Genomic DNA, 85,502 nt, shown 5'->3' on the forward strand with positions numbered 1-85,502 from the left:
CCTGCAAGGTTCGCCTTGGCCTGATCGAGTGCGGTATTTGCATCGTCCAGATCAGCAGTGGTACCGACGGATTTCGCCTGCAGATCGCTCTGGCGCTTCTGCTTGATTTCCGCGCCGCGCACTGTGGCTTCGAGAGCGGTCTTCTGGGCCTGTGCCTGTACGAGGCTCGCTTTGGCACCTTCGATCTGCGCGTCGATGCGGCTTAGCGAAAGCTGTTCGGTCGCGATCTGCGCATTGGCCTGGTCGAGGGCGTTCTGGTAGTCGCCGTTATCAAGTGTAGCGAGAACCTCGCCTGCCTTGACTTCCTGGTTGGCAACAACATTCACTTTCGCGACATAGCCGGTAACCTTCGGAGAAATCGTCGCAATATCGCCTTCGATATAGGCGTCGTCGGTCGATACCAGGAAGCGGCCGGTGGTCCACCAGTCGTAGCCATACCAGCCGGCGCCGGCGAGAAGGGCAAGCACGACAACCGGAAGCACAAAGCTGCGGCGCTTCTTCGTGGCAGCGGAAGCCGGTGTGACAACCGGAGCGGACTGTGCGGGAGCCGTCTTCGGTGCTTCAGCCTTTGGGGCTTCGGCGGGAGCTGCGATTTCCGCCTTCACCTCTTCGGCGTCGGCATTTTCACTGACGATGCGCGCGACGTTGCTTTTCTGGTTGGTCGACATAGAAAGGCTACCGATCTTGAGTAAATAATCGAACTGAACGGTTCGGTTCAGTTGACATAGAGGGTTTTTGACTTCATATCAAGATGCATAGAACCAATCGGTTCGATTTCTCTGAAAGAAAAGTCGAATTCGCGAAGACGGTTAAGGAGACATGACGCTGAAGCCCGAGGATACCGCCGTATTGAGCCCACCCAATCAGGGAGGCCGCTTTGCTGCGGGCGAGGATCCGGCCAAGCGTCAGCAGATCCTTGATGGTGCCCGACGCGTGTTCATGAAGATGGGCTTCGACGCGGCCAGCATGAATGATGTGACCCGCGAGGCCGGCGTTTCCAAGGGAACGCTGTATGTCTATTTCGCCAACAAGGAAGAACTCTTCCATGCGATGGTCGAGACCGAGCGTGCCGCCTTCGTCGCAGCCGTACGTTCGGTGCTTGCAGAACATGACGACGTCGAGGCCGGCCTGTACGAATTCGGGATAACATTCGTCACTCATATGACCGAAGACAAGGTCATCGATGCCATGCGCACTGTGCTCGGCGTGCGTGAGCGCATGCCTCTTCTCTGTCAGCGTTTCTTCAAGGGGCCGCAAAACCTGCGCACCATTATGCACGATTTCCTGGAACGGCATGTGCAGGCCGGCACCTTGAAGATCGACGACATCGATCTCGCCGCCGGACAGTTCCTCGACCTTGCGAGCGGCAGCTTCTTCAAGCTGCGCCTCTTTGGCAATATGGAAGGTCCGCCGCCGCGCAATGAAATCGAGCGCGTCATCCGAGGCGCGATCCATGTCTTCATGGCCGCCTATGGCGTGCGAAAGCACGAGCATACCTGACTCTCATCTCGAACCCGATTGGTTTTCCGCCGGATTTGCGCAATAGCGATCAAATCTGGACGCCCCATTTCCCCTAAGAATGCAACGGCAACTAGGGGAGAAGAGATGAGCGCAATAGGACGGGCGATATGGTTCATCGAGAGCCATTTTGAAACCGAGATAAGCCTCGACGAGATCGCCGAAGCCGCCGGACTGTCACGCTACCATCTGTCGCGTGTCTTCGGTCTGGTGACTGGCCATTCGATCAGCGGCTATATCCGCGCACGGCGTCTGAGCGGTGCCGCGCTGTCCCTCATATCAGGCTCATCCAGCATTCTCGAGGTTGCCCTCGGTGCGGGCTACGGCTCGCACGAGGCTTTCACCCGTGCCTTTCGCGACCAGTTCGGCGTGACGCCGGAGGCGGTGCGACGACAGGGGCACATCCGCAATCTCGCTTTGATGGAGCCTATCAGGATGAAAACCGCAAACCTTACCGATCTTGAACCGCCACGTTTCGAAACTCTGCCGTCAATGCTTTTCACCGGCCTTCAGGAAACCTACGCCTACGGCGGCAACGCCGCGATCCCCTCGCTCTGGCAGAAGTTCAACCAGCATTTCGGCCATATCCCCAACCAGAAGGGCAATATAGCTTACGGCATCTGCACCCATATCGACGCCGAAACTGAGAAATTCCGCTATATGGCGGCGGCCGAGATCTCCGACGCCGGCGAGCTGCCCGATGGTTTTGCCACATTGAAGCTGCCGGCCCAGCGCTACGCGGTCTTCTCCCATCGCGGCCACGTCTCCGGTATTCCCGCCACGATGGACCTGATCTTCGGCAACTGGTGGCCAACCTCGGGCCTTGAACATGGCAGCATGCCGGACATGTTCGAACGCTATGATGAACGCTTTGATCCCTATACGGGGATGGGGGTGACGGAAATCTGGCTGCCGATCAAGGAATAAAAGCCTGATCGTTTTCGTATACCCCTTGCGGCGCTTGCCCGGCAGGGCCGCAAAGATACATTGTGCGCGTCCATAGGCGACGCAAAGGGGAAATACACCGATGCAGGATATCATGACGCTCATCCAGGACCCGGCTGCCTGGGTGGCGCTTGTCACACTCGTGGTGATGGAGGTGGTTCTCGGTATCGACAACCTCATCTTCATCTCGATCCTCACAAACAAGCTGCCGCCCGAGCATCGGGAAAGGGCCCGCAAGACCGGTATCGGCCTTGCTCTCGTCATGCGTCTTGCCCTGCTCGGCACGGTCGCCTGGATCGTCCAGCTCACCGAACCGCTCTTTGAACTCTTTGGCCACGGCTTTTCCTGGAAGGATCTGATCCTCATCGCCGGTGGCCTCTTCCTCGTCTGGAAGGCAACGAAGGAAATTCACCATAATGTCGATCCGGAGGATCACCAGGAAAATTTCATTGCTGGCGCGACCGGCACCAGCTTTGCCTCCGCGATCGGGCAAATCCTGCTGCTCGACCTCGTCTTCTCGGTGGACAGCATTATCACTGCCGTCGGCATGACCCCGCATCTGCCGATCATGATCATCGCTGTCATCGCCGCCGTGACGGTTATGCTCGTTGCCGCAACGCCGCTTGCCAATTTCATTGAGCGCAATCCGACGATCGTCATGCTGGCGCTCGCCTTCCTGCTGATGATCGGCACGACCTTGATCGCCGACGGCATGGGCTTCCATGTGCCGAAGGGCTACGTCTATGCCGCCATGGCCTTCTCGGCCCTCGTCGAGATGCTGAATATGCTGGCGAGAAATGCACGCCGGCGAAAGCGTGAGGGCAGCCACTAGGCATGCTGCGCAAGCGTTGGCAGCGATTTTCGGCAATGACATCGCGTGAGCCACGGACTTTGAGCTTGGCAAGCAATCTGAAAGATTTCGCTACGCTTCAACCCTGCCTGTCCGTCTGAAAATCAGTTGGTCCCTCCGCCTTCCAGGCTAAGGCGGAGGTTCTTCTGCATAGCGACAGCCTCACCTGAGACGACAGGTCGTCCCAAGCGGCCGCCCGGAGGTACCGGAAGAAGCCGGCAGACAGCGGTTTTCCTTGACGCGCCCTTTTGAATATGGCCTAAGCGCAGCCATCAGGATAATCGGCGGATTATGCGGGCAGGTGCCTTCCTCCGGCCGGTTTCCGAAAGATATCTGAATTCTCCAGGCCGGACGTCGCTTTCATTGAAAAGCCGCTCGGCATTCATTGACGGGCACATAAAATGACAGCTTCCGGCGTCCGCGTCCGCATCGCTCCCTCGCCGACCGGCGAGCCGCATGTCGGCACTGCTTACATCGCTCTCTTCAACTACCTCTTTGCCAAGAAGCACGGCGGCGAGTTCATCCTGCGCATCGAGGATACCGATGCGACGCGCTCGACCCCCGAATTTGAGACGAAGGTGCTGGATGCGCTGAAATGGTGCGGGCTGGAATGGAAGGAAGGACCCGATATCGGCGGCCCCTATGGCCCCTATCGCCAGTCTAACCGCAAGGACATGTATCAGCCTTACGCCCAGGAACTGCTGGACAAGGGCCATGCCTTCCGCTGTTTCTGCACTCCTGAACGCCTGGAGCAGATGCGCGAGACCCAGCGCGCCGCCGGCAAGCAGCCGAAGTATGACGGTCTCTGCCTCACGCTCAAGGCCGAGGAAGTCACCTCGCGCATGGCCGCCGGCGAAACCACGGTCATCCGTATGAAGATCCCGACCGAAGGCTCATGCGATTTCACCGACGGCGTCTATGGCGACGTGTCGATCCCGTGGGATTCCGTCGACATGCAGGTGCTGATCAAGGCCGACGGCATGCCGACCTATCACATGGCAAACGTCATCGACGACCATCTGATGAAGATTACCCATGTCGCCCGCGGCGAGGAGTGGCTGGCTTCCGTGCCGAAGCACATTCTGCTCTACCGCTATTTCGGCTGGGACCAGCCGGTGTTCATGCATCTGTCTCTGATGCGCAACGCCGACAAGTCCAAGCTGTCGAAGCGCAAGAACCCGACCTCGATCTCCTACTATTCCGCGCTGGGTTATATCCCCGAGGCGCTGATGAACTTCCTCGGCCTGTTCTTCATCCAGATCGCCGAAGGCGAAGAACTGCTGACGATGGAGGAACTCTCCGAAAAGTTCGATCCCGAAAACCTGTCCAAGGCCGGCGCGATCTTCGATATCCAGAAGCTCGACTGGCTGAACGGCCGCTGGATCCGCGAAAAGCTGTCGGTAGAGGAATTTCACGCCCGCGTGCTGTCCTGGGCAATGGAGAATGACCGCCTGCAGGCAGGCCTGCGCCTGTCGCAGACACGCATTTCCAAGCTCGGTGAACTGCCTGATCTCGCCGGCTTCCTGCTGAAGTCCGATCTTGGCCTGCAGCCGTCCGACTTCGCCAAGATCAAGTCGCCGCCGGAAGAGATCCTTGAGATCCTCAATAGCGTCCAGCCGGATCTCGAAAAGATTCTGGAATGGAACGTGGAGACGATCGAGGCCGAACTGCGCGCCGTCGCCGATCGCATGGGCAAGAAGCTGAAGGTCGTCGTCGCACCGCTTTTCGTTGCCGTTTCCGGCTCGTCGCGCTCGCTGCCGCTCTTCGATTCCATGGCGATCCTCGGCCGCTCGGTCGTCCGCCAGCGCCTGAAGCTCGCCTCGCAGGCAGTCGCCGCCCTCGTCGGCGCGAAGTAAGAACAGTCCGAGGATTTCGACAATGGCTGACAACAAAACCGAAAACACCCTCTCTTCCGACGCAACGGAGGTTCGCGCCCAGAAGCTGAAGCTGCTGCGCGAGCAGATCGGCGACGTTTATCCGGCGCATTTCCACCGGACGATGACCAATGCAGAATTGGCTGCGAAATACGAAGGCCTGGAACCCGACGTCGAGACACAGGATGTCGTCACCGTCGCCGGCCGCGTTTACTCGTCGCGCAACTCCGGCATGTTCATGGACATCCGTGACGCTGGCGGCAAGATCCAGATTTTCAGTCACAAGGACACCACCCCGCAAGAAGCGCGTGCGCTTCTGCCGATGATCGATATCGGCGACATTATCGGCGTGACCGGCATCGTGCGCCGCACCAAGCGCGGCGAACTGACGATCAACGCCCAGAAGATCGAGATGCTGACCAAGTCGCTGTTGCCGATGCCTGAAAAGTGGCACGGCCTCTCCGACATCGAGCTGCGCTACCGCAAGCGCCACCTCGATATCATGACCAACGAGGAATCAAAGCTGCGTTTCCAGCAGCGTTCGAAGATTGTTTCCGGCATCCGCCGTTTCATGGAAAACGACGGTTTCATGGAAGTCGAAACGCCGATGCTGCATTCGGTCTATGGCGGCGCCACCGCCGAGCCGTTCAAGACGCATCACAACACGCTGAAGCTCGACATGTACCTGCGCATCGCGCCGGAACTGTTCCTGAAGCGCACGTTGGTCTCGGGCCTCACCGACAAGGTCTTCGAGATCAACCGCAACTTCCGCAATGAAGGCGTCTCCACCCGGCACAATCCGGAATTCACCATGATGGAGTGCTATTGGGCCTACGCCGATTATGAGGACATCATGGACCTCGTCGAGCGGCTGTTCGAGACCTTGGCGCTCTCCATCCACGGCACGACGGAATTCCCCTTCGGCGACAAGACCATATCGTTCAAAGGTCCGTTCAAGCGCGTACCGATGCCTGACGCCGTCAAGGAAGTCACCGGCATCGACTTTCTGGCGATGAAGACGGACGAGGAAGCCCGCGCCGCCGCCAAGGCTGCCGGCTTCGAAGTCGAGAAGGACTGGACCTGGGGCGAATGCCTGGCCTTCATCTTCGAGGAAAGGGTCGAGCAGACGCTGATCCAGCCCTCCCACGTCACGCATTTCCCGAAGGACATTTCGCCCTTTGCCAAGGAGGTGCCGGGCGAACCGCGCCTCGTCGAGCGTTTCGAGACCTATTGCAACGCCTGGGAACTCGGTAACGCCTTCTCCGAGCTCAACGATCCGGAAGAGCAGCGCCGTCGCATGGTGGAGCAACTCGAGCAGGCGCATGCACGTGGTGAAAAGGAAAAGCAGCTCGACGAGGAGTTCCTCGATGCGATCGACCAGGGTATGCCGCCTGCCGGCGGTCTCGGCATCGGCGTCGACCGCCTGATCATGCTGCTCACCAACGCGCCGTCGATCCGTGACGTCATCCTCTTCCCCGCCCGCCGCAGCAAAGCGGACTGAGAAACGAGCTGTCCGAACAAAGAAACGGGGCGCCTGAAAGGACGCTCCGTTTTTTTGAGGTCTTCTCTCAGATTATGTAGCCGCCGGCGGCCTGATTGTTTCGAGCCTAGTGTCCGCTCTTGGCAGGCGCTTCCTCTGCGGGTGCAGCTTCTGCGGGTGCGACTTCTGCGGGAGTGGCAGCATCCTTGGCAGCTTGTTCTTCAGCAGATAGTTCCTCAGGCTCCTTGGCCTTCGGCGCGGTGGCCTTACCCTCCCCCTTGGTGGAAGCAACCGCGACCGGATCGATGCAATCGGCGGGATTCTTGAGGCTGGCGTTCAGCGCCGCAATCTGATCATCCGGCAGATCGACGCGCTCGCCATAGAAGAGGCCCCGCTCGCTGGCCTTGCCGTCGTAGTAGCGGGCCGTATAGGACTTGTCATCCAAGCCTTCGACCATTTTATCGGGATGCGCGATATAAACCACGTCGGCACCGATCGCCCGACCGCGAATATCCGAACGCAGGGACGGACCGTTTTCATCGAGCACTACGACCTGTACGAGGTCGGGTTTTTGAGCCGCATATACGGCCTGTGCGACACGCAGCGCCGTCTTGACGCGAGTCATTCCGTCGACGGGTTCGGTCTTGATATATTTGCGGACCCAGACGTGGTCCTGCTTCTTGATCGTCACGAGATTGACGTCGGTGCAGGCAACGCCATCGGCAGATTCCCCGTCGCCCAGCAGCCTGTTTTTACCGACATAAACCGCTGCGCCGCCGGAAACGCCCGCCAACAGGGCGCTGCCACCGATGATCAAAGCCAATTTCCGGGAAGGCCGGAATATGCGCAGTAAGGCCTTCACGCCAACTGCTCCGCCATCTACAAACTCCAACGCAATACAAGTGACTGTGAAACTAAGGGAAATGACGTTTCGGAATCTTTAAGTGGCCTCTCCGACTTTGTCCCGAACTGACAAAATACCAAAAAAGGTCCAGCCGCCGAGGCGCTTGCCAGATCGCTGAAACGCATGCTCTAAAATGCCATGGCCTTCACGCTTCGCCAGATCCAATATTTCGTCGCAGTTGCCGAACAGGGCTCGGTCACGCGCGCTGCGCAGAACCTGTCGATCTCGCAATCCTCGATCACCGAGGCGCTGAAAGAACTGGAAAGCGACCTCGGAGTCGCGCTCTTCGAGCGCCACCCGAGAGGACTCTCTATCACCCATAACGGTCACCAGTTCCTCCGTCATGCCACGAAAATCCTGGCAACCGTCTCGGACGCGCGCACCAGTTTTTCAGGTCAGCAGGATGCCCGTGGCGGCACGCTGAATATCGGTGTCACGTCGCTCGTTGCGGGTTATGTCCTGTCAGATCTGCTGGCCCGCTATCGTCGCGCCTGCCCCGGCGTCGAGGTCAGCGCCATCGAGGATAATGGTGGCTATCTCGAACATCTGCTCGTCGGCGGCGAACTGGATGTCGCCGTCATGGTGATTTCAAATCTGCGTGACCGCATGGCCCTGCAGGCCGAAATCCTGGAAACCTCACCCTATCGCCTCTGGCTGCCGATGGGGCACCCGCTCGTTTCTGCCGATATCATTTCCGTTGCCGATATCGCCCGCGAACCGCTCATCATGCTGACGGTGGACGAGATCGAGGAGAATACTGGCAAACTGCTGACCGCGCTCGGCGCCCGCCCGCACGTCGCCTTCCGCACCCGTTCGGTGGAGGCCGTGCGCAGCCTGGTCGCGACAGGCGCCGGCGTGGCGCTGCTTCCCGACCTCGTCTATCGCCCATGGTCGCTGGAAGGCGACCGCATCGAGAGCCGCGATGTCTCCGGCTCCCTGCCCGTCGTGCAGGTCGGCATGGTCTGGCGCAAGGGCTCCAGCCTGCCGCAGGCAGCACGCGATTTCGTGGCTATCGCCGAGAATATGCGATCGGGTAGATCGCGCTAGGTATCGGAAATTCCGATATCGACGTTCTGATAAATGAATTTGCGAAACCGACCTTTCCGCGTCACCTTTTCTTCCGGGAACAAAATGCCGCAAAAGCGGCACCGAACCGGGAGACAAACGATGAAGCCTCTTCTGAAATCGTGCACTGCTGCGCTCGCGAGTCTGAGCTTTGCGACACAGGTTGTCGCTGCCGAACCGCTGAAAGAATTGGGCAAGGGTGAAGGCGCTGTCAGCATCGTCGCTTGGGCCGGCTATATTGAGCGTGGCGAAACCGACAAGAGTTACGACTGGGTCACCGATTTCGAAAAGGAAACAGGCTGCAAGGTTTCTGTAAAGACCGCCGCCACCTCGGATGAAATGGTGGCTTTGATGAACGAAGGCGGCTTCGATCTCGTTACCGCCTCGGGCGACGCTTCCCTGCGCCTCGTCGCCGGCAAGCGCGTGCAGCCGATCAACACTGACCTCATCCCGAGCTTCAAGACCATCGACGAGCGTCTGCAGAACGCCCCCTGGCACACCGTAAAGGGTGTCCACTATGGCGTGCCCTATCTCTGGGGGCCGAACGTTCTGATGTATAATACCGATACTTTCAAAGATAAAGCACCGACGAGCTGGAATATCGTCTTCGAAGAACAGGACCTGCCCGATGGTAAGTCCAACAAGGGTCGTGTTCAGGCCTATGACGGTCCGATTTATATTGCAGATGCGGCCCTGTATCTGATGGCGCACAAGCCCGATCTCGGCATCAAAGACCCATACGAACTCAACGAAGACCAGTATAAGGCGGCACTCGATCTGCTGCGCGGCCAGCGCAAGATTGTCTCGCGCTACTGGCACGATGCGATGATTCAGGTCGATGACTTCAAAAACGAAGGTGTCGTGGCCTCCGGCTCCTGGCCTTTCCAGGTCAACCTGCTGCAGGCAGACAAGCAGAAGATTGCCTCGACCTTCCCGGAGGAGGGCGTGACCGGCTGGGCCGACACGACCATGTTGCATGCCGACAGCGAGCATCCGAACTGCGCCTATATGTGGATGGAGCATTCCCTGAAGGCAAAGGTCCAGGGTGATGCCGCCGCGTGGTTCGGCGCCGTACCCTCGGTTCCGGCCGCCTGCAAGGGCAACGAACTCCTGACCGACGCCGGCTGCAACACCAACGGCTATGATCACTTCGACAAGATCAAGTTCTGGAAGACGCCCATCGCCAAATGCACAAGCGAGAGCGAATGCGTGCCCTATCATCGCTGGGTATCTGACTATATCGGCGTGATCGGCGGGCGGTAGCGCCGGGCCGATGCCGTAAGTGCCTTTCCCAACTCCTCGCAAACTGGAGGGGCCGGAGGGCACCGCCGCATTCCTGCTGAAACGCCGAAAGGTTTGAGTGGGCGCCGCAGGTTAAGCCCCTCCCCCATGTGGGGAGGGGTTTGGGGCGGGGTCTTTCGAACTAAGACCAACGCCCCCTCGAATGATACAGATCCGGAGCCCCCATGACGTCTGCCGTTCGTTTCCAGAAGGTCTCTCGCCATTTTGGCGCCGTCCGCGCCGTCGACGGCGTCGACCTCGAGATCGCGCCCGGCGAATTCTTTGCCATGCTCGGCCCGTCCGGTTCCGGCAAGACAACCTGCCTGAGGCTGATCGCAGGCTTCGAACAGCCGACATCGGGGCATATCGAAATCTTCGGCGAAACCGCCGAGAATGTTCCGCCCTATCGCCGCAACGTCAACACTGTCTTTCAAGATTACGCGCTCTTCCCGCATCTCGATATACTCGGCAACGTCGCCTACGGGCTGATGGTCAAGGGCGTCGGCAAGGCGGAGCGCGTCAAAGAGGCTGAAAAGGCGCTGGAGCTGGTGAAGCTGCCCGGCTATGGCAGCCGCCGCCCTGGGCAGCTCTCTGGCGGCCAACGGCAGCGCGTGGCGCTTGCCCGCGCGCTCGTCAACAAGCCCAGGGTACTTCTGCTCGACGAGCCCCTCGGCGCTCTGGATCTGAAGCTGCGCGAACAGATGCAGGAAGAACTGAAAAGCCTCCAGCGCGCGCTCGGTATTACCTTCATCTTCGTCACTCACGACCAGAGCGAGGCGCTCTCGATGGCCGACCGAGTTGCGGTCTTCAACAATGGCGGCATCGTCCAGCAAGGGACGCCGCAGGACATTTACCGTCGCCCGAGGACACGTTTCGTCGCTGATTTCGTCGGCTCGTCGAATGTCATTTCCCCCGATGTCATGACGGCCCTGGGCGGCGAGAAGCGCTGGGCGAGCCTAAGGCCGGAAGCAATCCGTCTTGTAGCCGACGGCATAGAAGCCAGGGTCGAAAATGCCAGCTTCCTGGGTGCCTCAACCCGCCTTACCGTCAGCATCGAAGGATTGCGCTTGCATGTCATGTTGCCGGCCGGCAGCGACATACCCGATATCGGCACTGCCATCCGCCTCGCCTGGCAGCAAGGCGACGTGCACTACATGGATTATGCAGCATGACGGCACTGGCGATCATCAAGCCGGAAACCTCGATCCTGCCTCGGCGCGGCGGCGTCTTCGGTCGTCTCTCGGACAATTTCTGGCGCCACCCGAAACTGCTTCTGTTCCTGATGCTGACGCCGCCGCTGCTCTGGCTCGGCATCATCTATATCGGCTCGCTGATCGCGCTGCTGCTGCAAAGCTTCTTCTCGATCGACGATTTCTCGGGGATGGTGAACTACGAATTCACCCTCGACACCTATGCACAGCTCTTTAATCCCAGCAATTTCGACATCATCATCAGAACAATCCTGATGGCGGCGCTGGTGACGGTCGCCTCTGCCCTTGTCGCCTTCCCCATCGCCTATTATGCGGCGCGCTACGCGCAGGGAAAATGGAAAGCCCTGTTCTATCTCGGCGTCATGCTGCCGCTCTGGTCGAGCTATCTCGTGAAGATCTATGCCTGGAAGCTGATCCTCGCAAAGGAAGGCATCCTCACCTGGCTCTTCGACAAGCTCTATCTCTCCTGGCTGCTCGACGGTATCCTTGCCCTGCCGGTCGTCGGCGGCAATTCGCTTTCCGTCAGCTATCTCGGCACCTTCATCGTCTTCGTCTATATCTGGCTGCCTTACATGATCCTGCCGACGCAGGCAGCCCTCGAACGCGTGCCCGGCAACCTGATCGAGGCATCTGCCGATCTCGGTGCGACGCCGCGTCAAACGTTCCGAACCGTGCTTTTCCCGCTGGCGCTGCCCGGCATCGTCGCCGGCTCGATCTTCACCTTCTCGCTCACGCTCGGCGATTACATCATCCCGCAGATCATCGGTTCGTCCCGCCTCTTCATCGGTCAGGCGGTCTATACGCAGCAGGGAACGGCCGGCAATGTACCCCTCGCCGCTGCCTTCTCGGTCGTGCCGATTGCCATCATGGCGGTCTATCTGTGCCTCGCCAAACGCATGGGGGCCTTTGATGCGCTCTGATCGCGGACAGAAATCCCCCCCCATCCTGAAACTTGCCGCTGCCGGCGGTCTGCTCTTCCTGCATCTGCCGATCCTGCTGATCTTCGTCTATGCCTTCACGACGGAAGAGAAGAGCTATCAATGGCCACCGCCGGGCCTGACGCTGCAATGGTTCGGCATCGCCTGGAACCGTCCCGATGTCTGGTCGGCTCTCGGCCTCTCCCTGCAGATTGCCTGCATCGCAACCGTGATCGCGCTGATCCTCGGTACGCTCTGCGCCGCCGCCGTCAGCCAGACGAAATTCTTCGGCCGAGAGGCGGTCTCGCTGCTCGTCATTCTGCCGATTGCGCTTCCCGGCATCATAACCGGCATTGCGCTTCGCTCCGCCTTTAGCCTCTTCGATATCCCTTTCTCGGTGTGGACGATCGTGCTCGGTCACGCCACCTTCTCCGTCGTTGTCGTCTACAACAACGCCGTCGCCCGTTTCCGGCGCACGTCAGGCTCCCTGATCGAAGCGTCGATGGATCTCGGCGCCGACGGCTTCCAGACCTTTCGCCATGTGATCCTTCCGAATATCGGCACCGCGCTTCTCGCCGGCGGCATGCTCGCCTTCGCCCTATCCTTCGACGAGGTCATCGTCACTACCTTCACCGGCGGCCAGCAATCCACGCTGCCGATCTGGATGCTCGAAGAGCTGATCCGCCCGCGCCAGCGCCCGGTCACCAACGTCGTCGCGATGGCCGTCGTGCTCGTCACCTTCCTGCCGATCCTGGCAGCCTACTACCTCACACGCGACGGCGACCAGATCGCCGGCGCAGGCAAATAATCCGGAGCGGGATGCGGACCCCGCCGCCCCACTCGACCAACCACAAGGGAGAATGCCCATGGACACGCAAATGCTGATCGGTTCCCGCTTTGAAAGCGGCACGGAAACGGAAGAGCACATTCTGAACCCGAAGACGGGCGAGACTGTGCTGAACCTCCCTGAAGCCTCGCTCGGCCAGATCGATGCAGCCGTGGATGCAGCCGAGAAAGCCTTTGTCGCCTGGTCGCAGGTGACGCCATCCGAGCGCTCCGCCTACCTCCTGAAAATTGCCGATGCCATTGAAAAGGACGCGCAGGGCTTTGCCACGCTCGAAGCGCTGAATTGCGGCAAGCCGATCAATGCCGTGCTGAACGATGAAATCCCGGCCATTGTCGACTGCTACCGTTTCTTTGCCGGCGCGGTGCGCAATCTGCACGGGCCGGTCTCCGGCGAATATCTTCCAGGCCACACTTCGATGATCCGCCGTGACCCGATCGGCATCGTTGGGTCGATCGCGCCCTGGAACTATCCGCTGATGATGATGGCCTGGAAACTGGCGCCTGCCATTGCCGGTGGCAACACGGTTGTCTTCAAGCCGTCTGAACAGACGCCTCTGACGGCGCTGAAGATGGCAAAGCTGCTTGCCGATATTCTCCCCGAGGGCGTGGTCAACATCGTTCTTGGCCGCGGCGAGAGCGTCGGCAACGCACTGATCAACCATCCGAAAATCAACATGGTGTCGATCACCGGCGACATTGCGACCGGCAAGAAAGTGCTCCAGGCCGCCGCCAAGACCGTGAAGCGCACCCATCTGGAACTTGGCGGCAAGGCGCCGGTCATTGTCTTCGACGATGCCGATATCGATGCCGTCGTCGCCGGCATCCGCACCTTCGGTTACTACAATGCAGGTCAGGACTGCACGGCCGCCTGCCGCGTCTATGCCGACGCGAAAGTCTATGACAATTTCGTCGCCGATCTGACCTCCGCTGTTTCGAGCATCCGCTTCAACCAGGCCGACGACACCGAAAACGAAATCGGTCCGCTGATTTCCAAGCGCCAGCGCGATCGGGTCGAGAGCTTCGTCACCCGCGCCTCGGAACACAAGCACATGGAAATCACCACCGGCGGCAGGGTCTCAGGTGACAAGGGCTTCTTCTTCGCACCGACGGTCGTTGCAGGCGCCACGCAGGACGATGAAATCGTCCGCCGTGAAGTTTTCGGCCCCGTCGTCTCCGTCACCCGTTTCACCGATGTCGGAGATGCAGTTAACTGGGCGAATGATAGCGACTACGGCCTTGCCTCCTCCGTCTGGACCAAGGATATCGGCCGCGGCATGAAGACTGCCGCCCGCCTTCAATATGGCTGCACCTGGATCAATACGCATTTCATGCTGGTCAACGAGATGCCGCATGGCGGCTTGAAGCAATCAGGCTACGGCAAGGATCTCTCCGCCTTTGCTTTGGAAGACTATACGACAGTCCGCCATGTGATGATTAATCACGGATAGTTGAATAAAATTTTCTTGATCTGCTTCAAAAGTCACTGCGCCATTAGTGACTTTTGTCACTTTGTCATAATACAACTAAGAATAATATTTCTAAACGTGGAATTGCCATTTCGCTATATGTGGCGCTCCGCGAATAGGCGTTATTCTTCATGGATCAGGGATATCGGGCAGGCATTACTTATCGATGGCGACACGTATCGATATATCCGAGCTTCAGACAGCCCTGGAGGGATTACTGGAAGCGGCGCTCGTGCCTGCGAACTGGGAGCGCACACTGGAGCAGATCAGCCAAGCAACCTGCTCTGCAGGGGCTCATATCCTGCCCGTGCGAGGGAAATTCCCCTCCGGCTTCCTGAGCACGCCGAATCTGCTGGATGCCTTCCAGGTCTATTTTGAAGAAGACTGGTACAAGCACGATTTCCGGGAACGGGGCTTGCCGGTTGCGATGAACAAGGGCGTCGTCATCGAGCACGACATCGCCGGCGAGGAAGAATTCAACCATCATAGCTTCTATACGGACTTTCTGGCCCGCTTCGGCCTCCGCTATTCCGCCATGATTGGCTTCGCCGCAGGCGATACGATGCTGAGCCTGAATCTGCAGCGGAGAATTGAAGATCAACCGTTCGATCGCGCCGACGAACGGCTGCTTGTGAAAATGCAGTCGAGTCTAACCGTTGCAGCTGAAATCATCCGCGCTCTGCATACCGCCAGAATCGACAGCATGAGCGAAGCCTTCGAGCTCGCCGGTACCGCAGTCATCTTCGTCGATCGGGCCGGGCGGATCACGCGGCTGAACCAGCGAGCGGAAAAACTGCTCGATGGAAATATCCGTATCGTGGACCGGGAACTTACTGCGATCAGCCAGGAAGAGACCGGGCTTCTCCGACGCCACCTGCAGGCCGTCCTTTCGAATGAAACTTTCGCTGATCCCTCGGTTTCCACGCCCGTTCTGTTTTCCCGTCCGGGAAAGGCGCCGCTGGTGATCCGCGCCCAGCGGCTGAATGGCGCGCCGGCCGACCTCTTCTCGCATTCCGCCGCAGTCGCCGTCATCACGGATCTTTCCGAGCGCGCGACCCCGAGCCGCGACCTGTTGCGCCAGCTTTTCGCGCTCACCCCACAGGAAACAACGGTCGCGCGCCTGCTGATGGAGGGTTCGTCGCCGCGGCAGATCGCCGAGATATCTGGATTAAGCTATGAGACGGCTCGTGGCTACGTGAAACGGGTTCTCGCCAAAACCGGCACGCAGCGTCAGTCCCAGCTTATCTCGCTGCTCTCGAGCCTGAAAATCTAGGCGTGGTTATAAAGCGCCAGCAGCTCCCAGCCGCCCTCCCATATTATGTCGAGCGGCACATAGACGATGATGGCAATGCCGATCCAGCGACAGCGGTTGAGCAGCTTTACTGTTAGGTTGGATGCGACACCCATCAAGATGACGGAAATGATGAGGCGGAGCGGCGTTTCATCTGATTTGGAACAAAATCAGCTTTGGCGCGTCTTCATCCGGCAACCACGGAAGGAAGATATCCATGTTAAAATGGGCTCTGATATTTCTGGTAATTTCGATCGTTGCCGGCTTTTTCGGCTTCTCCGGCATCTCCGCAGCGACCGCGACGATCGCCCGCGTACTTTTCGGCATATTCCTCGTCATCTTCCTGATCTTCCTCATCCTGGCCTTGATGGCAGGACAGGCGATCTTCTGACTGGTGTGACGGCGGTGCTTGCGAGTCCTGTTCGCTAGAGCACCGCCTTGAGCCAGGGATGCAACTCCTTCACCCGCCGCTTCACGAGATTGTCGATCGATATCGATCCCGCGCCCTTCACCGCCAAGACGAACATGCCGCCGGCAATCGCAAGATCCTTCTCGAAATGCAGCAGCTCGTTTTGGCTCGCGAAGCTAGTGTGGAACAAAAAGGCGGTAGCGAGGCAGAACAGCCCCAGCGCGGCCGCGCCGAGCCGGCTGAGCAAACCGAGGGCAACGGAGAAACCGGCGCCGAGCTGCAGGATGACAACGCCGAATGTCACGACCGCCGGCAAACCAAGCTTCGCAAAGGCGGCAAGCGCGCCGGTCATATCCGCAGCGAGTGTCGCGCCTTCATGGAGGAAAATCAGGGATAGCAGCAGCCTGCCTAGAAGAAGAATGAGATCGGCGAACCGAACGCCGCCCGGAACATTTTCCATCGTATCCTCCTCTTTGCAAGGAGGCGGGCGGTGAACCCGCCTGCCTTGTCGTTTGTGCCTGGATCACTTGCCTGCTCTCGCGGCGATTGCATCTTGCAGATCTTCAAGCTCCTCGCAGCCTGCAGGGCAGAGCTGCTTCAGCACGGACGCCTGCTCCTCGGCCTTCGCCATGTCGCCGGTCTCGATGTAGAGTTCGCCGAGATATTCACGCGCCGACCTATGATCGGGCTGAAGCTCCAGCGCTTTGGTATAATAGGTCAACGACATCGGATAATCGCCCGTCTTACGCAGCGTAAATCCCATCAGATTATAAACGTCCGCCTGCTGATTATCTTCGGCAATATCGCGAAGTTCAGCGAGCGCGCCGGCATAATCCTTGGCGTCGATCTTGGCGCGCACCGACGTGAGATCAGGAGCGTCGGTCGACTCCATATTGTCGACGGCAAAGGCTGGAAACGCTGTCACCGCAGAAAAGCCAGCGGAAACGGCACAAACCCAGATGAATACGAGAATGGCATATTTCATCATGATAAGCTCCTTCGGCCGTTCAGGCCTGTATTGTCGGGGTGAAAGCATAGGCGTTTCCGTCCTTGACGAAGGTGCCCGAGCCGGGGAACGGGAAGTGCGAGCCGCAGATCGCGATATTGTCGGCAATGACGCGATCGATGAGGCGGCGGCGCGTGTTGATGGCCATCGGCCCGTCCTGGTCATAGCTGCCCTGCCAATCGGGATGCGGGGCAAGCAGCGCCGGCACATACATGATATCGGCGGAGACCAGCAATTGCCTGTTGCCGGAGCTGACGAGGTAGGTCGAATGGCCAGGTGTATGGCCGGGTGCTGAAAGCAGCATCATGCCCGGCGCAACCTCTGCCCCGTCATTCACCAGCTTCCAGTTCTTCCATTTCGGGAAGACGTCGGCGATACGCTTGCCAGCGGGCTTGCGGCCTTCGGCCAGCTTTTCGACACGGCCGGGATCGGTCCACCAGTTATATTCGACGGCATTGACGATGAGCTCGGCATTCGGGAAGACAGGATTGTTCGTTCCCTTTTCCATCAGGCCCCAGACGTGGTCCGGATGAAAATGCGAGATCATGATCGTATCGATCTTCTTATAATCGATACCGGCCGCCGCCATATTGGCCGGCAGATGTGTGGCACTTTCCTGCCACTGACCGACGCCGGAACCGGCATCCATCATGATCATGCGATTGCCGATCGTCAGGACGACCACCGTCAGCGGGATCGGCATGAATTCTGTCGTCAATCCGGCCTTGGAAAGCGCCTCCTTGGTGTCTTCGATCGAGGCGTTCTTGATGAAGGTCGGATCATGCGGCTTCTTCCAGATGCCGTCATAGATTGCCGTTACCTCGACATCTCCGACCTTGTATCTGTAGAAGCCGACTGTCGGCTCCAGCGGGGTGGCGGCAAATGCCGGCATGACGAATTCAAGCTTCGACGACAGGCCGAACGCGGCAGCGGCAGCAGCTGACCCGAGGACAGCGCGGCGTGACATGGTAAACATGAATATGCCTCCTCTTGTTGATGGCATCTCGACTGGCGAGGACTGCAATTCATCTGACACCCTCGCTGACGAACTAGATCGACGGCAGCACGCTGTTATTCCCACCTCGAACGGTATTTTTGGTAAGCTATTGGAAATACGTTAGTATTTCCGTTCTGCGCGGCTTTGGCTCTGCTGAACGCAAATAAATCGGCACGATTTGGAATAAAATCACACGCCAATCGGTCTAGACTGCAAGGGGCCGCAGATGACGCGGTTCTCACGTCCAAATCGGCTGCAACTGAGGCAGGGGATGATGACAAACGCTCAGATCGCCTATCCCGTCGGATCAAACGACTGGTTGCTGCTGCTCGCTCGGCAAATGTCGGAGACTCGCATTCGAATATCGGCGCTGGGCAGGTTTTTCGCCAGCGCTCTGTGGCTGTTCCACCTTTCGGTCTCGGACAAATCCGATAGCGAGCGGGCCGCTTCGACGGAAGATGCGTCGGCACAGCATGAGTTCATGCAGCGCTTTCAGAACGTGATGGTTCCGCATCTGGACGCAGCCTATAATTTCGCCCGCTTCCTCAGCCGCGATGCAGATGCTGCTCAGGATATCGTCCAGGAGGCATTCCTGCGCGCCTATCGCAACTTCGAAGCCTATCGTGGCGGCGATCCTCGTGCCTGGCTCTTTGCCATCGTCAGGAACTGCTGCCATGTCTGGCGCCAACAGGATCGTCGTAGGGCGCGTTTCGAACAACATCTGGACAGCAGCGGCAACTCCGATTCCGATGAGGATGAAGGCTATCGGATCGCGTCGGAGGAGGATTCTCCGGAGACGGCGTTGATGCGGTTGAGCGAACAGCAACGTGTGCGAGCCACGATCAGCAGGCTTCCGGTAATGATGCGGGAGATCCTCGTCCTGCGTGAACTCGAAGATCTCTCTTATCGACAGATCGCCGAAATCATCGATGCGCCGATCGGCACCGTCATGTCGCGTCTTGCGAGAGCCCGGCGCGAATTTGGCGAAGCCTGGGATGCCGGCAACAAGAGCGAGGCAGCCAAGTGAGTGAAGCCCATCAGAAAGCCTGCCCTGAATGGCACATCATGCTGCACGGGTTTATCGACGGTGAACTTGATTCCGTGCATGCAGCGCAGTTCGAAAATCATCTCGAGACCTGCGAAAATTGCCGGGCGGAGCTGGAAAGGATCGGCGCGGTGAGGAAGATCATCGATCAGGATGGTGTTCGCTGGAGACCGCCAGAGGCCTTGCGATCACAAGTTCTCGCCATGCTGTCCTTCGAACAGACGGCAACCGCCGTACGCCCGCCACCGCGGCAGCCGCCCTTCTGGCGCCGCGCCTTCGACTTCATCCGGCAATGGAGCTTCGTCCCGTCCCTGGCCGTTCTGGCGGCAAGCGGCTTCCTGTTCGTCAACGCGCCTTCACAGACCCTGCTTCTGCAGAATGAAATCATGTCGAGCCATGTCCGCTCGATGATGGCGGATCATTTGACCGATGTCCTGACCTCGGATCAGCACACGGTCAAACCCTGGTTCAACGGCAAGATCGATTTTTCGCCACCTGTCAGCGATCTGACCAAGGACGGCTTCCCGCTGGTCGGCGGCCGCGTCGATTATATCGCCGGACGTGCCGTCGCCGCCCTCGTCTACCGGCGCCATGGCCACGTCATCAACCTGTTCATCTTGCCGGCCGGATCCGGTGCCCAGACGACAACGGAACACGACGGCTACAACATGATGCAATGGTCGGATGGTGGGCTGATGTTCTGGGCGATTTCGGATGTCGCTGCGGGCGATCTCTCCGAGTTCGAGCGCCTCTTCCGGTCTGCCGCAAGGTTCTAAAGCAGGCTCGCCCCGACATTGATCGCCAGCGCCAGAATTGTCGTGTTGAACAAGAACGACAGGATCGCATGCAGCAGGGTGAACTTGCGCATCGTCGTCGAGGTCACAGCGACATCGGCCGTCTGCGCCGCAACACCGATCGTGAAAGAGAAATAGAGGAAGTCCCAATACGCGGGCTCTTCGATTCCATCCGGGAATTTGAGCCCTTCGCACTTGTCCGGACCGCCATAGAAATAATGGGCGTAGTGGATCGTGAAAAGCGTGTGCAGGAATATCCAGGAAATCAGAATGGTCAGGATGGCAGCAGCTGCACGCCACAGCGCTATATCAGCCGGGGCATCCTTGATCGAATGAAGTTCGATACCGATTCCGGCAATGCTGGCAAGAGCAGCGACAATAGACAGGAAGAGCAGGAAATTGTCGGAAAAATCGAGATCTTCGGATCGCTTCTTGATGCTTTCAACCGTCGCCCGCAGCATCTTGCGCCAACTCATGGCAATGAAAACAAGCGCAGCCGCATTCCAGCCAAATAGGATATTGCTGGCGCTGACGTCCCTGGAGGTCAGGAGCAGAAAGACGATGAAACCGCCTGCAGCCGCTATGATGAAACTCGCGTGCTTGTGGGCAAGCGAGACCAGAGAATTTCCATCATCCTCGTCAGCCACCGTTTCCCCTCCACCTCTATGCCTTTGATATCGACACCAAAAAGGCGCGGATGCCAGCGGCACTCACGCCTTTCATAAAATGGTGATTGGTACGCCTCTTAGGCGGCAGCGAGCTGCAGTTCCTTGCGGACCTGGCTACGCAGCGTGCCGAGATCCTTTGCGAACGCGCGGATGCCTTCAGCGAGCTTTTCGGTCGCCATCGCATCTTCGTTCATCATCCAGCGGAAGGTCTTTTCGTCGACCGTGATCTTCGGAGCCGGCTTGATCGTTTCCGGCGAAAGCTTGCGCTCAAGCTTGCCTTGATCGTTCGACAACTCGTCGAGCAGGTTCGGAGCAATCGTCAGGCGGTCGCAACCCGCCAGTGCTTCGATCTCGCCGGTATTGCGGAAGGAGGCGCCCATGACGACTGTCTTGATGCCGTTGGCCTTGTAGTAGTTGTAGATGTCGCGAACGGACAGAACGCCCGGATCTTCCTCCGCGGTAAAGTCCTTCCCTGTCGACTTCTTGTACCAGTCGAGGATGCGGCCGACGAAGGGCGAGATCAGGAACACGCCCGCGTCAGCGCAGGCGATGGCCTGGGCCTTGGAGAAGAGCAGCGTCAGATTGCAGTCGATGCCTTCCTTCTGCAGGATTTCGGCAGCGCGAATGCCTTCCCAGGTCGAAGCGAGCTTGATGAGGATGCGATCCTTCTCGATGCCGCGCTCCTTGTAGGCGGCGATGATGCTGCGGGCCTTCTTGAGCGAAGCTTCGGTATCGAAGGAGAGGTCGGCGTCGACTTCGGTCGAAACACGGCCGGGAACCAGCTTCACGAGTGCAGCGCCCACGGAAATCGCAAGGCGATCGGCGACGGCTGCGGCCGCAGCATCGGCATCGCCGCCGAGCTTTTTGCCCCAGGCGATCGCTTCCTTCATGTCGTCGGCAAACATCTCGGTGCCGAGTGCCTTGAGAACGATGGACGGATTGGTTGTGCAATCGACGGGCTTCAGGCGAGCGACAGCCTGGATGTCGCCGGTATCGGCAACAACGGTTGTAATCTCGCGGAGTTGGTCAAGCTTGGATGTCATGGTCAAAATCCTTTGTGAACTTGGGCTGCTGACCGGCACGAGTTCCGCCCGGCGATGAGGTGATCTGAAGACAGATGGTTTGGATGCTGCAGACGGAAGGACTCGCGGCCGTCACGGATGATTCATAAACGTGAGAGACATTGGCGGTGTTCCCAATTGCAGCCGTCCAAGCCCCGGAAAACGGCACGCGCATCACAAGCGCTGCAGCGTGCTGCGGCTGATACACCGGTTGGGATTTTCCATATGCCCGCACATTGTCCTCCTTGGACGGACAAGAACGACGTTATCGACCCCGACTATCGCCGTTCTCGCAACGAAAAGTCAAGGACATTTGTGCATTTCAATTGACATAAGTGTCACACCCGGCATTATCGCGGGAACAAAGCCGATGCTGCAACTTTATGCCATCGATGGCAAAGATCTAGGGCGAAATCGGCGCGGGAGGAGATGTGGTCAAGCTAAAACGCGGCACGCATACTGCCTATTCCGAAGCCTCGTCGCTCAGGCTGCGGGCCGCATGGCTCTACTATAACGAGGGCCTGACCCAGAAGGATGTCGCCGAACAGCTCGGCATCAGCCGCACGACCGTCATCCGCCTGCTCGATGAGGCGATGAAACGCAGCGAAGTACAGATCTGGATCAACGATTCGATCGGCGACTGCGTCGAGCTATCCGTCAAGCTCGAACGGATTTATGGGCTCGACGAGGCGATCGTCGTTCCGCAGCCTGCCAATTGCGACGCCAATTCACTGGCAAAGAATGTCGGCCTGGCCCTCGGCCAGTTTCTGTCGGAGGCTATCCCGGACGACTATACGATCGGCGTCGGCTGGGGTCGCACCATGACGGCCTCGCTAGCAAGCTTCCGCCCGCCGCGCCGCGACAATTGCAAGATCGTCTCTCTGCTCGGCGGCATCGTCGCCGTCCATCAGACGAACCCGATCGACTACACCTGGCGGCTGGCAAACCAGCTTGGCGCCGAGTGCTATATGTTCCTGGCCCCGCTGCTTGTGGATTCGATCGAAACCAAGCGCAACCTCATCGAAAAATGCGGATTGGATACGATCTACCGGCTGGCGGAAAACCTTGATCTCGCGATCGTCAGCTGCGGCGATATCGGCCCGCATTCGACCTCTCTCTCCGAGGGCTGGATTTCCAAGGCAGAGCTGCAGCAGTTGATCGACGCAGGCTGCGTCTGCGACACCATGTTCAACTTTCTGGACAAGGACGGCAATTCCGTCGATCACTCGATCAATCAGCGGGTGATGTCGGTGGATCTCGATACGCTGAAGAAGGCGAAGCATATCGTGCTTTCCTCCGGCGGCGCACATCGCGCTGTCGCGATCCGGGCCACGATCAAACGGATCGGCTGCAATACGCTGATCACTGATGAGAGTGCGGCAAAGGCATTGCTGGAGTTAGCCGAAGCCGCCTGAACGGCTTCGGCTGATCCAAACCTCAGGCGTGCGCCGATTCCCAGCCGAGCATTGCTCGCTTGCGAGTCAGACCCCAATGATAACCGGTCAGCGCTCCATCTTTTCCGAGCGCACGGTGGCAAGGCACCACGAAGGAAATCGGGTTGGCCCCGACCGCTGCGCCGACGGCGCGCATGGCAGTCGGCCGGCCGATGTCCTTGGCGATGTCGCTATAGGTCACGGCCTTGCCGAAGGGGATTTTCAGAAGGCTCTGCCAGACGCTGACCTGGAAATCCGTTCCGATCAGGACGACGCGTAGCGGCTGATCCGACATCCAGCGCCCCGGCTGGAAGATGCGCTCGGCGTAAGACTTCGTCGCTAGGGCGTCCTGCACATAATCAGCATTCGGCCAGCGGCAGGCCATATCCTCAAAGCAGGCTTTTTCATCACCGGTATCGCTGAAGGCAAGGCCCGCAAGCCCGCGTTCCGTGACCATGACGAGAGCTGTCCCGAAGGGGCAGGTATGAAACCCGTAACGGATCGTCAGCCCGCCGCCCTTCGCCTTCCATTCGCCCGGCGACATCGCCTCATGCGTGACGAACAGGTCGTGCAGGCGGCTCGGGCCAGACAGACCGACCTCGATCGACGTTTCAAGCAGCGGCATCTCTTCCTTGCGTAAGAGCCGTTTGGCGTGGTCGAGCGTCACGGCCTGCAGAAACGCCTTGGGAGACAGGCCGGCCCAGCGGGTAAAGGTTTTCTGGAGCTGCGTCGGCGACTGGTTCAGCCGTGCAGCAATCGCTTCCAGCGACGGCTGGTCGCGATATTCTTCGCTGATCAGCTCGATGACCTGACGGACGACATCATAGTCCGGACCATCAGGGGTGATATCTGTGTCGAGTTTCGCGATCATGTTCATCGTTTTTCTCCTTTACAAAGGAGATAATCAAGGGCGGGCAGCCAAACCACCCGTTTCTTGCGCCCGATTCTTACGCAATGCCTCAGATACGCTGCTTGACCGTTGCCAGTGCGCATTTGAAGGCCTTGGCGAAGCTTTCGCGATCGTCGGGGTTGAGGAAGGAGCCGACATCAGTGCGTTGGCCTTCGCCGAAAATATGCATGGAAAGAATGCCAATCTCCTGATGCCGCCGCACGAGAAAGCGTGTCCAGAACGGGTTGAAATGATGTTCGATCATCCGACCGGACGGAGAGAACTTACGCACGGATACATCCGTGCGCGAAACCGTCACCTCTTCCCGCACCCTGCCGGACCGGTAATTCAGCCAGAAGGCGCCGTAGAGCAGCAGAAAGTCGAGCCCGAAGAAAAAGCCGATCGGCCAGGCACCGGTGACGATAAAGAACATGCCGTACATGAAACAGATGGCGCCGGAAATACAGAGCAATACCTTGAAGCCCTTCCGCCCGAGTGAGCGGTAGGGAAGGAGCTCGGCTGCGAAAACAGGCTGCTCGTTGCGGCTGTCGGCGTTGCTTTCCGTCATGACCGATGAGTATAGATTTTTCATGGCCAATCCGAAACTCAAATCCGTCAGCAAACCGTCCGAAAACTCGGATGTGATCGTCCGCCGCAAGCCTGCGGTGAAGACAGCCTACTCGCTCGCAGAACGCGAGGAGATCTTCCGCCGCCTTTCGATCCAGCGGCCCGAGCCGCGCGGTGAGCTAGAGCACACCAATCCCTTCACTCTCGTCGTGGCGGTGGCACTCTCCGCCCAGGCCACGGATGCCGGCGTGAACAAGGCCACGCGGGCGCTCTTCAAGGTCGCCGATGCGCCGCAGAAGATGCTCGATCTCGGCGAGGAGAAACTACGCGATTACATCAAGACGATCGGTCTTTACCGGAACAAAGCAAAGAACGTCATTGCGCTCTCGCAGATGCTGGTCGACGAATTCGGCGGCAAGGTGCCCGAGACACGAGAGGAACTGGTGCGCTTGCCCGGCGTCGGGCGCAAGACCGCCAATGTCGTGCTGTCAATGGCCTTCGGCCAGGCGACGATGGCCGTGGACACCCACATCTTCCGCATCGCGAACCGCATCAAGCTCGCACCGGGAAAGACGCCCGAGGAGGTGGAAGAGCGGCTGATGAAGGTCGTGCCGAAGCACTACCTTTATCACGCCCATCACTGGCTGATCCTGCACGGTCGCTATACCTGCAAGGCCCGCCGCCCGGAATGTGAACGATGCGTGATTGCAGACATCTGCAAGTCGCCGGAAAAGAGCTGCGATATCCCGGCACCGCTGGTCGAACTACCGCCTCAGGTGATCGGCGAAGCCGTCGAGTAAGGCAGCATACCCTGCTCGTCTTCCTCAGGCGCGGGAGCCAGGATCCCGCGCGGAAATCAGCTTGTGCAGATGTACCATCATGCCGGCAGCAAAGAGCGGCGTGAGCAAGTTGACGATCGGGATCGCCAGGAAAAGCGCGATCACCAGTCCGCCGAGAAAGACGGTCGGACCGTGCTTGACGCGAAACAACCGCGCCTCGGGCGGTGAACGGAAGCGCATGGCCGCGAACTCAAAAAATTCTCGCCCGAGTAGGTAGCCATTCACCAGGAAGAACGCCACGAGATTGACGCCGGGAATGAACAGCAGCAAGAGCGCGACGATATTGCCGACGATAATCACACCGAGGAATTTGAGCGAGCTTGCCACGGCCGAACCAAGCGGCATGGCCTTGCCAGGGTCATCCTGCGGATAGTCCCGCGTCTCGATCACCTCGGCGACGTCGTCGAGGAAAAGGCCGGCAATGAGGGCTGTGACCGGCGAAAGAAGCAGCGCTAGCCCGAGCGCAAGACCGATGCCCGCAGCTATCAGAAAAACGAAACTCAGCCAGCCGGCCCAATCGGGCATCTCGGGAAAGAACCCGGTCACCCAAGGAAATACAAAGGCCAGGAAGAGGCCACGCAGCACAAACCACAGACCGATCAGAACCAGCACCGTCAGTCCCAGAACCTTCCAGAAAACCGACCGTGTCTCCGGTGCAAACAGGTTCGCAAGTGAAAGGCGGGCGGCATCAAGGATCATTTGTGGCGTCTCCGTTATGCGGCGTCATGTAGGAATTCTGCGCCCTCCCGGCAAGCCAGTTGAAAATTACATGCTGGAATAGAAAACTTGTCCAAATTTAAGTGCTAATATATAGTTCGTAATGTTCGAAATACGTGTGGGCCTAAGAAGAGCTTCCGGGTAATATTGAAAAAACAGGGATTCGGCTCCGCATGAATCCACGGAAAGTCTCTAGGGATATGGGGAGGCTGCGACGTGGAAGACTTTGTACAGAAGCTTAGGCAATACGCGAAGTCCGGCACGCCTGCCGAACGACGCATCGCCAAGTATTTCACCGAACATTTGAACGATCTGCCGTTCGAAACCGCCGCGTCGGTCGCCGATCGACTCGATCTTTCGCCCATGACGGTTGGCCGTTTCCTGCGTGCACTCGGCTATCAGGGTCTGGACAGTGTCAAGGTGCAGATTCGCGAAACGGCGACGACTTCGCCCGTCCAGTTCCAAAGCGCAATGACGGAGTTGCAGGCTGACGCTACCGAAGGTAAGGCGCTTGCCGTTCTTGTAGCCGAGCAGATACAGGCGCTGCATCACATCTATCATCTGACCGCCCAGCCGCATTGGGGCGAAGCCGTCGCAATGATCGGCACCTCTAGGGAAGTTTTCGTCGCCACTCATATCAGGCTTGCTGGCTTCTCCAATCATTTCTGTCAGCGGCTGATCCAGGCCCGCGATAGCGTATATGCGATCGATGGCGCTGCTAATCACTTCACAGAGCTTTTTGCCCGCTCCTTCGTCGACGACGCGGTGCTTGTGATCATCGATTGCCGGAGCTTTGCGAGGTCACGGCTGCTTGCGCGCACCGCCAGGCGCTATGGCTATAAGGTGATCCTGATTTCCGCTCAGAATGCCGACTGGCTGCCCGAACAGTCGAACGTCGTCCTGCCTTTGCCGCCTGCCCGCGCGCCCGACACGGATAACCTGCCGCCACTGATCGCCTTGCTCGACTGCCTTGCCGAGGCAGTCATATTGAATGCCGGCGAGGAGGCCGGTCAGCGCCGCCGACGTATGGTGGAATTTGCAGCTATCCTTGGCGAAGCGGCGAACCGCTAGATTAGTCCATGGCTTCCAGCTCTGCCCGGTGGCGATACATGGCAAGAAAACGACGATAATCACGATCGTAAATCGCCTGCTTGTTCCTGTCGGGAAGTCGCTCAGCGCCACCCGGATACATCGCCCTGCCCGCCGTGGCCAAATCCCTCTGCAAGCCGCAAGAAACCGATGCGGCAATCGCGGTGCCGAGCAGAACCGCCTCGTTCATCTCGGGCACGATGACCTTGCAACCCGTCACATCCGCATAGAGTTCCATCAGCACCGGGTTTTTCACGTGGCCGCCAGCCACATGCAGAGTATCCGGCACGTACCCATAGTCCTTCATCGTCTCAAGGATATGGCGGATACCGAGGGCAATCCCGACTGCGGTGCGCCAATAGAGCGCGCACAGCCCGTCGAAGGACGTATCGAGCGTCAGGCCACTGACGACGCCGACGGCATGCGGATCGGCCAATGGCGACCGGTTGCCATGAAAATCCGGAAGGACGAGTATCCGTGCACCAAGCGCGGCTCCCTCTTCTGCCCTGAGCTCAGCGATGCGGGCGACGATCCTCTGATGCAGCACGGCGGTCGGCTCGCCGCCAGCCGCATGCATGCGTACGATATGATCGAGCAACGCACCGGCCGCCGATTGGCCGGCCTCGACAAGCCATGATTGAGGAAATACCGCCTCGTAATAGGGGCCCCACATTCCCTGGCTGGGTTTTCGCTCACGAGAGAAAGCAACGACGCAGCTTGACGTTCCTGCAATCAGCGCAAGCTGCTGCTCGAGTCCTGCCGGGTCGCCAGCATAGCCGCTGAGCGCTCCGAGCGCACCGGCATAGGCGTCGATCATTCCGGCCGCGACACAGCAATCGGTCGTCAATCCCAACGCTTCGGCAGCCTGCGGGCTCAGCTTGCCGATGCTCTCGCCGACGGCCACCGTCTCATCCGGCAGATGGCCGCGCGCCCGCAGGTCCTCAAGATCGATCTGCTGCAGGAAATCTTGCTGCCAGCCTTGTTCCCTGTGGGCGAGATAGTTCCACTTGGCTGTCAGCGTGCAGCGGGAGCGTGCAAGCGAACCCGTCGCCTTCCAGGTCAGGAAATCAGCAAGATCGAAGAAATAGCCTGCCTTCTCCCAGGTCGCCGGCAGCTTCTTCTTCAGCCACATCAGCTTCGGCATTTCCATCTCCGGCGACATGACATTGCCGGAATGTTCCAGCACCTCATGCTTCGTCGCCGTGCAGAAATCGGCTTCCTTCAATGCCCGATGATCAAGCCAGACAATCGTGTCGAAACGCGTCTCGCCGCCGGTGGAAACGCTGATCTGCCTGCCCTCGGTGTCTCGCACCACAAGCGAACAGGTGGCATCGAAACCGATCGCGCCGACTGCGGCCGCCGCAATGCCGGATTGGCCCATCGCCGCGCGCACCGCAATGCAGACGGCGGCCCAGATGTCCTCGGAATCATGTTCGGCATGGTTTTCCCGCGGCCGGTTCATGATGATCGAATGTTCGGCCTTGGCGAGCAGGTGGCCATGCGCGTCGAAGACACCGGCGCGTGCGCTGCCCGTGCCGACGTCCACCGCAATCACATGATCACGCATCAATGCTGAGTCCCGTCCCGCTTTTGTTTGCGGACAAGGTGTATCAATTCCGGCATGGCGTCAAACACGACTTCCGGCGAAAGCCTGTCGAGTTCCTCCCGGTATCCGGCGAAGTTGGCATGCGAACCGCCGGTGAAGGCGAATACCGTCATGCCCGCAGCTTTTGCCGCGGCAATGCCCGCCGGGCTGTCTTCGATGACGATGCAATCGCGTGGCTCCACGCTCATCTGCTTAGCCGCATAGAGAAAGAGATCAGGCGCCGGCTTGCCTCGCTTGACCATGCTGGCACTGAAGATATTCGGCAGCTTCGGTAAGAGCCCGGTGACGGAAAGCGACAGCTTGATCCGCTCGACCTGGCTGGAGGAGGCGACGCAGCAGGGAACGCCGAGGGCATCAATCGTATCGCCGATGCCCGGCATGGCCTTCAGCTCGGTGCGGAAACGGGCATAAAGATTGGTGCGGATGCCTTCGAGGAATTCCTCGTTGGCGTGCACGTTGAACTCCGTCTCCAATATGTCGATCAGCGTCGCAAGGCTCTTGCCGAGGAAACGCTCATAGGCCTCATCCTCGGTAATCGTCACGCCGAGACCGGCCATTGCCTTGACGAGAACGGAAATCGAAATCGGCTCGCTGTCGACAAGTACGCCGTCGCAATCGAAAATGACCAGCCGTGGTTCAGCATCAGCCATGAAAGACCCAACCTGAGTTCAGTTCGGACGAAACCGTCCTGCTTCGTCCGCAAGGCCGGGATGACGGCAGAAATGCCGCCATCTGGATTCTTTACACTGCGAGCTTGCCGTCGAGATAGAGCTGCAGAGTTTCCTTCGTGCCCTTTTCCCACAGGGTTTTGAGAGCATGGGCGAAACGCTTGCGGAAAAGATCTGATTTCGCGACTTCGCCGAAAATATCGTCGAAGACGAGGAAGGCGACCGGATCGTCCTTGGCCTTGACTGCCGCTTCATGCAGACGGTCGGCACTGGCATCGTTGAAGGCGATATCCTTGCCGCTGTCACTCTTTCCAAAGAAGTAGCGGCACCAGAGAGCCGAGACGAGCGCGAGGCCGACGACGTCCTTGCCCTGCTGCAGATTGTCGAGCGTCGAGGGCAGGATGAATTTCGGCTGGCGGTTGGAGCCGTCTTGAGCCAGCCGCGGAATCGTGTCGGCGATCTTCGGGTTGAGGAAGCGGCGTTCGATCAGCTTGAAATAGTCCTGCAGCGACGTATCCGGCACCGGCGGCACGATCGGGATAATTTCCTCGTTTTCCAGCTTGGCGAGGAAGGCTCGGATCAGATCGTTCTCCATCGACTCGTGGACGAAATGAATGTCCATCAGTGCGGCCGGATACGCGATTGCCGCATGGCCGCCATTGAGGATGCGGATCTTCATATGCTCATAGGGTGTGACGTCAGGCACGAAGGTGACCCCGACCTTTTCGAGCGCCGGGCGACCCATCGGAAACTTGTCTTCAAGCACCCACTGCTTGAACTCTTCGCAATAGACGGGCCAGTTATCCTCGATATCGAAATTATCCTTCAGGAAGTCGATCTCGCGCTGGCTGGTCGCCGGTGTAATGCGGTCGACCATGCCGTTCGGGAAGGAAACATTCGCCTTGATCCACTCGGCAAAGGCAGGATCGGAGAGCTTCGCCGTACCAACGACGGCGTTCGCGGTGACGACGCCATTATGAGGAATGTTGTCGCAGGACATGACGGTAAAAGGCGCAATACCCTTGTCCCTGCGTGCCTTCAGGCCAGCGACGATCAGCCCGAAGACCGTCTTCGGCGCAGACGGGTTCTGCCCGTCGGCAGCAATAGCGGGGTGCGCCGGATTGAACTTGCCCGACGCATCAATGAAATAGCCGCCTTCCGTGATCGTCATGGAGACGATGCGGATCTCGGGATCGGCGAGCTTGGCGATGATGACATCAGGTTCGCCGACCGGCAGGATATCGATCATCGGCCCAGTTACACGCGCCGCCGTCTTATTGTTATCCTGCTCGACGACGGTCGTCAGGAAATCCTGTGCGGCAAGCTTGTCGCGCATCGCCGCATCCGAGGGCAGCACGCCGGCGCCGATAAGGGCCCAATCATGGTCGCTTGCGGCATTGAAAAGATCGTCCAGATAGATCGCCTGATGGGCGCGATGGAAGTTGCCGACGCCGAAGTGCACGATGCCGGCTTTCAGCGACGCCCGATCGTAAACCGGAATGGCCGCGGTCTTTGCCGCCTCGGCGAGCGTTGCCAGCGATAGTTTGCACGTCATGTTTCAGTCCTCTTGAAGGTCTTGCGAAAAGGCTCCCGCCCTTCGTAGCGCGGACCGGACGAGATTACCCGGTCCGCATGTTGCCCCCAGCCGCCGCCTCAGATCGCGAGGCCGCTCTCGTTGAATTTATGAATGCGCGTCTTGTCCGGCGTCAGGTAAACGGCGTCGCCGGCCTTGGAAGCAAAATCGCCATTGCTGCGTGCCGTCACCATGCCGATGCCGTCGACGTCAGCGTGCAGGAAGGTGTCGGAGCCGAGATGTTCGGCAACCATGACCTTGCCCTTCCAGTCACCACCTTCCGTCGACAAAAGAACATGCTCGGGACGGACGCCGATCGTGTGCGCGTTAAGCTGCGCGGCATTCTGCCCCGTGATGAAGTTCATGCGCGGCGAGCCGATGAAACCTGCCACAAAGAGGTTCCGCGGACTGCGATAGAGCTCCAGCGGCGAACCGACCTGCTCGATATTGCCCCTGTTCAGCACCACGATCTTGTCGGCCATGGTCATGGCTTCCACCTGATCGTGAGTCACGTAGATCATCGTCGTCTTGAGCTGCTGATGCAACTCGCTGATTTCGATGCGCATATTGACGCGCAGCGCCGCATCGAGGTTCGACAACGGCTCGTCGAAGAGGAAGGCTGAAGGCTGGCGCACGATGGCGCGGCCGATCGCGACGCGCTGGCGCTGGCCGCCCGACAGCTGGCGCGGCTTGCGGTCCAGATAGTCGCCGAGGTTCAGCACGCGCGCGGCATCATTGACCTTACGGTCGATCTCTGCCTTGTCCATGCCCGCCATCTTCAATGGGAAGGCGATATTGTTGCGCACGCTCATATGCGGATAGAGCGCGTAGGACTGGAAGACCATCGCCAGCCCCCGCTCGGACGGCGCCCTTTCCGTCGCGTCCTTGCCGTCGATGACGATCTTGCCGCCGGAAACATCTTCCAGGCCGGCAATCAGCCGCAGCAGCGTAGACTTGCCACAGCCGGAGGGGCCAACGAAGACGACGAATTCGCCGTCCTTGATATCGAGATCGATCGAAGGGATGACCTTGGCTTCGCCGAAGACCTTCGAAACCTTTTGAAGGGTAATGCTGCCCATGTTTCTCTCCCTATGATCTTATTTCACCGCGCCGAAGGTCAGGCCGCGGACAAGTTGTTTCTGGCTGAACCAGCCGAGGATGAGGATCGGCGCGATCGCCATGGTCGAAGCTGCCGAAAGCTTGGCGTAGAACAGGCCTTCCGGGCTCGAATAGGAGGCGATGAAGGCTGTCAGTGGCGCCGCCTTTGACGCCGTCAGGTTCAGCGTCCAGAAGGCTTCGTTCCAGGCGAGGATAATGTTGAGCAGCAGCGTCGAGGCGATGCCCGGCACTGCCATCGGCGTCAGCACATAGACTATTTCCTTGACGAGCGAGGCTCCGTCCATGCGCGCAGCTTCCAGGATTTCGCCGGGAATTTCCTTGAAATAGGTGTAGAGCATCCAGACGATGATCGGCAGGTTGATCAGCGTCAGCACGATCACCAGGCCGGTCCGCGTATCGAGCAGGCCCGAATTGTGGAACAGCAGGTAGATTGGAATGAGCGCGCCGACCGGCGGCATCATCTTCGTCGACAGCATCCACATCAGCACATCCTTCGTCCGTTTGGTGGGCGCAAAGGCCATGGCCCAGGCGGCCGGAATTGCGATGATGAGTCCGATCAGCGTCGAGCCGAAGGAGATCACCACCGAATTCATGAAGTGGGTGAGATAGTTGGAACGGCTTTGCACTTCTGCATAGTTCTCCGTCGTCCAGTGGAAGAACAGGAACTGCGGCGGCGAAGCGATGGCATCCGCCTCCGACTTGAAGCTCGTCAGAAACGTCCAGAGGATCGGGAAGAAGATCAGGATGGCGAGCGCCCAGGCGATCGCGGTCATGATGACCTTGCGTTGGGTAGTAACCTTTCTAGCCATCTCAAGCCTCCAGATTCTTGCCGACGAGGCGCACGAGAAAGATCGCAACGATATTGGCAAGCACGACCGCCACGATACCGCCGGCCGAAGCCCCCCCGATATCGAACTGCAGCAGAGCCTGAGCATAGACCAGGAAGGTGAGGTTCGTGCTCTGCGTGCCGGGGCCGCCATTGGTAGTGACGAGGATTTCGGCAAAGACCGACAGCAGGAAGATCGTCTGGATGAGGATCACCACCGTGATGGCTCGGGCCATATGCGGCAGGATGATATAGATGAATTTCGAGATCGCGCCGGCGCCGTCCATTTCGGCGGCTTCCTTCTGCTCTTCGTCAAGCGACTGAAGTGCCGTGAGCAGGATCAGCGTGGCGAAGGGAAGCCACTGCCAGGCAACGATCAGGATGATCGAGAACAAAGGCACCGTTGCCAGCCAGTCGATCGGCTGCAGGCCAACAGCCTTTGCCATAAAGGCGAAGAGGCCATTGACCGGGTTCATGAACATGTTCTTCCAGACAAGCGCCGCCACCGTCGGCATGACGAAGAAAGGTGCGATCACCAGGATGCGCACGATCCCCTGACCATAAATCTCCTGGTCGAGCAGCAGCGCAAAGAGGATCCCGCCGACAACGGTGATGACGAGCACGCCCGCGACCAGCACCAGCGTATTGGCGAGCGCGGCCAAGAAGGCGGGGTCGGTGAGGAAGTATTGATAGTTTAAGAGGCCGACAAAGGTTTCCATGCCGGGGCTGAGCAAATTGTAGTTCAGCAGGGAGAAGTAAATCGTCATCGCCAGCGGGACGATCATCCACGCGAAGAGAAGCACCACGGAAGGGGCCATCATCAGGCGCGCTGCGGAGCGGGTGTGTAACGTTGCCATGGCAAATCACCGGTCTGATCTGAAGCGGGAATGGCTGCAGGACGTTTCGAAAAAAGAGGCCGCCGATACAGTTCGGATGATCGGCGGCCGGAGGTGCGGAATGTCAAGCATTCCGTACATGCTCAGGAGGTTTTACTTGATATAGCCCGCCTTGGTCATTTCGCGGGTGGTCAGCTGCTGCGCGCTCTGCAGAGCCTGGTCGACCGAGATCTGGCCGGCAAGGGCTGCGGAGAACTGCTGGCCAACGGCCGTACCGATGCCCTGGAATTCCGGGATCGCCACGAACTGGACGCCAACATAGGGAACCGGCTTGACGGTCGGCTTGGTCGGGTCGGCGGAGTTGATGCTGTCGAGCGTCATCTTCGCAAACGGCGCAGCCTTCTGATAGTCGGCATTCGCATAGAGCGAAGTGCGGGTGCCGGGAGGTGCGTTCAGCCAGCCTTCCTTTTGGGCGACGAGATTGGTGTAATCCTTGCTCGTTGCCCAGGCGATGAACTTCTCGGCTGCTTCAGCCTTCTGCGAACCTGCCGGGATGGCGAGGTTCCAGGCCCAGAGCCAGTTGCCGCGCTTGCCGAGGCCCTTGTCCGGAGCGAGCGCAAAACCGACCTTGTCGGCAACCTTCGACTGCTTCGGATCGGCTACGAAGGAAGCAGCAACCGTTGCGTCGATCCACATGCCGCACTTGCCAGTCTGGAAGAGCGCCAGGTTTTCGTTGAAGCCGTTGGAAGAAGCGCCGGGAGGGCCGGCTTCCTTCATCAGGTTGACGTAGAAGGTCAGCGTGTCCTTCCACTCGGGCTGATCGAACTGCGGCTTCCACTTTTCATCGAACCAGCGAGCGCCGAAGGAGTTCGACATAGCCGTCAGGAAGGCCATGTTCTCACCCCAGCCGGCCTTGCCGCGCAGACAGATGCCGTAGATTTCCTTGTCCTTGTTGGTGATCTTCTTCGCAGCGTCTGCGATGAAGTCCCAGGTCGGCGCGTCGGGCATCTTCAGGCCGGCAGCGTCGAACAGGTCCTTGCGATACATGACCATGGAGCTTTCGCCGTAGAACGGAGCTGCATAGAGCTTGCCGTCCTTGCTGATGCCGCTGCGGATAGCCGGCAGCAGGTCATTCACGTCATAGCTGTCGCCGAGATTGTCCAGCGGCAGGAGCCAGCCCTGCTTTGCCCAGATCGGAACTTCATAAGTGCCGATCGTCAGCACGTCATACTGGCCGCCCTTGGTCGCGATATCGGTCGTGACCTTCTGGCGCAGTACGTTTTCTTCGAGGGTTACCCATTCAAGATCGATGCCGGGATTCTTCGCCTTGAAATCATCCGTCAGCTTCTGCATCCGGATCATGTCGCCGTTGTTCACGGTCGCGATTGTCAGCGTCTCGGCCGAAGCCATGCCGGCAAACGCCATTGCTGAGCAGGCGCCCAGCAGGAAAGTTCTCAATGTCATATCTTCCTCCCAGAAGATGAGTGTGAGCATTCGCTTTGCTCATGGGCAATTACTCACCACCAGCGACAATTTGTCAATCGGCAATCGTTGCTGCGATGCCGAAAGAACAGACTATACTATTGATTTAAAACGGTAATATTTTTGCTCAGCTATTGAGCAAAAACTCAGCGGTCTCTTCGTCGGTGATCAGACCGTTCACCTGATGACCGCTGATGGCAGCCCTGATCGCCCTGAATTTGCGCTTGCCCTTGGCGATCCCGATGACAACGGACGAATCGCGCGGCGGTATCGGAGCCGACGCGACACGCTCGTTGATCGGGTTATCCAGAAGCTTGCCGTCGGCATCGAATATCCAGCCACAGATCTCGCCTGCCGCGCCCCCGCGCATCAGTTCCATCATCTCGTCTTTTTCGAGAAAACCATCAACGCAGAGCGGACCGTCGATGCCGAGTTCGCCGATACCGACGAAGGTCACATCCGCCTGCGCGCTGATCGCCAGCGTCGAGCGCACGAGCTGCTGGCCATGCAGAAGCTCCCGCTCTTCCGCCGAGGTGACGAGCACCGGCAGCGGCATCGGAAAGTGCCGCGCCTTGACCGCATCGGCCATGCTGAAGATGACGTTGTAATAGGCGGCCGAACCGTCGGGCGCGATATTGCCCGTCAGCGAGACGATACGATGATTGGGACATTCGATCGCCGGCAATTGATCGACGGCCGCCTTCAGAGTTCGCCCTGTACCGACCGCGAGCACGATCGGATCGGGGCGCTTCAACCAGCGCTCGATTTCGGAAGCGGCAGCCTCCGCAATGCCGACTGTCGTCGACGAAGAGCCTGAATCGCTCGGAACGATCTCGACATGCTTGAGGCCGAATTTCTTGCGAAGCTGATTGCCGAGTTCGAGGCAGGCGGCAATCGGATGGTCGAGCCGAACCTTAATGAGCCGCTCTGCCACAGCAAGCGAAACGAGCCGCTGCGCCGACTGGCGCGAAATTCCCATGGCGGACGCGATTTCATCCTGCGTGCGGCCGGCGACATAATAGAGCCAGCCGGCGCGCGCCGCATCGTCCAGCCGTCCTGATGTCTCCGATCTTTTTACCATTTACCGCCGCCGATTGATTTCTTTGAGTCTGTGTCGGGCCAGATCAAAACAAAAATCAGGCAAATGTCGAGGGCGTTGAAAAGGCGAGCAGTGCATTCTCTATGCGAACCACCGCATGACGATAAAGATCGCAGCCTTGACGAGCCCGTAGATGACCCCGCCGGCAACAACGAGCGAAACCATCGTCGTAAGGAAGCCGAGAAGCGAAAACAGCCCATCCCTGCCGAGGATTGCGAAGGAGAAAAGCGAAATCGCAATCGCCGGCAGGATGTTGCCGAGCGGCACAGGCAGCACGAGAACGATCGCCAACACCAGACAGCAGAAGCCGGCCAGATATTCGGCAGGCGGCTCCACTAGAATTCCAAGACGCGGCTGCAGCATGCGCTCCGTCCGGGCAAGCCAGGGGTGGATGCGCCCGACGATCGTCTCGAAATCCTCCCGTCGCATGGAGCGCGCCGCAATCGCCTCCGGCAACCACGGTTTCAGGCCGAAGGTAAGCTGTGCGGCGAGGAAGATCAGCGGAGCGCCGAGCAGCGAGGAGGTACCGGGCGGCGTTGGAAAGGCGTTCGGCAATGCGAAGATCAGCATCAAGGCGCCAATCGCCCGGTCGCCCATCGTCTGGAACAAATCGCCGATCGATACCCGTTCGCGGTTTCGATCCGCCGCCATCTGTCGAAGAATGGACGAGAGCCGCCGGCCTTTTGGGCGAGGCCTGCGGGCGGTGGTTCTATTGGCATCGGTATTTTCGACTGTCATGAATCCGGCATCGGCAGGTGAATGAGGAAAACTTGCCCCTGCAATATGCCATTAGCATGACCCTGACGGATGAAATTGTAAGAGCATGCACAGATCCCTTAGTTCAGTTATCGAATAATCCTTGTAATTCGACCCCAAGAGTGCGAGCAGACGCCAGACACGAAGAATTGGCAGACAACAGATGATTATCTCATTCGATATCGGTGGCTCCGCCATCAAGGGCGGGATTGCGCGTTCGGAATCCGACATCATGCCGCTTGCCCGCCGTCCGACCCCGAAGGACGATTTTCCGGCCTTCGTCGAAACGTTGAAGAGCTTTATCGCCGAAGCCGACGAGCGACCCTCGCGCATTGCGCTCTCGATTGCCGGCGTCGTCGATCCGGACACCCAGCGCCTGATCGTTGCCAATATCCCATGCATCCACGGCCGCAATCTCTCGGCCGACCTCGAAGCTGAGCTCGGCTTGCCCGTGCTGATCGCCAATGATGCCGATTGTTTCGCTATGGCGGAAGCGGAGCTCGGCGCCGGCCGCGGCCATCGCATCGTCTTCGGCGCCATACTCGGCACCGGCGTCGGCGGCGGCGTCGTCACCGATGGCCGCCTCATCAATGCATCGGGCGGCTTTGCCGGCGAGTGGGGCCACGGCCCGATCATCGCATCGCAGGCGGGCAGTCCTCCGGTCGCCATCCCCGCCTATGCCTGCGGCTGCGGACAGAAGGGCTGCGTCGATACCGTCGGCGGCGCGCGCGGTCTCGAACGCCTGCACAAGACGCTGCATGATCTCGATCTTTCCAGCGAAGAAATCATCGCCGATTGGCGCAGGGGCCAGGAAAAGGCCACCCGCACGATCGATGTCTATGTCGATCTGGTCGCCTCGCCATTGGCGCTCGCGATCAACATAACAGGTGCGACCATCGTGCCCGTTGGAGGCGGCCTGTCGAATGTCGAGCCGCTTCTTGCCGAACTCGATCAGGCAGTCCGCGCCCGCATCCTGCGAAAATTCGACCGCCCCTTGGTGGTGCGCAGCGAATGCCGTATCGAGCCGGGTCTGATCGGCGCGGCGCTTCTGGGCCTGCAGGCTGAAGCAGGCTGAACTGCGTAAAGGCGAATCTCAGAGCTTCGGCCACATCCTGACGATTGCGGCAAAGCGCAGCCAGTCCTTCCGCAGCGTCGGAGTCCAGGCAGCTTCTGCCACTGCCGACAGCCGTGGGAAGACCAGCCGGTTGAAATAGGCTCGCGAAACAAAGTTCTCGCCCCAGATACACGCCTGGATGCCGCGCATCCGGTCTCTCAGCTCCGCGGGCAATTCGCCCTCCGCCTCGTAGGCATAGGTCTTTTCCGGAGGCGTGAAACCAGCCCAGCTGGCGCCGGGCTCCCCCCAGCCTTCCGCCTGCGCCATGTCAAGATAATAGGCCTGCCCCGGCGTCATGACGATATCATAACCCTCTGTCGCCAGTTCGATACCGACCTCCGGCTTCTCCCAGGCCATCAGCAGCGTGCCGTCGCGATCGACACCGCCGCCATGCGACACCTCGTTCCAGCCGGCAAGCTTCTTGCCGCGTTCGGCAAGCATGGATTTGATCCGCCGCATGAAATACGACTGGAGTTCGGCCGTGCCGGCAAGCTTCTCTTTCTGCATCAACGCCTTACAGGCCGGTGAAGCAAGCCAGGAACCGTGCGCCACTTCATCCCCGCCGATATGCAGATATTCGAAGGGAAAAAGCGCCGCCACCTCATCGAACACCTTGCCCAGGAATTCATAGGTGAAGTCGATCGCCGGATTGAGCGCATTGTTCGGATAGCCCTGCACCGAACGATAGCTGTCCGGCGCCTCCTGCCCGTCGACAAGCTGCGGCAGGGAGAGGAGCGCCGCCGCACTGTGTCCGGGAATATCGATCTCCGGCAAGACATCGACATGAAGGGCTGCAGCATGTGCGACGATTCGTCGTGCGTCATCCTGCGTGTAATATCCCGAGCGGGGTTCTGCACCGTCACCCAGCTGCGGCACCAGAACTTCATCCGGTCCGCGTTTTGCCCCGATGTCAGTCAGTTCCGGATAGGCTTTGATCTCCAACCGCCATGCCTCGTCATCGGTCAGATGCCAGTGGAAGATGTTGAGCTTGTTCCAGGCGAGGATATCGATCAGGCGTTCGATATCGGCGACCGGATAGAACTGGCGCGAAACATCGAGGTGACAGCCGCGCCACGCGTAACGGGGCTGATCGGCGATGTCGCCGAAAACCGGAAACTGAAAGATTTCCGCCTCCCGCCGAGCGCCATGCAGCAGCTGGGCAAGGCTGATCAGCCCGTAGAACCGTCCGGCCTCGTCGTCGGTGGCGAGAATGATCTCCTGTGACGTGAAGCGCAGCTCGTAAGCTGCCGGCATGATGGAGGATTCCACCTTGAAGTGGATTGGCCGCCCGCCCTGCACCGGCTGCAGCGTGAAAGGCATGTTATCGGCCGGAAAGAGCCGCTGGTAGAGTGCCAGCACCTTTGCCACGGCCTTGATGTCCTCGGGGCGCGAGCCGTCGGCCGGATAGAGCGCGACGGGTGGCACCTCGTCCGGCCGCATCGACAGGGAAAGTGGCCACGGCAGCAGCGAAAACGGCTCGATCACCTCGCCCCTCGGCAGCAGCTCCGGCAAATCGCCACGCTCTGCGCCATCGAGCATCAGATCGCCAAAGCTGACGGGAACGTGCCGGCCATCGGCGAGCGTGAGGTATGCGGATTTGATTCCGGCCGTGACGTGCTTGGGGCCATTCGCCAGTCCTTCTACGGCAAACTGCCAGCAGCCGCCGGGCCTGAGCGTAAGCCCGTCGGGCGGAGAATATTCGTGAAGATTGGCAACACGCCGCTTGAGCACCGCACCCTCGGCGACATGCTCATCCGCTACCCGGGTGAGCGAAGTATAGGTGAGTGTAAAACCGGTAAGCGGTTCGTCAGACAGGTTGAAGAGCGCGAAGCTGAAGCGTCCGAAGCTTCCTTCGACCGGGCGCCAGCTCGCTTCCAGATGGTAATTGGCCACAGTCATATCCTCCCTCCGACGAATATAGGGCGATCTTTACTCGCGTTTAGCGCCATCGTCTCCTCGCGTGCTTTCGCGGCTTGACAATTTGCAGGCATTAAGGGAGATCGAGAAAATTCAATGTGAAGCGTGCCCGAGGGACCCTTTTCCAGAGCCCTTCACCGCCTGCGATGAAGCTGCCCTTCCATCCGGGAAATGCTCGTGCAGAGTTTTTCCGAAGATCCGCATGGCGATCTTCACCACGCCAGTGCCAGAAGACATCGAACCAACGGCGACATGGCGCTGGTGCGCAAGAGCTCCGACGGTAGCATCCTGCGCACGATGACGCGCGACCGCGCAGTCTGGGAGAGACACTCTGCTACTGCCGCAAGCACGAAGCCGATCGCTTGAAGCGAAGGATGAGCGGAAACAAAAAATGGCGCGGCCTCGACCGCGCCATGTCTCATTCGGCTGCCAATGCCGGCGGATGATGGATATCGCCATCCGCCTCTTCCTGGTTGGCATTGGCATATTCGTTATTCCTCGTTTTTTTCGGCTCGCGGCCAAAGAACAGAGCATAACCGGCCGGCAGCACGAGGATGGTCAGCACGGTGGCAACCAGAATACCGCCCATCATGGCGTAGGCGAGTGGGCCCCAGAAAACGCCGCGCGAGATCGGGATCAGAGCCAGCACGGCCGTCAACGCCGTCAGCATGATCGGCCGGAAGCGGCGTACCGCTGCACCGACGATCGCCTCCTGCCGGTGCATGCCGGCCTTGATATCCTGGTCGATCTGGTCGACGAGGATGATCGAGTTGCGGATGATGATGCCGAGCAGCGCAATGACGCCGAGGATCGCCACGAAGCCGAAAGGCGCGCCGCTGATCAGCAGGGCGGAGGCCGCACCGATGATGCCGAGCGGACCGGTGGCGAAGACCAGCATTGCCTTGCCGAAGTGCTGCAACTGGGCCATCAGCAGGATCATGATGACGACGAGCATGATCGGCGCCTTGGCAGCGATCGATGCCTGGCTTTCAGCCGAATCCTCGGCACCGCCCTGGATCTCGATCTTGTAGCCAGCCGGCAGGCTGTCGCGCAGGTCCTTCATGTCATTGTAGAGTTTGGTCACTACGTCGTTCGACTGGACACCGTCAGGCAGTGTCGCGCGGACACTGATCGTCGGCAGGCGGTCACGTCGCCATTCGACGCCCTGCTCCATTGATGGCACGACCTTGGCGATCTGCGAGACCGGCACGAAGCCCCCGAAATCCGTCGGCACATAGACCGAGTTGACGGCAGAGAGCAGCGAACGGTTGGCGTCCGGCTCACGAGCGACGATCGAAACCGTCTCCTCGCCATCGCGGAAATCGTCGAGCGGCGCGCCGGACATGGCGGTCTGCAGCATCTGGCGGACGCGCTGCGAGGTGACGCCGAGGGCACGGGCACGATCCTGGTCGATGACCAGCTTCATGGCCGGCACCGGCTCAAGCCAGTCGTCGTGGATAGCGCCGAGCATCGGATCCCTGGTAAAGCGCTCCTTCACCTGATCGGCAATCTTGCGCACTTCCGCACGGTCCGGACCCATCACGCGCATCTGCACCGGCCAGCCCGTCGGCGGGCCGAGGAAGAGGCGATCGACCTTGCCGCGGATAGACGGGAAATCTTCCGCAAGGATCGTCCGGAGCTTGATGATCAGCCGCTCGCGGGCCGGCTCGTCATTGGCCATGATCAGCAGCTGCGCATAGTTCGGGTTGCGAAGCTGCTGGTCGAGCGGCAGGAAGAAGCGCGGCGCGCCTTCGCCGATATAGGTGGCGATGAACCTCTTATCCGGATCGTCCATCATCCTGGCTTCCAGCGCCTTTGCCTGGACTTCCACTTCCTTGATGCTGGTCCCCTCGGGCAGCCAGAGATCCACGAGGATTTCAGGACGCGAAGACTGAGGGAAGAAGTTCTGTGGGATGAACTGGAAGCTCCAGAGGCTCGCTACGAACGTGCCGAGCGTTAGCGCAAGCACGATGACGCGATGGCGCACCGCCCAGGCGACCGTATGGCGCAGACCGCGGTAGAAGCGCGTATCGAACACGTCATGATGCTCGCCCGCATGCTTGCGCTGCTTCAGGATCATGTAGCCGAGCCACGGCGTGAAATAGACCGCCACGAACCATGAGGTCGCCAGCGCGATACCAACCACATAGAAGAGCGTACGGACATATTCGCCGGCCGTCGATGCAGCAAAGCCGACCGGGATGAAGCCCGCCGTGGTGATCAGCGTACCCGTCAGCATCGGGAAAGCGGTCGAGGAATAGGCAAAGCTCGCCGCATCGATCTTGACGAGGCCTTCTTCGAGCTTTCGCTCCATCATTTCCACGACGATCATCGCATCGTCGACGAGCAGGCCGAGCGCGATGATGAGTGCGCCGAGCGAAATGCGCTGCAGATCGATGCCGAGCTCGTACATGATGGCGAAGGTCGCAGCCAGAACCAGCGGAATGGCAATGGCGATGACAAGACCCGAGCGCCAGCCGATCGACACGAACGAGACGACGAGCACGATGGCAAGGGCTTCGCCCAGTGCATGCATGAATTCGCTGACCGCATCGGTCACGACGTCGGGCTGGTTGGAGATCTGGTCGACGGCGACGCCATAAAGCAACGAATCCTCGAAGCGCTTGTAGGTCGCTTCCACATCCTTGCCGACATCGGTGACCTTGAAGCCCTTGGCCATGACGACACCGACCTGCACGCTTTCGTGACCGTTAAAACGGTATTTGCGCTGGTAGGGGTCTTCGAGGCCGGAGGTGACGGTGGCGATATCACCGAGGCGCGTCACCTGACTGCCGGATCGCAGGCGCAGCTCGCGGATATCCTCCACCTTGTGCACATTGCCTTCGACGGAGATGCGTACTGAGCGCAGACCTGTATCGACATTGCCCGCCGGATCGACGGCATTCTGTCCCTTGATGGCGTTCTGCAGGTCAGGGATTGTCAGACCGCGTTCGGCGAGCGCCTTCGAGGAGACGTCTATATAGATCTTTTCCGGCTGGTCGCCGATGATGACGGCCTTTTCGACACCCGGCGTCGTCAACAGCATGTCGCGCGCCTGGATCGCGAATTTCTTCAGTTCCGGATAGGAATAGCCATCGCCGCTGATTGAATGCAACGTGATGAACGTGTCGCCGAATTCATCGTTGAAATAGGGGCCAAGCAGGCCTTGCGGCAGATCGCTGTTGATGTCGCCGACCTTCTTGCGCACCTGATAGAAGGCGTCCGCTACCTGGGCGCTATTCGTATCGCCTTTCACCTGCACGGTGATGATCGTGCTGCCGGCACGCGTATAGGATTTCACCCAGTCGAGATGCGGGGTCTCCTGCAGCTTGCGCTCGATCTTGTTGGTGACCTGGTCTTCCATGTCCTGCAGCGAAGCGCCTGGCCAGATCGCCTGGACGACCATAACGCGGAAGGTGAAATCCGGGTCTTCCTTCTGACCCATACGGGTCAGGCCGAGCACGCCGGTAATCAGGATCAGCCCGAAAAGGAACCGCGCGATGCTTGGATGGCCAATCGCCCAGCGTGAAAGATTGAAGGGGCGCTTTTCAGTGGTGGTGGCGTTCATGATCCGGGTCCCTCTTCCTATTCTGTCAGCGGACGGTTGCGTCCGTGTCGGCGGCGGCCGATTGCTGGTCGGGAAGCTTGACCTTTAGGTTTTCGCTCATGAATTGAGTGCCGGCGGCGACGACGAGGTCGCCGCTGTCGAGGCCCTTGGCGATACGTACGCCATCGCCGGTGAAATCGGCGACCTCGATGCCTCTGACGTGAACGGTCTCCGTGCTGCGGTCAACGGTCCAGACGACTTGCTTGCCGTCCTTCTGCGCCAATGCGCTGAGCGGAATGGAGGCATAGGTATCGCTATTGCCGACAGCGGCTTCGATCGTTGCCGTCATGCCAAGCAGCACACGCGGATCGTTGGGCAGGCTGACGCGCACCGCAAAAGTACGGGACTGCTGGTCGGCGCTGCCGGAAACTTCCCGAACCGTGCCGTCGAGCACCAGCTTGCTGTCGGCCCAGAAGCCGGCCTTCACGGTCTTGCCCGGCTTGAACTGGGCGATATCGTTTTCCGGCACGGCGATCTGCACTTCCTTCTCGCCGTCGACAGCGACGGTGACGACAGGCGTTCCCGATCCCACGACCTGACCGACATCGGCATTGATGGTGGTCACGATGCCATTGTGATCAGCCTTGAGCTCCGTATAGCTCACCTGATTCTTCGCCTGATCGAGAGCGGAAGCTGCAGCGTCGCGAGCCGAAATCGCCTGATCACGACTAAGAGACGCCTGCTCGACCTGCGATTTCGGCGCGATATTCTTGTCGAAGAGCTGTTCGGCGCGACGGTTGGCGATATCAGCAGTTTCGACCGCCTTTTCGGCGGCGGCGAGATTGGCTTCGGCAGTCTTCACCGCGAGCTGGTAATCGGTGGAATCCATCCGGGCGAGGATATCGCCAGGCTTCACCCGCTCGCCGATATCGACGAGACGCTCGGTAATCTTGCCATTGACCCGGAAGCCGAGGTTCATTTCCGTGCGTGCTCGCACCGAGCCGGAATAATTGAGCGTGCGGGTATCACCGGCCTTGGCGATCTCGACCACCTTCACCGGACGGATGACTTGCTTGACCTCTGCCTTTTCTTCCGTGCACCCGGCGACGCCGAGCCCGATCGCGCTGACGAGCGCGAGGCTCATGACGGACGGCATACGGTTGCTGAAGGTCTTGAGCGAAAACATCTTTCGCGCTCCTGATTATCTAGGGTTTCTCGAACGGCGCTGGCCGCACTTATTTTCTGAGTGCCCTGATCGCGAATTCGATCAGTTCGTCGACGGCTGCCCGGTTCGTCTTGGCAAGACATTGGGCTACCATCTGCGGATGGCAGAGATTGATGGTCGCCGCCCCAAAGCAGCGGGAGGCGACCTCGGGATCCTGTTCGGCGAATTCACCGGCAGCGATGCCTTCGCGGATGACATCGGCAAGCAATGCGTGAATGGAGTCGATGTGCCTCTCGATGACGTGCCAGTCGCGTTCGATCGCGACGACCACCATCTCATGCACCTTCTGCTGGTCGAGCATGGTATCGAGCGTCAGCTGGTACTGGCTGCGGACGTACTGGCGCAGCCGGTCCGAAGCGCTGATCTTTTGATGGCAGATGTTGGATGCAAGCTGATAGGCGGCTGCCAGCATCCGGCCGCAGATCGCCTGGTGGATTTCGACCTTGGAGGCGAAGAAGCGGTAGATATTGGCAGGCGACATGCCGAGTTCGCGGGCAACATCCGCGACTGTGGTCTTGGCATATCCATAGTGACGGAAGAGCCGCTCGGCCGCATCGAGGATACGGGTGATATTTTCCTGCCGTGTGACGTCCAGCGTATTTTCCGCGATGTCATTCATGGTTTCAGGCCTGATATTTTACGACTGACGAATTTCGATTTTCATCAGTCGTAAAATATCATTGTTCATTTGTCAACGATTTTACGCCGCAAATAGAAAGTGCCGCAGCCCGGAAGACTGCGGCACCAGGACGAAAACAGGTTGGAAGAATCAGGCGAGCTTGACGTCGAGCGTGATCGGAACGGCTGAAAGAGCCTTGGAGACCGGGCAGCCGGCCTTTGCCTTGCCGGCGAGCTCTTCGAACTTTGCCTGGTCGGCGCCCGGAATGCTGCCTGTCAGCGACAGATGGATGGCAGTGATGGCAAAACCGCCCTCGACGCTTTCAAGCGTCACCTTGGCGGAGGTTTCCATATGATCAGCCTTGAGGCCGGCTTCACCAAGGATCAGCGACAGCGCCATGGTAAAGCAACCGGCATGCGCAGCACCGATAAGCTCTTCCGGGTTGGTGCCGGGGATGCCTTCGAAGCGGCTTGCAAAGCCGTAGGGATAGTTATTCAGCGCGCCGCTCTGGGTCGAGATCTGACCCTTGCCGTCCTTGAGACCGCCCGACCATTGGGCTGAACCTGTGCGATTGATCTGCATGCCGTCCTCCTGTTTCGATTGATTTTCGAAGCGCAGCAGCGCTCCACCGCGAAGGACATCCCGCCCTTCCGACCGGCAATATAGTCCTCTATCCGCGGAAGACGACATCAGATTGAACGAAAATCATCATACAAGAGAATTGATAATGTATGATGATTATTTTAAAAAGGTGGCCCCGAGGAGCCCTCCGATGCTGCCTGCAGCAAGACGCGACGAGAAAAGCACGGCGCCCGAGCGCCGCCCGCGCGTCCGCCGTAACGTCACGGCGGCGATTGCCGAAGATATCTGCGCCAACCGCTATGCTGCCGGCACGCTGCTACCGCGCGAAAACGACCTCTGCGATCTCCATGGTGTCAGCCGCACCGTGATCCGCGAATCTCTGAAGGTGCTGGAATCCAAAGGACTCGTACGAGGCAAGCCACGCATCGGCACCACAGTCTGCGATAAGGACGAGTGGAATATTCTCGATCAGGATGTGCTGGAATGGATGGGGCCGCATTTTGGCAATTTCGACCTGTTGGCAAGCATCCTGGAAGCCCGCCGCACCATCGAGCCGGCTGCCGCCGAATATGCCGCAAGCCGCGCAACCACCCAGGAGATCGCCGATCTGGAGGAAGCCTGGCGGCGCATGCAATCGGCAAACGACGATCCCGAAGCCTTCACCGAGGCGGATCTGCTTTTCCATACCGTGCTGCTGCGCGCGAGCCATAATCAGGTCTTCCGCCGCCTCTCGAGCGCCATCCATGCCGCCCTGAAATTCGCGCTTCATGCGTCCAACCTGGCCGTGCCGGATCATCGGGAGGCGATCGCCCTGCATGGCAAGGTGGTGGAGGCGCTGCGCCTGCGCGACGCGTCGGAAGCGCGCGATTGCACCAACCGGATTCTTGATCTCGCCGGACGCGACCTCACCGTCGCCGGCCGGACCAAATAACCGAATTCAGAACACTGTCGGCGGCTTCGTTCGCCGATGGAACACGAAGCGAAACGAAAGCAGACGTCCATGAAGATTACCAAACTGACCACCTATATCGTCCCGCCGCGCTGGCTGTTTCTGAAGATCGAAACCGATGAAGGCATTGTCGGCTGGGGAGAACCGGTTGTCGAAGGCCGCGCACTGACCGTCGAGGCGGCCGTCCACGAACTCGCCGATTATCTTGTCGGCAAGGATCCGTTCCTGATCGAAGATCACTGGACCGTCATGTATCGCGGCGGTTTCTATCGCGGCGGCGCGATCCACATGTCGGCGATCTCGGGCATCGACCAGGCGCTCTGGGATATCAAAGGCAAGGCGCTCGGCCAGCCAATCCATTCGCTGCTTGGTGGCCAGGTGCGCGATCGTATCAAGGTCTACTCGTGGATCGGCGGCGACCGCCCTTCCGATGTCGCCCGCAACGCCAAGGACGTCGTCGCCCGCGGCTTCAAGGCGATCAAGCTCAACGGCTGCGAGGAAATGCAGATCGTCGACACCAACGAAAAGATCGACAAGGCGGTCGAAACCATCGCCACGATCCGCGAGGCAATTGGACCGCATGTCGGCATTGGCGTCGATTTTCACGGCCGTGTTCACAAACCGATGGCCAAGGTTCTCGCCAAGGAGCTCGAGCCTTACAAGCTGATGTTCATCGAGGAACCCGTGCTGTCCGAACACCGCGAGACGCTTAAGGAAATCGCCAATCATTGCTCGACGCCGATCGCGCTCGGCGAACGCCTCTTTTCCCGCTGGGACTTCAAGTCGGTCCTGTCGGACGGCTATGTCGACATCATCCAGCCGGATCTCTCGCATGCCGGCGGCATTACCGAATGCCGTAAGATCGCGGCCATGGCCGAAGCCTATGACGTGGCGCTCGCACCGCATTGCCCGCTCGGGCCGATCGCGCTGGCCGCCTGCCTGCAGGTCGATGCCGTCTCCTACAATGCATTCATCCAAGAGCAGAGCCTCGGCATCCACTACAACAAGGGCAACGACATCCTCGACTACATCTCCAACAAGGAAGTCTTCCAGTACGCCGACGGTTTCGTCTCCATTCCCCAGGGCCCTGGCCTCGGCGTCGAAGTGGACGAAGCCTATGTCATCGAGCGTGCCAGGGAAGGCCATCGCTGGCGCAACCCGATCTGGCGCCACGAAGACGGCAGCTTTGCCGAATGGTAAATCAAGAGGGGCCGCGAAAGCGGTCCTTTTTCATTTTGCCCTGTCGGATCGCGGACAGGTTATCCGTCATAGTGAAAACTGTAAGAGGAGACTTCCTAATGATCAGAGCAATCGCAATCCTTATAGCCCGCATCATCTTCAGCTTCATCTTCTTCATGGCTGCCGGCTTTAAGTTTGCCGATATCGGCGCGACCGCTGCCTACATCACCGCGGCCGGCTTTCCGGCGGCGACGTTCCTGGCCTGGGTTGCCGCCTTCTTCGAGATCGCCCTGGCACTGGCTTTCATATCAGGCGCCTTCTTCAGCGAGGCCAGCCTGCTCGCCGGCATCTACGTGATCTTCCTCGCCTTCTCCTTCCACGGCCCATCGCACTGGCAGCAGAACCAGGCCGAATTCGGCTTCTTCGTCGATCACTTCACCTTCCTCGCCGGCCTGCTCTTTGCCGCTGTCCACGGGCCGGAAAAATGGGCTCTGCGCCATAGCGTTCTGAAATAACCTCTCATCACACGCCCGATCCGGAACCAAGAGCCGCCCCGATCATTGCTTTTACCGGCAACCGTGGAGAGGAGCAGCTCATGGAGTTGCAGGGAAAGATCGCGTTGGTGACCGGCGCAGGATCCGGCATCGGCAAGGCAACCGCATTGAAGCTCGCTGCAGAAGGGGCAAAGGTCGCAGTGCTCAGCCGCACCGAAAACGAGGTGCTGCAGACCTGCAAAGAGATTGTCGCAGCAGGCGGCCACTCGATCGAGCTGACCGCCGATACCAGCGACGAGGCCCAGATGCGCAACGCCATCGAGAAAATGACCGAGAGTTTTGGCGGTATCGATATCGTTGTCGCCAATGCCGGCATCAACGGCGTCTGGGCGCCGATCGACGACCTCAAACCCGACGAATGGGATCAGACCATGGCCGTCAATCTGCGCGGCACATACCTGACCCTGCATCTGACCGTTCCCTACCTGAAGGTGAACGGCGGCTCGATCGTCGTCGTCTCCTCTATCAATGGCACGCGGACTTTCACCACACCCGGCGCCACGGCCTATACAGCCACCAAAGCCGGCCAGGTCGCCATGGTTCAGCAACTGGCGCTGGAGCTCGGCAAACACGGCATCCGCGTCAATGCCGTCTGCCCCGGTGCGATCGAAACCAGCATTTCCGCCAACACTACCACGCGTCACCGCGAAAAGACCGAGGTGCCGGTCATCTGGCCGGAAGGCGAAATCCCGATCACCGGCGGCAAGGCAGGATCGAGCGATGATGTGGCTGAAACGATCCTGTTCCTGGCCTCCGATCGTGCCCGGCATATTACCGGTACGCCCGTCTGGATCGACGGCGGACAGGGATTGCTGCGTTAGGGACTTTCCTGGTTAGATTGAACCCTCGGTCGAGGACATAGGATCATAGGTTTCATAGGATTTTTCCTGCCCTACGTGAGAAATGTCAGCCACATATATGGCAGGTAATGAATCTGACATTTTCTACAGGGCGCGCAAAAGTGCCCCTGCATCCTATGTATCCTATGTGGTGTGGGCACCGGAAAGCCTCACGCATATTGCTTGACTTTCAAGCGCGCCTTCAAAATGCGAACGACACGGAATTTCGCTAAAACGGGAAGGTCTTGGCGTTCAGCCATTCAGCCGGGCAGTTTCCAGCGTATAAAGCAATTGCGGACGCTTGACGCCGCGCAGCGCGTAGCGGCCGATGCAGGCGAGAAGGTTGCGCTCTGCTTCGGGGATCGCCGCCTCGAAATCTGACGACATCAGCACGTTAAGATCGACCGAGCGGCAGATCGAGGCGATGCGGCTCACCTCGTTGACCGCCGGCCCGATGACGGTGAAGTCCAGACGATCCTGGCTGCCGATATTGCCGTAGAAGACATCGCCGATATGCAGGCCGATATAGACATCGGTCGTCGGCCGCCGGTTCGCTTCGCGTGCGGCATTCAGCACCGCAAGTTTCTGCCGCAACAGGCGTTCCGCTTTCAGGGCCGCAGAACAGCTTTCCGCCGGCTCCTCGCCCTTGAAGATTGCAAGCACGCCGTCGCCGATCAGCTTCAGAACATTGCCGCCGGCTTCATGGATCGCGGTAATCACCGCCTCGCTATATTCGTTGAGCAGCGGAATGATCTCTTCCGGCGGCGAATTGTCCGAGATCTTCGTGTAGTTCAACAGATCGGAGAACCAGAGCGCTGCCGAAATGCGCTCGGTTTTGCCGCGCGAGATCTTGCCGTCCATCACCTGGCGCGCCGCATCCTCACCGAGATAGACCTCGGCGATCGTGCGAGCGATACGGGCAAGAGCCACGCATTTGATCGCCAGCCCCAGCACCGGCACCAGTTTGCGCAGGATCGCAAGATCCTGGTCGGAAAACCCCTCCGGATGCTTCGTCGAGAAATGCGAAAAGAAGCAATCCATCTCGCCGATCGTGCCGGCCTCGGCAAAGCGATGCGCCATGGCGACGTAATCGGTATGGCCGAGCGCATGGATCTGGTCCAGCATGATGAAGTCGGTGGGATCGCCGAAGCCGATCCTGCGCCGGACCTCTCGATCTCCGCTGGTCCAGAGATGGTAGAAAGCCGAGCGACGCCAGGTTTCCAGCCCCTGGCCCTCACCCGAAGGGCCATATTCGAACTCGCCTTCGTAGTTCGCTTCACTTTCGCTGTCCCAACGGAAGGCACGCCCCTCATGAACCGGATGCAGTGTATCCATCAGCGCCATGGCCCGATCGAGGCGCATGCCCGCATTGCGGCAGGCCTCGCAGAAGCCGGCAAGCAGCTCCGCCTCGGTAGCGCCGTTCAGGCCCTGTTCTGTCACCCATGCTGCGATTGTGCCGACGTCGCTGTGATCCATACCCTCTCCTTACGATCCGCAAGCTGTAACGTGAATCTGCCGCAGATGGAAAGACAATCAACTCGAACAGACTATTGGCTCGTCGGCATATTGTACGGCGTAACGATTTCGACGGCTGAAAATGACACCGGCGCCGTCCGGCTGACAGGGATTGCGCGGGGCGTGACCGCGCGGCCCATAATTACGCGGAAGGCCGAACGCGCATCGGTTCTGAGATCGTGATGCAGCACAAAATCGATCCGCCGTTCAGCCAGCAAAGCGCGGTTGTCGGCATCGAGATCATGCGCCACGAAGACCGAGACCAGCCTGCCGGCAGCCTTGAAAGCCGCAAGCACCGCGCGATTGCCGCCGCCGACCGAATAGACGGCATTGATCGAGGGATCATCGGCAAGGGCCTTGGCAACGAGCGTGCCCGTCGCGGCATCCGTACCATGCCCTTCGCTCACCTCGATAACGCCGATCGACCGATAATGCGCACGGATCACCCGGCGAAAGCCGATCTCCCGCTCTTCCTCGCCCCGGAAGCGTCCGCTCGACAGTGTCACCAGCGCCTTTCCCCCTGATGACCCGAGCAACCGGCCGATGAGATAGGCGGCCGTCTCCCCTGCTGCCCGGTTGTCGGCGCCGGCATAGGCCAGTCGGGCCGAATTCGGAAGGTCGGTGACGAGGGTGACGACCGGGATATCGGCGGCGTCGAGCCTTGCGACGGCTGCGACGACGTCGGGCACATCAGGCGCCTTCAGCACAACGCCATGCGTGCCGCGCAGCCGGATCCGGTCGAGAAGTTGCACCAATTCTGCCACCCGCACCACCTCGGCAAAATGAAACCGGCAGCGAAAGACCGTCGGCAGGAAGGTCGCAACCTCCGCTTCGAAAGCCGCTCGCACCGCCGTGCTGAACCTGTCAGGCGTTTCCATAACGATATCGATCGTGAGCTTGCGACCCGCTACATCGGCACCCGCCTGCTTCTCGAGCTCGGCAATCGCCGCCCTGACCCGCATCTCCGTCTGCCGCCGGACACCCGGCCGGCCGTTCAGCACCCGGTCGACGGTCGCGGTGCTGAGGCCAGCCTGGAAAGCGATGTCCTTGACGAGAAAGCGATGAGCCATACCAACCGTTCTGATGTATTTTTGATGGATTCCTGATCTATATCAGCCCCACCCACAGGGTATAGTCCCTTCATCGGACATGGAGGAGCACCCGATGAAATCAGACAACCAGCAAAAGCTGCGCGCCGACCGCGTCTGGCTGACCGAAGACGCCTGCGACCTCAACGATTTCCGCGCACTCGCCGAAAAGACCACAGTGCTTGCCGACTATCCGACAGCCTCCGCCGTCGAGAAGAACGTGCTGATCTACGACAGCCACGAGGTGATCGAGGCGGCCTCGACCCCGGAAGGCCGCCGCGCCGTTCTCGCCGAAATCTGCGAAGCCTTCGGCATCGGCCCCGGCGTGGTCGTCTTCAAACATGCCTATGAAGACACCGACATCATCGACCGGGCGAGCGCGATCTTCGACGGGATCATCGAGGAGCAGCACCGCACATCGACCGGGGGCGGCGACCATTTCGCCAAGCCCGGCGCCAATGACCGCATCTGGAATTCGCTCGAAAAGCACTGCCTTGCAGATCCCGAGAATTTCGCCCGCTACTACGGCAATGTCATCGTGGCGCTGGCAAGCGAGGCATGGCTTGGCCCGCACTACCAGATGACGGCGCAGGTCAATCGGGTGAACCCCGGCGGTGCCGCACAATCGGCCCACCGCGACTATCACCTCGGCTTCCAGTCCTCCAAGGTGATCGAGCAGTTCCCCGCCCATGTCCATCGCCTGTCGCCGGTGCTGACCCTTCAGGGTGCGGTCGCTCATTGCGACATGCCGCTCGAAAGCGGCCCGACGCTTTTCCTGCCGCACAGCCAGACCTACGAGCCGGGCTACCTCGCGCTCAAGCGCCAGGAATTCAAGGATTATTTCGACCAGAACCATATCCAGCTGCCGCTGGAAAAGGGTGACGTCGTCTTCTTCAATCCCGCCCTCTTCCATGCCGCCGGCACCAATCGCTCGAAGGACATCAAGCGTGTGGCAAACCTCTTACAGGTCTCCTCGGCCTTCGGCCGGGCGATGGAAACCGTCAACCGTGAACGCATGAGCACAACGCTCTTCCCCGCTCTGAAGGCACTGAAGGACAAGCTCTCCGCCGGCGAAATCGCCAATGCCATCGCCTCCTGCGCGGAAGGCTACTCCTTCCCGACCAATCTCGACCGCGACCCGCCGCTCGGCGGACTGGCGCCGAAAACTCAGGCCCAGCTGATGCACGAGGCACTCGGCGAAAACTGGAGCGACGACACCTTTGCCAAAGCTCTTGCAGAACAGGCGGCCAGGAAGCTGAGTTGACGCTCGAACCAACGCTATAGTCATCGCGAAGCCCGTCGCTCCAGCGAGGGGGCATTCGTATGTCATCAGGAGGAAAAGTCATATGAGCGCAGATTACGCCCGCCTCGACGGAAAGATTGCTATCGTCACCGGCGGCACACAAGGCCTCGGCGCCACCATCGCCCGCCTCTTTGCCGAGCGCGACGCCAAAGGCATCGTCATCTGCGGCCGCAACGAAACCAAGGGCAAGGCAAAGGCTGAGGAAATATCGGCGAAGACCGGCGCCAAGATCGTCTATGTCAAGGCCGATCTCGGCAAGGTGGAGGATGCGCAGAATGTCGTCCATGTCTGCGACCAGACCTTCGGCCGCGTCGATGCGCTGGTCAATGCCGCCGCCATCACCGATCGCGGCACCATCCTCGACACCAGTCCGGAGCTCTTCGACGCCATGTTTGCGGTCAATGTCCGCGCGCCCTTCTTCCTCATGCAGGAAACGGTGAAGATCATGCGCCGCGAGAAGATCGAGGGCACCATCGTCAATATCGGCTCCATGTCCGCCAAGGCCGGCCAGCCCTTCATCGCCGCTTATTGCGCTTCCAAGGGCGCCTTGGAAACGCTGACCAAAAACACAGCTTATGCGCTGCTGCGCAATCGCATCCGCGTCAATGGCCTGAATATCGGCTGGATGGCCTCCGAGGGCGAAGACCGCATCCAGAGGGAATTTCACAAGGCCGACGAGGACTGGCTCGCCAAAGCGGCTGCAAGCCAGCCCTTCGGTCGCCTGGTCGACCCGGAAGAAGTCGCTCGTGCCTGCGCCTATCTCTCCTCGGCCGAGTCCGGCCTCATGACCGGCTCCGTCATCTGCTTCGACCAGTCGATCTGGGGCGCTTATGACGGCTCGCCGCATCCGGTCGCAGCCCTCTGAACCCTTACAAGGCCCGGCTCTTTCTGCAGCCGACCTCTGGCACGTTCAACCGTTTACGGCTACGAAGAAGGAACATCGATCTGGGAGGAATCGGGCATGGCCGGAAACGAACTTTATGACATCAAAGACGAGCGTTTCCGCGCGTTGATCGTCGGCAGCGCGGTGCTGGAAGAACTTTACACGGGCTGCCGCTGGGCCGAAGGTCCAGTCTGGTTTTCTGATCTGAACTGCCTCCTATGGAGCGACATTCCGAATGAGCGCCTGATGCGCTGGGTGCCGGATGGAACCGTCTCTGTCTTCCGCTCGCCGTCCAACTACGTCAACGGCAACACCCGCGACCGACAGGGCCGCCTCGTTTCCTGCGAACATGGCGGCCGCCGCGTAACCCGCACTGAGCCGGACGGCCGTATCACTGTGCTTGCCGACAGTTACAATGGCAAACGGCTGAACTCCCCGAACGATGTCGTGGTCAAGTCCGACGGCTCGATCTGGTTCACCGATCCGAGCTACGGCATCATGTCCGACTACGAAGGCCACAAATCTCCGGAAGAGCAGGAAAGCCGCAACGTCTACCGCATCGACGCTGCAACCGGCGACATCGAGGCTGTCGTCACCGACTTCATTCAGCCGAATGGCCTCGCCTTCTCGCCGGACGAACGCCAGCTCTTCATCGCCGATTCCGGCTCCTCCAATCATGACGTGCCGCGCCATATCCGCGTCTTCGATGTCGTTGATGGCCGCAAACTCGCAAACAGCCGCTACTTCTGCTCGATCGACAGCGGCGTGCCGGATGGTTTCCGTTTCGATGTCTCCGGCAACCTTTGGACGAGCGCTGCTGACGGCGTGCACTGCTTCGCCCCCGACGGGACGCTGCTCGGCAAGATCAAGGTACCGCAGACCGTGTCAAACATCACCTTCGGCGGCCCCAAGAAGAACCGTCTCTTCATTACGGCAACGCAATCGCTCTATTCGATCTATACGACGACCAACGGCGCGCAATATCCGTAAGCCTATCCCTTGCGGGCGGCGACCCTCAGCCCCCGCTGAAAAACCTGCTTCATCTCGGCAAACCCGTCAAAGCCGAGATGATGCGCAAAGCGGATGACGCTGGTCTGCGAGACATTGCATCGCTCGGCGATCTTCTGGCTGCTTTCAAAAGCGAAGACATCAGGCCGCTCGGCGGCGAACCTCGCCAGCACATCCAGCCGCTGCGGCAGATCGCGATGGATGGAAACCCAGAATGCCTTGCTGAGAAAGGCATCACCATCCGCCCTCATCGAAACAGTCTGCATTCATCCTTCCCTGCGTTATCGCCCGCGGAGGCCGGAGCCATCATGGCCCCGCCCCCCGAAGGAACTTTAAACCTTGGCTTTATCCGGCCGGCCGTGCAGCGGCTCCTTGCGGTGCCAGTTTTCGAGGATGCGCCCATCCGTGTGCTTCTGTTGCGCCCAGCGGATACCGTTCGAGATGACCTTGTGTACGGTCTTGTCGTGATAGATCGGATAGGTCTCATGGCCGGGGCTGAAGAAGAAGATGCGCCCGCGCCCACGCTGGAAAGTGCAGCCGCTGCGGAACACTTCGCCTCCGGAATACCAGGAGATGAAGACCAGCTCGTCCGGTTGCGGAATGTCGAAGGGCTCGCCGTACATTTCCGAGGCATTGACCTCGAAATAGGGCGGCAGGCCCTCGGCGATCGGATGCGAGGGATTGACCACCCAGACGCGCTCAAGGTCACCTTCAGGCGTCTCGCGCCAGGAGAGATTGGCATTGGTACCCATCAGCCGGCGGAAGAGCTTGGAGTGATGGCCGGAATGCAGGACCAGCAGCCCCATGCCCTTCAGCACCCGCTGCTGCACGCGGTCGATCAGCCCGTCGCTGACCTCTTCATGCGCCATATGTCCCCACCAGAGCAGCACGTCGGTATCGTTGAGCACGGAATCCGGCAGGCCTTCATCCGGATCATCGAGTGTGCCGCGGCGGATCTCGAAATCGGAATGGGCGATGCCGGCGGCGATCGCGCCGTCGATACGGTCGGGATAGATATCCTGGACCTCCTTGTGAACCTGCTCGTGGCGTCCTTCGTTCCAGATCGTGACCTTGATTGTCATGTCGTTCCTCGATGTGTTTCAAGCGGTTGCCGAACGGACAACCCGGCCGGCAGAATCGAACAGATGGCAAGCAGCGCGCTCGGCCGTCAGCGACACGCGATCGCCAGGGCGAATGGTCATATCGCCTTCGGTGCGCACAACGATCGGCTGCTGCTGCGACCCAACCGTCAGATAGGTCTCGACGCCGAGCCGCTCGACGATGACGACCTCCGCCGAAAAATCGCCCTGCCCTTGCGGCGCGAGCTTCAGATGCTCCGGCCGGATGCCGAGCTTCGCTTCGCCCTGCGGCACGGCGCCATTGGCATCCGAGAGATCGATCGCAAGGCCGAGCGGGCTTTCCAAATGCACCTTGCCGGCGTCCCGGCGCGTTGCCGTCATCGGCAGCACGTTCATTTTCGGCGAACCGATGAAGGTCGCGACAAACTCGTTTTCCGGCTGGTGGTAGAGTTCCATCGGTGCGCCCTGCTGGGCGACGACACCCTTGTTGAGAACGACGATCCGGTCGGCCATCGTCATCGCCTCGACCTGGTCGTGCGTGACATAGACGACGGTCGCCTTCAGCTCGCGATGCAGGCGCTGCAGCTCGGCGCGCATCTGCACGCGCAGCGCCGAATCGAGGTTCGACAGCGGCTCGTCGAACAGGATGAGCGACGGCTTCTTGATGATGGCACGGCCGATCGCCACACGCTGGCGCTGGCCGCCGGATAGCGCGCCCGGCTTGCGGCTGAGATAGTCGGTCAGTTGCAGGATTTCGGCGACACCTTCCACCTGCTTCTTGATCTCAGCTTCCGGCACCTTCTTGAGGCTCAGCGAAAAGCCGATATTTTCCGCGACCGTCATATGCGGGTAGAGCGCGTAGGATTGGAATACCATGGCAATGCCGCGCTTGTCCGGCGGCACGTCGTTGATGCGCTGGCCGTTGAGCACCAGATCGCCCTCGTCGATGCCTTCGAGGCCGGCGATCATGCGCAGCAGTGTGGACTTGCCGCAGCCGGACGGACCGACGAAGACGGCAAATTCGCCATCTTCAACTGTGATATCGACGCCCTTGATGACTTCGAGCGCGCCGTAGAATTTGCGAACGTTTCTGAGATTGATCATTCGTTTCTCTTTCTTGATCTCAGCCCTTCACACCGCCCGAGAAAGTCTGGACGAGGAAGCGCCGCGCAAAGCCGAAGGCGACGACGGCAGGCAGCAGGTAAATGAAGGCGAGCGCCGTCAGCAGGCCGTAATCGATCTCGTTGATGCGCAGGAAGGCGCGGAAGAGGCCGAGCGGCAGCGTCTGCAGCTCCGGCGACGACAGGAAGATCAGCGGCAGCAGGAAATCGCCCCAGGCCGACATGAAGGCGAAGAGGCCAGCGGCCGCAAGCCCTGGCATGGCAAGCGGGATCAACACGCGGCGGATGCGTTGCATCATCGTTGCACCATCCATGACGGCCGCCTCCTCATAGTCGCGTGGAAGGCCGTCGAAGAAGGTTTTCATGATCCAGAGCGCCAGCGGCAGCTGCATGGTGGCGAGCACCAGCATGATGCCGAGATAACCGTCGATGAACCCGGTCCACCGCATGATGTCGCGGGCATAACTGCCGAAGATCGGCCTGAGAATCCCGCCTTCCGCATTGTTCAGCGTCAGCAGGAACTTATAGAGCGGTACGACAAGTGCGGTCGGCGGCAGCACGCGGATCAGCAGGATCGCGTAGAGGAAGGGCAGCTTCCACCAGGCGCGCGTGCGTGACAGTGCATAGCCGCCAAGCCCAGCCAGCACCATGACGATAATCGTCGCGCCGCCGACCACGAAGAGCGAGTTGAACAGCCACTTCGCTCCGTCCTCCCTGGTGAAGACGCGCACATAGTTTGCAAGCGTCCATTGCTCAGGCCAACTCAGGAAGAGCTGCGCATTGCCGTCGAAGGAGGCGAGCAGCACCCAGAAGAACGGCACTGCGCAGAAGATCGAGATGATCGACAGCGTTGCATAGGCGATGAGGTCGGAGCGGGTCTTGTTGGCACCTTCGCTCGGGGAGATAGCGGTCATGTCAGACCTCCACTTTCATGGCGCGCACATAGCCGATGCCGAGGATCAGCGAGATGAGGAGCGCGACGACCGCGACCGCAGCGCCGTAGCCGAGCTGGAAGGCCGTGAAGGACTGGTTGTAGATGTAGATGCTGACGACCTCCGTCGCCCCGCCCGGGCCGCCACGCGTCAGCGCGTAGACGAGTCCGAAGACGGCAATGGTGGAGACGGCCGAGATCAGCATGTAGAGCAGGATCGTCGGCATCATCAGCGGCAGGGTGATGCGGCGGAACATCTGCGAGGGTGTCGCACCATCCATGCGCGCCGCCTCGTAGATTTCGGAGGGAATGGTGCTGAGACCGGCCGTCAGCAGGATCATCGCGGTCGCGATACCGCGCCAGGTATTGACGATGATGATCATCGACAGTGGGAAGGCGTTCAGCCAGTCGGCCGGATCAATGCCGAAGAAGGCAACGATGCGCGAGAGCGTCGCATGTTCACCACCGGCGAGCATCGAGATCCACATGAAGCCGGCAACGACCTCGGGTGCGGCATTCGGCAGCAGAATGATCGAGGAGAAGAACTGCCGGAAACGGATCGGCCGGCGCAACGCCATCGCCGAAATCAGCCCGAGCACGAATTGCCCGATGACGGCAGAGCCCATGACGAAGACGAAGGTGACGAACAGCGAATTCCAGAACTTCGCATCATTGACGAGGCGCACATAGTTGCGGATGCCGACGAAGCGCGGCCGCAGCGCCGCAGCCCCCGTCAGCGCCTCGTTGGTAAAGCTTAAATACACGGAATAGAGGGCAGGATAGATCACAAAGGCCAGAAGCAGGACCAGCGACGGCAGCAGAACCAGCAGGAGTTGGCGCTCGGTTCGCTTTTCATGAGAGTTACGGGCCATTGAAGCTCACAACCTTGTCAAACGAAATCGGGAAGACGCGGCGATCGCGCCGCGTCCTCGTGTTGGCGGGAGGAGAATATCAGTGACTCATTTGACCACGTCGTCGCCGAGTGTTTCCTTGACATAGTCGACAAGGATCTTCTGCGCGCCGGCGGCATCGGTTTCCTTGCGGAGCAGAGCTTCGGTAGCGCGCGCGACACCTTCGGCAACCGTACCGAAGCCGGAAGCCTGTTTCAGGAAAACGCCATTTTCGGCGGCGGCATGGATCGGAACGAGTTCCGTCAGTTTCTGGAACTGCGGATCCTTGGCGGCATCCTTGCTGGCCGGGATGTTGCCGATGCGGGCAGCGTATGAGACCTGCGTTGCGACCGAGCCGATTTCCATTAGCGCCTTCTTGGCAAGTTCCACATTGGCGGACTTGGAGTTGACGGCCCACGGAGCAGCGAGGTTGGCAAGCACGTACTGGCCGCCGCTCTGGCCCGGAACGGTCCAGGTGCCGACGATCTTGGTCACGTCAGGGATCGGGTTCTTGCTCTCGCGACCCCAGTCGAAAATGTAGCACCAGGAGCCGCAGGTGGTGGCGGCAAGCTTGCCGGCTGGGAACATCTCATACTTCGGCACCACCCAGGGCTCCGGTCCGAGGAGCGGCTGCACCGGCATCAGGTCCTTGTCGATCAGCGTCTTGTAGACGTTGAAGACATCCTTCACGCCTTCGCCATCCAGATCGAGCTTGCCGTCGGCATCGACGAGCTGCGGCGTCTTGGAACCGACGATCAGGTGCTGGAAACCTTCGTCGAAGGCACCGCTGCCCCAGGATACACCGGCCGGGAAGAGCAGGCCGTAGGAACCGGTCTTCTGCTTGACCTCGGCTGCGCGGTCGAGCAGCTCCTGCCAGGTCTTCGGCTGTTCGGTCGAGATGCCTGCCTTTTCGAGGATGTCCTTGCGATAATAGATTTCCTGAATGCCGAGCATGAACGGCATCACGTAGGTTTCGCCGTCCGGGCTGACGGCAAGCTGTTTGGCGACGTCATAGAGATTGGCGTAACCGTCCCAGGCCTTGAACTCGGTGGAAACGGGCGCGAGGTAGCCGGCTTCGACCATGTCGGCAACAGCAGCCGTCGTCGGGATGGAGAAGAGATCGGGTGCGTTGCCGGCGCCGAGTTCGGTTAGCAGCTTGGTGAGATAGTCCTTGTCCGGCGCTGGATACTCGACCACCTCGACGGTCACGCCATATTTTTTCTCGATCCGCTCGACGGTCGACTTCATGGCGTCGATGCCGGCCTGACCGTGATTGGCGATACGAATTGTTTCAGCATGCCCCAGCGTCGAAACCGCGCTGAGCAGGATGGCGCACAGGCCACCGATAACCGCTTTCTTCAACGGAAGTCCTCCCTTTTTTAGAGCTACGGCGCCCTCCAGCACCGGTGACGAAAATGTACACGTATTCTGAATGCTGACAAGATGATTTTTGAAACCGCAACATCGGCAAATATATAATATTGATTTTATTGTGTTATTTATAACTTGCACCAATCGTGTCGTTTGTGTAATCGTTTGCACAACGATATCAGGGAGGATTTCAATGTCTCAGAAATTGCGCCTCGGCGTCATCGGCGCCGGCTTGAAGGCGGCTGAATATGCTCAGAGCTGGGCGAAGATGCCGGAAATTGAATTCGTGGCACTCGCCGACACGGCGGAAACCTCCCGAAAGCGCCTCATCGACGTCTGCACCGCAGCCGGTGCGCGCGAGCCAAAGAGCTTCGAGGACTATCGCGACATGCTCGCCAAATGCCGCGACGAACTCGACATCATCTATGTCTCGACCCCGCACGCTTCCCATGCCGAGCAGGCGACGGCCGTTGCCGAAGCCGGCCTCGACCTCTTCCTTGAAAAGCCGATGGTAACCACGGTCGCTGAGGCCGAGACGCTGATCGCAGCACAGAAAAAGAGCGGCGTGACAATCGTCACCGCCTTCCAGGGCGGCCTGTCTCCATTGGTCCTCGATACCCGCAAACGCGGGCTGTCAGGCGAATTCGGCGATCTCATCGCCATTTCAGGCATGATCTGGGAAAGCTGGTCTCCCAACTATAACGGCCATTGGAAGCAGCAGCCCGAAATCTCCGGCGGCGGCTTCATGTTCGATACCGGCGCACACATGATGAACACCGTCTGCCTGCTGGCCAATTCCGATTTCGACAGCGTCTCCGCCTATATGAACAACCACGGCAAGAGGGTCGATATCGCCACCGCCGTCTCCGCCCGCCTGAAGAATGGCGCGCTTGCCACGCTGACGGCCGCCGGTGAAGGCCCTCCCGGCTGCGCCTCCTACATCACCTTCTTCTATTCCAAGGCGATCGTGCGCATCGACGCCTGGGGCGGCTGGCGCGAAATCAGCGTCGGGCGCACCAGCGAGCCACGCGAGGAGGCCGAAATCCTCGGCAATCCCATGAAGAATTTCCTCGCCATCCGCGCCGGAACGATGGAAAACTCCGGCTCCGTTGAAATGGGTCTCAGATTCGCTAGGCTCTGGGATGCAATCAAGGAATCGGCAGCAGCCGACGGCACCCCCGTCAGGATTGCCGGATAGGCTTAAGGCAATGAGCGGAACGAACAGACGGCGGATCACCTCGAAGGAACTGGCGAAACTCGCCGGAGTCTCCTCGGCAACGATATCGAGGGCCTTTTCGCCGGGTTCGAGGATCGGCAGCGCCACGCGCGACCGCATCCTCGCCGTTGCCCGCGAATATGGCTACCAGCCGAATGCGATCGCTCGCTCTCTGAACAACCAGCGCTCACGGCTCGTCGCCCTCGTCGTCAATGCCATCGGCAACCCTTGCGAAGCCGAAGAGCAGCAGCTTCTCGTCCACCGCCTGCAGGCCCGCCAGCTCCTGCCGATCCTGCTCTGCTGCGCCGATCATTCCGACCGTCTGCAGCTGATGCGGCTCGCCTCGACCTATCAGGTCGATCACGTCGTCATCTTCTCCGACATGGTATCGATGCAGGATGCGGTCGATATTTTCCACACGACACGGCCGATCATCGTTTCCTTCGAACCGTTGGGAAACGAGGATGTCTCCAATATCCGCATCGATGGTGCCGTCGGCGCAGGCGAGATCATCGACAAGATCGTCGGCGACGGCAAGAAGCGCTTCGCTTATCTCTCCGGCACGAAATCGAGCTGGATCGACAAGCTGCGCCGCAAGTGGTTCGCCGATGCACTTGCCCGCCATGGCCTTGCCTTCGAAGCGGAAGCCTTCGGCGACTATTCCTATGATTCCGGCTTCAAGGAAGCCGTCCTGCTGCTGCACCGGTCCAAGGTCGATGTCATCATCTGCGGCAATGACGTCATGGCGATCGGCGCGCGCGATGCCGCTCGCCGCGTCCTGGGCAAGAATACGCCCGAGGATATCGCCATTGTCGGTCAGGACGGTATCGCCATGGCCGCCTGGGACTGCAACGACCTGACGACGCTGAGCCTTGACCACGTCGCCTTTATGGATGCAGTCGTCGAGGTCATCGAACGCCACGAGGCCGGCAATGAAGGCCCGCACAGCATCACGCTTACCTGCACGCCCCGCTGGGGTTCGACCGCCTGAGGGGCGGCCCATTCATTCGTTTCGAGGAGGAATACCGATGATTATCCGTTCACGCGCCGCTATCGGGCGCCACCTCTCCTCTGCCATCTGCCGGGGAGCCTGAGATGCGTTCTGTCGTCTCCTTGAATGAATCCTGGAGCTTTTACGAGGGCTTTGGTCAGCGGCTGATCGAGGCTTTCGACGGTGCCAACATGGTCCACCTGCCGCACACGGCGGTCGAGCTGCCTTTCAATTATTTCGACGAGAAGCGCTATCAACGCGCCTTCACCTATCAAAAGGTGCTGCGCTGGCTGCCGGAATTCGAAGGCCGCGAAGTCTCCATCCTTTTCGACGGCGCCATGGCCGACAGTGTCGTCTATCTGAACGGCGAAGAGATCATCGCCCATAGGGACGGCTATACACCCTTCGAGGCCCGCCTCACCAGCAAGCTGATCAAGGGCGACAACTTGATCACGGTCAAGATCGACGGTAGCGAGAACCCTGCCATTCCGCCTTTTGGCGGCCGTATCGACTATCTCACCTATGCCGGCATCTATCGCGACGTATGGCTGAAGGTTACCGACAAAGTCTCGATCCGCAATCTCAAGATCGAGACCCACGACGTAATGTCCGAGATGAAATCGGCAACCGTGCGCGTCGACATCGCCAATCCGCAGAGCCTGACCTATGCGGCGACAGTTACGGCCTCGCTGAAGGATGCGAGCGGCATCGTGCTTGCAAGTGCCGCCAGTGAGACGATCGGCTCTGTGACGACGCTTTCCTTCGGCGGACTGACCGGCATCGAGCTCTGGGACCTTTCGAACCCGGCGCTCTACGAAGTCGTGGTCGATTTCAGAACCGAACATGGTTCGGATAGAGCTGCTGCCCATTTCGGTTTCCGCACCGCCAAATTCACGCCGGAAGGCTTCCTGCTCAACGGCCGCACCGTGAAGCTGCGGGGCCTCAACCGCCATCAGGCCTATCCCTATATCGGTTATGCCGCCGGCCGCTCCGCGCAGGAGCGTGATGCCGATATCATGAAGAAGGTGCTGAAGTGCAATATCGTGCGCACCTCGCACTATCCGCAGTCGAAATGGTTCCTCGATCAGTGCGACCGCATCGGCCTGCTCGTCTTCGAGGAAATTCCCGGCTGGCAGCATATCGGTGATCTCGACTGGCAACAGGAGTCCATCGAGAATGTTCGCCGCATGATCGAGCGCGACTGGAATCATCCCTCGATCATCATCTGGGGCGTGCGCATCAACGAGTCGCTCGACAGCCACGATTTCTACACCGCAACCAATCGCCTGGCCCACGAGCTCGATTCCACCCGACAGACCGGCGGTGTTCGCTACCTGACCGAAAGCGAGCTTCTGGAAGACGTCTACACGATGAACGACTTCATCCTCGGCAACGAGGAGCTGCCGGGCGCCAACCGCCCGCGCACCGCACTTCGCAGCCAGCAGGAAAATACCGGCCTGTCTTACAAGGTCCCCTACATCATCACCGAATTCAACGGTCACATGCATCCGACCAAGATGTACGATGCCGAACAGCGCCAGGCCGAGCATGTACGCCGCCATCTGGAAGTGCTGAACGCCGCCTATGGCGATCCGGATATTTCGGGTGCGATCGGCTGGTGCATGTTCGACTACAACACCCACAAGGACTTCGGCTCCGGCGACCGCATCTGCTACCACGGGGTGATGGACATGTTCCGCGAGCCGAAATTCGCGGGCTATGTCTATGCCAGCCAGTGCGACCCCTCCGACGAAATCATCATGAAGCCGGTCACCTTCTGGGCGCGGGGCGAGCGGAGCATCGGCGGCGTGCTGCCGCTGATCATCCTCACCAATTGCGATGAGGTGGAGCTGAAATACGGCTCGGTCACGAAGCGCATCGGCCCGGACCGCGAAAACTACTCGCACCTGCCGCACCCACCCGTCGTGCTCGATCACCGCCATTTTACCCAGGACGAACTCGGCCGCTGGGGTCTGGAATGGATCGATGGCGAGTTCACCGGCTTCGTCAACGGCGAGCCGGTCGCCAAGCTGACGCTCGCGGCTGATCCGCTGCCGACCACACTGGAAGTCGTGCCCGACAGCACTACACTGAAGGCTCGCGAACGCGATACGACCCGCATCGTCATCCGCGCACTCGACCAGCGCGGCCAGCGCCTGCCGTTCCTCAACGATGTCATTACGCTGACAGTCAAGGGTCCTGCCAAGATCGTCGGCCCGGCGGGTGTATCGCTGCAGGGCGGCACGGCCGGCTTCTGGCTGGAGGCGACAGGCCTCACCGGAGAAATTACCGTCGAAGCAACCTCAGCCCGCTTTGGCCCAGTGACGATCTCGGTTGCAGCCGTCTGACGTGCGGCTTAAGCGATCCTGAGCTGGCTGGACGGATCGAAGAACACCGCCTTATCGAGATTGAAGGCAAGGCAAGTGTTCTGGCCGGGCAGGATACCGGCATCGGCGCCGAGGCGCGCCACGACCGACTTGCCGCCGAGCTTGGTGACGGCAAACGTGTCGGAACCCGCCGGTTCTACGACCTCGATGGCGCAATCGCCATGCACGACCGACTTCGCCTTGCGATCAGCCCCGTCAATGTCCGTCAGCGCTTCAGGGCGAATGCCGAAGATGACCTGCTTGCCGGCATAACCAGTAAGGCTGTTATTGCCTGAATTGACCGGCAACTTCAGCGGTTCACCATTCGGTCGCTCCAGCGACACCTGCAGTCCGCCGGCGCCGTTTTCGACAGTCGCATTGAGCAGGTTCATGGCAGGTGAACCCATGAAGTCGGCAACGAAGACATTGGCCGGGCTGTTGTAGATTTCGGCCGGCGTGCCGAACTGCTGCAGCACGCCATCCTTCAGCACGGCGATTTTCGTCGCCAGCGTCATCGCCTCGATCTGGTCGTGGGTGACATAAACGATCGTCGTTCCCATGCGCTGGTGCAGGCGCTTGATTTCCGTGCGCATGTCGACACGCAGCTTCGCGTCGAGGTTCGAGAGCGGCTCGTCGAACAGGAAGACCTGCGGATTGCGCACCAGCGCGCGGCCCATCGCCACGCGCTGACGCTGACCGCCGGATAGTTGCGAGGGCTTGCGATCCAGCAGATGGCCGATCTGCAGCATGTCGGAGACCTGCTTGATTGCCTTTTCCCGCTCTTCCTTCGGCACGCCGCGGATTTCCATCCCGAAGGCGATGTTGCCGGCAACTGTCATGTTCGGATAGAGCGCATAGCTCTGGAACACCATGGCGATATCGCGCTTGGACGGGTGCAGATTATTGATGGCGCGGCCATCGATGCGGATCTCGCCTGAGGTGATCGCTTCAAGACCGGCGATCGTATTCAGCAACGTGGACTTGCCGCAGCCGGACGGACCAACCAGCACCAGGAAGCCGCCCTTTTCGAGTTCCAGATCGATCCCCTTGAGAATATCGACAGCGCCGAAGCGCTTTTTGAGACCGGAAATTTCAAGGAAAGCCATGGATCACCCTTTGACGGCGCCCGCCATCAGACCGCGCACGAAATAGCGGCCGGCGAGGATATAGACGATGAGTGTAGGAACGGCCGCGATCATCGCCGCAGCCATGTTGACATTGTATTCGACCACGCCGGTCGAAGTGTTGACGACGTTATTGAGGGCCACCGTCATCGGCATGGAATCGCCGGTGCCGGCGTAGGCCGAGGCGAAAAGGAAGTCGTTCCAGATATTGGTGAACTGGTAGATGACCGTCACCACGATGATCGGCAGCGAATTCGGCAGCATGATGCGGCGGAAGATCTGGAAGAAGCTCGCGCCATCGACCTGCGCGGCCTTCACGAGCTCCGTCGGAAAGGCCTCATAGAAATTGCGGAAGAACAGCGTCGTGAAGCCGAGGCCGTAAACCACGTGCACGAAGACGAGGTTCACAGTCGGATTGCCGAAGCCGAAGCTGAAACCCGTTGCATTCTGCAGCGTCGTGCCGAAACGACCGAGCGATCCGAGAATGGTCGCCATCGGCAGCAGCACCGACTGGAACGGGATGAAGCAGGCAAAGAGCATCAGGCCGAAGACCAGCGTATGGCCGGGGAATCGCCATTTGGTCAGTACATAGCCGTTGAGGGCGCCGAGAATGGTCGAGATCGCCACCGCCGGCACGACCATCTTGATCGAATTCCAGAAATAGCCCTTGATGCCGGCGCAGGTAAGGCCGACGCAGGCCTCGCCCCAGGCCTTGAACCAGGCATCGAAAGTCGGCGCCTGCGGCAGCGCCAGCATATTGCCGTTCTGGATCTCGTCCATAGTCTTGAACGAGGTCGTGAGCATGACGAAGAGCGGCATCAGGTAAAGAACCGCAAAGATCAGCAGCAGGCCGTAGATGATGACGCGGCCGATCCAGCGACCGCTATTGCCGTCCCGCGAGGCAGTGATCTCGGAAGATGTAATGCTGCTCATCGCGCCTTCTCCCTGAGTTCGGAATAGAGATAGGGAACGATGATTGCCGAGATGGTCATCAGCATGATGATGGCGCTTGCGGAGCCGACCGCCATCTCATTCCGCTTGAATGTATATTCATACATGAAGTTGGACGGTAGCCAGGCCGAGCCGCCGGGGCCGCCCGAGGTCAACGCCACGACGAGGTCGTAGGACTTGATTGCCATATGCGCGAGCACGATAAAGGCCGACAGGAAGATCGGCCGCAGCATCGGAATGACGATCCGCCGGTACATCTGGAAGGGCGACGCTCCATCGATCTGCGCCGCCTTCATGATCTCGCCGTCGATACCGCGCAGGCCTGCCAGAAACATCGCCATGACGAAACCCGAGGCCTGCCAGACCCCGGCTATAACGACGGTATAGATGACGAAGTCCTTGTTCTTGATCCAATCGAAATGGAAGCTCGTCCAGCCAAAGTGATGCAGCGTCTGCTCCAGCCCAAGGCCGGGATCGAGGAACCACTTCCAGGCAACGCCGGTCACGATGAAGGACAACGCCATCGGATAGAGGAAGATCGGCCGCAATATGCCTTCGCCGCGGATTTTCTGGTCGAGAAGGATCGCCAGCAGCAGACCGAGCCCCAGGCAGATGAAGACATAAAGGAAACCGAAGATCCCCATATTGGTGATCGACGTATACCACGAGGACGGCGGATCGCTCTCGAAAGTCCAGCGCCAGAGCCGCTCGTAAGCGCGCGTGCCCGTCAGCACATAGGACGGAAAAGTCTTGGAATTGGTGAAGGAGAGATAGGCTGTCCAGACGATGAAGCCATAGACGAAGATGACTGTGATGAGGAAACTCGGCGCCAGGACGATCTTGGGCAACGCATCCTGCAGTCGGCCGCGAATGGACATGCGGCTTGAAGACTTCGAGGTCAGGACCGGGTCCGTGGTCGCAACTGTGGTCATGTAATCATCTCCTCCCCGCACCGCAGGGGCTGCGGCTTCCCCGCAAGAGTGCGGGAAAGCCTTGCTCGATGGAATATTAACGGGCGTCGTCGATGGCCGTGACGAGCTGGGTCACAGCTTCGTCGGAGGTCTTGATCTGACCGTGGACGAACTTCGAGATAACGTCTTTATAGGCGTTGGCGATAGCCGGCGGAGCACCATAGCCCTGTGCCAGCGAGCCGAACAGCGTGCCGCCTGCATTGGCAGCCTTCAGGTCGGCGATACCCTTCTTGCCGCAAGCGTCGAAATCCTTATCCGAAACGTCGGTACGGGCCGGAACCGAACCCTTGACGACGTTGAAGGCGGACTGGAAGCTCTTCGACAGCGTTGCCTTGGCGAGTGCCACCTGAGCGGCCTTGCGGTCGTCAGGAACGTTAAACATGCCGAACATGTCGGAGTTGTAGATCACGCTGCCATCGGTGCCCGGGAAGCGATAGCACAGGAAGTCGGTATTCGGCTTCTTCTTGGCGGCAACGAATTCGCCCTTCGCCCAGTCACCCATCACCTGCACGAGAGCATCGCCCTTAATCACCATGGCGGTCGCCAGGTTCCAGTCGCGGCCCGAGAAATTCGGGTCTACATACTTGATGATCTTGGCGAGGTTATCGAACGACTTCTTCATCGTATCGGACTTCAGCGATGCCTCGTCGAGGTCGTTCATCGCCTTCTTGTAGAATTCCGGACCGCCGGTCGACAGCACGATGGAGTCGAACATCGTGGCTTCCTGCCAGTTCTGACCGCCGAGTGCGAGCGGGGTGACGCCTGCTGCCTTTGCCTTGTCGAGCAGGGCGATCAGGTCCTCGAAGGTCTTCGGCTCCTTGCCGCCGATCTTGTCCATGACGGACTTGTTGATCCATAGCCAGTTGACGGAGTGAACGTTGACGGGTGCTGCGACCCACTTGCCGTCATAGACGGAGAACTTCTGCAGTGCTGCCGGAACGGCCTTGTCCCAGCCTTCTTTCTTCGCCGTCTCCGTCAGGTCGCCCATGACGCCTGCCTGAGCGTAGTCGAGCACGGTATAGCCGAGCATCTGCGAAGCGGTCGGATAGGTGCCGGCCGCAACCATTGCCTTCAGCGCCGTCATGGCAGCATCACCGCCACCGCCAGCCACCGGCACGTCCTTCCAGGCAAAACCTTCCTTGGCAAGGTCCTGCTTCAGCACGTTGAGCGCCGCGGCTTCACCGCCCGACGTCCACCAGTGAAGCATCTGAACTTCCTTGACGTCGGCCGCATGGGCGCTGCCGAAACCAGCCATCATCACGACAGCAAGAGCTGCCGAGCTCAAAAACTTGCGCATGAATATCCTCCCGTTCGTGAGTGGCGGCGAGACCCTCCTCAGCCGCCCCGATGTCTCCCGCCACAAAGGCAATCAACATCGCACCGCACCTCCCAGTACGGTCGACAATTTAAAACGTTATAAACAGCGGCACGTCAAGTCTTTACTCGGCCCCCGAGAAAAGTATGATTTATACGATCTTTATTGATTTCATTGCAGTTTCCAAGCTTGCTTAATAAGTCGTAAAAATTTAAATCGTTTGCATTTGATCGATTGCATGCCGGTTTCATCATGTTATGGTAGCCGCGATCCCCGGCACGGAATGTCCTCAGTGACTGAATCGCCTCAACTGCAACGCGGTGAAAATCCGGATGGCACGCAAAAGCGTGGCAAGCCGACATTGCGCACCATCGCGACGTTGACCGGTCTTGCGGTAACGACCGTCTCCCGTGCACTCAGCGACGCACCGCAAATATCGATCGAGACGCGCGAACGCGTCCACCGCATCGCCCGCGAGATCGGCTATCTGCCGGACCGGGCGGCCCAGCGCTTGAAGACGGGTCGCACCAATGTCATCAGCATCCTTCTCGATCCGCACCAGGAAGTGGTCGGCTTCGGCACCGCCATCATGTACGGCATCGCCAAAGCGCTGAAGGAAACCTCCTACCACCTCGTCGTCGCCCCGAATTTCCTGTCGACGACGGACCTCGAAGCGGCGGAATATATCGTCCGCAACAATTTCGCCGACGGCCTGATCTTCACGCGGACAGAGCCTTTCGACGCGCGGGTACGGATGCTGCAGGAAGTCGGCTTTCCCTTCGTATCGCATGGTCGCACGGAGTTTTCGACGCCGCATCCTTACGTCGATTACGACAATTACGCCTTCGCCTATGAAGCTACCCGGCGGCTGATCGCCAAGGGCAGGAAGAGAGTCACCGTCATCATGCCGCCGAAGCGGCTGACCTTCAGCCAGCACCTTCTCCATGGCTTTATGACCGCCGTCCGCGAGGCCGGTGTCGCCTACGAAATATCGGAAGCGGTCACGCTCGATTCACCAGCCAATGACCTCAGGGGTTTCTTCCGCACCCGCGCGGCTGCACCCGACGTTCCCGACGGCTTTGTCTGCCCGGGTGAAGTTTCTGCGCTGGCACTCGTCAGCGCCATGAGCGATGCCGGCCTCGTGCTCGCTGAGGACTATGATATCGTCGCCAAGGAGACATCACATCTCCTGACGCACCTGCAGCCGAAGATCGAAACCATCTATGAAGATCTGGTCGAGGCGGGAGAACATCTCGGCCATATGCTGCTTCAGCGTATCAACAATCAGACAGCGGAAAACCAGAGCCTGCTGCTGCCGCCGCAGATCAATTTTCCGGTCGCCTAAGCCGCGTTACGGCCATCTATCGGCTTTTCGCGGAAAGCGAAGACTTCGACCGGCTCCCCAAGCCCGCGCAAAGGAAAAGTGCCGAGATTTTCCATCTCTTCCGTGCAGGTCGCCATCTCAACGAAAGCGCGAGATAAAAGCACCGGCCGCTTGACCTCCTTGGTTAAGGTTTCAAGCCGCGAAGCGACATTGACCGCAGGGCCGATGACCGTGAAGTCCAGCCGACGGCGCGAACCGATATTGCCATACATGACGTCGCCGACGTGGACGCCAACGCCGTAGCGTAAGGGATCACGGCCGAGGCGCAGATGCTGCTCATTCAGTTTCGCCATCGCCTCCTGCCCCTCGCGGATCGCCGTCAGCAGATCATGGCAGGCCGAAGGCTTCGATAGCGGGAAGATGGCGAGCAATCCGTCGCCCATGAACTTCAGGATTTCGCCGCCGTGCCGTTCGATCGGATCGGACATGGCATCGAAATAATCGTTGAGCAGATGAATGACGTCATCACGCGGCCAGAGGTCGGAGATCGCCGTGAAATCGCGCAGGTCGCAGATCATGATCGCCGCGCCGACGGTCGTGCCGCTGCCGCGGGTAATGACGCCGGAGAGAATCTGTTCGCTTGCATGCGGCCCCACATAGGTCTGCAACAGCGTACGCGCCATGATGTTCTTCAGCCGGATTTCACTGACCAGCGTCAGGGCGGGCAGAAGATCGCCCAGGAAATCCACGTGTTCGCTTGTAAAACCACCTGGCCGCTTGGTCGAGAAGGTGACGACGTGTCGCTTTTCGAACGTGTGATCGATCGGCCAAGCGATATATTCGGAGTAACCGTCGTCGCGCAATTCCTGGTAGAAGGGATAGTCGTCAGCTTCCCACAAATCCTCCAGGTTTTTCCGCACCTCATTGGCTCCGCTATGGATCTCGTTGACCGGGCTGTTGAGGAATTGCGGCGTGGTCTCCACCCCGTAGGCAAAGGTGTCGATCTTTGCCTCTTCCATGCCTTCTAACCACAGGATGCGGGCGCCAATCCATTGCGGATGGTTCGTACGGAAATGCAAGCTCGACCGGTTCACCGGCACGCCGGCTGCCAGCAGCCGCTTGCACATCTCCACCAAGATATTGTCGATGAAACGCTCGTTGCGGGTCTCGTTGATCAGCCAATCAAGAATCCGGCGCCTGCGGATTGGCCAGACGCCTTCGGCAGCTTCGCTTGCCGGATCAGTCGCTTCGAAAGAGGACCTCATAAAAAACTCCCGCTACGCCACATTCAACGAATACACCCGGCTGAATGTGGGCGATAGCGGACCGAATGATAAGAGGCTTAAGAGGCTTCGCAAAGATAAATCTCAGAAATCCCAGTCTTCGTCTTCGGTCGCCACCGCCTTGCCGATGACGTAGGAGGAGCCGGAGCCCGAGAAGAAGTCATGGTTCTCATCGGCATTCGGCGAAAGCGCAGACAGGATCGCCGGATTGACTTTGCAAGCGTCTGCCGGGAACAGCGCCTCATAGCCGAGGTTCATCAGCGCCTTGTTGGCGTTGTAATGCAGGAACTTCTTGACGTCCTCAGTCAGCCCGACGCCGTCATAGAGCGCTTCGGTATATTTCGCTTCGTTGTCATAGAGTTCGAGCAGCAGGTCGAAGGCAAAGTCCTTGATCTCCTGCCGGCGCTCCTCGGAAAGCCTTTCAAGTCCGCGCTGGAACTTGTAACCGATATAATAGCCGTGCACGGCCTCGTCTCTGATAATGAGGCGGATCATGTCGGCCGTGTTGGTGAGCTTGGCGCGGCTCGACCAGTACATCGGCAGATAGAAGCCGGAATAGAAGAGGAAGCTTTCAAGGAAGACGCTCGCCACTTTCTTCTTCAGGGGATCGCTGGACGCATAGTGCTCCATGATCAGCGCCGCTTTGCGCTGCAGGAATTCGTTCTCTTCCGACCAACGATAGGCATCGTCGACATCGGGTGTCAGGCAGAGCGTCGAGAAGATCGAGGAATAGGAGCGAGCATGCACCGCTTCCATGAAGGAGATGTTAGAGAGCACCGCCTCCTCATGCGGCGTGACCGCATCCGCCATCAGCTTGACGGAACCGACCCCGTTCTGGATCGTATCGAGCAGCGTCAGCCCGGTGAAGACACGGATCGTCAGCTGCTGCTCGGCCGGCGTCAGCGTCCCCCACGAAGGAATGTCGTTCGACAGCGGCACCTTTTCCGGCAGCCAGAAATTTCCGGTCAACCGGTTCCAGACTTCGAGATCCTTGTCGTCCTCGATGCGGTTCCAGTTGATGGCACGCACGCGGCTGACCGGCTTGAATTGCATGTTCATCATTATCTCCGGTAGTTAGAGCGTACAAGACACGCAGCCCTGCACCTCGGTGCCGGACAGCGCCATCTGGCGAAGGCGGACGTAGTAGATCGTCTTGATGCCCTTCTTCCAGGCATAGATCTGGGCGCGGTTGATGTCGCGCGTCGTTGCGGTGTCGCGGAAGAACAGCGTCAGCGACAGGCCCTGGTCGACATGCTGGGTCGCGGCCGCATAAGTGTCGATGATCTTTTCCGGGCCAATCTCGTAGGCATCCTCATAATAATCGAGATTGTCGTTCGTCATGAACGGCGCCGGATAATAGACGCGGCCGATCTTGCCTTCCTTGCGGATCTCGATCTTCGAGACGATCGGATGGATCGAGGAGGTCGAGTGGTTGATGTAGGAAATGGAGCCCGTCGGCGGCACCGCCTGCAGGTTCTGGTTATAGAGGCCGGAGACCATCACGACCTTTTTCAATTCAAGCCAGTCTTCCTGCGTCGGGATATGAATGCCGGCATCGGTAAACAGCGCCTGCACCTTCTCGGTCGCCGGCTTCCACTCCTTCTCGGTATATTTGTCGAAATAGTCACCCGAGGCATATTTCGAATTCTCGAAGCCCTTGAAGCTTGCGCCACGTTCGACCGCCAGACGATTGGAAGCGCGCAGTGCGTGATAGGTCACCGTGTAGAAATAGATATTGGTGAAATCGATGCCTTCTTCGGAACCATAGTGGATGTGCTGGCGGGCGAGGTATCCATGCAGGTTCATCTGGCCGAGGCCGATCGCGTGGCTATCGTCATTGCCCTTCTCGATCGACGGAACCGAGGAGATATGGCTCATGTCGGAAACGGCCGTCAGCGCGCGGATCGAGGTCTCGATCGTCTTGCCGAAATCGGATGAATCCATCGCCATGGCAATGTTGAGCGAGCCGAGATTACAGGAAATATCCTTGCCCATCGTCTTGTAGGAAAGGTCGTCGTTGAACTCGCTCGCTTCACTGACCTGCAGGATTTCCGAGCAGAGGTTGCTCATGCTGATGCGCCCGGCAATCGGGTTTGCCCGGTTCACCGTATCTTCGAACATGATGTAGGGATAACCGCTCTCGAACTGGATTTCGGCAATCACCTGGAAGAATTCGCGCGCCTTGATCTTCTTCTTGGTGATGCGGGCATCCGCCACCATCTCGCGATACTTTTCCGTTACGGAGATTTCGGTGAAGGGCACGCCATAGACCCGCTCCACGTCATAGGGCGAGAAGAGGTACATATCCTCATTGTTCCTGGCGAGTTCGAAAGTGATATCAGGCACGACGACGCCGAGCGACAGCGTCTTGATGCGGATCTTCTCGTCGGCATTTTCGCGCTTGGTATCGAGGAAGCGCATGATATCGGGGTGATGCGCGTTGAGATAGACCGCGCCGGCGCCCTGCCGCGCACCAAGCTGGTTGGCGTAGGAGAACGAGTCTTCCAGCAGCTTCATGACGGGGATGATGCCGGAAGACTGGTTTTCGATCTGCTTGATCGGGGCACCCGCCTCGCGGATGTTCGTCAGCGACAGCGCCACGCCACCGCCGCGTTTGGAGAGCTGCAGCGCCGAATTGATGGAGCGGCCGATCGATTCCATATTGTCTTCCACACGCAGCAGGAAGCAGGAGACGAGTTCGCCGCGCTGCTTCTTGCCGGCATTGAGGAAGGTCGGCGTTGCCGGCTGGAAACGGCCGGAGATGATCTCTTCCATCAGATCGCGTGCGAGCTGTTCATTGCCTCTGGCAAGCGCGAGCGCCACCATGCAGATACGGTCTTCGTAGCGCTCTAGGTAGCGCTTTCCGTCGAAGGTCTTCAGCGTGTAGCTGGTGTAATATTTGAAGGCGCCGAGGAAGGTCGGGAAACGGAACTTCTTGGCATAGGCTTCGTCGAACAGGTCGCGGACGAAATTGAAGGAATATTGGTCGAGTACTTCCTGCTCATAATAGCCTTCGGTCACCAGATAATCGAGCTTTTCCCTGAGATTATGAAAGAACACCGTGTTCTGGTTCACATGCTGCAGGAAATATTGCTTGGCGGCCATGCGGTCCTTGTCGAGCTGAATTTTGCCCTCATCGTCATAGAGGTTCAGCATCGCGTTCAGCGCGTGATAGTCCAGCGCTTCCACGGCCTTTAGCGGTTTTGCGCCCGCATCCCGCGTCAGATTTGTCCCCGTGTCCAAAATCGTCCCATCCCGTCTTTGACATTGGCGACATCCTCGGCAGTCCCCAGGAGCTCGAACCGGTAGAGGTAAGGCACCTGGCACTTCTGCGAGATCACGTCGCCGGCAAGCCCGTAGGTCTTACCGAAATTGCTGTTGCCCGCCGCAATCACGCCGCGGATGTTGGAGCGGTTTTCCGCATCGTTGAGGAAACGGATCACCTGCTTAGGCACGGCCCCTTTTCCGCCGTCACCGCAATAGGTGGGCGAGATCAGCACATAGGGTTCGCGGATGTGGATGTCTTCAGCGCCGAGAGGAATGCGCGCCGCGCGCAGTCCCAGCCTCTCGACGAAACGATGGGTATTCTCGGACCGACTGGAATAGTAGACGATCAGGCCCACCGCTGTTCTCCAATCAGGAGAGGGCGCTGATCATGTCGGGACGGAAACCCGCCCAATGCTGTTCGCCGGCCACGACGACCGGGACCTGCATGTAGCCCATGCCGCGCACGCGATCGAGCGCGTCGGCATCCGCGGAAATATCGATGATTTCGTAGTCTACGCCCAGGCGGTCGAGGGCGCGGTAAGTAGCGGTGCACTGAACGCAGGCAGGCTTGCTGTAAACGGTAACGCTCATCATGTTCCTCGTGATATCAATGAATTTCAGACGCGGTACTGTCATCGGGCGCCTTGCGGCGTCCGGGGCAACGCTTGATGATGGTCTTGCAGAGTTGGCGTTTTACACGCCGAACATTCGTCCCTGCTGAAGCTGCGCGGGTGGCGGTTTTGATGCTCTCGACATGACTTCAAACCCCGACATGTTCATGCGGAAATTCCGGGGCAGCGCAACAGGTGCGGATCCGATCCGCCTGACATGCACGCGACCTTCCGGACACCCCGCCCGTGGACGTTTTGTTCAAGGCAGGTCTCCTGGCTTACGGGTCGAAACAACCTGCCCCCAGCCTTCCCAAGGCATCATGCCTCAGTGACCTGAAATCGGACAGTCGCTCGCCGCTTACAGTTGCGGGGGCAGCTCCGGCTTTGCTGCGCCTTCATGGCGAAACGCACCGTATTCCCATCTTAGCCCCTAATCCTTGCGAATCAGAGGAACCTTGAACGCTATATGTAGTAGCCCAATGAGCCGGAACGATCAACGACTTGTTGTGCCTCCCGTTGCGTGAGGTACTAGATAAAGGTCTGATCATGGTTAACGGTGGATTAATCAAGCTCGATCCGATGTCGTTGGGGATTAAGGATAGCCGAACTCTTGTCGGCCCTCCGTTTTTCCTATCGCCGAATCGGCCCAGCTGCCCGAAGTGCCTTCGCCGCGGCAACAATGTTGACCAGCGCCGGACGCACCTCTTCCCATTTGTGCGTTTTCAATCCGCAATCCGGATTGATCCAGAGCTGCCACTCGGTCAATCGCTCGCGCGCGCCAGCATCGAGCGAAACAGGACCGCTCTGCCAGCCATAGGCAGCGGGAACGGCTCCGACCATAACGGCTGTGTCGAGCACATGGTCGTAAAGCGAGAAATCATTGGAGGGGATGACGTCGATCCCCTTCAGCTCCGGATCAACAGACCCGAAGATCGACGATGCGGCAAGCAAGCACCTGCCACATCCAATCGTCAAGATGACATAAAGAAATTTTTATATCTTTATCCGCAACAGACGGAGGGCATTCATCGTCACCAGCACGGTCGCGCCCGTATCCGCAAGGATAGCCGGCCAAAGACCGGTAATGCCGGCGATAGTGGTAACGAGAAACACGGCCTTCAGCCCGAGAGCCATGGTGATGTTCTGGAAGATATTGCGCATGGTCCGTTTCGAAAGGTCGATCATGCGCGCCACATCGCCAACACGCCCGTGCAGCACCGCCGCATCCGCAGTTTCGAGCGCCACATCCGTGCCGCCGCCCATGGCGATGCCGACGTCGGCAGCAGCAAGAGCCGGCGCGTCGTTGATACCGTCGCCGACTTTGGCAACGAAAAGACCTTCGCGCTTCAATTCGCCGACGATGCGCTGCTTGTCCTGCGGCAGCAATTCGCCGCGCCAGTCGATGCCGAGATCGCCGGCGACGGCAGCTGCCGTGCGCTTGTTGTCGCCGGTCAGCATGATAGCGCGAACGCCTGCAGCCTTAAGCGTCGCGAGACCGCTTTTCGCATCCTCGCGTGGCTCATCGCGCATGGCAATCAAACCGGCAGCAACGCCATCAACAAGCAACACCGAGACGCTCTTTCCCGCGCCATTCAGCGCGGCAATCTGTTCATCCTGTTCAGTATTCAAGGCGTCCCTCTCCCGCGCAGCCGGAGGCGATAGCAGATCGAGCGTCTCGCCACCCACGTTGCCCGTCATGCCCTTGCCCGGCAGCGCCTCGACCTCGAAAGCCGGCGGCACTGGCGCGCCATCGGCTTTGGCGCGGTCGAGAATGGCAAGCGCCAGCGGATGGCTGGAGCCCTGTTCCAGCACCGCGGCGCGCGACAACACCTGCGCCTCCGAGCGCCCGTAGGAAACGATGTCCGTCACCTGCGGCTTGCCTTCCGTCAGCGTGCCTGTCTTGTCGAAGGCAACGGCCGTCACGTTGCGGAGCGATTCCAGGACCGCTCCGCCCTTCATCAGCAACCCGTGGCGTGCGCCGGCCGAAAGCGAGGCAGCAATCGCAGCCGGCGTGGAAATGACGAGCGCGCAGGGGCAGCCGATCAACAGGATCGCAAGGCCCTTGTAGATCCATTCGCCCCACGCCGCGCCCGCCAGCAGCGGCGGCAGGATCGCCACCAGAGCCGCCACGACGACAACGCCAGGTGTGTAATAACGCGAGAACCTGTCGATAAAGCGCTCCGTCGGCGCCTTGGATTCCTGCGCCTCCTCCACCAGCTTGACGACGCGGGCAATCGTATTGTCCTCGGCAGCGGCCGTCACGCGAACGCGCAATGCCGCATCGCCATTGACCGTACCGGCAAAGACGGTCTCGCCGGCACCCTTGCGTACTGGCGTGCTTTCGCCCGTCACCGGCGCTTCGTCGATGGCACTTTCACCGGACACGATTGTGCCGTCCGCAGAAATCCGGTCTCCCGGCCGCACGAGAATGATCGAGCCGACGGCAAGCGTTTCGGCTGGCACTTCGTTCACTTCGCCGACGGTTTCAAGCAGCGCATTCTTCGGCACCAGCGCCGTCAGCGACTGGATGCTGGCGCGCGCCTTGCCAGCGGCAACGCCTTCCAGCAGCTCACCGACGAGGAACAGGAAGACGACCGTCGCCGCCTCTTCGCCGGCATTGATGATGACGGCACCGACGGCCGCAATCGTCATCAGCATTTCAATGGAAAAGGGAATGCCGGCAAGCGCCGCCATAGTGGCGCGCTTGGCGATCGGAACTAACCCGACCAGCATGGCAATGACGAATGCATGGGAGGCGATCGACGGGACCAGATGACCCACCACATAGGCCGCCGCCAATGCCGCACCGGAAAGGATCGTCAACCGGCCCTTCTTGCTCTGCCACCACGGACCGGTCATCGGCCCATGATCATGGCCGTGCAGTCCTTCGATTTCCTCGGCACCATGCGAATGCCCATGACGGGAATGATCATGACTCGCATGATCGTGATCATGGCCTTCATCGGAGTGGTCATGATGCTCGTGCCCGGCATGATCATGCTGATCGTGGTCGTGATGATCGTGCGCATCGTCATGATCCTTATGCGCGTGATCGTGAGTACCTTTAGGTTTCTGAGCAGGCGCCTTACCCTTGAGTGGAGCGACGGAATAACCGAGGCCAGTTACCTTCTTCTCGATCGCCGTCAGATCGCTGCTGCCATCATGGCGCACTGTCATCGTGCCCGCCGTCACCGAGACGGAGACGTCCTCGACACCGTCCATACGCCTGACTGCGGTATCGATTTTCGTTGCGCAAGCGGCGCAATCCATGCCGCCAACCCTGTACCGCACCTGCGCTGCTTCGCTCATCAAGTAAATCCTTGCTTGTAGGCAGCACTCTTCCTACATCCTCTAGCGACTAGAGGTGCAAGAGGAAAATCATGAGAAAGATCACTATCGGCGAAGCCGCCCGTCAGAGCGGCGTCAAGGTGCCGACGATCCGCTACTATGAAGACATCGGCCTGCTTGCCAAACCCAGCCGCAGCGAGGGAAATCAGCGCTCCTATGAGCCGGCACATCTTAAGCGCCTCGCCTTCATCCGCCACGCGCGCGAACTCGGCTTCGAGATAGAAGCAATCCGCACGCTGCTTCACCTGCAGGACGATCCGCATCAGTCCTGCGCTTCCGCCGATGCCATTGCCAAGGCCCGCCTCATAGAAGTCGAACAGCGTATCCGCAGCTTGAAAGCGCTGAAAGCGGAACTGGAGCAGATGGTCGAGAGCTGCTGCCACGGCCGCGTCGATCAATGCCGGGTCATCGAAGTGCTCGCCGACCACGGCAAGTGCCTGCATCCGCGTCACTGACACTTGCGCTTGAGTTTTACCCGCTTCAAGAAGACGCAATGGAAAAGAAGACGATTGCGATCATCGGCGGCGGTCCCGCAGGCTTGTCAGCGGCCGAAATATTATCGGAAGGCGGCCATGCCGTCGCTGTCTATGACGCGATGCCGACCTTCGCCCGCAAGTTTCTGCTCGCCGGCAAGTCGGGCCTCAACATCACGCATTCGGAAGAGTACGACCGGTTCGCCACTCGCTTCAACGACGCCAATGTCAGTCTCCGCCCGGCCCTCGATGCCTTCACTCCGGCCGATATCCGCACCTGGGCGGCCGGACTCGGCACAGAAACCTTCGTCGGCTCGTCCGGCCGCGTCTTCCCCAATGTCATGAAGGCGTCGCCGCTTCTGCGCGCCTGGCTCGCCCGGCTGGAAGCCCGCGGCGTCAGCTTCTTTACACGCCATCGCTGGACCGGCTTCGAGGACGGCGGACATAGTTTCGAAACGCCGGACGGGCGCAAAACCATTTCCTGCGATGCCACATTGCTCGCGCTTGGCGGCGCCAGCTACCCCCGGCTCGGCTCCGATGCGGCCTGGGTGCCGACGCTTGTCGATCGCGGTATTACAATCGCTCCATTCCAGCCCGCCAATTGCGGTTTCGACGTCGCCTGGAGCGATCTCTTCCGCGAACGCTTTGCCGGCGAGCCTGTGAAATCCGCCACGGCAACCTCCTCCGCGGGCACATTTCCCGGTGAATTCGTCATCACCAGCCACGGCATAGAGGGAAGCCTTGTTTATGCGCATGCTGCCGCCCTGCGCGATCGTATGCTCGGCGAAGGCACGGCATTCTTGAGCCTTGATCTCGCCCCCGGCCGCACGCTGGATCGCCTTGCCCGCGACCTTGCCCGGCAGGATACGAAATCGAGTTTCTCCAACCGGCTGCGCAAAGGCGCCGGCCTCGACGGCGTGAAAGCCGCATTGCTACGCGAACTGACGCTGGAGGCCGACCGCAACGATCCGCAAAAGCTCGCCGCTGCCATCAAAGCACTGCGGGTCCCGCTTTTGCGCCCGCGTCCGGTCGCCGAGGCCATCTCGTCAGCCGGCGGCATCGCCTGGAATGAGATTGATGAACACTACATGCTGAAACATCTCCCCGGCATCTTCGCCGCCGGAGAGATGCTGGATTGGGAAGCGCCGACCGGCGGCTACCTGCTCACAGCCTGTTTCGCCACGGGCCGTGCCGCGGCGAGAGGCATCGAAAGCTGGCTCAGCCTCGAGTGAAGGCAAAAGTCGGCATGCGGATTGAGGAAGTGGATTTCGAACGTGTGGCCGCCGACCGGCCAGGGTCGCGCACCAGCTGATGGAGCGGCATGAGCAGCGGGGCCCACTGTCTCAGAAATGCGACACTCGCCATCCGACAAATTCGATCCATGCAATCCACCGCCATGCCGGTCCGATTGCAAAGACGCTGCATTTAAATCAGAATGTGCGCAAGTTCCGTGGGAGGAGCCTTCATGCACGAACAATCCGCTCATGCGGAACATGTCTATACGTGCGCCCAGCAACACTCGGCTGCGGCCAGTTCGCCGATTGTGGCTTCATGGCGCCGTTGCATGACCATGTATCAGCTTGCGCCAGAAGAAAAACGCGCGCCACTGCGTCTCACGGACCAGGAATTCCGCCTTGCGCGCGAGGAATCCGAACAATTGATGACGGATGCCCGCGAGGAACTCGATCGGCTTTTCACGACGGTCGGTAAGGCCGGCTGCTGTCTGCTGTTGACGGATCGTAACGGCATAGCGCTGGAGCGCCGCGGTGCTGTCGGCAATGACAAGGAATTCCACGATCTAGGCCTCTGGATAGGCTCAGTCTGGACCGAAGCGAGTATCGGTACCAACGGCATCGGCACAGCCCTTGCCGATGGGCGTTCCGTCGCCGTCTTTCGCGACCAGCACTTCTTCTGCTCCAACATCAAGCTGAGCTGCACCACCGCGCCGATCCGCGATCACCGTGGGAACCTCGCTGCCGCCCTCGACATCTCCACCTGCCGCGATGACGTCAACGAGATGACGCTCACCATTCTCTCGCAAGCCGTGCGGGATGCCGCGATGCGCATCGAACTCAATCTGTTCCGTTCCGCTTTCGCCGGCGCCCGCTTCGTCATGGTCCCGGCCGGTGCCAATTCCGTCAATGCATTGCTGGCCGTCGACCGCCATGACCTCGTTCTCGGCGCCACGCGCGCCGCTCGCCTAGCCCTCAAGCTTGACGACAGCCATATTGCCGCCGGCATCCCCGCCTCCGATGCGCTGCATGAAGGCCGGGTCTCGCAGGAAGAAGAAATGGCGGAGGCGGAAAAGGCCGCTCTCCTGCGGGCGCTGTCCCGCACCCATGGCAATGTCTCCCAGGCTGCCACAGCCCTTGGCATTAGCCGCGCCACGCTGCACCGAAAGATGAAGAAGCTCGACCTGCACTGACGCGGGACGATAGGTTCGATCACCATGTCGTAGCGGTGCGGGAACCTGTCGCAGCTCTGCGACACTGTGCACTGCGGTATTGGTGAGCTCCCCTATCCCCCCGGGCAAAAGCGACACAGAGTCCCCCCACTGGTTCATTCCGGAACCTGATCATCAAGGGAGGATGACATGCTTCATCAAAAAATCGTCGAATCGCCGTTCAAGCTGAAATACGGCAACTATATCGGCGGCGAGTGGCGCGACCCGATCGGCGGCAAATATTTCGACAACGTCACGCCCGTCACAGGCGGTAAGCTCTGCGAAATCCCGCGCTCCGATGAAAAGGATATCAACGCAGCACTCGATGCCGCCCATGCCGCCAAGGAAAAATGGGGCCGCACCTCCACCACCGAGCGCGCCAACATCCTCATGAAGATCGCCCAGCGCATGGAAGACAAGCTGGAGCTTCTGGCCCAGGCCGAAACCTGGGACAACGGCAAGCCGATCCGCGAAACCATGGCCGCCGATATCCCGCTCGCCATCGACCACTTCCGCTATTTCGCCTCCTGCATCCGTGCCCAGGAAGGGACTATCGGCGAAATCGACCACGATACCGTCGCCTATCACTTCCATGAACCGCTCGGCGTCGTCGGCCAGATCATTCCCTGGAACTTCCCGATCCTGATGGCTGCCTGGAAGCTGGCACCGGCTCTTGCCGCCGGCAACTGCGTCGTTATCAAACCGGCCGAACAGACACCCGCCTCCCTGCTTCTCTGGGCAGAAATCGCCGGCGATCTCCTGCCGCCCGGCGTGCTCAACATTGTCAATGGCTTTGGTCTCGAAGCCGGCAAGCCGCTCGCATCCAGCCCGCGCATTGCCAAGATCGCCTTTACCGGCGAGACGACGACAGGCCGCCTCATCATGCAATATGCCAGCCAGAGCCTCATTCCGGTCACGCTGGAACTCGGCGGCAAGTCGCCCAACATCTTCTTTGCCGATGTGGCGGCTGAAGACGACGATTACTTCGACAAGGCGCTCGAAGGCTTCGCTATGTTCGCGCTGAACCAAGGCGAAGTCTGCACCTGCCCCAGCCGCGCTCTCATCCAGGAGTCGATCTATGACCGCTTCATGGAACGGGCCGTCAAACGCGTCGAAGCCATCAAGCAGGGCAACCCGCTCGACCCGGCAACGATGATCGGCGCTCAGGCCTCCACCGAACAGATGGAAAAGATCCTCGCCTACCTCGACATCGGCAAACAGGAAGGCGCGCAGGTGCTTGCCGGCGGTTCGCGCAGCGATCTGGGCGGCGAATTGTCTGAGGGCTATTACATCAAGCCGACCATCTTCAAGGGCCACAATAAGATGCGTGTGTTCCAGGAAGAAATTTTCGGCCCGGTCGTCTCGGTCACCACCTTCAAGGATGAGAAGGAAGCGCTCGAAATCGCCAATGACACGCTCTATGGCCTTGGAGCCGGTGTCTGGACCCGCGACGCCAACCGGGCCTATCGCTTCGGCCGGGAAATCCAGGCCGGCCGCGTCTGGACCAATTGCTATCACGCCTATCCGGCCCACGCGGCCTTTGGTGGCTACAAGCAATCCGGCATCGGCCGTGAAACGCACAAGATGATGCTCGACCACTACCAGCAGACAAAGAACATGCTGGTCAGCTACAGCCCGAAGAAGCTCGGCTTCTTCTGAGAGGCGATCAATCGTGCTACTATCGAGCCTCCTCCCTTTACGGGGAGGAGGTATTGTCTTGGAGGAGGCAATCATGGAACAGACGATCAATCGCGAACCACGCGTGCTCGCCACCGATGCAGCGCTCGACCTCATCAAAGAAATCCAGAGGGATTATCCTGATATCCTCTTCCACCAGTCCGGCGGCTGCTGCGACGGCTCCTCTCCCATGTGCTATCCCACGGACGATTTCATCGTCGGCGACCAGGATGTGAAGCTCGGGGAGATCGGCGGCGTGCCCGTCTATATCAGCGCCAGCCAATTCGAGGCCTGGAAGCACACGCAGCTCATCATCGATGTCGTGCCTGGCCGAGGAGGCATGTTTTCGCTCGATAACGGCCGCGAGAAGCGTTTCCTCACCCGTTCGCGCCTGTTCGGTGGCGGCGAGGCTTGTGCCATTCCCGATGTCAGGGTGCGAGCGACGACCTGATCGGCCGCTCCTGTAGTATTCCCTTATTACCCGCGATCCGCGATCCTTTGTTAAAGTCCATCTGTTGGTTTTTACGGGAGGAAGAAATGCCAGCGAGCAAGATCCTGATGATCACAGGCGATTTCACTGAAGATTACGAAACCATGGTACCGTTCCAGACGCTGCTTGCCTGCGGCTATACGGTCCATGCCGTTTGCCCCGGCAAGACTGCCGGCCAGACGGTCGCTACCGCCATACATGATTTCGAAGGCGACCAGACCTATTCCGAAAAGCGCGGCCATAATTTCGCGCTGAATGCCACTTTCGAAAGCGTGCGCGCCGAAGATTACGACGCGCTCGTCATTCCCGGCGGCCGCGCACCGGAATATCTGCGCCTCAATCCCGATGTCATCAAGGCTGTGAGGCATTTCTTCGATGCCAATAAGCCGGTTGCAGCAATCTGCCACGGCGCCCAGCTTCTGGCGGCTGCAGGCGTCCTGAAGGACCGCACCTGCTCGGCCTACCCCGCCTGCCGCCCGGAAGTGGAACTGGCTGGCGCCACCTACGCCGACATCGCCATCACCGATGCGGTTTCCGATGGCAATCTCGTCACTGCACCAGCCTGGCCGGCCCATCCCTCGTGGCTGCGCCAGTTCATGACGGTGCTCGATGCGGCAACGGTTCTGGAGACCAACGCCGCCTGAGCGGGCTAGAGCGTCGGGGGGGGGGGGGGGGGGGGGGGGGGGCGGGGGGGGGGGGGGGGGGGGGGGGGGGGGGGGCGTCCATGCGTGTCATCTCCAGCTTAAATCTTCCGGCCGAATATAAAGCGCTCCGGTTTCGCCGCAAGCACCTTGCAGCTCAAGGATAACAA

General features: G+C 59.7%; 80 protein-coding genes, 2 pseudogenes and 1 riboswitch (1 of these 83 cut by a window edge). Of the genes and pseudogenes, 37 read left to right on the forward strand and 45 right to left on the reverse strand.

Features of this window, described 5'->3' with window-relative positions:
* On the reverse strand, positions 1-668 hold the 5' portion of the coding sequence (locus FHX15_RS17070) for an HlyD family secretion protein (RefSeq protein ID WP_184399091.1). Its footprint begins 541 nt before the window's first position; only the first 668 of its 1,209 coding nucleotides appear in the window; the start codon lies at positions 666-668; its stop codon lies beyond the left edge, outside the window.
* Positions 669-819: 151 nt separating this feature from the next.
* Between FHX15_RS17070 and FHX15_RS17075 the strand changes: the two genes are divergently transcribed.
* The 5 genes from FHX15_RS17075 to lysS all read left to right on the forward strand — a co-directional run bounded on the left by FHX15_RS17075 (position 820) and on the right by lysS (position 6,688).
* The gene (locus tag FHX15_RS17075) at positions 820-1,500 is read left to right on the forward strand and encodes a TetR/AcrR family transcriptional regulator (RefSeq protein ID WP_184399093.1); all 681 of its coding nucleotides are present in this window, start codon (positions 820-822) and stop codon (positions 1,498-1,500) included.
* A 105-nt stretch (positions 1,501-1,605) separates the two neighbouring features.
* A complete protein-coding gene (locus FHX15_RS17080; protein WP_184399095.1) occupies positions 1,606-2,445 on the forward strand; it encodes an AraC family transcriptional regulator in 840 nt (279 codons plus the stop codon).
* A 100-nt stretch (positions 2,446-2,545) separates the two neighbouring features.
* Positions 2,546-3,295 (forward strand): TerC family protein, encoded by a 750-nt coding sequence (locus FHX15_RS17085; protein ID WP_184399097.1) that lies wholly within the window; start codon positions 2,546-2,548, stop codon positions 3,293-3,295.
* A 419-nt stretch (positions 3,296-3,714) separates the two neighbouring features.
* Positions 3,715-5,169 carry a glutamate--tRNA ligase gene (gene gltX, locus FHX15_RS17090; RefSeq protein ID WP_184399099.1) on the forward strand — a complete coding sequence of 485 codons (1,455 nt, stop codon included), beginning with the start codon at positions 3,715-3,717 and terminating at the stop codon, positions 5,167-5,169.
* A gap of 22 nt (positions 5,170-5,191) precedes the next feature.
* Positions 5,192-6,688, forward strand: coding sequence for a lysine--tRNA ligase (gene lysS / locus FHX15_RS17095; RefSeq protein ID WP_184399100.1), 1,497 nt, complete (start codon positions 5,192-5,194; stop codon positions 6,686-6,688).
* A gap of 106 nt (positions 6,689-6,794) precedes the next feature.
* Here lysS and FHX15_RS17100 read toward each other — a convergent pair whose 3' ends face one another.
* On the reverse strand, positions 6,795-7,529 hold the full coding sequence (locus FHX15_RS17100) for a hypothetical protein (RefSeq protein ID WP_184399103.1): 735 nt from the start codon (positions 7,527-7,529) through the stop codon (positions 6,795-6,797).
* Positions 7,530-7,709: 180 nt separating this feature from the next.
* On the opposite strand from FHX15_RS17100, the gene FHX15_RS17105 reads away from it, so the two are divergent.
* The 7 genes from FHX15_RS17105 to FHX15_RS17135 all read left to right on the forward strand — a co-directional run bounded on the left by FHX15_RS17105 (position 7,710) and on the right by FHX15_RS17135 (position 15,630).
* Positions 7,710-8,618, forward strand: coding sequence for a LysR family transcriptional regulator (locus FHX15_RS17105; RefSeq protein WP_184399105.1), 909 nt, complete (start codon positions 7,710-7,712; stop codon positions 8,616-8,618).
* A 120-nt stretch (positions 8,619-8,738) separates the two neighbouring features.
* On the forward strand, positions 8,739-9,899 hold the full coding sequence (locus FHX15_RS17110; protein WP_184399107.1) for an ABC transporter substrate-binding protein: 1,161 nt from the start codon (positions 8,739-8,741) through the stop codon (positions 9,897-9,899).
* Between the two features lie 203 nt (positions 9,900-10,102).
* Positions 10,103-11,089 carry an ABC transporter ATP-binding protein gene (locus FHX15_RS17115; protein WP_184399110.1) on the forward strand — a complete coding sequence of 329 codons (987 nt, stop codon included), beginning with the start codon at positions 10,103-10,105 and terminating at the stop codon, positions 11,087-11,089.
* Positions 11,086-12,048 carry an ABC transporter permease gene (locus tag FHX15_RS17120; protein WP_184399112.1) on the forward strand — a complete coding sequence of 321 codons (963 nt, stop codon included), beginning with the start codon at positions 11,086-11,088 and terminating at the stop codon, positions 12,046-12,048. Before FHX15_RS17115 ends, FHX15_RS17120 begins: the two co-directional genes overlap by 4 nt.
* Complete coding sequence (locus FHX15_RS17125) at positions 12,038-12,853, forward strand: ABC transporter permease (RefSeq protein WP_184399114.1); 816 nt, start codon at positions 12,038-12,040, stop codon at positions 12,851-12,853. The genes FHX15_RS17120 and FHX15_RS17125 overlap by 11 nt, the downstream gene beginning before the upstream one ends.
* Positions 12,854-12,911: 58 nt before the next feature.
* On the forward strand, positions 12,912-14,339 hold the full coding sequence (locus FHX15_RS17130; RefSeq protein WP_184399116.1) for a gamma-aminobutyraldehyde dehydrogenase: 1,428 nt from the start codon (positions 12,912-12,914) through the stop codon (positions 14,337-14,339).
* 184 nt (positions 14,340-14,523) lie between these two features.
* Positions 14,524-15,630, forward strand: coding sequence for a helix-turn-helix transcriptional regulator (locus FHX15_RS17135; protein ID WP_184399118.1), 1,107 nt, complete (start codon positions 14,524-14,526; stop codon positions 15,628-15,630).
* On the opposite strand, the gene FHX15_RS17140 is transcribed toward FHX15_RS17135, so the two are convergent.
* Complete coding sequence (locus tag FHX15_RS17140; RefSeq protein ID WP_409527020.1) at positions 15,627-15,764, reverse strand: hypothetical protein; 138 nt, start codon at positions 15,762-15,764, stop codon at positions 15,627-15,629. The two genes, FHX15_RS17135 and FHX15_RS17140, sit on opposite strands and share 4 nt — an antisense overlap.
* Before the next feature lie 101 nt (positions 15,765-15,865).
* On the opposite strand from FHX15_RS17140, the gene FHX15_RS17145 reads away from it, so the two are divergent.
* Positions 15,866-16,039, forward strand: a complete 174-nt coding sequence (locus tag FHX15_RS17145; protein ID WP_112544349.1) for a DUF1328 domain-containing protein — start codon at positions 15,866-15,868, stop codon at positions 16,037-16,039.
* 34 nt (positions 16,040-16,073) lie between these two features.
* Here the strand turns inward: FHX15_RS17145 and FHX15_RS17150 are convergent, their stop codons facing one another.
* The 3 genes from FHX15_RS17150 to FHX15_RS17160 all read right to left on the reverse strand — a co-directional run bounded on the left by FHX15_RS17150 (position 16,074) and on the right by FHX15_RS17160 (position 18,039).
* Positions 16,074-16,517 carry a DoxX family protein gene (locus FHX15_RS17150; protein ID WP_184399120.1) on the reverse strand — a complete coding sequence of 148 codons (444 nt, stop codon included), beginning with the start codon at positions 16,515-16,517 and terminating at the stop codon, positions 16,074-16,076.
* Between the two features lie 63 nt (positions 16,518-16,580).
* Complete coding sequence (locus FHX15_RS17155; RefSeq protein ID WP_184399122.1) at positions 16,581-17,045, reverse strand: tetratricopeptide repeat protein; 465 nt, start codon at positions 17,043-17,045, stop codon at positions 16,581-16,583.
* A gap of 19 nt (positions 17,046-17,064) precedes the next feature.
* Complete coding sequence (locus tag FHX15_RS17160; protein ID WP_184399124.1) at positions 17,065-18,039, reverse strand: MBL fold metallo-hydrolase; 975 nt, start codon at positions 18,037-18,039, stop codon at positions 17,065-17,067.
* A gap of 292 nt (positions 18,040-18,331) precedes the next feature.
* Here FHX15_RS17160 and FHX15_RS17165 point away from each other — a divergent pair, with 292 nt between their 5' ends.
* Both FHX15_RS17165 and FHX15_RS17170 read left to right on the forward strand, forming a co-directional pair.
* A complete protein-coding gene (locus FHX15_RS17165; protein WP_184399126.1) occupies positions 18,332-19,087 on the forward strand; it encodes a sigma-70 family RNA polymerase sigma factor in 756 nt (251 codons plus the stop codon).
* Positions 19,084-19,881, forward strand: coding sequence for an anti-sigma factor family protein (locus tag FHX15_RS17170; RefSeq protein ID WP_184399128.1), 798 nt, complete (start codon positions 19,084-19,086; stop codon positions 19,879-19,881). Before FHX15_RS17165 ends, FHX15_RS17170 begins: the two co-directional genes overlap by 4 nt.
* On the opposite strand, the gene FHX15_RS17175 is transcribed toward FHX15_RS17170, so the two are convergent.
* Together FHX15_RS17175 and tal are read right to left on the reverse strand one after the other, a co-directional pair.
* Positions 19,878-20,546: a DUF1345 domain-containing protein gene (locus FHX15_RS17175; RefSeq protein ID WP_184399129.1), complete on the reverse strand. Its 669-nt coding sequence runs from the start codon at positions 20,544-20,546 to the stop codon at positions 19,878-19,880. The genes FHX15_RS17170 and FHX15_RS17175 overlap by 4 nt on opposite strands.
* Positions 20,547-20,644: 98 nt before the next feature.
* Complete coding sequence (tal, locus tag FHX15_RS17180; protein ID WP_184399131.1) at positions 20,645-21,610, reverse strand: transaldolase; 966 nt, start codon at positions 21,608-21,610, stop codon at positions 20,645-20,647.
* A gap of 449 nt (positions 21,611-22,059) precedes the next feature.
* On the opposite strand from tal, the gene FHX15_RS17185 reads away from it, so the two are divergent.
* Positions 22,060-23,043 carry a sugar-binding transcriptional regulator gene (locus FHX15_RS17185; RefSeq protein WP_184399133.1) on the forward strand — a complete coding sequence of 328 codons (984 nt, stop codon included), beginning with the start codon at positions 22,060-22,062 and terminating at the stop codon, positions 23,041-23,043.
* Between the two features lie 22 nt (positions 23,044-23,065).
* Here FHX15_RS17185 and FHX15_RS17190 read toward each other — a convergent pair whose 3' ends face one another.
* Positions 23,066-23,938, reverse strand: coding sequence for a methylated-DNA--[protein]-cysteine S-methyltransferase (locus FHX15_RS17190; RefSeq protein ID WP_184399135.1), 873 nt, complete (start codon positions 23,936-23,938; stop codon positions 23,066-23,068).
* Positions 23,939-24,020: 82 nt separating this feature from the next.
* Entirely contained in the window at positions 24,021-24,518 is a 498-nt protein-coding gene (locus FHX15_RS17195) for a DUF2244 domain-containing protein (protein ID WP_184399289.1), read from the reverse strand.
* Positions 24,519-24,540: 22 nt separating this feature from the next.
* Here FHX15_RS17195 and nth point away from each other — a divergent pair, with 22 nt between their 5' ends.
* Complete coding sequence (gene nth / locus FHX15_RS17200; protein ID WP_246778980.1) at positions 24,541-25,317, forward strand: endonuclease III; 777 nt, start codon at positions 24,541-24,543, stop codon at positions 25,315-25,317.
* Positions 25,318-25,341: 24 nt separating this feature from the next.
* On the opposite strand, the gene FHX15_RS17205 is transcribed toward nth, so the two are convergent.
* Positions 25,342-26,055 carry a sulfate transporter family protein gene (locus tag FHX15_RS17205; RefSeq protein WP_184399140.1) on the reverse strand — a complete coding sequence of 238 codons (714 nt, stop codon included), beginning with the start codon at positions 26,053-26,055 and terminating at the stop codon, positions 25,342-25,344.
* Positions 26,056-26,289: 234 nt separating this feature from the next.
* On the opposite strand from FHX15_RS17205, the gene FHX15_RS17210 reads away from it, so the two are divergent.
* Positions 26,290-27,144 carry a MurR/RpiR family transcriptional regulator gene (locus tag FHX15_RS17210; RefSeq protein ID WP_184399142.1) on the forward strand — a complete coding sequence of 285 codons (855 nt, stop codon included), beginning with the start codon at positions 26,290-26,292 and terminating at the stop codon, positions 27,142-27,144.
* Position 27,145: 1 nt separating this feature from the next.
* Here FHX15_RS17210 and FHX15_RS17215 read toward each other — a convergent pair whose 3' ends face one another.
* The 9 genes from FHX15_RS17215 to FHX15_RS17255 all read right to left on the reverse strand — a co-directional run bounded on the left by FHX15_RS17215 (position 27,146) and on the right by FHX15_RS17255 (position 37,109).
* Entirely contained in the window at positions 27,146-28,729 is a 1,584-nt protein-coding gene (locus FHX15_RS17215; protein ID WP_184399144.1) for an FGGY-family carbohydrate kinase, read from the reverse strand.
* A complete protein-coding gene (locus FHX15_RS17220; RefSeq protein ID WP_184399146.1) occupies positions 28,729-29,418 on the reverse strand; it encodes an HAD family phosphatase in 690 nt (229 codons plus the stop codon). The genes FHX15_RS17215 and FHX15_RS17220 overlap by 1 nt, the downstream gene beginning before the upstream one ends.
* 91 nt (positions 29,419-29,509) lie before the next feature.
* Positions 29,510-30,991, reverse strand: a complete 1,482-nt coding sequence (locus tag FHX15_RS17225; RefSeq protein ID WP_184399148.1) for a mannitol dehydrogenase family protein — start codon at positions 30,989-30,991, stop codon at positions 29,510-29,512.
* A 98-nt stretch (positions 30,992-31,089) separates the two neighbouring features.
* Positions 31,090-32,088 (reverse strand): ABC transporter ATP-binding protein, encoded by a 999-nt coding sequence (locus FHX15_RS17230; RefSeq protein ID WP_184399150.1) that lies wholly within the window; start codon positions 32,086-32,088, stop codon positions 31,090-31,092.
* An 18-nt stretch (positions 32,089-32,106) separates the two neighbouring features.
* Positions 32,107-32,937 (reverse strand): carbohydrate ABC transporter permease, encoded by an 831-nt coding sequence (locus FHX15_RS17235; RefSeq protein ID WP_184399152.1) that lies wholly within the window; start codon positions 32,935-32,937, stop codon positions 32,107-32,109.
* A 1-nt stretch (position 32,938) separates the two neighbouring features.
* Positions 32,939-33,811, reverse strand: coding sequence for a carbohydrate ABC transporter permease (locus FHX15_RS17240; RefSeq protein ID WP_184399154.1), 873 nt, complete (start codon positions 33,809-33,811; stop codon positions 32,939-32,941).
* A 132-nt stretch (positions 33,812-33,943) separates the two neighbouring features.
* On the reverse strand, positions 33,944-35,254 hold the full coding sequence (locus tag FHX15_RS17245) for an ABC transporter substrate-binding protein (RefSeq protein WP_184399156.1): 1,311 nt from the start codon (positions 35,252-35,254) through the stop codon (positions 33,944-33,946).
* A 145-nt stretch (positions 35,255-35,399) separates the two neighbouring features.
* Positions 35,400-36,353 (reverse strand): sugar-binding transcriptional regulator, encoded by a 954-nt coding sequence (locus FHX15_RS17250; RefSeq protein ID WP_184399158.1) that lies wholly within the window; start codon positions 36,351-36,353, stop codon positions 35,400-35,402.
* A 99-nt stretch (positions 36,354-36,452) separates the two neighbouring features.
* Entirely contained in the window at positions 36,453-37,109 is a 657-nt protein-coding gene (locus tag FHX15_RS17255; RefSeq protein ID WP_184399160.1) for an exopolysaccharide biosynthesis protein, read from the reverse strand.
* Positions 37,110-37,290: 181 nt separating this feature from the next.
* On the opposite strand from FHX15_RS17255, the gene FHX15_RS17260 reads away from it, so the two are divergent.
* Positions 37,291-38,202, forward strand: a complete 912-nt coding sequence (locus FHX15_RS17260) for an ROK family protein (protein WP_184399162.1) — start codon at positions 37,291-37,293, stop codon at positions 38,200-38,202.
* Between the two features lie 18 nt (positions 38,203-38,220).
* Here the strand turns inward: FHX15_RS17260 and FHX15_RS17265 are convergent, their stop codons facing one another.
* Positions 38,221-40,134 (reverse strand): beta-N-acetylhexosaminidase, encoded by a 1,914-nt coding sequence (locus tag FHX15_RS17265; protein ID WP_184399291.1) that lies wholly within the window; start codon positions 40,132-40,134, stop codon positions 38,221-38,223.
* 201 nt (positions 40,135-40,335) lie between these two features.
* Here FHX15_RS17265 and FHX15_RS17270 point away from each other — a divergent pair, with 201 nt between their 5' ends.
* On the forward strand, positions 40,336-40,524 hold the full coding sequence (locus FHX15_RS17270; RefSeq protein ID WP_184399164.1) for a hypothetical protein: 189 nt from the start codon (positions 40,336-40,338) through the stop codon (positions 40,522-40,524).
* 52 nt (positions 40,525-40,576) lie between these two features.
* Here the strand turns inward: FHX15_RS17270 and FHX15_RS17275 are convergent, their stop codons facing one another.
* The 4 genes from FHX15_RS17275 to FHX15_RS17290 all read right to left on the reverse strand — a co-directional run bounded on the left by FHX15_RS17275 (position 40,577) and on the right by FHX15_RS17290 (position 46,131).
* Positions 40,577-43,726: an efflux RND transporter permease subunit gene (locus FHX15_RS17275; RefSeq protein WP_184399166.1), complete on the reverse strand. Its 3,150-nt coding sequence runs from the start codon at positions 43,724-43,726 to the stop codon at positions 40,577-40,579.
* 25 nt (positions 43,727-43,751) lie between these two features.
* Positions 43,752-44,891 carry an efflux RND transporter periplasmic adaptor subunit gene (locus FHX15_RS17280; RefSeq protein ID WP_184399169.1) on the reverse strand — a complete coding sequence of 380 codons (1,140 nt, stop codon included), beginning with the start codon at positions 44,889-44,891 and terminating at the stop codon, positions 43,752-43,754.
* Positions 44,892-44,940: 49 nt separating this feature from the next.
* Complete coding sequence (locus FHX15_RS17285) at positions 44,941-45,549, reverse strand: TetR family transcriptional regulator (protein WP_184399171.1); 609 nt, start codon at positions 45,547-45,549, stop codon at positions 44,941-44,943.
* Positions 45,550-45,699: 150 nt separating this feature from the next.
* Positions 45,700-46,131 (reverse strand): OsmC family protein, encoded by a 432-nt coding sequence (locus FHX15_RS17290; RefSeq protein WP_184399174.1) that lies wholly within the window; start codon positions 46,129-46,131, stop codon positions 45,700-45,702.
* A 190-nt stretch (positions 46,132-46,321) separates the two neighbouring features.
* Between FHX15_RS17290 and FHX15_RS17295 the strand changes: the two genes are divergently transcribed.
* The 4 genes from FHX15_RS17295 (at position 46,322) to FHX15_RS17310 (ending at position 49,634) form a co-directional block, all read left to right on the forward strand.
* Complete coding sequence (locus tag FHX15_RS17295; protein WP_184399176.1) at positions 46,322-47,062, forward strand: FadR/GntR family transcriptional regulator; 741 nt, start codon at positions 46,322-46,324, stop codon at positions 47,060-47,062.
* A 69-nt stretch (positions 47,063-47,131) separates the two neighbouring features.
* Positions 47,132-48,280, forward strand: coding sequence for a galactonate dehydratase (dgoD, locus tag FHX15_RS17300; protein ID WP_184399179.1), 1,149 nt, complete (start codon positions 47,132-47,134; stop codon positions 48,278-48,280).
* Positions 48,281-48,378: 98 nt separating this feature from the next.
* A complete protein-coding gene (locus FHX15_RS17305; RefSeq protein ID WP_184399181.1) occupies positions 48,379-48,774 on the forward strand; it encodes a DoxX family protein in 396 nt (131 codons plus the stop codon).
* 80 nt (positions 48,775-48,854) lie between these two features.
* Positions 48,855-49,634 carry an SDR family NAD(P)-dependent oxidoreductase gene (locus tag FHX15_RS17310; RefSeq protein WP_184399183.1) on the forward strand — a complete coding sequence of 260 codons (780 nt, stop codon included), beginning with the start codon at positions 48,855-48,857 and terminating at the stop codon, positions 49,632-49,634.
* Positions 49,635-49,904: 270 nt separating this feature from the next.
* Here the strand turns inward: FHX15_RS17310 and FHX15_RS17315 are convergent, their stop codons facing one another.
* Together FHX15_RS17315 and FHX15_RS17320 are read right to left on the reverse strand one after the other, a co-directional pair.
* Positions 49,905-51,128, reverse strand: a complete 1,224-nt coding sequence (locus tag FHX15_RS17315; protein ID WP_184399185.1) for an adenylate/guanylate cyclase domain-containing protein — start codon at positions 51,126-51,128, stop codon at positions 49,905-49,907.
* Positions 51,129-51,199: 71 nt separating this feature from the next.
* A complete protein-coding gene (locus FHX15_RS17320) occupies positions 51,200-52,237 on the reverse strand; it encodes a LacI family DNA-binding transcriptional regulator (protein ID WP_184399187.1) in 1,038 nt (345 codons plus the stop codon).
* Positions 52,238-52,331: 94 nt separating this feature from the next.
* Between FHX15_RS17320 and FHX15_RS17325 the strand changes: the two genes are divergently transcribed.
* The 3 genes from FHX15_RS17325 to FHX15_RS17335 all read left to right on the forward strand — a co-directional run bounded on the left by FHX15_RS17325 (position 52,332) and on the right by FHX15_RS17335 (position 55,431).
* Positions 52,332-53,519, forward strand: coding sequence for a phytanoyl-CoA dioxygenase family protein (locus FHX15_RS17325; RefSeq protein ID WP_184399188.1), 1,188 nt, complete (start codon positions 52,332-52,334; stop codon positions 53,517-53,519).
* A gap of 82 nt (positions 53,520-53,601) precedes the next feature.
* Positions 53,602-54,423: an SDR family oxidoreductase gene (locus FHX15_RS17330; protein ID WP_184399190.1), complete on the forward strand. Its 822-nt coding sequence runs from the start codon at positions 53,602-53,604 to the stop codon at positions 54,421-54,423.
* Between the two features lie 96 nt (positions 54,424-54,519).
* Positions 54,520-55,431: an SMP-30/gluconolactonase/LRE family protein gene (locus FHX15_RS17335; protein WP_184399192.1), complete on the forward strand. Its 912-nt coding sequence runs from the start codon at positions 54,520-54,522 to the stop codon at positions 55,429-55,431.
* 2 nt (positions 55,432-55,433) lie between these two features.
* Here FHX15_RS17335 and FHX15_RS17340 read toward each other — a convergent pair whose 3' ends face one another.
* From FHX15_RS17340 to FHX15_RS17365, 6 genes are all read right to left on the reverse strand, one after another.
* Positions 55,434-55,715: a MurR/RpiR family transcriptional regulator gene (locus FHX15_RS17340; RefSeq protein WP_184399195.1), complete on the reverse strand. Its 282-nt coding sequence runs from the start codon at positions 55,713-55,715 to the stop codon at positions 55,434-55,436.
* 66 nt (positions 55,716-55,781) lie between these two features.
* A complete protein-coding gene (locus tag FHX15_RS17345; RefSeq protein ID WP_184399197.1) occupies positions 55,782-56,531 on the reverse strand; it encodes a ThuA domain-containing protein in 750 nt (249 codons plus the stop codon).
* Between the two features lie 18 nt (positions 56,532-56,549).
* Complete coding sequence (locus FHX15_RS17350) at positions 56,550-57,632, reverse strand: ABC transporter ATP-binding protein (protein ID WP_184399200.1); 1,083 nt, start codon at positions 57,630-57,632, stop codon at positions 56,550-56,552.
* Positions 57,633-57,651: 19 nt separating this feature from the next.
* A complete protein-coding gene (locus tag FHX15_RS17355) occupies positions 57,652-58,563 on the reverse strand; it encodes a carbohydrate ABC transporter permease (protein WP_184399202.1) in 912 nt (303 codons plus the stop codon).
* A gap of 1 nt (position 58,564) precedes the next feature.
* Positions 58,565-59,452 carry a carbohydrate ABC transporter permease gene (locus FHX15_RS17360; protein WP_184399204.1) on the reverse strand — a complete coding sequence of 296 codons (888 nt, stop codon included), beginning with the start codon at positions 59,450-59,452 and terminating at the stop codon, positions 58,565-58,567.
* Between the two features lie 87 nt (positions 59,453-59,539).
* Positions 59,540-60,832, reverse strand: a complete 1,293-nt coding sequence (locus tag FHX15_RS17365; protein WP_184399206.1) for an ABC transporter substrate-binding protein — start codon at positions 60,830-60,832, stop codon at positions 59,540-59,542.
* Between the two features lie 202 nt (positions 60,833-61,034).
* On the opposite strand from FHX15_RS17365, the gene FHX15_RS17370 reads away from it, so the two are divergent.
* The 3 genes from FHX15_RS17370 to FHX15_RS17380 all read left to right on the forward strand — a co-directional run bounded on the left by FHX15_RS17370 (position 61,035) and on the right by FHX15_RS17380 (position 65,396).
* The gene (locus tag FHX15_RS17370; protein WP_184399209.1) at positions 61,035-62,039 is read left to right on the forward strand and encodes a Gfo/Idh/MocA family protein; all 1,005 of its coding nucleotides are present in this window, start codon (positions 61,035-61,037) and stop codon (positions 62,037-62,039) included.
* A gap of 10 nt (positions 62,040-62,049) precedes the next feature.
* A complete protein-coding gene (locus FHX15_RS17375) occupies positions 62,050-63,048 on the forward strand; it encodes a LacI family DNA-binding transcriptional regulator (RefSeq protein WP_184399211.1) in 999 nt (332 codons plus the stop codon).
* A gap of 104 nt (positions 63,049-63,152) precedes the next feature.
* Entirely contained in the window at positions 63,153-65,396 is a 2,244-nt protein-coding gene (locus FHX15_RS17380) for a glycoside hydrolase family 2 protein (RefSeq protein WP_184399214.1), read from the forward strand.
* An 8-nt stretch (positions 65,397-65,404) separates the two neighbouring features.
* Here the strand turns inward: FHX15_RS17380 and FHX15_RS17385 are convergent, their stop codons facing one another.
* The 4 genes from FHX15_RS17385 to FHX15_RS17400 form a co-directional block, all read right to left on the reverse strand.
* A complete protein-coding gene (locus FHX15_RS17385) occupies positions 65,405-66,520 on the reverse strand; it encodes an ABC transporter ATP-binding protein (RefSeq protein WP_184399216.1) in 1,116 nt (371 codons plus the stop codon).
* A 3-nt stretch (positions 66,521-66,523) separates the two neighbouring features.
* Positions 66,524-67,471: a carbohydrate ABC transporter permease gene (locus tag FHX15_RS17390; RefSeq protein ID WP_184399218.1), complete on the reverse strand. Its 948-nt coding sequence runs from the start codon at positions 67,469-67,471 to the stop codon at positions 66,524-66,526.
* Positions 67,468-68,421, reverse strand: a complete 954-nt coding sequence (locus FHX15_RS17395; RefSeq protein ID WP_184399220.1) for a carbohydrate ABC transporter permease — start codon at positions 68,419-68,421, stop codon at positions 67,468-67,470. The genes FHX15_RS17390 and FHX15_RS17395 overlap by 4 nt, the downstream gene beginning before the upstream one ends.
* Before the next feature lie 76 nt (positions 68,422-68,497).
* The gene (locus tag FHX15_RS17400; RefSeq protein ID WP_184399223.1) at positions 68,498-69,757 is read right to left on the reverse strand and encodes an ABC transporter substrate-binding protein; all 1,260 of its coding nucleotides are present in this window, start codon (positions 69,755-69,757) and stop codon (positions 68,498-68,500) included.
* 301 nt (positions 69,758-70,058) lie between these two features.
* Between FHX15_RS17400 and FHX15_RS17405 the strand changes: the two genes are divergently transcribed.
* A complete protein-coding gene (locus FHX15_RS17405) occupies positions 70,059-71,120 on the forward strand; it encodes a LacI family transcriptional regulator (RefSeq protein ID WP_210290746.1) in 1,062 nt (353 codons plus the stop codon).
* On the opposite strand, the gene FHX15_RS17410 is transcribed toward FHX15_RS17405, so the two are convergent.
* The 8 genes and pseudogenes from FHX15_RS17410 to FHX15_RS17445 form a co-directional block, all read right to left on the reverse strand.
* Positions 71,117-72,364 carry an adenylate/guanylate cyclase domain-containing protein gene (locus tag FHX15_RS17410; RefSeq protein WP_184399227.1) on the reverse strand — a complete coding sequence of 416 codons (1,248 nt, stop codon included), beginning with the start codon at positions 72,362-72,364 and terminating at the stop codon, positions 71,117-71,119. The two genes, FHX15_RS17405 and FHX15_RS17410, sit on opposite strands and share 4 nt — an antisense overlap.
* Positions 72,365-72,466: 102 nt before the next feature.
* Complete coding sequence (nrdF, locus tag FHX15_RS17415) at positions 72,467-73,441, reverse strand: class 1b ribonucleoside-diphosphate reductase subunit beta (RefSeq protein WP_184399293.1); 975 nt, start codon at positions 73,439-73,441, stop codon at positions 72,467-72,469.
* Positions 73,442-73,456: 15 nt separating this feature from the next.
* Positions 73,457-75,625: a class 1b ribonucleoside-diphosphate reductase subunit alpha gene (gene nrdE, locus FHX15_RS17420; protein ID WP_184399229.1), complete on the reverse strand. Its 2,169-nt coding sequence runs from the start codon at positions 75,623-75,625 to the stop codon at positions 73,457-73,459.
* A complete protein-coding gene (gene nrdI / locus FHX15_RS17425) occupies positions 75,604-76,005 on the reverse strand; it encodes a class Ib ribonucleoside-diphosphate reductase assembly flavoprotein NrdI (RefSeq protein ID WP_184399231.1) in 402 nt (133 codons plus the stop codon). Before nrdI ends, nrdE begins: the two co-directional genes overlap by 22 nt.
* 13 nt (positions 76,006-76,018) lie before the next feature.
* Entirely contained in the window at positions 76,019-76,240 is a 222-nt protein-coding gene (gene nrdH / locus FHX15_RS17430) for a glutaredoxin-like protein NrdH (RefSeq protein ID WP_184399295.1), read from the reverse strand.
* A gap of 265 nt (positions 76,241-76,505) precedes the next feature.
* Positions 76,506-76,733, reverse strand: a riboswitch (cobalamin riboswitch).
* Positions 76,734-76,890: 157 nt separating this feature from the next.
* Positions 76,891-77,037, reverse strand: a pseudogene (locus FHX15_RS31480) (hypothetical protein); the annotation flags it as partial.
* Positions 77,038-77,055: 18 nt separating this feature from the next.
* A pseudogene (locus FHX15_RS31485) lies at positions 77,056-77,235 on the reverse strand (hypothetical protein); the annotation flags it as partial.
* Positions 77,236-77,253: 18 nt separating this feature from the next.
* Positions 77,254-79,569 carry a heavy metal translocating P-type ATPase gene (locus FHX15_RS17445; protein ID WP_184399234.1) on the reverse strand — a complete coding sequence of 772 codons (2,316 nt, stop codon included), beginning with the start codon at positions 79,567-79,569 and terminating at the stop codon, positions 77,254-77,256.
* Positions 79,570-79,640: 71 nt separating this feature from the next.
* Between FHX15_RS17445 and FHX15_RS17450 the strand changes: the two genes are divergently transcribed.
* From FHX15_RS17450 to FHX15_RS17475, 6 genes are all read left to right on the forward strand, one after another.
* Positions 79,641-80,063: a MerR family transcriptional regulator gene (locus tag FHX15_RS17450; protein ID WP_184399236.1), complete on the forward strand. Its 423-nt coding sequence runs from the start codon at positions 79,641-79,643 to the stop codon at positions 80,061-80,063.
* A 38-nt stretch (positions 80,064-80,101) separates the two neighbouring features.
* Positions 80,102-81,313 carry a TIGR03862 family flavoprotein gene (locus FHX15_RS17455; protein ID WP_184399239.1) on the forward strand — a complete coding sequence of 404 codons (1,212 nt, stop codon included), beginning with the start codon at positions 80,102-80,104 and terminating at the stop codon, positions 81,311-81,313.
* 233 nt (positions 81,314-81,546) lie between these two features.
* Positions 81,547-82,506, forward strand: a complete 960-nt coding sequence (locus tag FHX15_RS17460; protein ID WP_184399241.1) for a helix-turn-helix domain-containing protein — start codon at positions 81,547-81,549, stop codon at positions 82,504-82,506.
* Positions 82,507-82,674: 168 nt separating this feature from the next.
* On the forward strand, positions 82,675-84,183 hold the full coding sequence (gene adh, locus FHX15_RS17465; RefSeq protein WP_184399244.1) for an aldehyde dehydrogenase: 1,509 nt from the start codon (positions 82,675-82,677) through the stop codon (positions 84,181-84,183).
* A 73-nt stretch (positions 84,184-84,256) separates the two neighbouring features.
* The gene (locus FHX15_RS17470; protein ID WP_184399246.1) at positions 84,257-84,652 is read left to right on the forward strand and encodes a DUF779 domain-containing protein; all 396 of its coding nucleotides are present in this window, start codon (positions 84,257-84,259) and stop codon (positions 84,650-84,652) included.
* Positions 84,653-84,738: 86 nt separating this feature from the next.
* The gene (locus tag FHX15_RS17475) at positions 84,739-85,335 is read left to right on the forward strand and encodes a DJ-1/PfpI family protein (protein ID WP_184399248.1); all 597 of its coding nucleotides are present in this window, start codon (positions 84,739-84,741) and stop codon (positions 85,333-85,335) included.
* Positions 85,336-85,502 lie beyond the last annotated feature (167 nt).

This window comes from Rhizobium sp. BK650, assembly GCF_014195325.1.
In the GTDB taxonomy this organism is placed as follows: domain Bacteria; phylum Pseudomonadota; class Alphaproteobacteria; order Rhizobiales; family Rhizobiaceae; genus Rhizobium.

Coding starts and splice junctions, on each gene's coding strand:
- FHX15_RS17345 (WP_184399197.1), bottom strand. CDS start 56,531: ATGACAATCAAGGTCACGATCTGGAACGAAGGACGCCACGAGCAGGTT.
- FHX15_RS17250 (WP_184399158.1), bottom strand. CDS start 36,353: ATGGTAAAAAGATCGGAGACATCAGGACGGCTGGACGATGCGGCGCGC.
- FHX15_RS17145 (WP_112544349.1), top strand. CDS start 15,866: ATGTTAAAATGGGCTCTGATATTTCTGGTAATTTCGATCGTTGCCGGC.
- FHX15_RS17390 (WP_184399218.1), bottom strand. CDS start 67,471: ATGAGCAGCATTACATCTTCCGAGATCACTGCCTCGCGGGACGGCAAT.
- FHX15_RS17375 (WP_184399211.1), top strand. CDS start 62,050: ATGAGCGGAACGAACAGACGGCGGATCACCTCGAAGGAACTGGCGAAA.
- FHX15_RS17230 (WP_184399150.1), bottom strand. CDS start 32,088: ATGGGCAGCATTACCCTTCAAAAGGTTTCGAAGGTCTTCGGCGAAGCC.
- FHX15_RS17445 (WP_184399234.1), bottom strand. CDS start 79,569: ATGAGCGAAGCAGCGCAGGTGCGGTACAGGGTTGGCGGCATGGATTGC.
- FHX15_RS17275 (WP_184399166.1), bottom strand. CDS start 43,726: ATGAACGCCACCACCACTGAAAAGCGCCCCTTCAATCTTTCACGCTGG.
- FHX15_RS17235 (WP_184399152.1), bottom strand. CDS start 32,937: ATGGCTAGAAAGGTTACTACCCAACGCAAGGTCATCATGACCGCGATC.
- FHX15_RS17280 (WP_184399169.1), bottom strand. CDS start 44,891: ATGTTTTCGCTCAAGACCTTCAGCAACCGTATGCCGTCCGTCATGAGC.
- FHX15_RS17190 (WP_184399135.1), bottom strand. CDS start 23,938: ATGAACATGATCGCGAAACTCGACACAGATATCACCCCTGATGGTCCG.
- FHX15_RS17080 (WP_184399095.1), top strand. CDS start 1,606: ATGAGCGCAATAGGACGGGCGATATGGTTCATCGAGAGCCATTTTGAA.
- nrdF (WP_184399293.1), bottom strand. CDS start 73,441: ATGAACATGCAATTCAAGCCGGTCAGCCGCGTGCGTGCCATCAACTGG.
- FHX15_RS17335 (WP_184399192.1), top strand. CDS start 54,520: ATGGCCGGAAACGAACTTTATGACATCAAAGACGAGCGTTTCCGCGCG.
- lysS (WP_184399100.1), top strand. CDS start 5,192: ATGGCTGACAACAAAACCGAAAACACCCTCTCTTCCGACGCAACGGAG.
- FHX15_RS17245 (WP_184399156.1), bottom strand. CDS start 35,254: ATGACATTGAGAACTTTCCTGCTGGGCGCCTGCTCAGCAATGGCGTTT.
- FHX15_RS17385 (WP_184399216.1), bottom strand. CDS start 66,520: ATGGCTTTCCTTGAAATTTCCGGTCTCAAAAAGCGCTTCGGCGCTGTC.
- FHX15_RS17330 (WP_184399190.1), top strand. CDS start 53,602: ATGAGCGCAGATTACGCCCGCCTCGACGGAAAGATTGCTATCGTCACC.
- FHX15_RS17165 (WP_184399126.1), top strand. CDS start 18,332: ATGATGACAAACGCTCAGATCGCCTATCCCGTCGGATCAAACGACTGG.
- nth (WP_246778980.1), top strand. CDS start 24,541: ATGGCCAATCCGAAACTCAAATCCGTCAGCAAACCGTCCGAAAACTCG.
- FHX15_RS17125 (WP_184399114.1), top strand. CDS start 12,038: ATGCGCTCTGATCGCGGACAGAAATCCCCCCCCATCCTGAAACTTGCC.
- FHX15_RS17135 (WP_184399118.1), top strand. CDS start 14,524: ATGGCGACACGTATCGATATATCCGAGCTTCAGACAGCCCTGGAGGGA.
- FHX15_RS17115 (WP_184399110.1), top strand. CDS start 10,103: ATGACGTCTGCCGTTCGTTTCCAGAAGGTCTCTCGCCATTTTGGCGCC.
- FHX15_RS17455 (WP_184399239.1), top strand. CDS start 80,102: ATGGAAAAGAAGACGATTGCGATCATCGGCGGCGGTCCCGCAGGCTTG.
- FHX15_RS17320 (WP_184399187.1), bottom strand. CDS start 52,237: ATGGCTCATCGCTTTCTCGTCAAGGACATCGCTTTCCAGGCTGGCCTC.
- adh (WP_184399244.1), top strand. CDS start 82,675: ATGCTTCATCAAAAAATCGTCGAATCGCCGTTCAAGCTGAAATACGGC.
- FHX15_RS17205 (WP_184399140.1), bottom strand. CDS start 26,055: ATGATCCTTGATGCCGCCCGCCTTTCACTTGCGAACCTGTTTGCACCG.
- FHX15_RS17325 (WP_184399188.1), top strand. CDS start 52,332: ATGAAATCAGACAACCAGCAAAAGCTGCGCGCCGACCGCGTCTGGCTG.
- FHX15_RS17370 (WP_184399209.1), top strand. CDS start 61,035: ATGTCTCAGAAATTGCGCCTCGGCGTCATCGGCGCCGGCTTGAAGGCG.
- tal (WP_184399131.1), bottom strand. CDS start 21,610: ATGACATCCAAGCTTGACCAACTCCGCGAGATTACAACCGTTGTTGCC.
- FHX15_RS17105 (WP_184399105.1), top strand. CDS start 7,710: ATGGCCTTCACGCTTCGCCAGATCCAATATTTCGTCGCAGTTGCCGAA.
- FHX15_RS17120 (WP_184399112.1), top strand. CDS start 11,086: ATGACGGCACTGGCGATCATCAAGCCGGAAACCTCGATCCTGCCTCGG.
- dgoD (WP_184399179.1), top strand. CDS start 47,132: ATGAAGATTACCAAACTGACCACCTATATCGTCCCGCCGCGCTGGCTG.
- FHX15_RS17255 (WP_184399160.1), bottom strand. CDS start 37,109: ATGACAGTCGAAAATACCGATGCCAATAGAACCACCGCCCGCAGGCCT.
- gltX (WP_184399099.1), top strand. CDS start 3,715: ATGACAGCTTCCGGCGTCCGCGTCCGCATCGCTCCCTCGCCGACCGGC.
- FHX15_RS17475 (WP_184399248.1), top strand. CDS start 84,739: ATGCCAGCGAGCAAGATCCTGATGATCACAGGCGATTTCACTGAAGAT.
- FHX15_RS17240 (WP_184399154.1), bottom strand. CDS start 33,811: ATGGCAACGTTACACACCCGCTCCGCAGCGCGCCTGATGATGGCCCCT.
- FHX15_RS17260 (WP_184399162.1), top strand. CDS start 37,291: ATGATTATCTCATTCGATATCGGTGGCTCCGCCATCAAGGGCGGGATT.
- FHX15_RS17150 (WP_184399120.1), bottom strand. CDS start 16,517: ATGGAAAATGTTCCGGGCGGCGTTCGGTTCGCCGATCTCATTCTTCTT.
- FHX15_RS17305 (WP_184399181.1), top strand. CDS start 48,379: ATGATCAGAGCAATCGCAATCCTTATAGCCCGCATCATCTTCAGCTTC.
- FHX15_RS17225 (WP_184399148.1), bottom strand. CDS start 30,991: ATGACGTGCAAACTATCGCTGGCAACGCTCGCCGAGGCGGCAAAGACC.
- FHX15_RS17470 (WP_184399246.1), top strand. CDS start 84,257: ATGGAACAGACGATCAATCGCGAACCACGCGTGCTCGCCACCGATGCA.
- FHX15_RS17380 (WP_184399214.1), top strand. CDS start 63,153: ATGCGTTCTGTCGTCTCCTTGAATGAATCCTGGAGCTTTTACGAGGGC.
- FHX15_RS17295 (WP_184399176.1), top strand. CDS start 46,322: ATGCTGCCTGCAGCAAGACGCGACGAGAAAAGCACGGCGCCCGAGCGC.
- FHX15_RS17075 (WP_184399093.1), top strand. CDS start 820: ATGACGCTGAAGCCCGAGGATACCGCCGTATTGAGCCCACCCAATCAG.
- FHX15_RS17405 (WP_210290746.1), top strand. CDS start 70,059: ATGTCCTCAGTGACTGAATCGCCTCAACTGCAACGCGGTGAAAATCCG.
- FHX15_RS17215 (WP_184399144.1), bottom strand. CDS start 28,729: ATGCGTGATCATGTGATTGCGGTGGACGTCGGCACGGGCAGCGCACGC.
- FHX15_RS17350 (WP_184399200.1), bottom strand. CDS start 57,632: ATGATCAATCTCAGAAACGTTCGCAAATTCTACGGCGCGCTCGAAGTC.
- FHX15_RS17410 (WP_184399227.1), bottom strand. CDS start 72,364: ATGAGGTCCTCTTTCGAAGCGACTGATCCGGCAAGCGAAGCTGCCGAA.
- FHX15_RS17155 (WP_184399122.1), bottom strand. CDS start 17,045: ATGATGAAATATGCCATTCTCGTATTCATCTGGGTTTGTGCCGTTTCC.
- FHX15_RS17315 (WP_184399185.1), bottom strand. CDS start 51,128: ATGGATCACAGCGACGTCGGCACAATCGCAGCATGGGTGACAGAACAG.
- FHX15_RS17290 (WP_184399174.1), bottom strand. CDS start 46,131: ATGCAGATCAATCGCACAGGTTCAGCCCAATGGTCGGGCGGTCTCAAG.
- FHX15_RS17395 (WP_184399220.1), bottom strand. CDS start 68,421: ATGACCACAGTTGCGACCACGGACCCGGTCCTGACCTCGAAGTCTTCA.
- FHX15_RS17355 (WP_184399202.1), bottom strand. CDS start 58,563: ATGACCGCTATCTCCCCGAGCGAAGGTGCCAACAAGACCCGCTCCGAC.
- FHX15_RS17130 (WP_184399116.1), top strand. CDS start 12,912: ATGGACACGCAAATGCTGATCGGTTCCCGCTTTGAAAGCGGCACGGAA.
- FHX15_RS17310 (WP_184399183.1), top strand. CDS start 48,855: ATGGAGTTGCAGGGAAAGATCGCGTTGGTGACCGGCGCAGGATCCGGC.
- FHX15_RS17450 (WP_184399236.1), top strand. CDS start 79,641: ATGAGAAAGATCACTATCGGCGAAGCCGCCCGTCAGAGCGGCGTCAAG.
- FHX15_RS17340 (WP_184399195.1), bottom strand. CDS start 55,715: ATGCAGACTGTTTCGATGAGGGCGGATGGTGATGCCTTTCTCAGCAAG.
- FHX15_RS17220 (WP_184399146.1), bottom strand. CDS start 29,418: ATGGCTGATGCTGAACCACGGCTGGTCATTTTCGATTGCGACGGCGTA.
- FHX15_RS17160 (WP_184399124.1), bottom strand. CDS start 18,039: ATGTTTACCATGTCACGCCGCGCTGTCCTCGGGTCAGCTGCTGCCGCT.
- FHX15_RS17360 (WP_184399204.1), bottom strand. CDS start 59,452: ATGGCCCGTAACTCTCATGAAAAGCGAACCGAGCGCCAACTCCTGCTG.
- FHX15_RS17460 (WP_184399241.1), top strand. CDS start 81,547: ATGCACGAACAATCCGCTCATGCGGAACATGTCTATACGTGCGCCCAG.
- FHX15_RS17195 (WP_184399289.1), bottom strand. CDS start 24,518: ATGACGGAAAGCAACGCCGACAGCCGCAACGAGCAGCCTGTTTTCGCA.
- FHX15_RS17400 (WP_184399223.1), bottom strand. CDS start 69,757: ATGCGCAAGTTTTTGAGCTCGGCAGCTCTTGCTGTCGTGATGATGGCT.
- FHX15_RS17085 (WP_184399097.1), top strand. CDS start 2,546: ATGCAGGATATCATGACGCTCATCCAGGACCCGGCTGCCTGGGTGGCG.
- nrdH (WP_184399295.1), bottom strand. CDS start 76,240: ATGAGCGTTACCGTTTACAGCAAGCCTGCCTGCGTTCAGTGCACCGCT.
- FHX15_RS17285 (WP_184399171.1), bottom strand. CDS start 45,549: ATGAATGACATCGCGGAAAATACGCTGGACGTCACACGGCAGGAAAAT.
- FHX15_RS17110 (WP_184399107.1), top strand. CDS start 8,739: ATGAAGCCTCTTCTGAAATCGTGCACTGCTGCGCTCGCGAGTCTGAGC.
- FHX15_RS17140 (WP_409527020.1), bottom strand. CDS start 15,764: ATGGGTGTCGCATCCAACCTAACAGTAAAGCTGCTCAACCGCTGTCGC.